This is a genomic window from Uliginosibacterium silvisoli, from assembly GCF_036017035.1.
Lineage (GTDB): Bacteria > Pseudomonadota > Gammaproteobacteria > Burkholderiales > Rhodocyclaceae > Viridibacterium > Viridibacterium silvisoli.
Map to the genome: position 1 here is coordinate 115344 of NZ_JAYXHS010000005.1, position 114029 is coordinate 229372.

General features: G+C 60.7%; 112 protein-coding genes, 2 tRNA genes and 1 pseudogene (2 of these 115 cut by a window edge). 52 read left to right on the forward strand and 63 right to left on the reverse strand.

Features of this window, described 5'->3' with window-relative positions; all coding sequences use genetic code 11:
• From kdpB to VVD49_RS21045, 3 genes are all read right to left on the reverse strand, one after another.
• On the reverse strand, window positions 1-256 hold the 5' end (the start) of the coding sequence (gene kdpB, locus VVD49_RS21035; protein WP_327601206.1) for a potassium-transporting ATPase subunit KdpB. 1823 nt of this gene lie to the left of the window's left edge; 256 of the gene's 2079 nt are visible here — the first part of the coding sequence; it begins with the start codon at window positions 254-256; its stop codon lies off the left edge, out of view.
• 166 nt (window positions 257-422) lie between these two features.
• Window positions 423-2219, reverse strand: coding sequence for a potassium-transporting ATPase subunit KdpA (gene kdpA / locus VVD49_RS21040; RefSeq protein ID WP_327601207.1), 1797 nt, complete (start codon window positions 2217-2219; stop codon window positions 423-425).
• 1 nt (window position 2220) lies between these two features.
• Window positions 2221-2310, reverse strand: coding sequence for a potassium-transporting ATPase subunit F (locus VVD49_RS21045; RefSeq protein WP_327601208.1), 90 nt, complete (start codon window positions 2308-2310; stop codon window positions 2221-2223).
• A 321-nt stretch (window positions 2311-2631) separates the two neighbouring features.
• Between VVD49_RS21045 and VVD49_RS21050 the strand changes: the two genes are divergently transcribed.
• A complete protein-coding gene (locus VVD49_RS21050; RefSeq protein WP_327601209.1) occupies window positions 2632-3492 on the forward strand; it encodes a hypothetical protein in 861 nt (286 codons plus the stop codon).
• A 136-nt stretch (window positions 3493-3628) separates the two neighbouring features.
• On the opposite strand, the pseudogene VVD49_RS21055 reads toward VVD49_RS21050, so the two are convergent.
• Together VVD49_RS21055 and VVD49_RS21060 are read right to left on the reverse strand one after the other, a co-directional pair.
• Window positions 3629-3814 (reverse strand): annotated as a pseudogene (locus tag VVD49_RS21055) (IS110 family transposase); the annotation flags it as partial.
• Between the two features lie 91 nt (window positions 3815-3905).
• Window positions 3906-5090: an acetylornithine transaminase gene (locus VVD49_RS21060; RefSeq protein ID WP_327601210.1), complete on the reverse strand. Its 1185-nt coding sequence runs from the start codon at window positions 5088-5090 to the stop codon at window positions 3906-3908.
• A gap of 528 nt (window positions 5091-5618) precedes the next feature.
• Here VVD49_RS21060 and VVD49_RS21065 point away from each other — a divergent pair.
• Window positions 5619-5942 (forward strand): hypothetical protein, encoded by a 324-nt coding sequence (locus VVD49_RS21065; protein WP_327601211.1) that lies wholly within the window; start codon window positions 5619-5621, stop codon window positions 5940-5942.
• Window positions 5943-6042: 100 nt separating this feature from the next.
• Here VVD49_RS21065 and VVD49_RS21070 read toward each other — a convergent pair whose 3' ends face one another.
• Window positions 6043-7017, reverse strand: coding sequence for a tetratricopeptide repeat protein (locus VVD49_RS21070; RefSeq protein WP_327601212.1), 975 nt, complete (start codon window positions 7015-7017; stop codon window positions 6043-6045).
• A 282-nt stretch (window positions 7018-7299) separates the two neighbouring features.
• On the opposite strand from VVD49_RS21070, the gene VVD49_RS21075 reads away from it, so the two are divergent.
• A complete protein-coding gene (locus tag VVD49_RS21075; RefSeq protein WP_327601213.1) occupies window positions 7300-7704 on the forward strand; it encodes a DoxX family protein in 405 nt (134 codons plus the stop codon).
• 165 nt (window positions 7705-7869) lie between these two features.
• Here the strand turns inward: VVD49_RS21075 and VVD49_RS21080 are convergent, their stop codons facing one another.
• Complete coding sequence (locus VVD49_RS21080; RefSeq protein WP_327601214.1) at window positions 7870-8862, reverse strand: hypothetical protein; 993 nt, start codon at window positions 8860-8862, stop codon at window positions 7870-7872.
• A gap of 222 nt (window positions 8863-9084) precedes the next feature.
• Here VVD49_RS21080 and VVD49_RS21085 point away from each other — a divergent pair, with 222 nt between their 5' ends.
• Window positions 9085-9258, forward strand: coding sequence for a hypothetical protein (locus VVD49_RS21085; RefSeq protein WP_327601215.1), 174 nt, complete (start codon window positions 9085-9087; stop codon window positions 9256-9258).
• Window positions 9259-9734: 476 nt separating this feature from the next.
• On the opposite strand, the gene VVD49_RS21090 is transcribed toward VVD49_RS21085, so the two are convergent.
• The 4 genes from VVD49_RS21090 to uvrC all read right to left on the reverse strand — a co-directional run bounded on the left by VVD49_RS21090 (window position 9735) and on the right by uvrC (window position 12477).
• A tRNA-Cys gene (locus VVD49_RS21090) sits at window positions 9735-9808 on the reverse strand.
• A gap of 63 nt (window positions 9809-9871) precedes the next feature.
• Window positions 9872-9947, reverse strand: a tRNA-Gly gene (locus VVD49_RS21095).
• 90 nt (window positions 9948-10037) lie between these two features.
• Window positions 10038-10607, reverse strand: coding sequence for a CDP-diacylglycerol--glycerol-3-phosphate 3-phosphatidyltransferase (gene pgsA / locus VVD49_RS21100; protein WP_327601216.1), 570 nt, complete (start codon window positions 10605-10607; stop codon window positions 10038-10040).
• A gap of 40 nt (window positions 10608-10647) precedes the next feature.
• A complete protein-coding gene (gene uvrC / locus VVD49_RS21105) occupies window positions 10648-12477 on the reverse strand; it encodes an excinuclease ABC subunit UvrC (RefSeq protein ID WP_327601217.1) in 1830 nt (609 codons plus the stop codon).
• 236 nt (window positions 12478-12713) lie between these two features.
• Between uvrC and VVD49_RS21110 the strand changes: the two genes are divergently transcribed.
• Window positions 12714-13751, forward strand: a complete 1038-nt coding sequence (locus VVD49_RS21110) for a CAP domain-containing protein (protein ID WP_327601218.1) — start codon at window positions 12714-12716, stop codon at window positions 13749-13751.
• Between the two features lie 54 nt (window positions 13752-13805).
• Here VVD49_RS21110 and nagZ read toward each other — a convergent pair whose 3' ends face one another.
• The 13 genes from nagZ to rpoE form a co-directional block, all read right to left on the reverse strand.
• Complete coding sequence (gene nagZ / locus VVD49_RS21115; protein ID WP_327601219.1) at window positions 13806-14858, reverse strand: beta-N-acetylhexosaminidase; 1053 nt, start codon at window positions 14856-14858, stop codon at window positions 13806-13808.
• A 6-nt stretch (window positions 14859-14864) separates the two neighbouring features.
• Entirely contained in the window at window positions 14865-15248 is a 384-nt protein-coding gene (acpS, locus tag VVD49_RS21120) for a holo-ACP synthase (protein WP_327601220.1), read from the reverse strand.
• Between the two features lie 4 nt (window positions 15249-15252).
• Complete coding sequence (locus VVD49_RS21125) at window positions 15253-16011, reverse strand: pyridoxine 5'-phosphate synthase (protein WP_327601221.1); 759 nt, start codon at window positions 16009-16011, stop codon at window positions 15253-15255.
• A complete protein-coding gene (gene recO / locus VVD49_RS21130) occupies window positions 16011-16745 on the reverse strand; it encodes a DNA repair protein RecO (RefSeq protein ID WP_327601222.1) in 735 nt (244 codons plus the stop codon). Before recO ends, VVD49_RS21125 begins: the two co-directional genes overlap by 1 nt.
• 45 nt (window positions 16746-16790) lie before the next feature.
• The gene (gene era, locus VVD49_RS21135) at window positions 16791-17735 is read right to left on the reverse strand and encodes a GTPase Era (protein ID WP_416384925.1); all 945 of its coding nucleotides are present in this window, start codon (window positions 17733-17735) and stop codon (window positions 16791-16793) included.
• Window positions 17736-17740: 5 nt separating this feature from the next.
• The gene (rnc, locus tag VVD49_RS21140) at window positions 17741-18412 is read right to left on the reverse strand and encodes a ribonuclease III (RefSeq protein WP_327601224.1); all 672 of its coding nucleotides are present in this window, start codon (window positions 18410-18412) and stop codon (window positions 17741-17743) included.
• A complete protein-coding gene (locus tag VVD49_RS21145; RefSeq protein WP_327601225.1) occupies window positions 18409-18792 on the reverse strand; it encodes a DUF4845 domain-containing protein in 384 nt (127 codons plus the stop codon). Before VVD49_RS21145 ends, rnc begins: the two co-directional genes overlap by 4 nt.
• A gap of 12 nt (window positions 18793-18804) precedes the next feature.
• Entirely contained in the window at window positions 18805-19608 is an 804-nt protein-coding gene (gene lepB, locus VVD49_RS21150; protein ID WP_327601226.1) for a signal peptidase I, read from the reverse strand.
• A 43-nt stretch (window positions 19609-19651) separates the two neighbouring features.
• Window positions 19652-21448: a translation elongation factor 4 gene (gene lepA / locus VVD49_RS21155; protein ID WP_327601227.1), complete on the reverse strand. Its 1797-nt coding sequence runs from the start codon at window positions 21446-21448 to the stop codon at window positions 19652-19654.
• 192 nt (window positions 21449-21640) lie between these two features.
• Window positions 21641-23140, reverse strand: a complete 1500-nt coding sequence (locus VVD49_RS21160; protein WP_416384921.1) for a Do family serine endopeptidase — start codon at window positions 23138-23140, stop codon at window positions 21641-21643.
• A gap of 166 nt (window positions 23141-23306) precedes the next feature.
• The gene (locus VVD49_RS21165; protein WP_327601228.1) at window positions 23307-24320 is read right to left on the reverse strand and encodes a MucB/RseB C-terminal domain-containing protein; all 1014 of its coding nucleotides are present in this window, start codon (window positions 24318-24320) and stop codon (window positions 23307-23309) included.
• On the reverse strand, window positions 24320-24862 hold the full coding sequence (locus tag VVD49_RS21170) for a sigma-E factor negative regulatory protein (RefSeq protein ID WP_327601229.1): 543 nt from the start codon (window positions 24860-24862) through the stop codon (window positions 24320-24322). The genes VVD49_RS21165 and VVD49_RS21170 overlap by 1 nt, the downstream gene beginning before the upstream one ends.
• A gap of 1 nt (window position 24863) precedes the next feature.
• Complete coding sequence (gene rpoE, locus VVD49_RS21175) at window positions 24864-25463, reverse strand: RNA polymerase sigma factor RpoE (RefSeq protein ID WP_327601230.1); 600 nt, start codon at window positions 25461-25463, stop codon at window positions 24864-24866.
• 225 nt (window positions 25464-25688) lie between these two features.
• Here rpoE and nadB point away from each other — a divergent pair, with 225 nt between their 5' ends.
• On the forward strand, window positions 25689-27344 hold the full coding sequence (gene nadB, locus VVD49_RS21180; RefSeq protein ID WP_327601231.1) for an L-aspartate oxidase: 1656 nt from the start codon (window positions 25689-25691) through the stop codon (window positions 27342-27344).
• Here nadB and VVD49_RS21185 read toward each other — a convergent pair.
• The 9 genes from VVD49_RS21185 to VVD49_RS21225 all read right to left on the reverse strand — a co-directional run bounded on the left by VVD49_RS21185 (window position 27341) and on the right by VVD49_RS21225 (window position 34351).
• Window positions 27341-27811, reverse strand: a complete 471-nt coding sequence (locus VVD49_RS21185) for a YgfX family protein (RefSeq protein WP_327601232.1) — start codon at window positions 27809-27811, stop codon at window positions 27341-27343. The genes nadB and VVD49_RS21185 overlap by 4 nt on opposite strands.
• Window positions 27812-27837: 26 nt before the next feature.
• Window positions 27838-29076 carry a beta-ketoacyl-ACP synthase II gene (gene fabF, locus VVD49_RS21190; protein WP_327601233.1) on the reverse strand — a complete coding sequence of 413 codons (1239 nt, stop codon included), beginning with the start codon at window positions 29074-29076 and terminating at the stop codon, window positions 27838-27840.
• A 260-nt stretch (window positions 29077-29336) separates the two neighbouring features.
• Complete coding sequence (acpP, locus tag VVD49_RS21195; protein ID WP_327601234.1) at window positions 29337-29579, reverse strand: acyl carrier protein; 243 nt, start codon at window positions 29577-29579, stop codon at window positions 29337-29339.
• A 149-nt stretch (window positions 29580-29728) separates the two neighbouring features.
• Window positions 29729-30475, reverse strand: a complete 747-nt coding sequence (fabG, locus tag VVD49_RS21200; RefSeq protein WP_327601235.1) for a 3-oxoacyl-ACP reductase FabG — start codon at window positions 30473-30475, stop codon at window positions 29729-29731.
• 46 nt (window positions 30476-30521) lie between these two features.
• Entirely contained in the window at window positions 30522-31448 is a 927-nt protein-coding gene (fabD, locus tag VVD49_RS21205) for an ACP S-malonyltransferase (RefSeq protein WP_327601236.1), read from the reverse strand.
• Between the two features lie 99 nt (window positions 31449-31547).
• On the reverse strand, window positions 31548-32513 hold the full coding sequence (locus tag VVD49_RS21210) for a beta-ketoacyl-ACP synthase III (protein WP_327601237.1): 966 nt from the start codon (window positions 32511-32513) through the stop codon (window positions 31548-31550).
• A complete protein-coding gene (gene plsX, locus VVD49_RS21215; RefSeq protein WP_327601238.1) occupies window positions 32510-33571 on the reverse strand; it encodes a phosphate acyltransferase PlsX in 1062 nt (353 codons plus the stop codon). The genes VVD49_RS21210 and plsX overlap by 4 nt, the downstream gene beginning before the upstream one ends.
• Window positions 33572-33639: 68 nt before the next feature.
• Complete coding sequence (rpmF, locus tag VVD49_RS21220) at window positions 33640-33819, reverse strand: 50S ribosomal protein L32 (protein ID WP_327601239.1); 180 nt, start codon at window positions 33817-33819, stop codon at window positions 33640-33642.
• 19 nt (window positions 33820-33838) lie between these two features.
• Window positions 33839-34351, reverse strand: coding sequence for a YceD family protein (locus VVD49_RS21225; protein ID WP_327601240.1), 513 nt, complete (start codon window positions 34349-34351; stop codon window positions 33839-33841).
• A 68-nt stretch (window positions 34352-34419) separates the two neighbouring features.
• Between VVD49_RS21225 and VVD49_RS21230 the strand changes: the two genes are divergently transcribed.
• Both VVD49_RS21230 and VVD49_RS21235 read left to right on the forward strand, forming a co-directional pair.
• Window positions 34420-34998: a Maf family protein gene (locus tag VVD49_RS21230; protein WP_327601241.1), complete on the forward strand. Its 579-nt coding sequence runs from the start codon at window positions 34420-34422 to the stop codon at window positions 34996-34998.
• Window positions 34959-35762, forward strand: a complete 804-nt coding sequence (locus tag VVD49_RS21235) for an SAM-dependent methyltransferase (RefSeq protein ID WP_416384922.1) — start codon at window positions 34959-34961, stop codon at window positions 35760-35762. The genes VVD49_RS21230 and VVD49_RS21235 overlap by 40 nt, the downstream gene beginning before the upstream one ends.
• Window positions 35763-35775: 13 nt before the next feature.
• On the opposite strand, the gene VVD49_RS21240 is transcribed toward VVD49_RS21235, so the two are convergent.
• A complete protein-coding gene (locus VVD49_RS21240) occupies window positions 35776-36144 on the reverse strand; it encodes a hypothetical protein (protein ID WP_327601243.1) in 369 nt (122 codons plus the stop codon).
• Window positions 36145-36328: 184 nt separating this feature from the next.
• On the opposite strand from VVD49_RS21240, the gene VVD49_RS21245 reads away from it, so the two are divergent.
• A complete protein-coding gene (locus VVD49_RS21245) occupies window positions 36329-37456 on the forward strand; it encodes an ABC transporter substrate-binding protein (RefSeq protein ID WP_327601244.1) in 1128 nt (375 codons plus the stop codon).
• A 4-nt stretch (window positions 37457-37460) separates the two neighbouring features.
• Here the strand turns inward: VVD49_RS21245 and VVD49_RS21250 are convergent, their stop codons facing one another.
• Window positions 37461-37922 (reverse strand): low molecular weight protein-tyrosine-phosphatase, encoded by a 462-nt coding sequence (locus VVD49_RS21250; RefSeq protein ID WP_327601245.1) that lies wholly within the window; start codon window positions 37920-37922, stop codon window positions 37461-37463.
• A gap of 86 nt (window positions 37923-38008) precedes the next feature.
• The gene (gene uvrB, locus VVD49_RS21255) at window positions 38009-40057 is read right to left on the reverse strand and encodes an excinuclease ABC subunit UvrB (RefSeq protein WP_327601246.1); all 2049 of its coding nucleotides are present in this window, start codon (window positions 40055-40057) and stop codon (window positions 38009-38011) included.
• Window positions 40058-40224: 167 nt separating this feature from the next.
• Between uvrB and VVD49_RS21260 the strand changes: the two genes are divergently transcribed.
• The 3 genes from VVD49_RS21260 (at window position 40225) to VVD49_RS21270 (ending at window position 44707) form a co-directional block, all read left to right on the forward strand.
• Window positions 40225-41430, forward strand: coding sequence for an amino acid aminotransferase (locus VVD49_RS21260; RefSeq protein ID WP_327601247.1), 1206 nt, complete (start codon window positions 40225-40227; stop codon window positions 41428-41430).
• Between the two features lie 178 nt (window positions 41431-41608).
• Window positions 41609-43732, forward strand: a complete 2124-nt coding sequence (locus VVD49_RS21265) for a DEAD/DEAH box helicase (protein ID WP_327601248.1) — start codon at window positions 41609-41611, stop codon at window positions 43730-43732.
• 150 nt (window positions 43733-43882) lie between these two features.
• A complete protein-coding gene (locus tag VVD49_RS21270) occupies window positions 43883-44707 on the forward strand; it encodes a ParA family protein (RefSeq protein ID WP_327601249.1) in 825 nt (274 codons plus the stop codon).
• Window positions 44708-44719: 12 nt separating this feature from the next.
• On the opposite strand, the gene VVD49_RS21275 is transcribed toward VVD49_RS21270, so the two are convergent.
• The 3 genes from VVD49_RS21275 to VVD49_RS21285 form a co-directional block, all read right to left on the reverse strand.
• The gene (locus tag VVD49_RS21275; protein ID WP_327601250.1) at window positions 44720-45661 is read right to left on the reverse strand and encodes a hypothetical protein; all 942 of its coding nucleotides are present in this window, start codon (window positions 45659-45661) and stop codon (window positions 44720-44722) included.
• A gap of 129 nt (window positions 45662-45790) precedes the next feature.
• Window positions 45791-46999: an RtcB family protein gene (locus tag VVD49_RS21280; protein WP_327601251.1), complete on the reverse strand. Its 1209-nt coding sequence runs from the start codon at window positions 46997-46999 to the stop codon at window positions 45791-45793.
• A 271-nt stretch (window positions 47000-47270) separates the two neighbouring features.
• Window positions 47271-48209, reverse strand: coding sequence for a GAF domain-containing protein (locus VVD49_RS21285; RefSeq protein WP_327601252.1), 939 nt, complete (start codon window positions 48207-48209; stop codon window positions 47271-47273).
• A 235-nt stretch (window positions 48210-48444) separates the two neighbouring features.
• Here VVD49_RS21285 and VVD49_RS21290 point away from each other — a divergent pair, with 235 nt between their 5' ends.
• From VVD49_RS21290 to VVD49_RS21315, 6 genes are all read left to right on the forward strand, one after another.
• Window positions 48445-48681, forward strand: coding sequence for a DUF1653 domain-containing protein (locus tag VVD49_RS21290; protein WP_327601253.1), 237 nt, complete (start codon window positions 48445-48447; stop codon window positions 48679-48681).
• A 141-nt stretch (window positions 48682-48822) separates the two neighbouring features.
• Window positions 48823-49839, forward strand: coding sequence for a class I SAM-dependent rRNA methyltransferase (locus tag VVD49_RS21295; protein WP_327601254.1), 1017 nt, complete (start codon window positions 48823-48825; stop codon window positions 49837-49839).
• A gap of 3 nt (window positions 49840-49842) precedes the next feature.
• Entirely contained in the window at window positions 49843-50283 is a 441-nt protein-coding gene (locus VVD49_RS21300; RefSeq protein WP_327601255.1) for a hypothetical protein, read from the forward strand.
• Between the two features lie 78 nt (window positions 50284-50361).
• Window positions 50362-50502: a hypothetical protein gene (locus VVD49_RS21305; RefSeq protein WP_327601256.1), complete on the forward strand. Its 141-nt coding sequence runs from the start codon at window positions 50362-50364 to the stop codon at window positions 50500-50502.
• 135 nt (window positions 50503-50637) lie between these two features.
• Window positions 50638-51045 carry a PilZ domain-containing protein gene (locus VVD49_RS21310; protein ID WP_327601257.1) on the forward strand — a complete coding sequence of 136 codons (408 nt, stop codon included), beginning with the start codon at window positions 50638-50640 and terminating at the stop codon, window positions 51043-51045.
• A gap of 222 nt (window positions 51046-51267) precedes the next feature.
• The gene (locus VVD49_RS21315; RefSeq protein WP_327601258.1) at window positions 51268-52770 is read left to right on the forward strand and encodes a pectate lyase family protein; all 1503 of its coding nucleotides are present in this window, start codon (window positions 51268-51270) and stop codon (window positions 52768-52770) included.
• A gap of 64 nt (window positions 52771-52834) precedes the next feature.
• On the opposite strand, the gene VVD49_RS21320 is transcribed toward VVD49_RS21315, so the two are convergent.
• From VVD49_RS21320 to VVD49_RS21330, 3 genes are all read right to left on the reverse strand, one after another.
• Window positions 52835-53755 carry an SPFH domain-containing protein gene (locus VVD49_RS21320; protein ID WP_327601259.1) on the reverse strand — a complete coding sequence of 307 codons (921 nt, stop codon included), beginning with the start codon at window positions 53753-53755 and terminating at the stop codon, window positions 52835-52837.
• A gap of 50 nt (window positions 53756-53805) precedes the next feature.
• Complete coding sequence (locus VVD49_RS21325) at window positions 53806-54201, reverse strand: NfeD family protein (protein ID WP_327601260.1); 396 nt, start codon at window positions 54199-54201, stop codon at window positions 53806-53808.
• A gap of 150 nt (window positions 54202-54351) precedes the next feature.
• Entirely contained in the window at window positions 54352-55506 is a 1155-nt protein-coding gene (locus VVD49_RS21330; RefSeq protein ID WP_327601261.1) for a glycerophosphodiester phosphodiesterase, read from the reverse strand.
• A 267-nt stretch (window positions 55507-55773) separates the two neighbouring features.
• On the opposite strand from VVD49_RS21330, the gene VVD49_RS21335 reads away from it, so the two are divergent.
• Window positions 55774-56172: a hypothetical protein gene (locus tag VVD49_RS21335; protein ID WP_327601262.1), complete on the forward strand. Its 399-nt coding sequence runs from the start codon at window positions 55774-55776 to the stop codon at window positions 56170-56172.
• Window positions 56173-56260: 88 nt separating this feature from the next.
• On the opposite strand, the gene VVD49_RS21340 is transcribed toward VVD49_RS21335, so the two are convergent.
• The 3 genes from VVD49_RS21340 to VVD49_RS21350 all read right to left on the reverse strand — a co-directional run bounded on the left by VVD49_RS21340 (window position 56261) and on the right by VVD49_RS21350 (window position 58900).
• Window positions 56261-56674: a PKD domain-containing protein gene (locus tag VVD49_RS21340; protein ID WP_327601263.1), complete on the reverse strand. Its 414-nt coding sequence runs from the start codon at window positions 56672-56674 to the stop codon at window positions 56261-56263.
• Between the two features lie 329 nt (window positions 56675-57003).
• Entirely contained in the window at window positions 57004-58104 is a 1101-nt protein-coding gene (locus tag VVD49_RS21345; RefSeq protein WP_327601264.1) for a sugar kinase, read from the reverse strand.
• 106 nt (window positions 58105-58210) lie between these two features.
• Window positions 58211-58900 (reverse strand): bifunctional 4-hydroxy-2-oxoglutarate aldolase/2-dehydro-3-deoxy-phosphogluconate aldolase, encoded by a 690-nt coding sequence (locus VVD49_RS21350; protein ID WP_327601265.1) that lies wholly within the window; start codon window positions 58898-58900, stop codon window positions 58211-58213.
• Between the two features lie 820 nt (window positions 58901-59720).
• On the opposite strand from VVD49_RS21350, the gene VVD49_RS21355 reads away from it, so the two are divergent.
• From VVD49_RS21355 to VVD49_RS21365, 3 genes are all read left to right on the forward strand, one after another.
• The gene (locus tag VVD49_RS21355) at window positions 59721-60086 is read left to right on the forward strand and encodes a hypothetical protein (protein ID WP_327601266.1); all 366 of its coding nucleotides are present in this window, start codon (window positions 59721-59723) and stop codon (window positions 60084-60086) included.
• Entirely contained in the window at window positions 60083-60436 is a 354-nt protein-coding gene (locus tag VVD49_RS21360; RefSeq protein ID WP_327601267.1) for a hypothetical protein, read from the forward strand. The genes VVD49_RS21355 and VVD49_RS21360 overlap by 4 nt, the downstream gene beginning before the upstream one ends.
• A gap of 284 nt (window positions 60437-60720) precedes the next feature.
• Window positions 60721-63690, forward strand: coding sequence for a DEAD/DEAH box helicase (locus tag VVD49_RS21365; protein ID WP_327601268.1), 2970 nt, complete (start codon window positions 60721-60723; stop codon window positions 63688-63690).
• 72 nt (window positions 63691-63762) lie between these two features.
• On the opposite strand, the gene VVD49_RS21370 is transcribed toward VVD49_RS21365, so the two are convergent.
• Entirely contained in the window at window positions 63763-63981 is a 219-nt protein-coding gene (locus VVD49_RS21370; protein WP_327601269.1) for a hypothetical protein, read from the reverse strand.
• Between the two features lie 439 nt (window positions 63982-64420).
• Here VVD49_RS21370 and VVD49_RS21375 point away from each other — a divergent pair, with 439 nt between their 5' ends.
• Window positions 64421-65500 carry a hypothetical protein gene (locus tag VVD49_RS21375; RefSeq protein WP_327601270.1) on the forward strand — a complete coding sequence of 360 codons (1080 nt, stop codon included), beginning with the start codon at window positions 64421-64423 and terminating at the stop codon, window positions 65498-65500.
• A gap of 81 nt (window positions 65501-65581) precedes the next feature.
• On the opposite strand, the gene VVD49_RS21380 is transcribed toward VVD49_RS21375, so the two are convergent.
• The 3 genes from VVD49_RS21380 to imuA all read right to left on the reverse strand — a co-directional run bounded on the left by VVD49_RS21380 (window position 65582) and on the right by imuA (window position 71089).
• Window positions 65582-68794, reverse strand: coding sequence for an error-prone DNA polymerase (locus tag VVD49_RS21380; protein WP_327601271.1), 3213 nt, complete (start codon window positions 68792-68794; stop codon window positions 65582-65584).
• Between the two features lie 133 nt (window positions 68795-68927).
• Window positions 68928-70382 carry a Y-family DNA polymerase gene (locus VVD49_RS21385; RefSeq protein WP_327601272.1) on the reverse strand — a complete coding sequence of 485 codons (1455 nt, stop codon included), beginning with the start codon at window positions 70380-70382 and terminating at the stop codon, window positions 68928-68930.
• The gene (gene imuA, locus VVD49_RS21390) at window positions 70379-71089 is read right to left on the reverse strand and encodes a translesion DNA synthesis-associated protein ImuA (RefSeq protein WP_416384923.1); all 711 of its coding nucleotides are present in this window, start codon (window positions 71087-71089) and stop codon (window positions 70379-70381) included. The genes VVD49_RS21385 and imuA overlap by 4 nt, the downstream gene beginning before the upstream one ends.
• Window positions 71090-71509: 420 nt before the next feature.
• On the opposite strand from imuA, the gene VVD49_RS21395 reads away from it, so the two are divergent.
• On the forward strand, window positions 71510-72757 hold the full coding sequence (locus VVD49_RS21395) for an OmpA family protein (RefSeq protein ID WP_327601274.1): 1248 nt from the start codon (window positions 71510-71512) through the stop codon (window positions 72755-72757).
• Between the two features lie 55 nt (window positions 72758-72812).
• Here VVD49_RS21395 and VVD49_RS21400 read toward each other — a convergent pair whose 3' ends face one another.
• From VVD49_RS21400 to VVD49_RS21410, 3 genes are all read right to left on the reverse strand, one after another.
• A complete protein-coding gene (locus tag VVD49_RS21400) occupies window positions 72813-73742 on the reverse strand; it encodes an L-type lectin-domain containing protein (RefSeq protein WP_327601275.1) in 930 nt (309 codons plus the stop codon).
• Window positions 73743-73967: 225 nt separating this feature from the next.
• Entirely contained in the window at window positions 73968-75038 is a 1071-nt protein-coding gene (locus VVD49_RS21405; protein WP_327601276.1) for an AI-2E family transporter, read from the reverse strand.
• Between the two features lie 186 nt (window positions 75039-75224).
• Complete coding sequence (locus tag VVD49_RS21410) at window positions 75225-75374, reverse strand: hypothetical protein (RefSeq protein ID WP_327601277.1); 150 nt, start codon at window positions 75372-75374, stop codon at window positions 75225-75227.
• A gap of 187 nt (window positions 75375-75561) precedes the next feature.
• Here VVD49_RS21410 and trhO point away from each other — a divergent pair, with 187 nt between their 5' ends.
• From trhO to VVD49_RS21425, 3 genes are read left to right on the forward strand one after another with little or no spacing between them, the layout of a single operon-like run.
• Complete coding sequence (gene trhO, locus VVD49_RS21415) at window positions 75562-76410, forward strand: oxygen-dependent tRNA uridine(34) hydroxylase TrhO (protein ID WP_327601278.1); 849 nt, start codon at window positions 75562-75564, stop codon at window positions 76408-76410.
• A 24-nt stretch (window positions 76411-76434) separates the two neighbouring features.
• The gene (locus VVD49_RS21420; RefSeq protein WP_327601279.1) at window positions 76435-77694 is read left to right on the forward strand and encodes an MFS transporter; all 1260 of its coding nucleotides are present in this window, start codon (window positions 76435-76437) and stop codon (window positions 77692-77694) included.
• Window positions 77691-78614: a pseudouridine synthase gene (locus tag VVD49_RS21425; RefSeq protein WP_327601280.1), complete on the forward strand. Its 924-nt coding sequence runs from the start codon at window positions 77691-77693 to the stop codon at window positions 78612-78614. Before VVD49_RS21420 ends, VVD49_RS21425 begins: the two co-directional genes overlap by 4 nt.
• A gap of 183 nt (window positions 78615-78797) precedes the next feature.
• On the opposite strand, the gene VVD49_RS21430 is transcribed toward VVD49_RS21425, so the two are convergent.
• Complete coding sequence (locus VVD49_RS21430) at window positions 78798-79457, reverse strand: CDP-alcohol phosphatidyltransferase family protein (RefSeq protein ID WP_327601281.1); 660 nt, start codon at window positions 79455-79457, stop codon at window positions 78798-78800.
• 392 nt (window positions 79458-79849) lie between these two features.
• Between VVD49_RS21430 and VVD49_RS21435 the strand changes: the two genes are divergently transcribed.
• Both VVD49_RS21435 and VVD49_RS21440 read left to right on the forward strand, forming a co-directional pair.
• Window positions 79850-81532 (forward strand): ABC-F family ATP-binding cassette domain-containing protein, encoded by a 1683-nt coding sequence (locus VVD49_RS21435; protein ID WP_327601282.1) that lies wholly within the window; start codon window positions 79850-79852, stop codon window positions 81530-81532.
• A 114-nt stretch (window positions 81533-81646) separates the two neighbouring features.
• Window positions 81647-82336, forward strand: coding sequence for an alpha/beta hydrolase (locus VVD49_RS21440; protein WP_327601283.1), 690 nt, complete (start codon window positions 81647-81649; stop codon window positions 82334-82336).
• Between the two features lie 151 nt (window positions 82337-82487).
• Here the strand turns inward: VVD49_RS21440 and VVD49_RS21445 are convergent, their stop codons facing one another.
• A complete protein-coding gene (locus VVD49_RS21445) occupies window positions 82488-83549 on the reverse strand; it encodes an integron integrase (RefSeq protein ID WP_327601284.1) in 1062 nt (353 codons plus the stop codon).
• 256 nt (window positions 83550-83805) lie between these two features.
• Here VVD49_RS21445 and VVD49_RS21450 point away from each other — a divergent pair, with 256 nt between their 5' ends.
• The 6 genes from VVD49_RS21450 to VVD49_RS21465 all read left to right on the forward strand — a co-directional run bounded on the left by VVD49_RS21450 (window position 83806) and on the right by VVD49_RS21465 (window position 86545).
• Window positions 83806-84135 carry a hypothetical protein gene (locus VVD49_RS21450; RefSeq protein WP_327601285.1) on the forward strand — a complete coding sequence of 110 codons (330 nt, stop codon included), beginning with the start codon at window positions 83806-83808 and terminating at the stop codon, window positions 84133-84135.
• A 124-nt stretch (window positions 84136-84259) separates the two neighbouring features.
• Window positions 84260-84622 (forward strand): hypothetical protein, encoded by a 363-nt coding sequence (locus VVD49_RS21455; RefSeq protein WP_327601286.1) that lies wholly within the window; start codon window positions 84260-84262, stop codon window positions 84620-84622.
• A gap of 161 nt (window positions 84623-84783) precedes the next feature.
• On the forward strand, window positions 84784-85209 hold the full coding sequence (locus VVD49_RS21460; RefSeq protein WP_327601287.1) for a hypothetical protein: 426 nt from the start codon (window positions 84784-84786) through the stop codon (window positions 85207-85209).
• Between the two features lie 264 nt (window positions 85210-85473).
• Window positions 85474-85686: a pentapeptide repeat-containing protein gene (locus tag VVD49_RS21845; protein WP_416384926.1), complete on the forward strand. Its 213-nt coding sequence runs from the start codon at window positions 85474-85476 to the stop codon at window positions 85684-85686.
• A 104-nt stretch (window positions 85687-85790) separates the two neighbouring features.
• Entirely contained in the window at window positions 85791-86129 is a 339-nt protein-coding gene (yidD, locus tag VVD49_RS21850) for a membrane protein insertion efficiency factor YidD (RefSeq protein WP_416384924.1), read from the forward strand.
• The gene (locus tag VVD49_RS21465; protein WP_327601288.1) at window positions 86099-86545 is read left to right on the forward strand and encodes a hypothetical protein; all 447 of its coding nucleotides are present in this window, start codon (window positions 86099-86101) and stop codon (window positions 86543-86545) included. The genes yidD and VVD49_RS21465 overlap by 31 nt, the downstream gene beginning before the upstream one ends.
• Window positions 86546-86643: 98 nt before the next feature.
• Here the strand turns inward: VVD49_RS21465 and VVD49_RS21470 are convergent, their stop codons facing one another.
• Together VVD49_RS21470 and VVD49_RS21475 are read right to left on the reverse strand one after the other, a co-directional pair.
• On the reverse strand, window positions 86644-87828 hold the full coding sequence (locus VVD49_RS21470; protein WP_327601289.1) for a YbfB/YjiJ family MFS transporter: 1185 nt from the start codon (window positions 87826-87828) through the stop codon (window positions 86644-86646).
• Window positions 87829-88010: 182 nt separating this feature from the next.
• A complete protein-coding gene (locus tag VVD49_RS21475; RefSeq protein ID WP_327601290.1) occupies window positions 88011-89042 on the reverse strand; it encodes a GH12 family glycosyl hydrolase domain-containing protein in 1032 nt (343 codons plus the stop codon).
• Window positions 89043-89666: 624 nt separating this feature from the next.
• Here VVD49_RS21475 and VVD49_RS21480 point away from each other — a divergent pair.
• Complete coding sequence (locus VVD49_RS21480) at window positions 89667-90203, forward strand: thermonuclease family protein (protein ID WP_327601291.1); 537 nt, start codon at window positions 89667-89669, stop codon at window positions 90201-90203.
• 98 nt (window positions 90204-90301) lie between these two features.
• Here the strand turns inward: VVD49_RS21480 and VVD49_RS21485 are convergent, their stop codons facing one another.
• The gene (locus VVD49_RS21485) at window positions 90302-91318 is read right to left on the reverse strand and encodes a nucleoid-associated protein (RefSeq protein ID WP_327601292.1); all 1017 of its coding nucleotides are present in this window, start codon (window positions 91316-91318) and stop codon (window positions 90302-90304) included.
• A 327-nt stretch (window positions 91319-91645) separates the two neighbouring features.
• Between VVD49_RS21485 and VVD49_RS21490 the strand changes: the two genes are divergently transcribed.
• Complete coding sequence (locus VVD49_RS21490; protein WP_327601293.1) at window positions 91646-92098, forward strand: DUF2214 family protein; 453 nt, start codon at window positions 91646-91648, stop codon at window positions 92096-92098.
• A 7-nt stretch (window positions 92099-92105) separates the two neighbouring features.
• On the opposite strand, the gene VVD49_RS21495 is transcribed toward VVD49_RS21490, so the two are convergent.
• Complete coding sequence (locus tag VVD49_RS21495; protein ID WP_327601294.1) at window positions 92106-92324, reverse strand: KTSC domain-containing protein; 219 nt, start codon at window positions 92322-92324, stop codon at window positions 92106-92108.
• A 48-nt stretch (window positions 92325-92372) separates the two neighbouring features.
• Window positions 92373-93260, reverse strand: a complete 888-nt coding sequence (locus VVD49_RS21500; protein WP_327601295.1) for a DNA-3-methyladenine glycosylase 2 — start codon at window positions 93258-93260, stop codon at window positions 92373-92375.
• A 368-nt stretch (window positions 93261-93628) separates the two neighbouring features.
• Between VVD49_RS21500 and VVD49_RS21505 the strand changes: the two genes are divergently transcribed.
• The 4 genes from VVD49_RS21505 to VVD49_RS21520 all read left to right on the forward strand — a co-directional run bounded on the left by VVD49_RS21505 (window position 93629) and on the right by VVD49_RS21520 (window position 98116).
• Window positions 93629-94411 (forward strand): N-acyl amino acid synthase FeeM domain-containing protein, encoded by a 783-nt coding sequence (locus tag VVD49_RS21505; RefSeq protein ID WP_327601296.1) that lies wholly within the window; start codon window positions 93629-93631, stop codon window positions 94409-94411.
• 157 nt (window positions 94412-94568) lie between these two features.
• Window positions 94569-96014 (forward strand): HAMP domain-containing sensor histidine kinase, encoded by a 1446-nt coding sequence (locus VVD49_RS21510; protein WP_327601297.1) that lies wholly within the window; start codon window positions 94569-94571, stop codon window positions 96012-96014.
• Window positions 96015-96042: 28 nt separating this feature from the next.
• On the forward strand, window positions 96043-96618 hold the full coding sequence (locus tag VVD49_RS21515; protein WP_327601298.1) for a hypothetical protein: 576 nt from the start codon (window positions 96043-96045) through the stop codon (window positions 96616-96618).
• A gap of 130 nt (window positions 96619-96748) precedes the next feature.
• The gene (locus VVD49_RS21520) at window positions 96749-98116 is read left to right on the forward strand and encodes a sigma 54-interacting transcriptional regulator (protein WP_327601299.1); all 1368 of its coding nucleotides are present in this window, start codon (window positions 96749-96751) and stop codon (window positions 98114-98116) included.
• 57 nt (window positions 98117-98173) lie between these two features.
• On the opposite strand, the gene VVD49_RS21525 is transcribed toward VVD49_RS21520, so the two are convergent.
• Window positions 98174-98653: an OmpA family protein gene (locus VVD49_RS21525; RefSeq protein ID WP_327601300.1), complete on the reverse strand. Its 480-nt coding sequence runs from the start codon at window positions 98651-98653 to the stop codon at window positions 98174-98176.
• A 217-nt stretch (window positions 98654-98870) separates the two neighbouring features.
• Here VVD49_RS21525 and VVD49_RS21530 point away from each other — a divergent pair, with 217 nt between their 5' ends.
• The 3 genes from VVD49_RS21530 (at window position 98871) to VVD49_RS21540 (ending at window position 101662) form a co-directional block, all read left to right on the forward strand.
• Window positions 98871-99785, forward strand: coding sequence for a hypothetical protein (locus VVD49_RS21530; RefSeq protein WP_327601301.1), 915 nt, complete (start codon window positions 98871-98873; stop codon window positions 99783-99785).
• Window positions 99786-100008: 223 nt separating this feature from the next.
• Window positions 100009-101280 (forward strand): right-handed parallel beta-helix repeat-containing protein, encoded by a 1272-nt coding sequence (locus tag VVD49_RS21535; protein WP_327601302.1) that lies wholly within the window; start codon window positions 100009-100011, stop codon window positions 101278-101280.
• 61 nt (window positions 101281-101341) lie between these two features.
• Entirely contained in the window at window positions 101342-101662 is a 321-nt protein-coding gene (locus VVD49_RS21540) for an EF-hand domain-containing protein (RefSeq protein ID WP_327601303.1), read from the forward strand.
• 127 nt (window positions 101663-101789) lie between these two features.
• Here the strand turns inward: VVD49_RS21540 and VVD49_RS21545 are convergent, their stop codons facing one another.
• Together VVD49_RS21545 and VVD49_RS21550 are read right to left on the reverse strand one after the other, a co-directional pair.
• Window positions 101790-103379 (reverse strand): GDSL-type esterase/lipase family protein, encoded by a 1590-nt coding sequence (locus VVD49_RS21545; protein WP_327601304.1) that lies wholly within the window; start codon window positions 103377-103379, stop codon window positions 101790-101792.
• 139 nt (window positions 103380-103518) lie between these two features.
• Window positions 103519-105120, reverse strand: a complete 1602-nt coding sequence (locus VVD49_RS21550; RefSeq protein ID WP_327601305.1) for a GDSL-type esterase/lipase family protein — start codon at window positions 105118-105120, stop codon at window positions 103519-103521.
• A gap of 327 nt (window positions 105121-105447) precedes the next feature.
• Between VVD49_RS21550 and VVD49_RS21555 the strand changes: the two genes are divergently transcribed.
• The 8 genes from VVD49_RS21555 (at window position 105448) to VVD49_RS21590 (ending at window position 113755) form a co-directional block, all read left to right on the forward strand.
• The gene (locus tag VVD49_RS21555) at window positions 105448-105729 is read left to right on the forward strand and encodes an EF-hand domain-containing protein (protein ID WP_327601306.1); all 282 of its coding nucleotides are present in this window, start codon (window positions 105448-105450) and stop codon (window positions 105727-105729) included.
• A 189-nt stretch (window positions 105730-105918) separates the two neighbouring features.
• Window positions 105919-108045, forward strand: coding sequence for a YgiQ family radical SAM protein (locus tag VVD49_RS21560; protein ID WP_327601343.1), 2127 nt, complete (start codon window positions 105919-105921; stop codon window positions 108043-108045).
• Between the two features lie 79 nt (window positions 108046-108124).
• The gene (locus VVD49_RS21565; protein WP_327601307.1) at window positions 108125-108712 is read left to right on the forward strand and encodes an LOG family protein; all 588 of its coding nucleotides are present in this window, start codon (window positions 108125-108127) and stop codon (window positions 108710-108712) included.
• The gene (locus tag VVD49_RS21570) at window positions 108705-109652 is read left to right on the forward strand and encodes an AEC family transporter (RefSeq protein WP_327601308.1); all 948 of its coding nucleotides are present in this window, start codon (window positions 108705-108707) and stop codon (window positions 109650-109652) included. The genes VVD49_RS21565 and VVD49_RS21570 overlap by 8 nt, the downstream gene beginning before the upstream one ends.
• A gap of 128 nt (window positions 109653-109780) precedes the next feature.
• The gene (trxA, locus tag VVD49_RS21575; protein WP_327601309.1) at window positions 109781-110107 is read left to right on the forward strand and encodes a thioredoxin TrxA; all 327 of its coding nucleotides are present in this window, start codon (window positions 109781-109783) and stop codon (window positions 110105-110107) included.
• A gap of 265 nt (window positions 110108-110372) precedes the next feature.
• The gene (gene rho / locus VVD49_RS21580; protein WP_327601310.1) at window positions 110373-111632 is read left to right on the forward strand and encodes a transcription termination factor Rho; all 1260 of its coding nucleotides are present in this window, start codon (window positions 110373-110375) and stop codon (window positions 111630-111632) included.
• Window positions 111633-111738: 106 nt separating this feature from the next.
• The gene (rpmE, locus tag VVD49_RS21585) at window positions 111739-111951 is read left to right on the forward strand and encodes a 50S ribosomal protein L31 (protein WP_327601311.1); all 213 of its coding nucleotides are present in this window, start codon (window positions 111739-111741) and stop codon (window positions 111949-111951) included.
• 136 nt (window positions 111952-112087) lie between these two features.
• Window positions 112088-113755: an ArnT family glycosyltransferase gene (locus VVD49_RS21590; RefSeq protein ID WP_327601312.1), complete on the forward strand. Its 1668-nt coding sequence runs from the start codon at window positions 112088-112090 to the stop codon at window positions 113753-113755.
• Here VVD49_RS21590 and VVD49_RS21595 read toward each other — a convergent pair.
• Window positions 113752-114029 carry the end of a hypothetical protein gene (locus VVD49_RS21595; protein ID WP_327601313.1) on the reverse strand. It continues 469 nt past the right edge of the window, so only the last 278 of its 747 coding nucleotides appear in the window; its start codon lies beyond the right edge, outside the window — the gene reads right to left on this strand; it ends in the stop codon at window positions 113752-113754. The two genes, VVD49_RS21590 and VVD49_RS21595, sit on opposite strands and share 4 nt — an antisense overlap.

Consider the following 114029-nt stretch of genomic DNA (forward strand, 5'->3'; position numbering starts at 1 on the left):
CCAGCGCCTCGGCGAAGTTCGCGAAGAACACCGTGAACCACAGCCACAACGAGATCGCCAGGATGAAACCTGCAGGTGCCTCGCCTTGACCGGAGAGCGCCTGCAACCACAGGATCGTCGTCAGGATGCTGCCGACGAACACCACGAACATCACCGGATTGCGCATCTGCGCGCGGGGCGAGAATTTGCGGCAAGCCTCGACAACTGCGGGCCAGATGAGTTTTGGATCGAAGATGGAAAAACTGGTGCGTGTCATTGCGTGCCCCCTGCCGTCATTCCCGCGTAGGCGGGAATCCAGCGACGTTGATTTGCTGCTTGATACTCTTGTCCCCCAATGACGAAAGCCACTGGATTCCCGCCTACGCGGGAATGACGGAGTTGGTAGGTGGTCGCCGTATTTGCGCGAGTCATCTCACAGGCCCTCACTTCACAAACACCTGCAAATGCTCCACCACCGGCCCCAAGGCCAAGGCCGGCACATACGTCAGCGCACCCACAAAAATCACCGAGCCAATCAGCAACACCACAAACAACACCCCATGCGTAGGCATCGTGCCCACAGTCGGTTCACCACGTTGCTTGCCCGCCAATGAACCCGCAATCGCCAGCACCGGCACGATCACGCCGAAGCGCCCGATCCACACCGCCACACCCAGCAACACGTTGTAGAAAGGCGTGTTCGCCGACAGCCCCGCGAACGCACTACCGTTGTTATTCGCGGCAGACGACAGCGCATACAGCACCTGCGAGAAACCATGCGCGCCGGGGTTGGAGATGCCGGCCTTGCCGGGGTCGAGCATCACGGCCAGCGCGGTGCCGACGAGCACCACCAGCGGCGTGGCGAGAATGGCGATGGACACCATCTTCATCTCGAAGGACTGGATCTTCTTGCCGAGGTATTCCGGCGTGCGGCCTATCATCAGGCCGGCGATGAACACCGCCAGCACGGCGAACAGCAACATGCCGTAGAAGCCCGAACCGACACCTCCGAATACCACTTCGCCGAGCTGCATCAGCAACATCGTCGCGAAGCCGCCGAGCGGCATCAGCGAATCGTGCATCGCATTCACCGCACCGCAGGATGCCGCCGTGGTAACCGTCGCAAACAGCGCCGAGGCAATCGCACCGAAGCGCGTTTCCTTGCCTTCCAGATTGCCGCCAGAAATATCCACGCCCAGCGTGCTGAAGCCCGGATTGCCATGCGCCTCCGACCACAAGGCCAGCAACGCAAACGCCACGAAGATCACCGACATCGCCGCAGCTATCGCCCAGCCTTGGCGCATGTCACCGACCATGCGGCCAAAGGCGAAACACAGCGCAGCCGGGATCAGGAAGATCGCCAGCATCTGCAGGAAGTTGGTGAGCGGCGTGGGGTTCTCGAACGGGTGCGCAGAGTTCGCATTGAAGAAACCACCACCGTTCGTGCCGAGCATCTTGATGGCCTCCTGCGACGCCACCGGTCCCATCGCCAGCGTCTGCGTCTTGGTGGAGACTTTGTTCATGAGCGGCGCACCGCTCGCATCCTTCAAGGGCGCACCTGCTGCATCGAGCTTCGGCACCTCGTACGTCACCGTATCAAGCGTCGCCACATCCTGATACTTGTCGAAGTTCTGGATCACACCCTGCGACACTAGGAAGATCGCGAAGACGAATGACAGCGGCAAGAGCACATACATCGTGCAGCGCGTGACATCCACCCAGAGATTGCCGAGACCGGATTTGCCATCCGAGCCTCGACGCGCAAAGCCACGGATCAGCGCAAACGCCACGGCCATGCCGCACGCTGCCGAGAAGAAGTTCTGCACCGCCAGCGTCGCCATCTGCGTGAGGTACGACATCGTCGCTTCCCCCGCATAGCCCTGCCAGTTCGTATTCGTCACGAAACTCAGCGCCGTATTGAAAGACGAATCCGGCGACACACCGGCGAAGCCTTGCGGATTCAGCGGCAGCAGCAACTGCAAGCGCTGCACCGCATACACGACGAGCACACCGATGAGGCTGAACACGAGTAGCGAAACCGAGTACTTGCGCCAGGACATGTCCTCCTGCGGATCGACACCGGCGATGCGATAGAGGAATGACTCCACGCGACCGAGCACGCTGCCCACGGGATGAGCATTCGGCGAAGCAACGCGCGCGATGAACAGCCCCAATGGATAAGCGACGAGCAAGAGCACGCCAAGAAAGACTGCGAGATTGATGAGGGCAAGCGGTTCCATCTCAGAAGTCCTCCGCTTTCACCAAGGCGTAGATGAGATAGACCAGCAGGAAGACGGCCGTGCCCGCACCCAGAACATGAAGCCAGCTCATTTGCGGGCCCCCAGTCTGTCGCAGGCAAGTACCAGGAGATAGAGCAGCACCGCAAGACCTGCGATGCCGGAGAGATAGACCACATCCATGACGAACCCCAACTGTTTTTGCGACAGTTGGAGATTAGTCAGTGGGGTCTATGGATGTTGTTTGGGTTTGCGGGTGGGGTGTAAGGATTGTGTAAACGCAAGACCACGGTCGTCCAGCAGTGAGCCCGAAAGACGTCTTTGTCATTGCACGATGTAGACAAGCAGCAAACTATTAACGCACCATTTGCCGCCTACCACCGACATGAATAGACGATCGAACAACGGAATAAATATGGCGACAAACACTACTCCTACCGTGCGTATATTCGCTCCTGAACTCTGGGGGGAGATCGATCTATTCAGGAACTTCTATTCAGGGACTCATCTCTTTGGTAGAGATACGCAGAAGGCTCTTTCGGGTATTGGAAACCATTTCAACAAGGCAATTATCCTTCGAGATTTGGCTGTGAAGATGGCACCAAACCTTGAGCTAGATCGCGCAGAGCTCGAAACGCGAGGATTCACCCCCGCAATGAATTCAAAAGAGTTCTCTGCTGTGATCGAAGCGATTTTCTTGGAGCTCTATTCATCCGTCGACTGTGCTCGAAAGATAGTGAGCTTTATATACAGGCAATGCCGCCGAATGCCAGACTCAACTAGAAAATTGTTTCAACGCGTTTGCAACAATGAACTGGGTTCAGATTTTCCAATGGAACTTAAGCAGGCCATAAGTTCCGCAACTTGGTACCGTGAGTTGCTCGCAATTCGCGACGAACTCACCCACTCGGACATTGGCTCTTGCTATCTCGACAGAGAGACGAATCGCATTTCGTATTCACATCAAGGAATCCAGTATGGTGGAGCATCTCTGGAGATTGAAGATGTATTGCCAAAAATTGAGGAATTCATTTCCGGAATCAATGAATACCTTGGAAGTGTGTTCCATTTTCTGAATTCTCAGCTACGTCCTCACACAGTTGATCAACTCTGCGGAATTTTCTTTGGGCGTGCTTACCTTAGAAAAATTGAACTGGAGATGCCGATCAACTTCAACAGTGGCATCTGCCAATCAAGAGGATGGTTTGATTCCACTCCCGGATATAGATGTCCTTTTGTTGAATCGTGCGGTGCATACGATAGAGCCAGCACATAAGGCAATAACCGAACTGCATTGCACCGAATGGTTGCTCGTCATTCCCTGCCAAAACATCCGGCGCAATGCGCTGCGCTTATTGACGCCCTACTCCGTAGACTCTTCTGTACGTAGCGCGTAGATACCGTCTTACTCGTCAAGGAGCGTCGTGCCGAAATGTTGGCGAGTAAGGCTTTCCCGATAGCACAACACCGAAGCACAGATGTGCGAGTTTGCACATGGCCGCCCCGATAGCGGCCATCTTGGGCTTGCCCCGCTCAAGCAATCGCTCATAGAGCGCCCGGATGTGCGGGTTGTGGCGCACAGCCACCACCGCAGGCAGCACGTAGGGCGGGTTCGCGAAGCAACCCACCGCTTTTCATGGTGCGCGACGATGGGTTGTCGCTGCGCTCCGAACCCACCCTACAACCGCCCTACCCCACTCGCGCAAGCAGCTCGTCCAGCATTTCAAGCATCTGCTCGACCTCTGTCTCACTGACGTTCAATGCGGGCATGAAGCGCAGCAGGTTGGGACGCGGCGCGTTTAGCAACAGGCCTTCAGGCGCGAGTTCGCGTGCGCGGCTGACGATGTCTGCGCCGACATCGCCGGGCAATACGAGCGCACGCAACAAGCCCTCGCCACGCTCGCCGATCAGGCCATGACGCTCGACCAGTCTCTGCAAGCCAGCAGCAAGTTGTGCAGCACGTGCGTCGATGTGCGCAAGGAATGCCGGCTCGGCAATGGTGTCGAGCACAGCCAGACCGACAGCCGTCATCAACGGGTTGCCATTGTAGGTGCCGCCCTGATCGCCCGCTTCGAAGCAACACACCTCCTCGCGCGCCAGCAATGCACCGAGCGGTACGCCGCCGCCGAGGCCTTTGCCCAGCGTCATGATGTCGGGGCGGATACCTGAGAGCTGGTGCGCGAACAGCGCGCTGCAGCGCCCCATGCCGCTTTGCACTTCGTCGACGACGAGCAGCAGGCCGCGCACCGTCGTGAGTTCGCGCAAGGCCTGCATGAACTCGTACGTGGCGGGTATGACACCGGCTTCGCCCTGTACCGGTTCGAGCATGACGGCGACGGTGTTGTCGGTGATCAGCGCTTCGACGGAGTTGATGTCGTTGAGCTGCGCTTTCGGAAAGCCCGGTACCTGCGGCGCGAACAGCGAGTCCCAGCCCGGCTTGCCGGATGCAGACATCGTGGCGAGCGTGCGGCCGTGGAAGCTGTTGTCGAAAGTGATGATCTCGAACGCGCCGCCACGATGCATGCGGCCCCATTTGCGCGCGAGCTTGATGGCGCCCTCGTTCGCTTCGGCCCCCGTACTGGTGAAGAAGACTTTATCCAGGCCGCTGTGCTGCGCCAGCAATTGCGCGAGCTGCATGGCGGGCTCGTTGTAGAAGGCCGGGCTGACGGAGACGAGCTTCGCGGCTTGCGCTGCGAGCGCATCACGCATCTGCGGCGGGCAGTGGCCCAGACTATTCACGGCCCAGCCCTGCACGAAGTCGAGATAGCGCTTGCCATCACGGTCGCGCAGCCACGAACCCTCGCCTTCGGTGAAGACGATGTCGGGGCGATGGGCGATCCACATCAGGGAGTCAGGTGTGATGGCGACAGTCATGTGCGTTCCTTTCGTGGTGAACGTGGGTTAAGAAAGCGAAAAAGCGCGGGAGCAGAAAAAGAAAAAGGCCACGGAGTCCGTGGCCTTTTGTGGGGAAGCTGCGTGGTCAGACGCTGCTTCGAACGTCGTCGCTGAGCGTGTTCAGCGTCGCGCGTTTATCCATGGGAAGGCGGCACGGCCCGGGATGCGGGGCGTGCGGCGTCGTGATTGGGAAGTGAGGTGGAGCGCGTACATGTGAGGGAGTATGCCTGCGGAGGGTTTGTGGGGACAAGCCGAATGTAGGGCGCAATAACCAGCGGGCATTGCGCCGGGTGTCTTGGCAACATGCGACGCCATGCGTAGCGCTTGTGGGCGCCTTGGCGCTTGCGTCGGTAAGTCGTGGACGCTCATGCGTACATTCTGCAAAGCGCTGCGCCCCCCGAAACGGACTTGTTCCATATCGCCCTGCAACGACGGGGGAGGAACCAATCTTGCAGCCCGTTCATTGTCCCCTGCGGACTGTTGTCACTCAACCAAAGGAGAAACGATATGCAGATGGCTGAAATCAAGAAGCTCGTCACCAACGTGGAGCACACGATCCACCGCACTGCCATGGTGTGTGAGCAAGACCACTCCGCCCCTCAGGAGCTGAAGCAGGTGCTGGGGCAACTGGACCAGCAATCCAATCAGGGCAAGCAGATCATCCGCGACACGCACGACGAGCAGAAAGTGCGCGAGTACATCGAGGAATTGGAGTCGCTGGGCGACGACGCAAAGCGCGCCTGCGAATCCGGCAAGGTGAGCCCGGAACTGCGTAGTGCGGTGATGCAGACGCACGATGAGTTGAGCGATCTGAAGCATCGCCTGCACTAGGAAACAGTCGCAGTTTCCAGAAATGATCGCCATCACGGCGAAGGCCGGGATTCAGTGCCGCGAGTGCAATCTGGATTCCGGCGCTTGCCGTAATGACGCGTCAGAAGCCCGACGCAAGACCTTCCGCACGCTTCTGCCCAAGGCGATCGAGCACGCCGGCGAGACTCCCCTGGCGAAGCTCGCGCGCTAGCGCTTGTGCGGCATTGATCTGCTGAAGGCTCATGCCATTGGTGATGCGCGCAATGTTCTCTGCGCCGCGACGGTGGCCGTTGGCATCTGCCAGCGAATAGAGCGCATAGGCCGTGACGATATCGGCGGACAAGCCACTGCCGTTCTCGTACATCCCTGCAAGATTGCTCTGCGCGTTCGGCTGCCCTTGCTCGGCTGCGGCGCGATACCACTTTACCGCTTCGCGCAGGTCACGCGCGATGCCTATGCCGTCCTCATACATGGAACCGACATTGTTCTGCGCCATGCCGTGGCCCTGCTCTGCAGCCAGCAGAAACCACTTGAAGGCTTCGCTATCGTCCTGCGCGACGCCTTCGCCGTTGAGATACATGGAGCCAAGATTGAAGCTTGCGGTGTCGTCATGCTGTTCGGCTGCGAGGCGGAACCATTTCGCAGCTTCGGGCAGGTTGCGCTCCACGCCGCGGCCGAGACCGTAAAGCGTGGCCAGGTTGTTCTCTGCCAGCGCGTTGCCCTGTTCGGCCGCGCGCTGATACCACTTGAAAGCTTCGCGATAATCCTGCGCGACGCCACTGCCGTTGGAGTAGAGCACGCCAAGGCTGTTCTGGGCGTCTGCATGGTTCTGTTCGGCGGCAAGCCTGTACCAGCGAGCAGCCTCCTGCATGTCCAACGGCACGCCCTGCGAGCCGGCCGCATAGACCTGGCCGAGCTCGAAGCCCGCTTGCGGATTGCCGTTCTCGGCGCTGCTCTTGAGTTGGTTCAGCGCGTCATTGGTCGCACGGCGCGCGTAGCCTGCGCCGCCGTCCTGACTGTAGGCGGCCTGCACGAACGAGCTCGCAGCAGTGCTTGCGAGCGCCACCAGAGTGACCAGAATGTATTGCTTGACCATGCTTCCCCCGAATGCGGATCAGACACATGCCGCGTCTGTATCCGGGTCGTAGCGACGCTGGCGCAGGCGAACTTGAGGAATCCGGGAGGCAAGACGCCAAGCTTTACACGGAAGCGGCGCGAGCGGCGCCCAATGCAGGACAGACGGACCGCGCAGGACAAGTCTTGTCGGGCGCGCGCCATTCCACGACGCGCGAACCAAATCGCGCGCGAGGCGACAAAGAACCGGGGCGACACATCGACATCGCCCACTCAAACCAATCAACAAGACGAGGAACGTGTAGTGAGCAATCTTTCTGACTTGGGCAAACTGGTTCTGCGGGTCGCACTGGGTGTGCTGATGCTGTTGCACGGCATCAGCAAGGTGAAAAACGGGGTGAGCTTCATCGGCCCTTCGCTGGCGGCAAACGGCTTACCGGAAGCATTCGCCTATCTGGCGTACGTGGGCGAAGTCCTGGCGCCGATCCTGTTGATCGTGGGTTTCTGGACGCGTCCAGCGGCGCTGATCATCGTGGTCAACATGCTGTTCGCGGTCTTCCTGATGCACATGTCGCAACTGGGTGAGCTGTCGAAGTCGGGAGGCTGGGCGCTGGAATTGCAAGCCTTCTACCTGTTCAACGGGCTCGCGGTTGCCTTGCTGGGTGCAGGCAAGTTCAGCGTCGGCGGTAATGGCGGACGTTTCAACTAGCTGAAAGAAACGGGATGGGTGCAATGCCCATCCCTTCCGGTGCGCTCCCCCGTAGCTAGAGCAAGCCGCCTCATCCGACATCAACAGCGTCGCCGCCCTGCCCTTGCGCCGGATTACGAGGCGCTCATCCAACCCGCACTCGGCGCTCTGCGCGACGCTCGTTGCTCATCGCCGCCCGCTGACGCAGCGCATGATCTCGGCATTCGTCGGCAAGCTGGCGCAGTCGCGGACGTCTGAGCCTGAACCACGTGGCGCAGGCGTAGCCGGGCGCGGCGCAGGAGGCGCTGGTCGCGCCGGAGCAGGTGTCGGTACGGCTACTGGCGCAGCCGGGCTGACGACGGCAGGCGCAGGCGTTGCAACGGGAGCCGGCGTTGCCACAGGTGCCGGCGCAGGCGCGGGAACACTGACTGGCGCTGGAGCGGGCGCCACGATGACGGGCGCGGGTGTCGGTGTCGGTGTCGGTGTCGGTGTCGGTGTCGGTGTCGGTGTCGGCGCAGGAGCGGGGGCAGGCGCCGGTGTCGCAACCGGCGCGGGTCTGGCAGGTGGCGTCGTTACCACCGCAGGTGCGGCCGGCACTGGCCTGGTTGCGGGCTCCGTAGCAATGCCCGGCGCGAGCTTGATGAAGCTGTAGACGTAGGCCAGCAGCTGCCGATAGGCCGGCGTATTGATCTCCTTGCTGAGCAGGCCAAAACCAAGTGCAGCCTCGGGCGACAAGCGCACCATGCCACGTGTCTGGTACTTGAACTCGTCCGCTTCGCCTTTGACGTTGGCAGCAGTCAGCGTGGCGAGCGAGCCATAGCTGCCGCGTGGCGTCACGGCCTGCAGGGGAACGCTCTTCTCCACGGTCATGTCGAGAAAACGTTCGGCGTTGCTCAGCACTGCGGCGGCGATTTTCTCGCGTGAATCGAGACGCGCAAGGTCCGGTGGGTCCGAGAGAAAGTAGAGGGTGAGCACAAAGGCATTGCCCTTCTTGGGCTTGACCCGCACGTCAGCGAACTGGCCGCTGACCTCCTTCAACACGTCGACGTCCCACTGACTGGTCTCGACGACCTCGTACTTGTCTTGCGGCCCGAGCACGATCTCATGCACGTCGGCAGCGCGCGCCAGGGGCGCGAGCTGTAGCAGAAATATGGTGAACAACAGGAATGCGGTGCGCATGATCATCTCCGGAACAGCGGTTCAGCCCGCAGCAAACGCGGCCTGCGCAGCGAGCATGGTCCGCTTGTTCACCGGCGCAGGTCAAGCCGCGCCACCACGGTGCGGCCCCACCCTGACACGGCATCACGAGCACGATTCAAGACGCTGTTCAGGACGCTGACATGCGCGCGTCACACCACGGCCCCAGACTAGAGCCGGACGTCCCGCCCCGAGGAGACCTGCATGCGCAAGTTCGTATACAGCAACGACCTGACCAGACTCGAAGCTGCCAATGACTCCTGTGCCACACCTCCTCTGGCGCTGCGGCAGGACGCCTGCAACGACGAGCCGTGGCTGCCCGGAAGCAACACGCAAGAAGGCGTGCTTCCGCCCGCAGAACCTCTGCCAACGGTTTGAGCCAAAGTAGCGCAGCTGTAGCAGGCCAGACAACGGACCGGGGCTATCGAGAGTCGCACCAAAGCTCGCAACCTTTTCGAGAGCGCCGGGAATAGAGCTGGCCGATCGTGCAACACGAGCGCCGCGATCTGGCCTTGGTCACGATGCACGTACGTCCCGATCACGCGAGCCGTAGTGACCCTGCGTATCTCAAGGCACGCATCAGCAAGTGCGCAGGTCTTGCCGAGTCGGCAGAGGCCGGAGTGCGAGAGGCACGTCGCCCTCATCGAAAGCAGCAGGCAGCAGATCGCAAGAAATCTCCACATCCCCACGCCTGAAGAGACCAGCCAGCAGCAGGCAAGCCGCCGTACGCAGCAAACGTGAAGCGGGCACGGGGAAGTCATCGGAGGTGTCCGCCCCTGCGGCATCACGCCGCTCACGGACGTAAAAAAGCCCGCATCGGCGGGCTTTGAAAGAAGTGTTTCCGGGAGGATATCTGGAGGCGCGGGCCGGAGTCGAACCGACCTACACGGATTTGCAATCCGGTGCATAACCGCTTTGCTACCGCGCCTCGCGGGGGAAACACTGCACTGCTAATTAAAAAGGGAAAGCGGTGCTTTCCCTTCTTGGAATCTGGAGCGGGAAAAGAGTCTCGAACTCTCGACCTCAACCTTGGCAAGGTTGCGCTCTACCAACTGAGCTATTCCCGCGTGAGAGGTGCGCATTTTAATACAGCATCCAGGATTGTCAAGCTTTGCGGTGCACTTTTCCGAATCTGCCACGCGCTTCAAACCCCCGGATCAGGCGTTGCGCTGCAGATCCGGGGCTGCCTTGCGCATGTAGTACACCATGGACCACACCGTCAGCACGGCGGCGACGATGATGAGCACAGTACCCATCTGCTTGATCGGCAAGCCGAAAAGATCGTCCCAGTAGAGCAGCATCGGGATGGCTACCATCTGCGCAGTCGTCTTGAGTTTGCCCACGAACGAGACAGCAACACTCTTGGCCGCACCGATCTTGGCCATCCATTCACGCAGCGCCGAAATGGTGATCTCGCGACCGATGATGACAAAAGCAATGAAGGCGTCGCAGCGGTCCAGCCAGACGAGGACGGTCAGCGCTGCGCAGACCATCAACTTGTCCGCCACCGGATCAAGAAAGGCGCCGAAATTGGAAGTCTGCCCCCAGGAGCGGGCCAGGAAGCCATCGAACCAGTCGGTCAGCGCTGCGAAGACAAACACGACGCAGGCAATCAGATCCTTGTGATGCAAGCTCAACACGTCAGCTGGCAGGTAGAACACGCCGATCACCACGGGAATCAGGACGATTCGCGCCCAGGTGAGCAGGATGGGGATGTTGTTGAACATGAGTCAGGGTGTGGGCTGGGGGTGTGGGCTGGTATGGCGCTTAACGCAGCGCGTTATAGATCTGTTCCGCGATTCTACGATTGATCCCCTCGACGCGGCATAAATCCTCGATGGTGGCGCTGCGTACTCCCGCCAGACCACCAAAGGTCTCGATAAGTTTCTTGCGTCGTGTCGGGCCAATACCAGGAATGTCTTCGAGCTTCGAGGTCAGCCGCGTCTTGCTGCGCCGCGCGCGCATGCCGGTAATGGCAAAGCGGTGGGCTTCGTCGCGCACAGTCTGGATGAGGTGCAAAGCGGGATGCTCGCCGCCGAGAACCAGTGGTGCTCGCGCATCAGGAAAGATGAGCTGCTCCAGCCCGGCCTTGCGTTCCTCGCCCTTGGCCACGCCCAGCATGGCGACACTCTGCAAGCCGAGTTCGCCAAGCACCTCCCACGCCACACCGACCTGCCCTTTGCCTCCGTCGATCAGGATCAGGTCGGGCCGCACGCCCTCGCCCGTCGCCACCCTCTCATAGCGCCGCGTCAGGGCCTGGCGCATGGCCGCGTAGTCGTCGCCGGGCTCGATGCCGCTGATATTGAAGCGTCGGTAATCTGACTTCTTCATGCCCTCGCCTTCCCAGATCACGCAGGAGGCCACGGTCGCCTCGCCCTGGGTATGGCTGATGTCGAAGCACTCGATGCGGCGTGGCGCCTCAGGCATGTCGAGTACGCTGCGCAAGGCTTCGAGCTGATGCTGGGCGCGCCCCGACTCGCGCTGGCGCGTTTCGATGGCGAGCTTGGCGTTGAGCAATGCCATCTCGACCCATGCCTTCTCGTTCTGGAAGCGTGCCGCAGCCACGATGGGGCTCTTCTCCAGCGCTTCGTCTACAACCGCACGGGCGGCTTCAACCTCGGCTCCTTCGATAACGATCTTGCCGGGCGCGGGATGGTCGAGATAGTGCTGCTCGACAAAGGCCAGCAGCGCATCGGCAGCGCTCATGCCCTCGCCTGCCGCCTGCGGGAATTGCGGCCGGTCACCCAGGTGCCGCCCGCCTCGCACCATGGCGAGATTCACACAGACGCTACCGCCCTGAGCCAGAGCTACGATGACGTCGACATCTTCGTCCTTGCCCGAATCGACATGCTGCTTGTGCAACACCGTTTGCAAGGTACGTATCTGGTCGCGGAAGACAGCTGCCTCTTCAAAAGCAAAGCGCGCGGAGGCCTCCTGCATGCGCGCACCGAGATTGTCGATGACGTCCGAATGGCGGCCATCAAGGAACAGCGTCGCCAGCTTCACGTCGGCGCCGTAGCCCTCCTTGTCGATGAGGTTCACGCAAGGCGCCGTACAGCGTTTGATCTGATGCAGCAGGCAAGGCCGCGAACGGTTACTGAATACAGAGTTCTCGCAAGTGCGCAGCAGGAACAGGCGCTGCAATAACTGCAACGCCTCACGTGCCGCCCACCCCGAAGGAAATGGCCCGAAGTAACGCACGCCCTTTTCAAAGGCGCCGCGGTAGTAGGCAATGCGCGGGAACTCATCGCCCGAGATGGCGATGTAGGGATAGCTCTTGTCGTCGCGGAACAAGATGTTGAAACGCGGCCGCAGGGACTTGATCAGATTGTTCTCGAGAATCAATGCCTCGGCCTCTGAGCGCACGACCGTGATGTCGACGCGCTCGATACGCGCCACCATCATCGTAGTGCGCGGGCTGGGATGATTCTTCTGGAAATAGCTGGATACACGACGCTTGAGATTCTTCGCCTTGCCGACATAGAGCACTTCATCGGCGGCGCCGATCATGCGATAGACGCCGGGGCTCTCCGGCAAGGTCGGCAGGAAGCTTCCAGCATCAAAAGCTCGAGGCAAAGGTGACGGAGTGAGGGACATGAACTTTCAGGAAATGCGCTGAGTGACGCCGGCCGGGCAGCGTCAAGACCTACAACAAGTTTGCAACATTAGCATCCATCCGGGTGGTGGCATGCGGGAAATGGCGCTATCGAGCCCGGCACGCCATTTGCGCAGACGCTGCACGAGATCCACCGGGGGACATCGTCATGCTCATTCATCCTAGCCTCACTCATCTGCGCTTGGGCCATCGGCCATCAACGCTCAAGCAGGCGGGCATGCTCACCTCGACGCTGCTCGCGATTATCGTCATGACGCTGAGTGGCTGTGGCGGCGGTGGGGGTGGCGGTTCGGGATCCAGTACTGGCAACACCAACACGCAGCCAGGGGTGAGCAGCAGCTCTTCAATTTCTTCGGCGAGCTCGAGCACTTCGTCCACCACATCGACGAGCTCGTCGAGCGCCGCCAGTGCCGTATCTCTTTACGACACCGACCCGGTCATCGGCAGCTGCATGACCGGACAACTCAAGAGCAGCGAACGTACTGTCGTGCTCAACAAGGTCAATGATCTGCGGGCCCGGCATGGGCTGTTGCCGGTGAGCTACGACGCCAGCCAGGACAATGCTGCCGCGGAGGCAGCACTGTACATGGTGGCCAATGCAACGCTCACCACGACACCCAGTGTCAGCGGCCAGTGTTATACGACGGGAGCGGCAAACCTCGCGAGCACTAGCAGCATTTTCATCGCGGCCGGGACCACTCCCACGACACAGAACTTCGCGAGCACGGCCCCCATTGCCGAGTACCTCATGAACGTGGGGGTGACCACACTGGCATCCCGCCGCCGCCTGCTCAATCCGTTCCTCGGCTCCACAAGCTTCGGCCGCGTTGACGGCCAGCCGACCGGATCTTCGTTCCACTACGTCTCGACCGTACTGAAGACGCAGGGCAATGACGTCAGCGATATCAGCGCCATGAGCAACGACTTCGTGGCCTACCCCTACGGAATATATCCGGTCGCGGAATTCAATACCGGGTGGTACCTCTCCTTCTCCGCCATCGCGAGCAAGATCAACGCGGCCGCGAATGGCGCAGGACAGGTCAGCTTTGCGAGTGCGGTAATCACCGTCATGGATGGCAGCACGCCGCTGGCAGTCACCGATCAGGCGGCCGACTATTCGGCCTACGGCCTGCTCAACGCCCTGCAGTGGAAAGTCAGCGGCCTGCAGAACAACACCACTTACTCCGTGCAGATCAGCAATGTCGTGGTGAACGGCGTGACGCGCCAGTACAACTATACGTTCCGCCTGCAGTGAGCAAGAAAACGGGCCTGACATGCAGGCCCGGTTCTCGCACGTTCGCAGCTGGGTTCAGGCGAGCTGGGTAACGGTGTGCCAAGCCTGCTGGAAACGTGTATCGACGGACAAGGCCTCCGGCCCCGGACGACCACCGGGGGTCAGCGCCAGTATCCGCTCGGCCGAACGCGCGGAAACCTCCGGCTGCCAGCGGCTCAATAGATCGTTCGTCAGATCCGGGCGATTGCAGACCAGCACCATGTCACAACCAGCACCATGTGCCGCGGTGGCCCGCGCGACAATGTCACCCACGACGGTAGCGCCCTCCATCGTCAGGTCATCGCTGAAGATCACACCGTCATAACCGAGACGGCCGCGCAAGATCTCCTGCAACCAGAACCGGGAGAAACCCGCCGGGTTCGGATCGACGTTTTCGTAGATGACATGCGCAGGCATCACGCCGCTCAGGATCTTCTTCAGATCATGGCGATAAGGTGCGATGTCGTCAGCCCAGATCGCGTCAAACCCGCGCGGGTCGACCGGGATCGCAACGTGTGAATCAGCCTCGGCGAAACCGTGCCCGGGGAAATGCTTGCCGACGGCGCCCATGCCGGCCTCGCGCAGCCCCAGCATAAGGCCATGCGCCAGCTCGGCGGCAATTGCAGGGTCTCGATGGAAAGAGCGATCGCCGACAACCGCGCTCTGACCAAAATCGAGATCCAGTACCGGCGTGAAGCTGAGGTCCACCCCATGCGCCAGCAACTCGGCGGCGAGCACGAAGCCCACATCCTGCGCCGCAGCCTTGGCCGCAGTGTTCGGGGCATCGCCCTGCCCGGCCCAGAGCTCACCCAGCTTGCGCATGGCAGGCAAGCGCGTAAAACCACTGCGGAAACGCTGCACGCGCCCCCCTTCGTGATCAACCGCAATGATCAATGCCGGGTTGCGCAAGGCATGAATGTCGGCACACAGCGCGGAGAGTTGCTCAGGGCTTTCGTAGTTACGCGCAAACAGGATGACGCCACCGACGAGAGGGTGACGCAGCGTCTCGCGCTCCGCATCGGTCATCACCAAGCCGGCCACATCACACATCACCGGTCCAAGCGGAAGGCTCACTGCACTCGAAACCATGAATACCTACCTTGTGTTCTGTTCAATCAGGGCAACGGCGACGACGTATTCTTTCTCGTCACTGATCGACAGCATCGCAGTCAATTTCGATTCCCGCAGCAAGGTAGCCACTTCGTCCGAGAAGATGAAATGCGGCTTGCCCAGCTCGTTGTGGCCCACCCCTACGGTCTGCAGCGTGATCGGCGCACGCAGACCGGTACCGAAAGCTTTGGAGAATGCCTCTTTGGCCGCAAACCGCTTTGCAAGAAAGCGGGCCGGATCTGATGCCCGCGCAAAATCCTCGCGCTCTTCCGGCATCAAGATGTGCTCGGCGTAGCGCTCGGTGTGCCGCTCCAGACCTTCCCGGAGACGTGCTACGGCGACGATATCGGTTCCCAGGCCAAAGATCATGGACTCAGGCCTGCAGACGATTGGCTGACTCGCGCATCAAGCGCTTCATCTCGGCCACAGCCTCACGCAGGCCCACGAATACGGATCGGCTGATGATGGCATGACCGATATGCAGCTCACGTATCTCGGGCAGCGCCGCAACCGGTTGCACATTGAAGTAGTTGAGTGCATGGCCTGCGTTGAAGCGCATGCCGTGATCAACGATGGCGCGACCGGCAACGCGGATCCGATTCAGTTCTTCAAGAACAGCCGGGCTGCGCACATCGCGCCCGCGCGAGAAGAAGGCATGGGCATAGGGCCCCGTATGGATTTCGCACACCCGCGCTCCGATGCGCGCCGCGGCTTCGACCTGCGCAGGGTCGGCATCGATGAACACGCTGCTCATGATGCCCGCATCACGCAAGCGTGAGATCACATCCTTGAGACGCGCTTCGTCGGCGAGGATGTCGAGCCCTCCCTCCGTCGTCACTTCCTGGCGCCCTTCAGGCACGAGCATGGCCATCTCGGGCTTGATGTCGCAGGCCACGGCCACCATCTCGTCGGTCGCCGCCATCTCGAGGTTGAGTTTGATGTGGGTCAGGTCACGCAGACGACGCACATCCTGATCCTGGATATGCCGACGGTCTTCCCGCAGATGCACGGTAATGCCGTCAGCCCCGCCGAGATGAGCTTCCACGGCCGCCCAGACCGGATCAGGCTCATAGGTACGGCGTGCCTGACGCAGCGTGGCGACATGGTCGATATTGACACCCAACTCAATCATTACAACTCCTGCAATTCGATGAGAATGCGGCGCGACTCCAGCTGCTGGCCGCCAAGATGATGTTGTAGCAGACGACGCATCAGGCCTTTGGCTTGCGCCAGCGTGTCTGTGCCGGAAAAATCGTCGCTCGCCATGGCCAGCAAGACGTGGCCGTCGAGCAGAGATCCTTGCGCCGCACTATCGCCCATCTCGTCGTGCGCTTCAAGCACGCCGCGCTCGGCCACGAACCAGTAGCGCCCATCCGGCTGCACCACCTCGCCTGTGTCGGCCAGCACATCCAGCGTGAGCCCATAGCCAAGCTCCTGCAACAAGGCGAGCTCGAAACTGCGCAGCAATGGCGCAGTGGGCGCGCCTTCAGCCAGCGCCCTTATGGTTGCGGCATAGCGATCGAACAAGACCGGGTGCGGATCTTCGCGCGGCAATAGCCGCAATAACAGTTCGTTCAGGTAGTAACCGCACAGCAGCCCAATGCCGCACAGGAGAGCCTGGCCGCCAAGCCAGTATGCGCCGGTCAGCGTCTTGACTTCGCTCTTGCCTGTCCAGGAAACAGCCAATGGCTGGAAGGCCATCAGCACACCACGCACCGCCGAACCCGGCCGTCGCGCGCCCTTGGCCATCAAGGGCAGGCGGCCATGCTCGCGCGTGAAGGTTTCGACGATCAGGCTGGTCTCACGCCACGGGTAAGTGTGCAAAACAAAACCGTGCGTGTCGTCGATGCGTTGGCGGGTAGTCATGCGGCGATGTTACGACGCTGCAGAAGAGCGCAGGGCAAAAAGCGTCTAGTCGTAACCCAAAGACTTCAGCGCGTGTTCATCGTCTGCCCAGCCACTTTTCACCTTGACCCAGATCTCGAGATAGACCTTGCTGTCGAAGAGCTTCTCCATGTCGATGCGTGCTTCAGTGGAGATGCGCTTGAGGTGCTCACCGCCCTTGCCGATCACCATCGCCTTGTGACCCGCCTTGTCGACAATGACAGCAGCGTAGATCTTGCGCATGCGCCCCTCGACCTCGAATTTCTCGATCTCGACAGTCATGCCGTAAGGCAGCTCCTCGCCAAGCAAACGGAACAGCTTTTCACGCACGAACTCGGCTGCGAGGAAACGTTCGGAGCGGTCGGTAATATCGTCTTCGCCAAAGATGTGCGGCGCTTCAGGCAGGAACTTGGCAAGCGTACGCAACAGCTCGGGGGCGTTCTTGCCCCGCTGTGCGCTGATCGGCACCATGTCGGCAAAAGGATAGACCTCAGCCATCTGCGCGAGGAACGGCAGGACTTCGCGCTTGTTGTCGAGCAGATCGATCTTGTTGATCACGAGCACGACCTTGGCTCCCGGCGGAATGAGATCCAGCACCTGTTTGTCGGCCGGGCCGAAACGTTCGCATTCGACCACCAGCGCAATGACATCAACATCAACCAGCGCCTGGGTCACGGTGCGGTTCATGTTACGGTTCAGCGCGTTGCGATGCTCCGTCTGGAAGCCTGGCGTGTCGACGAAAATGAACTGGTCGTTGCCCTCGGTAAACACGCCCGTCACGCGATGGCGCGTCGTCTGTGGTTTGCGCGACACGATGCTGACCTTCTGCCCGACGAGCCGGTTCAGCAAGGTCGATTTGCCTACATTCGGACGCCCCACAATGGCGATGTAGCCGGTACGTACAGGGCCCGCGACGGTTGCTTCAACAGCAAGCGCGGGATTATCGGAAGAGTCCGGAGATGCTTCGGGCATAGTGCTCATGCTGTACCAATTCTTTCAAGCGCAGATTGCGCGGCGGTCTGTTCTGCGGCACGACGGCTATTGCCTACACCCGAGGTGCGAAGCTTCAGCGGGTCAATGACGCAGGCTATTTCGAATTCCTGAGCATGGGCTTCGCCGCGGATTTCCACAAGTTCGTAACGCGGCAAGGCCATACGACGCGCCTGCAACAGCTCCTGCAAGGCAGTCTTTGGATCCTTGAGATTGCGGCTGGGATCAAAATCAACGAGCAAGGGCGAATAGAGCCCCTCGATGACGCGCTTCGCCGCGTCAAAACCGCCATCGAGAAAGATCGCACCAAAGATCGCTTCAGTTGCATCGGCCAGAATCGAAGGACGGCGATCGCCACCACTCTTCAATTCACCTTCGCCCAGATGCAGGACGCCACCAATGCCGAGTTTCTCGGCAATGCCTTGCAGGCTGTCCTGGCGAACGAGCTGTGCGCGCAGACGAGACAACTCACCTTCGCGCAACTTGCCAAAACGTTCGAAGAGCATCATGGCCACAACCATGTTGAGAATCGAATCGCCGAGGAATTCGAGGCGCTCGTTGTGATCCGCACTGTAACTGCGGTGTGTGACCGCCTGCTCCAGCAGGCGATTTTGCGCGAACCGGTACGCCAGTCCGCGCTGAAGTGCTTCAAGACTCACTTGCTGCTTGCTACCGAGAAATCGAATATCAGACTCACGTTGGCGAACAGCGGCACCGTGCGCTGGTAATCGGCGGACATCGAAGCTTTGCCCGAATCCTTGGTTACGACGATGGTCTGTGGATCAACCGACGAGATGTCGTCAATCTGCGCGTACTTCTGGAAAGCATTGCGAAAGGCCGTAGCGGGCGATTGTGGATCGATATCCCTAACCACTTTGTCAAACGCCTTCTTCACTGCAAAAAACTCCGTATAGACTGGCACAAGCTTGAGTCCAAGAATCAAGGCCGCGCCAATGAAGCCGCCGACGATCAGGGTCGACAGAATGCTCAGGCCACGTTGCTGTTTTCTACCAAACTGTCTCATTTGCAATGCACTCATGCAAAAGCCTCCTTATTTGAAGCCGCCAATACGGTCGAAGCGGATGCCCTTGGGCGGCAGAATGCTATCTACGTGGAACCACACGAAAAACGCCTTGCCCACTATATTCTCTTCCGGCACGAAGCCCCACACACGTGAGTCGGCGCTGTTATCCCGGTTGTCGCCCATAGCGAAGTAGTTGCCAGGTGGCACGACGCAGATCAGCCCCTTTGACGAGCGTTGGCAATTCTCGCTGAAGGCGTGCGGGATACTGCCCGGCTCCTGCGGCTTGGCCGGATCGTTCAGGACATAGTGCTGGGTACCATCGATCGTTTCGCTCAGTCGGGTCAGGCTGTCGAGGCCCTGGACATAATCGCCTGCCACACTCGTCGGCACAGCTTGGCCATTGATACTGAGCTTCTTGTCGATGTATTCGATCTTGTCACCAGGCACCCCCACCACACGCTTGATGTAATCCTGCGTCGTATCGTGCGGATAGCGAAAGACAAACACATCGCCACGCTGCGGATTGCCCACTTCGATCACCTTCTTGTTGATGACCGGGATACGCACGCCGTAGGCATATTTGTTCACAAGAATGAAATCGCCTACCAATAAGGTGGGAATCATCGAGCCGGAAGGGATGCGGAAGGGCTCAACCCAGAACGAGCGGAGCATGAAGATCGGCAAGATGACCGGGAAAAAGCTTGCACCATACTCGACCCACCATGGATCTGGCGTCCCTTTGACGCGCTGCTTGCGCGCCTTGAAAACGTCGTAGAACCAAAGAATGCCGGTCACTACGGACAACAGGAACAGAATCAGAGCGAAATCCACACGGGCCTCGTATCCAGAGTTTTCAGGGGGTTTTGGGCAGGTACTACTTGTTGTCCGTCACACGCAATACAGCAAGGAAGGCTTCCTGCGGAATTTCCACATTGCCGACCTGCTTCATGCGCTTCTTGCCTTCTTTCTGCTTCTCCAGCAGCTTTTTCTTGCGCGAAATATCGCCGCCATAGCACTTTGCCAACACGTTCTTGCGCAGCGCCTTGATGGTCTCGCGCGAGATGATGTTGGAGCCAATTGCAGCCTGGATGGCGACATCGAACATCTGGCGCGGAATCAGTTCGCGCAGCTTTGCTGCCAGCTCGCGCCCACGGTAAACGGCATTCTCCCTGTGCACGATGACAGAGAGTGCATCCACCTTTTCGCTGCTGACCAATAGATCGAGTTTGACCACATCAGCGGCACGATATTCCTTGAACTCATAGTCCAGCGACGCGTAACCACGTGACACGGACTTGAGCCGATCAAAGAAATCCATGACGACTTCAGCCATCGGCATTTCGTACACGAGCTTCACCTGACGACCGTGGTAGTGCATGTCGACCTGGTTACCGCGCTTCTGGTTACACAAGGTGATGACAGTGCCGACGTAGTCTTGCGGCACGAAGATTGTTGCGGTGATGATGGGCTCACGGATCTCATCGATTTTCGACAGGTCCGGCAGCTTGGACGGATTTTCGATCTGGATCACGTCGCCATTGTTCAACAGCACTTCGTAAACAACGGTAGGCGCCGTTGTAATGAGGTCCATGTCGAACTCGCGCTCAAGCCGCTCCTGCACGATCTCCATATGCAACAGGCCAAGGAAACCGCAGCGAAAACCAAAACCCAGCGCCTGCGAAACCTCCGGCTCGAACTGCAGGGATGCGTCATTCAGTCGCAGCTTCTCAAGCGAGTCGCGCAACTGGTCGTACTCACTCGACTCCACCGGATAGAGGCCGGCAAAAACCTGCGGCTTGATTTCCTTGAAGCCCTCAAGCGGCGCAGCCGCCGGCTTGCCTTGCAGGGTAATCGTATCGCCGACCTTCGCCGCTTTCAGCTCCTTGATACCAGCGATCACAAATCCCACTTCACCCGCTGACAACATCTCGCGCGGCAGAGACTTGGGAGAAAACACACCGACCTGCTCGCACAGATACTGCGAACCCGTGCTCATGAACATGATCTTGTCTTTGGGACGCAGCACACCGTCCACAACGCGCACCAGCATCACCACACCAACGTAGTTATCGAACCACGAGTCAATGATCAGCGCTTTCAGTGGCGCCTCGGCATTACCTTCCGGAGGCGGCATGCGCTCGATGACGGCTTCGAGAATATCGTCGATCCCCATGCCGGTCTTCGCGCTACAAGGAATCGCATCCGTCGCATCGATGCCGATGACATCCTCGATCTCCTGGCGCGCCGTATCGGGATCGGCAGACGGGAGATCCATCTTGTTGAGCACCGGCACCACCTCCACGCCGAGCTCCAGCGCGGTATAGCAGTTGGCAACCGTCTGGGCCTCGACGCCTTGCGATGCGTCCACGACCAGCAAAGCACCTTCACAAGCGGACAGAGAGCGGCTCACCTCATAAGAGAAGTCAACGTGCCCCGGCGTGTCGATCAGGTTGAAGTTGTAGCGCTCACCGTTACGCGCAACATAGGTCAGCGCAGCTGTCTGGGCCTTGATGGTGATACCACGCTCGCGCTCGATATCCATCGAGTCAAGCACCTGGGCCTCCATTTCACGATCGGAGAGGCCGCCGCAGCGATGGATGATGCGATCAGCCAGCGTGGATTTGCCGTGATCGATGTGAGCGATGATCGAGAAATTGCGTATGTGCTGCATTCGACGTGAAAAAAGGTGCCGCAGCACCTTTCTGAAGAGTCCGTAATTTGCGTGACCCAAGATTATAGCCGAGAGCGCGCTGCAATCCCGTAAATCCGCGTCACGACATATCGCCAGGCCGCAATCCCCGTGACGTGCCGCGCCATAGAGGCCGCGAAGAGCCTTGTGGCGCCCTCTCCTCCGGCGCGCCCATTATTTGCGAGCTACGCCTGACACCTTCATACCGACGAAATTGACCGCGTCTCCCCGTTGCACGCGCAGGCTCACTGAAATTCCCGCCTCGAAGGCATTTACCAGCGTATTGAAATGCTCGGACGAACGCACCTCTTCTGTCTTGCCACGCGCGACCACCGCAGTCACCACGTCACCCTGACGCAATTCAGCACGCGCCGCCACGCCATAGGATTGCTTGATCACCGCCCCGCCATTGACCTTGAACTCGCGGCGCTGGGATGCGCTGAGATCCTGTGTCACCAGACCGAGACGATTCGTACCGCGCGGGGGAACTTGCGCGACCACCGGGGCGGGCGCAGCCTCCTCCTCTTCAGCAGCAAACTCGCCGACGACAATAGGTACGTCACGCGTTGCACCGCTCCGAAACACCTGCAGTACGGCACGCGATCCAGGGCGCGCTACGCCAACGATGCGCGGCAACTGGGTTGAGTCAGCCACAGGCGTCCCGTCAAACGCCAGAATCACATCGCCGACCTTGATGCCCGCAGGAACGGCTGGCCCATCCGGGTCGACGGAGCTGACCAATGCACCGGCCGGCTCTTTCAGGCCGAAACTGTTGGCAATGTCGCGCGAGACGTCCTGGATCACGACGCCAATGCGGCCGCGCCGCACACGCCCGTACTGACGCAATTGTTGCTGCACGTCCAGCGCCACGTCGATCGGGATCGAGAACGAGATCCCCATGAAGCCACCTGAGCGCGAGTAGATCTGGGAGTTGATACCGACAACCTCGCCCTTCAGATTGAACAGCGGACCGCCGGAATTACCCGGATTGATCGCCACGTCGGTCTGGATGAACGGAACCAGCGTTTCGTCGGGCAGCGAACGCCCTTTCGCACTGACAATGCCCGCCGTCACCGAGCTTTCGAAACCGAACGGCGAACCGATTGCCAGCACCCAGTCACCGACACGCAAGAGCGCCGGATTACCGAAACGCGCAACAGGCAAGCCGATCGCATCCACCTTCAAGAGGGCAATATCACTGCGCTTGTCGCGGCCAATTACCCGCGCTGCGAACTCTCGGCGATCAGAGAGTCGCACCAGGATCTCGTCCGCGGCTTCCACCACATGCGAATTGGTCAGAATGTAACCATCGGCGCCGATAATGAAGCCAGAGCCTGTCGACTCATTGTCATCATCAGGCAACGGCTGCTGTTCGCTCCCCTTCGGGGCAAAGCGGCGCAGCCAATCGGGCATGGGCACGTCCTCACCAAGATGCTGCAAAGGTGAAGCGACCCGCGACGACTGTGTTGCCGTGATATTGACCACCACAGGGGCTTGTTTGGCGACAAGCGGGGCGAAGTCGGGCAAATCGCGAACCTGAGCCGCTGTCCCAGGCAAGACAAACACGAACAGACCGAAGAAAACGGCTGCCAGATGGCGAAGAGAGCAACGAAGCAAGCGTGAATACAACAAGGCAGGCGGCAGCCTGAGCGGCGCCCGTAGGGACAAATTCATCTTGATTCCAGTGTGTCGTCCGCGGCGAAGGCAAGGCCGTAAACACGACCTAGCGAAAGATCCGCCAGCAAAGGAGCGAACATACCAGAGGCGACAGGGTCGCCACAATCAACAGGAGCCCCACACTCGAGCAGCGTTGCGCCGCTACGACAGGGCCACGGCCCGCTCAGGGTTTCGAGCCGGGCAGCTTTTCCACGCTATCCACGACACGGCGCAAGGCAGCGGGTGGCACTTCACCAATGGCCGTCACCATCACATCGCCCTTGCTGCTCTTGTAGATGCCGCTCGGGCCGGCATGGCTCTGTACTGGCGCAACGCTCATGTTGCGCCCGTTGTTCGGCTCAATGAATACCGATATGGTGGCCAAACCATCGGAAAACACGGCATGCAGAGCTTCCGGACCATCCTTGCGGATAGGTCTGCGTGCAAGCGATACCTGCCTGAAACCCGGGGGAAGACCACGAAAGGCCCAGCCGAACTCTTCTGCGCGCAAATCCGTGCCGCGCGCATTCAACACAGTCCAGTCCGAGGTGCGGCTGTAACGTGGCTTGACACGCTCACGATCGACTTGCGGTCCGATCAGTACATCCGAAAAAGCAAACTGCTCGACCACCTCGCCAGGCCCGCGCAACATGCGCGCCTTGATCAGCAAACCTGTCGCCACGTCCGCCCATAACTCATGCCCATATCGCATATCGTCCCGCGGCTCGAGACGGATCGACTGCGCATCGCGCCCGGCAACACGCTCGACCTCGCCCATGCGCACCACATAGAAGTCGCTCAAACCGGAAACCACCGTGACTGAGCGGCCGGGAAAGCTTCCCGCCACGGCACGATCGATGACCAGCAAACGCTCCTTTGGAAAGAAGGTCTGCACTTCATCGTTATTGCGCACCACTTCACGCGATGCCCCGTCGACCGTTTCCAGTCGCTCCTGCTGGCCGGAGCCATCCACCACGTGCGTAATCCGCGAACTCTCGGACCGCCCCCCGCTCTGGTACACAAACAAGCCGGAGTAGTTAAGCGTGCGCGATGCCTGACTCATGCGATGTAGCCAGGCCGTCGCATCTTGTCCACCTGCAGCCGCAGTACCTGCCGACGCAGCAAGCACCAAAACAGCCGCGAGCCGCTGCATCGCACTGAAATTCACAACCATTTTCACAATGTCAGCAAGAGGCATTAACGAGACGCAATGGCGCCATCCATCGAAACGGGGCGCACATAGCCCGACACGCCAGCCATCTGCACGCCAGGGCCGTAAGCTTGATGTGCCATCAAATAGGGGCGGTCATCATCAGCCCTGCTGACGGACCGCTGCACACCAGCCTGCAATGCAAACTGCTGCGCCTGCGGTTTTGCAACGGCCATGACGGGTGCGGCAACCTGCTGCGAAGCGCTGTTGCTCAAAGCGACCCAGGCGACAACGGCAACACCTGCTACTGCGGCAGCCATAGGCATCCAGCGCTGCGCGCGCCCAACCGATTTCACTGGCAAGACAATGACCGGCGCAAGAACAGTTGGCTCCGCAGCCAACTCCGCCATGACACGACGCGTAAAATCGAGCGATAGCGCCGGCTCGTCTCGCATCGCATCACCAATCAGCCACAGCGTGCCGCACTTCATTTGCAGGGCTGGATCGCGCACCACTGCATCTTGCACACGATGCATTTCCACCTCGGAAAGCTCACCATCGACCCATGCAGAAATCTGTTCATTCATCATTTCACCACCTCTTGTCAGGTGCCACATCGAGCATCGGCTTCAGACGCTCCGATATTGCCTCGCGTGCCCTGAAAATACGCGACCGCACGGTGCCAATAGGGCAATCCATCACAGTTGCGATCTCTTCGTAACTCAAACCTTCTATCTCGCGCAGCACGATGGCCGTACGCAACTCTTCCGGCAATGCATCCATCGCCGAGTTGACCGTCTCGCCAATCTGCTTGGTCATCATCAAACGCTCTGGCGTATCGACGTGACGCAACAGATCACCGTCCTCCATCGATTCGGCATCATCTGCCTCCACACTGGTAGACGTCGGCGCGCGTCGCCCTTGCGACACGAGATAGTTCTTGGCCGTGTTGATGCCAATCCGGTAGAGCCACGTATAAAACGCGCTGTCACCCCGAAATGACGGCAGCGCCCGGTAGGCCTTTATGAAAGCCTCCTGCGTCACATCCTCCACTTCGGCCGCATCGCGAATCATGCGTGACAACAGCCGGGCGAGCTTGCGTTGGTACTTCGAGACGAGCAGACCGAAGGCCTGCTTATCGCCGCGCTGTACCCGCTCAACCAACTGCTGGTCAATTTCCCTGTCGCTCATCGACTCTTTCTGCACTGTTCTGTCTGCCACTCATCGGCCGACGAATCCGCGCGAGTATAGCCCATGCCTTGCGACGTACTGGCGGTGTGACCGAAGGCGTGCCGGGAAGTTCATGGCAGGACACAATCTGCCTCAAGTTGGACCAACAAACGCGCATGCTATATTTCAGCGCGCAAACGCTGACAAGCTTGCTGTGGCTTCAAGTCCTCGCAGGCGCCAAAATAGATGCCGGCTCTCCATCCAGGCTTCACCCCCACTCAAAGGCTCTTCTCCTTGAAGCAGTTTGACGTCTTGATTCTCGGCACCGGGCTTGCAGGGCAATCACTTGCACTGCGGCTTGCCGATAAATTGCGCATTGCTCTCGTTACAAAGCGGCACATCGAAGATACGGCGAGTGCGTGGGCTCAAGGCGGCATTGCCGCCGTGATCGACCCCTCCGATTCAGTTGATTCGCATTACGACGATACGCTGGTCGCCGGCAGTCATCTCAACGACCCCGCCGCCACGCGTTTTGTCGTCGAGCACGGCAAAAGCGCCATTGAATGGCTACGCTCACAAGGCGTGCCCTTCACGCCGGATGATGAAACAGCCTGGGGCATGCACCTCACGCGTGAGGGCGGTCACAGCCATCGACGCATCGTGCACGTTGCCGACGCGACCGGCGCTGCCGTCCAGGAAACGCTGACAGACCGCGTGCGTCGGCATCCGAACATCACCATCCTCGAGCAACACGTCGCTGTCGACCTTATCGTCGGCCACAAGCTCGGCAAACCAAGCGCGGGCTGTCTTGGCGCCTACCTGCTCGATATCAAAAGCGGGCACATAACAGCTTTCGCGGCATCGCATACCGTGCTGGCCACGGGCGGCGCCGGCAAGGTCTATCTCTATACGACCAATCCGGACACTGCGACTGGCGACGGCATTGCGATGGCATGGCGCGCAGGCTGCCGCGTTGCCAATATGGAATTCATCCAGTTCCATCCAACCTGTCTCTATCACCCACAAGCCAAGTCTTTCCTGATTTCTGAAGCAGTGCGCGGCGAAGGCGGCTTGCTCAAACTACCGGATGGCACACGCTTCATGCCGGCCCATGACCCGCGCGCAGAACTCGCACCGCGCGACATCGTGGCGCGCGCCATCGACTTCGAGATGAAGAAGCGCGGTATCGACAGCGTCTTCCTCGACATCAGCCACAAACCCGCGGAATTCCTGCACGAACATTTCCCGAACATCCTGGCACGCTGCGCGGAGCTTGGCATCGACATCACGAAGCAGTCCATCCCCGTCGTCCCCGCGGCTCACTACACCTGCGGCGGCGTGATGATCGACCTGAATTCGCGCACCGACCTGCCCGGTCTCTATGCCATTGGCGAGACCTCGTGCTCAGGGCTGCACGGCGCCAACCGACTGGCCAGCAACTCCCTGCTCGAGTGCGTGGTCTTCAGCGAAGCCGCCGCACAGGACATCCTGAAGAATCCGCGTGCTATCGCGACATCCCTGCCTGCGTGGGACGAAAGCCGCGTCTCGGACGCCGACGAAGAAGTCGTCATCTCGCACAACTGGGACGAACTGCGACGCTTCATGTGGGATTATGTCGGCATCGTGCGCACCACTAAACGCCTGCAACGCGCCCAGCACCGCATTCGCCTGCTGGAGCGGGAAATCAACGAGTACTACACCAACTTCCGCATCGGTAACGATCTGGTTGAACTACGCAATCTGGTCACCACGGCCGATCTCATCGTGCGCAGCGCGCTCCGTCGCAAGGAAACGCGAGGTCTGCATTTCTCGCGCGATTATCCGGAAACCTCCGCGCAAGCCAAACCCACCATACTCACCAATCGACGCTTTCCGTGGGGTCTGAAACGCTGGAACAGCTAAACGGATTGCGCTGACTGCGACATCACTGACCAGTGCAACCAGAGTTTCATCACGCGCCACTCTTCAGCGGAAAAAGCATCGCGCAATAGCGCAAAACGCCGCTGTCGGCCGCCCATCTCTGCCTGCCAGTGCAGGATGAGCAAGGGCCCCATATCCACGCTTGTGGGCAACACGCGCCCCTCGAAGACCCTCTCTCCCACTAGCAATTGAGCACCTTCAGCATGCGGACGCAAACTCGCCTCACGCAAGCGTCGGGCAGTGCGCAACTCGCGCTGGATTGATACAAGACACAGCACAATAACGAGGCAACGAACCCACAACGGGACGCCAGCTCCCAGCATGCTTGCCAGAGGCATCAAATGCACAAGCCCGATCGCCAGCCATAAAGCCGAGGATCGGGCCAGTGAAATACGCGAAGGGTATTTGTTAGCGAGCTTGTTTGCGGCAGGCTCCCCGGCAACAGACATGCTGCAGGGGCTCCCGTCACTCGCGATCAGACGCGCTGGAACACCAGCGTGCTGTTCGTACCGCCAAAACCGAACGAATTGGAGATCGCAACATCGATCTTCATCGGGCGGGCAATCAGCGGCACATAATCAAGATCGCATGCTGGATCTGGATCATGCAGATTGGCTGTTGGTGGAGCAACCTGATGATGGATGGCCAGGCACGAGAAGACCGCCTCGATACCTGCCGCACCACCCAGCAAGTGACCTGTCATCGACTTGGTGGAGCTGACTGCCAGTTGCTTTGCACGATCACCGAAGGCTCGCTTGATCGCCAGCGTTTCAGCAATGTCACCGAGACCAGTCGACGTGCCATGCGCGTTGACGTAGTCGACCGCCTCGCTATTGACGCGTGCGTTGCGCAGCGCATTGGTCACCGAACGTGCAGCACCCTCACCACCTTCGCTAGGTGCCGTGATGTGATAAGCATCGGAGCTCATGCCGTAGCCAGCGACTTCACAGTAGATCTTCGCGCCACGTGCTTTGGCGTGCTCAAGCTCTTCAAGTACCAGCACACCGGCACCTTCACCCAGCACGAAGCCATCACGGCCCATGTCCCATGGGCGGCTCGCTGTAGCAGGATCGTCATTGCGTGTTGACAAAGCCTTGGCTGCACAGAAACCACCGACACCAAGGAAAGACACTGTCGACTCGGCACCACCGGCGATCATGACGTCCGCATCGCCATACTCGATCAGACGCTGGGCTTCACCAATGGAATGATTGCCGGTCGCGCACGCACTCACTGTCGCGAAATTGGGGCCCTTGAAACCATAGTTGATCGACAGGATGCCGGAGATCATGTTGATGATCGAACCGGGCACGAAAAACGGCGACACCTTCTTCACGCCGGCCTCGCGCGAAGCCTCGTGCGTATCCTCGATCAGCGGCAAACCGCCAATGCCCGAGCCGATACACACGCCAACCTGTTCCGCGTAGGAAGGGTTTGCTTCGATGCCCGCATCCTTGAGTGCATCGATGGCGGCAGCCAGGCCGTAGTGAATGAACGTGTCGAAACGACGCGCCTCTTTCGGGGAAAGATATTGCGCAACGTCGAAATTCTTGACCTCACCCGCAATCTGGGTGGGCAGTGAAGACGCGTCAAAACGCGTGATACGTGCAATGCCCGAACGCGCATTGACGATATTGTCCCATGCAGCAGCAAGGGAATTGCCAACCGGAGAAATAATCCCCAGCCCTGTTACGACGACTCGGCGACGCGTCAAGGATTTGCTCCTTCGAGAGTCTCCGCGTCCTGCCTCGAAACCACACCCACGAAATGCCGGAACCTGCGGGGTGTCTTCGCATGCCAGACCAGATGGCACGAGCGCATGACGACAGCGCGGCAAAAAGCGGAAGACATTAACAACGAACGGCGGAACATTCCGGATCCGGACTGTTCCGCCGCTTGAAGCCGTATCGAACTACTTGCCCGGCTTGCCCTCAAGCACGCCGGCCATACAGCATTACGACTTCACGAATTCAATCAGGCCTTGCTCAGATTGGCGCTGACGTAGTCGATTGCTTGCTGAACAGTGGTGATCTTTTCAGCTTCTTCGTCCGGAATTTCGCATTCGAATTCTTCTTCGAGCGCCATCACGAGTTCAACCGTGTCCAGCGAATCTGCACCCAAGTCATCCACGAACGACGAATCGTTCTTGATGTCCGCGTCGTTGACGCCAAGTTGTTCGGCGACGATCTTACGAACGCGCTGTTCAATGTTCTCCATGAATCGCTCCTTCTCTGAATTAATGCGTCTACTAATTGGACAAACTTCACCATTTTAGCAGAAAGCGCCGCCAACTTTGAGTCACCTTCTCGTATCGGCTCTTGCGACGCTTCCTGCCGGGTTCAAATCAGGCTCTGGAGCCTGAAAAATCACGCCATGTACATGCCGCCATTGACATGCAAGGTTGCGCCAGAAATGTAGCTGGCTTCGCTTGAAGCAAGAAACACGACTGCAGCAGCAATCTCTTCGGGACGCCCCAGGCGGCCCACAGCGATCTGGCCTTGCAACGCATCGCGTTGCGCGTCCGGCAGCTCACGAGTCATATCGGTGTCGATGAATCCAGGCGCCACGCAATTGACTGTGATGTTGCGACTCCCCAGCTCACGCGCCAGCGCGCGCGTCATGCCCGCGACACCGGCTTTCGCAGCGGCGTAATTGGCCTGACCCAGGTTGCCGGCACTGCCGACCACCGAGGTAATGCTGATGATGCGGCCAAAGCGCGCTTTCATCATCGGGCGCATGACCAGCTTGGACATGCGGAACACCGCTTTCAGATTGGTGTCGATGACCGCATCCCACTCTGTGTCTTTCATGCGCAGGGCGATGTTGTCACGTGTGATGCCGGCGTTATTGACCAGAATCGAGACACCCCCAAATTCGTTTTCGATCTGCGTCACAGCCGCTTCGGCCGCCGCTGCATCGGTCACATCAAGCGCCATGCCACGGCCCTTCACACCCGCCTCGGCCAGCGCCGCAGAAATCGCAGCTGCGCCCGACTCCGACGTTGCCGTACCGATGACCGTTGCGCCGGCCTTACCCAACTGCAGCGCAATCGAATTGCCGATGCCACGACTGGCACCCGTTACCAGTGCCACTTGTCCTTCAAGACTGAACACGTTCGTTTTCTCCTGTTGCGATAGGTCGCAAGATGGGTCGTCGGACTCAGGCTTGCGCCAGAGCCTGCAGCTTTCCGCTATCGGTAATCGCTTCGATCGTCAGCGAGCTCTCGATGCGCTTGACCAGACCGGCCAACACTTTGCCCGGACCAAATTCGTAGACAGCCTCAATACCATCAGCATGCATGTGGCGAATGGTTTCGATCCAGCGAACCGGACTGAACGCCTGACGTACCAGCGCATCGCGAATCGCATCCGGATCGGAGGGTGTTGCAACGTCGACATTATTCACGACCGGAATCTCAGGCACGGCAATCGCCACCGAGGCCAGACGCTCGCGCAAGCGTTCCGCGGCGGGCGCCATCAGCGCGCAGTGAAACGGCGCGCTCACAGGCAGCAGCACAGCACGCTTTGCACCACGTGCGGTACACGCAGCCATCGCACGTTCCACGGCAGCAGTGTGCCCCGCAATCACGATCTGACCGGAAGAGTTGAGGTTTGCAGCAGAAACAACCTGTCCTTGGGCGGCTTCACTGCAAGCAGCTTCGATGGCATCCGGCTCAAGCCCCAACACGGCAGCCATTGCGCCAACACCCGCCGGCACCGCCTCTTGCATGGCCTGCGCCCGAAAACGCACGAGCTGCACGGCATCGGCAAACTGCAGAGCGCCGGCAGCAACCAGCGCAGAATATTCACCCAGACTATGGCCTGCAACCACGGCTGGTGCTGCACCACCTTCAGCCAACCAGGCCCGCCACACGGCGACTCCGGCGGTCAGCATGATGGGTTGTGTATTGACGGTCTGATTGATCGTTTCAGCGGGGCCGTCGGCAAGCATTTGCCACAGGTCCTGCTTCAGAGCTTCGCTCGCCTCTGCAAAGGTTTCGCGCAGCACAGGCTGATCGCCATAGGGCGCCATCATGCCAACCGACTGCGAGCCCTGTCCGGGAAAAACAGCGGCAAATTTCTTCAAGATGAACTCCTGAGATATGGGCGAAGCGACAACAAAACGCTCGCAGAATAATGTGACAGCCTCATGGCGCCCGACCGGCACCACGAAGCAAGCGTCGGCCTAGAAGCGCAGCAGCGCAGCGCCCCACGTGAAGCCGCCGCCAACACCTTGCAGCAGGACACTCTGGCCACGTTGAATACGTCCGTCACGCACTGCGGCATCAAGTGCCAGCGGCACCGAGGCAGCAGACGTATTGCCATGACGATCCACAGTCACCACAACCTTCTCATCAGGAAGGCCAAGGCGCTTCGAGGTCGCTTTCATGATGCGGATGTTGGCCTGATGCGGGATCAACCAGTCCAGGTCGCCGATCTGCATCGACGCAGCAGCAAGCACCTCCAACGCCACATCACCCAGCACGCGCACGGCCATCTTGAACACGGACTGTCCGTCCATGTGCAGGAATGGCGAACCGGTAATCACCCCATTGGAAATGCTGCCCGTCGCATTCAGGATAGGCGATTGGCTGCCATCTGCATGCAGCGCGGTCGCCAGAATTCCGGGCTCGCTGTCGGCCACGAGGACAACCGCACCAGCGCCATCGCCGAACAGCACACAGGTGCCGCGATCTTTCCAGTCAACGATGCGCGACAGCGTTTCCGCACCGATCACCAACGCGCGCTTGTGACTGCCGCTCTTTACGAATTTGTCGGCAACGGCCAGCGCGTAAGCGAATCCACTACAGACAGCCTGCACATCGAAGGCAGTCGCGCCTGCTGGCACGCCCAGCACGTTCTGTACGAGACAGGCCGTGCTTGGAAAAATCATGTCAGGTGTCGTCGTCGCAACGATCAACAGATCGATTTCGGTCGCGGCCACGCCTGCAGCATCCAGCGCTCGGCGAGCCGCTTCGCTGGCCAGCTGACTGGTCGTGACACCCGTCTCAACCAGATGACGCGTGCGGATGCCGGTGCGCTCGGAGATCCACTCATCCGAAGTATCTATGCCGCGCGCGACGAGGTCGTCATTGGAGACGGGCGAACCGGGCAGAAAGCCGCCCGTCCCCGCAATACGAGAAAAAATCATGCTGTACGGACCGCTTGAGTACTGTTCTGTTCTTCGGTGCGAGGAGCGTGCGTTTGCGTGTATTCCACCATGCGCCGCTCAATTCGTTCGATCAGCTGATTGCGTGCCGCTTCGGTGCAGCGAATCAAAGCCTGGCCAAACGCAAATGCATCCGCTGAGCCATGGCTTTTCACGACCACCCCACGCAAGCCCAGCAACACCGCGCCATTATAACGGCGGTGATCTGCACGACGCTTGAAACGCATCAGCATGTGTGCCGCAGGAAGTGCGCACAGACGGGTAAACCAGTTACGGTTAAGCTCTTCCTTGAGGAAGCTCACGAACATCATGCCGAGCCCCTCAGAAGCCTTGAGCGCAACGTTGCCAACAAATCCATCGCAGACGATGACGTGGCACGAGCCTTTGTAGATGTCGTTACCCTCGACATTGCCGATGAAGTTGAGCCCGCTCTTGCGCAACAACTCGCCGGCTTCCTTGACGATTTCGTTGCCCTTGGTCTCTTCTTCACCGATGTTGAGCAAGCCGACTTCAGGGCGCTCCTGGTGCTCCAGGGCCTCAACCAGCATTGCGCCCATAATGCCGAATTGCAGCAGATGCTCGGCCGTACAGTCGACGTTGGCGCCCAGATCCAGCATGTAGGTCTGCCCTTCGACGGCAGGCATGACCTGCACGATCGCGGGGCGATCAATGCCGGGAAGGGTCTTGAGCACGAAGCGGGAGATCGCCATCAGCGCGCCGGTGTTGCCGGCAGAAATGGCGGCCTGAGCCTCACCGCTCTTGACGAGATCGATCGCCACGCGCATGGAAGAATCCTTCTTCACACGCATGGCAGTCGCTGGCGCTTCGTCCATGGCAATGACTTCGCTGGCGTGCTGGATCCGCACGCGATCCCCAAAGGGAGCGAACTCGGCAAGGACTGCTTTGGAAAAGATATCCGCAAGCCCGACCAGTACGATCTTTACCGTCGGATCAGCACGCAGAAATTCGCTGGCAGCCGGCAGGGTGACCGAAGGACCGTGGTCACCGCCCATGCAATCAATCGCGATTGTGACGTTCATTGCGACCTGTGGCGGAGTCGGTGATGCAGAGAGCGGGCTGGAGGCAGCCCGCCCGACAAGGGGGCGGATTACTCGCCCTTGGCCTTGACAACCTTCTTGCCCCGGTAGAAACCGGAAGCGGAAACATGGTGACGCAGGTGAACTTCACCGGTGGTCGACTCGACAGCGATCGAAGGTGCTGTCAGGAAATCATGCGAACGGTGCATGCCACGCTTGGATGGGGACTTCTTGTTTTGTTGAACGGCCATTTTGTTCTACTCCTGAAAACTATGCGTTTGAATCATTCGAACGCTTCAATTTGCCCAACGCCGCGAAAGGCGACGCCAGATCATCCTGCGGCCCACCCGAAGACACGCTGCACTCATCGTGCATCGGCGCCAGTGGCAGACTCAGCAAAAGCTCGTCTTCAACCAGGGCCAGCACATCGAGATTGCGGCTTGCGTGGATCGGGTCGAAATCATCCTCGGCCAGATCCTCATCAGGAAGCTCATCCCCTTCGCGCACCAACAACAAACGGCTATGCGACTCAACGGGACATGCCACATCACCAAGACAACGCTGACAGCCAAGCACTACTTCGGTTTCGAGCTGCAGGACAAGAAATCTCTTGTCGTCACGGCTCTCACCTTCGATACGATACTTGACGGCACGTTCCGCTCCCGCGGGACGCAACTGATCGGCGAGTCTGGTAAAACCACCTGCAGGCACCTCGGCCTCCAGCACGGCGCCGCGGCGCGCGAACTCGAAGGGGTCTGCAATGCTTGCGTTGTGGTGCGACATAAACCGTCAATGATATTATCTTGGCCCTTCCCTGTCAAAGCTTGCGCGGAGTCGCGCCAGCATTCTTCATGCCTTCGCTTGTTCTGGCCTCCACATCGACCTACCGCAAACAGCTGCTGGAACGGCTCGAACTGGCTTTTCTGACAGATCGGCCTGACGTAGATGAGAGCGAGCTGCCAGGCGAAACGCCCACCGCAACGGCAGAGCGACTGGCTCTCGCCAAAGCGCGTGCCGTTGCTAATCGTCATCCCGGCTCGCTGATCATTGGCAGTGACCAGGTTGCATACAGCGATATGCAGCGCTTCGGCAAACCCGGGACGGCCGAGCGCGCAATTGGGCAACTGCAAGCCATGCGTGGCAAGTCGATATTTTTTCACACCGCGCTTTGTCTGCTGGATACCCGCAACGGCACATACCAGCAGGATGCCGTCAGTACCGAGGTCCGCTTTCGTGCACTCAGCGATGCAGAAATCCAGCGCTACGTGGAACGCGAGCAGCCATTCGACTGCGCAGGCAGCGCCAAAGCCGAAGCCTTGGGCATCAGCCTTATTGAATACATGCGCGGTGATGACCCGAACGCGCTCATCGGCCTGCCGCTGATTTCACTATGCAACATGCTGCGTACAGCAGGCGTGGAGATTTTGTGAGCAGCGGCACGCTTTACCTGATTCCCGTCGGACTGGGCCCGGGCGACAGCGCCTTGACGCATCCGCCCGAGGTAGTGCGGCAATTGCAGGCACTCGACTACTTCATCGTCGAACGCGCCAAGACGGCACGTGCGGACCTGAAGCGCTACGGCCACCCACGCCCCTTGCAGGAGCTCGACATCCACGAGCTACCTGAATCGCCGGACACGGCCTGGCTCGATGCGCATCTGCAGGCAGCCAAGGCCGGCCGCAATATCGGCCTGATGTCGGAAGCGGGCTGCCCCGCCGTGGCCGATCCTGGCGCGCTGGTCGTGCGCCGCGCCCACCATCACGGTTTGCGTGTCGTGCCGCTGGTAGGCCCGTCGTCGCTGCTGCTGGCCATGATGGCGTCCGGCCTCAACGGCCAGAGCTTCGCTTTTCACGGCTATCTACCGATTGCAGCGGCCGAGCGCACGCAACGCATCCAGCAACTGGAAGCGGAATCGGCGCAATGGCAACGCACCCAACTCTTCATCGAGACGCCTTATCGCAACGCGGCCATGCTCGACGCGCTGCTTGCGGCCTGCAAGCCAGAAACCCTGCTCTGTGTCGCCACATCGCTCACTACGACTGACGAATGGGTCATGACGCGTAGCATCGCGCAGTGGAAGAAGGCTGAAAAGCCGGATCTCGATCGCCGGCCCAGCATCTTCCTGTTGCTGGCCAGTCACGTCACGCGTAGCGCGTCATCCGCCGGAGCGGTCCCCAAGCACGGCAGGCGCTGACGCGCTGCAAACGTCAGGCCTTGATCTGGCGAAACAGGTTGATCACGAAGCAGATGACGCCAATGATCAGCAGCGTCGCCCCCAGGCCGATCACAGGCCCCGCCTCCTTGGCCCCGGAAAGAAAAAGACTCAGGGCCACCATCATGATGGGCAAGCCAAGGTTGTACAGCGCGAAGTGCGCCTTGGCGAGTCGCGTCTCTGCCGCGGCCGGCCGCGCAAAGTACACCAGGCTGAATATGGCCATCGACACCCAGCCCAGCAGATTGACGTGCGCGTGCACAGGCATCTGCGCGAACTTCTCGGTAATTGACATGGCATATCCCATGCCCACGCCGACCAGGAAGTAGAGACCTGCCAGTCGCAGAAACCAGATTTTCAGCATTTTCTTTCCCCTTGTTGTTTTGATCGTGGCGCACCGCTCTTGAAGCAGCCGAGGCAAGTGTAGAGCGGGCCAAGCCACGCCAGCGCTAGATTTTCACTAACAAGATCCTAAAAATTTCTTCATTTTGTAATGAGGCGATAATCAGTGAAGAGCACTATGCGGCTCCCTCAAGACGGGTCACGTCATGAACCGCCGCAAGTTCCTTATCAGCTCCACGCAGGGCTCCGCCGCCCTGCTTTCAAGCTTCAATCTCACTGCGCAGCAGCCGCGCAGCGAGATCATCGTCGGCCAATCGGTCGACCTTTCAGGCCCCCTGCAGAACCTGGGGCGAGACTATTTCACAGGCGCCAAACTGGCCTTTGACCAGGTGAATGCCAGCGGCGGCACTGCCGGTCGGAAATGGCGCTTCATACAGATCGACGATGGCGCCGTTCCTGCGCAGGCAGTCTCCAATGTGTCGCGACTCCTGACACAGGATCGCGCAGACATCCTCTTCGGCTTTACCAGCGACGCCTGTGTAGAAGCCGTACTGGCAGCACCCGCCTTCAAGGCATCCGGGCGCCTGCTGTTCGCTCCGATGAGCGGGCTTGCCTCGTCTGGCGCGGGTGATCGCGTCGTATACGTGCGCGCCACTTACGCCGAAGAGCTTCTTGCCATGTTCCGACAGTTCTCTGCCGGCAATATGAGCACAGTCACCATTGCGCACACACCTGCCCCAGCCAGTCTCGCGACCCGCAATGCGGCGATGGATCTACTGCGCAAACACAATATTCCGCTGCCTTCGCTCGTCACGCTGAAAGACGATGGCAGCAATGCCGCCGCGCTGGCCAGCGGCATCGGACGCACCCCGCCGCAAGCCCTGGTCATCATTGCGGACACCATCCCCGCCGCACTGCTTGCTCGTGAATTGCGTGGCCGAGCGCCGGGCATGATGATCGGCATGACGTCCGCCGTCGATGCCACAGCCTTGCAACAGATACTGGGGGCGGAATTGTCCTTCGGCCTGCTCTTGTCGCGCGTTGTGCCCAACCCTCACAAAGGCACCGAACGCGTCGTGCGCGAGTTCTCGCGCGTGCTGACGAAATACCTCGACGAGGCGCCCACAGCGGCAAGCCTCGAAGGCTACATCGCCGGGCGCGCCCTGATCGAAACCGTGCGCAGGTCAGGCAACGCAACAGGCACGCCCGCCTTGTTGCAAGGCATGCGATCGCTTGATCTGGGCGGTTGGGAACTGGCCTTCGGCAACGACGAGCGCACCTCGCATCGCGTCGATATCAGCATGATCACGCGCTCCGGCGCACTGCTCGGATAGCGGCCTAACGGTACTTGTCGAGGATGCCTTGCACGGCGTCCTCGCACATGTCGAGCACCCGCTCGAAGCCTTCCTCATCACCGTAGTAGGGATCCGGCACGTCGCCCGCAGCATGGCGTTCGGCAAAGCTCAGCATCATCACCAGCTTGTGGTGATGCTCCGTTGGGCACTGGCGCTTCAGCCAGACAAGGTGCCCCTTGTCCATCGCCACGATGAGGTCGAATCGTTCGAAGTCCTCAGGCGTGACGGGCCGCGCACGCAACTTCGACAAGTCGTAACCGCGACGCTTGGCCGCCTTCTGCGCGCGAGGGTCCGGCGCTTCGCCATCGTGATAGGCGTGCGTGCCGGCGGAATCGATTTCCAGCTCGCCATGCATGCCCAGGCGCTGCACCCAGTGACGCGCCATGCCATCCGCTGTGGGTGAACGGCAGATATTCCCCGTACATACAAACAGAATTCTCTTCACGACTTCTGTGAGGAGAAAGGAGTGAGGAGCGAGGAGCAATGCGCCCCGAACCCCTCCCTCCTTACTCCTGACTCCTCTCTTGAATTTCAGTGGTGATCTGCGCCAAATGCGCGCTGGCGAAGCTTGAAGAGCTCGTCGCGCGCAGCAGCAGCTTTTTCGAAGTCCAGATTCTTCGCGTATTCCATCATGTCTTTTTCCAGCTTCTTGATGGCCTTCGCAAGCTGTTTTTCGTTCATGGTTGCGTAGTCGACGCCGGGCTCTGCAACCAGCAAGGCCGGGTTCTCGGCATCCGGTTGATAGACACCATCAATGATGTCCTTGATCCGCTTGTTCACCGACTTTGGCACGATGCCATTGGCTTCGTTGAAAGCAATCTGCTTGTTGCGACGACGCTCGGTTTCGCCGATCGCCGCGCGCATCGAATCCGTCATGCGATCAGCGTAGAGGATCGCCGTGCCGTTGAGGTGGCGCGCCGCCCGGCCGATGGTCTGGATCAGCGAGCGCGTGGAACGCAGGAAACCCTCCTTGTCGGCATCGAGAATCGCCACCAGCGACACTTCCGGCAGATCGATACCTTCGCGCAAGAGGTTGATACCCACCAGCACATCAAATTCGCCGAGACGCAGATCGCGCAGGATCTCGACGCGCTCGACCGTGTCGATATCGCTATGCAGGTAGCGCACCTTGACGCCGTTCTCGCCAAGATATTCCGTCAGCTCCTCGGCCATGCGCTTGGTCAGCACGGTGATCAGCACGCGTTCACTGACGGCGACACGCTTGCGGATTTCGGTGAGTACATCGTCGACCTGCGTCGTTGCCGGGCGCACGTCGACGATCGGATCCACTAGCCCCGTCGGCCGCACGACCTGTTCGACGACCTGCCCCTGATGCGCATCTTCATACGTCGAGGGCGTCGCCGAAACAAAGATGGTCTGCGGCATGAGGCGCTCGAATTCGTCGAACTTGAGCGGGCGATTGTCTGCTGCCGAGGGCAGGCGAAAGCCGAAGTCGATGAGGTTGAGCTTGCGCGCCTGGTCGCCCTTGAACATGGCGCCCACCTGCGGAATCGCCACGTGCGATTCGTCAACGAACATCAGGGAGTCGGCCGGCATGTAGTCGATCAGCGTCGGTGGCGGATCGCCCGCCTTGCGACCGGACATGTGGCGCGAGTAGTTCTCGATGCCCTTGCAGAACCCCAGCTCGGTCAGCATCTCGAGATCAAAGCGTGTGCGCTGCTCGATGCGCTGCGCTTCGACGAGCTTGCCGCCACGGTGGTAGAACTCGATGCGCTCGCGCAGCTCTTCCTTGATGTCCTCGATGGCACGCATCACGGTCGTGCGTGGCGTCACGTAGTGACTCGACGGATACACCGTGAAGCGACCGAGCTTCTGCTTGAGGTGGCCCGTCAGCGGATCGAACAGCGTGATGTGCTCGATCTCATCGTCAAACATCTCGATGCGCACAGCCAGCTCGGCATTCTCTGCCGGGAACACGTCGATCACGTCGCCACGCACGCGGAAGGTGCCACGATGGAAATCCACATCGGAGCGCGTGTATTGCATGCCGACCAAGCGTTGCAGCACGTCGCGATGCGCGATCTTCTCGCCCTCGCTGATGTGCAGGATCATGCTGTGATAGTCGCCCGGATCGCCGATACCGTAGATGCACGACACGGTCGCGACGATCACCACGTCGCGGCGCTCCAGCAGGCTCTTGGTGGCCGACAGGCGCATCTGCTCGATGTGCTCGTTGATCGCCGAATCCTTCTCGATGAACAGGTCACGCGACGGCACATAGGCTTCGGGCTGGTAGTAGTCGTAGTACGAGACGAAGTACTCGACCGCATTCTCGGGAAAGAACTCGCGGAATTCAGAATACAGCTGCGCGGCCAGCGTCTTGTTCGGTGCCAGCACGATGGCCGGCCGCCCGGAGCGAGCGATCACATTGGCCATCGTGTAGGTCTTGCCCGAGCCGGTCACCCCCAACAAGGTCTGGTACATCAGGCCGTCTTCGATGCCCTCCGTCAGCTGTGTGATGGCTGTGGGCTGGTCGCCAGCAGGCTGGAACGGCTGATGCAGGCGGAACGGGCTGCCATCAAAGGTGACAATCGGAGGGCTGGAAGGCTGCTCTGGCATGCTAAAATACTGAGTTGTATCGGATTTGGCGTCAGCAAATCTGCGCTAGGTTCGTTAGGTTACCTTGTAGTGACCTGATTCCGTACCGTCGGTTCTATCTCTGCTGACAAGTTCGTCCTGCCTCCGCGCACGGTGCGCCGGGGTTTCTTTCCATAGCTGGAGCACTCATGAGTTCGTCGATCTTTGCCGCCGTCGAAATGGCACCGCGTGACCCCATTCTGGGTCTGAATGAAGCATTCAACGCAGACACCCGCACCACCAAGGTCAATCTTGGCGTGGGCGTGTATTTCACTGACGAAGGCAAGATCCCTCTCCTCGGCGCAGTGAAAGCCGCCGAGAAGGCCCGCCTGGAAGCCGCGCCAGCACGTGGCTACCAGCCGATCGAAGGTCTGGCGGCCTACAACAACGCCGTCGCAACCCTGCTCTTCGGCAAGGATTCGGCCCTGATCACCAACAACCAGACGCTGACCATCGAAGCCCTCGGCGGCACGGGCGCGCTCAAGGTTGGCGCCGACTACCTCAAGCGTCTGCTGCCGAACGCCACCGTTTATATTTCCGACCCGAGCTGGGAAAACCACCGCGCGCTGTTCGAATCGGCCGGTTTCCCGGTCAGCAACTACGCCTACTACGACGCCGCCACGCGTGGCGTGAACTTCGAAGGCATGCTGGCTGACCTGCGCACGATGCCCGCCCAGTCCATCGTCGTGCTGCACGCCTGCTGCCACAACCCGACGGGCGCGGACATCACCGCAGACCAGTGGAAGCAAGTCGTGACCGCGATCAAGGAACGCAACCTGATCGCCTTCCTCGACATGGCCTATCAAGGCTTTGCCGATGGCATCAAGGAAGACGCCGTGGCGCTCGACCTGTTCGCCGCTTCGGGCCTGCAGTTCCTCGTCTCGAGCTCGTTCTCGAAGTCCTTCTCGCTGTACGGCGAACGCGTCGGCGCACTGACCATCGTAGCCGCCAGCAAGGACGAAGCGAGCCGTGTGCTGTCGCAAGTGAAGCGCGTCGTACGCACCAACTACTCCAACCCGCCGACCCACGGCGGCGCCGTCGTTGCGGCCGTGCTGTCCTCGCCAGAGCTGCGCCAACAATGGGAAGACGAACTCGCCGGCATGCGCGTGCGCATCCGCGAAATGCGTAGCGCCATCGTCGAGAAGCTGGCTGCACGCGGTGTGAAGCAGGATTTCAGCTTCGTGCTGAAGCAACGCGGCATGTTCTCCTACACCGGCCTGACGGCTGAGCAGGTCGAACGCATGAAGACCGAGTTCGGCGTCTACGCCGTGTCGACCGGCCGCATCTGCGTTGCTGCGCTGAACACGAAGAACATCGACTACGTGGCGGATGCAATCGCTGCCGTGCTGAAGTAAGCGCTTCACCCCGCACGACGACAAGGGGCCCGCAAGGGCCCTTTGTCATTCCCGCCCCCCCCGCGCTCAAAGCCCCCGTCATCAACTTATTCAGGCATCTGCGCCCGCGTCAGCGATAATGCAGATACTTGGCGCAGTGCAATATGCCGCGCGCCCTCCATACGCTGGTAGCGACACCATGACCGAATCGACCTCCTCCCCGTCCTCCGCCGAGACTTTCGAAGCACTCAAACTCTCTGCGCCGCTGCTTACCGTGCTGGCGGAAATCGGCTACGAAAATCCGTCCCCGATCCAGGCCGCCTGCATCCCGCATCTGCTGGCGGGCAAGGACCTGCTGGGAGAGGCCCAGACCGGTACCGGTAAGACGGCAGCTTTCGCGCTGCCCATGCTGGAACGCCTCATTCCTGCCAGCAAGAAGACGCAGGTACTGGTGCTGACACCGACGCGCGAGCTCGCCATCCAGGTCGCCGAAGCCTTCCAGAAGTATGCGAAGTACATGCGCGACTTCCATGTGGTGCCGATCTATGGCGGCCAGAGTATGGTCGTGCAGCTGCGCCAGCTGAGTCGCGGGGCACAGGTCATCGTCGGCACGCCCGGTCGTGTCATGGACCACTTGAATCGCAAGAGCCTGGTGCTCGACGGCCTGCAGGCTCTGGTTCTCGACGAGGCCGATGAAATGCTGCGCATGGGATTCATCGACGACGTGGAGTGGATTCTCGAGCACACGCCGGCCGAGCGTCAGACAGCGCTGTTCTCGGCCACCATGCCCGACGTGATCCGCCGCGTTGCGCGTACGCACATGCGCGACCCGCAGGAAATCAAGATCAAGGCCGCCACGAGCACCGTGTCGACCATCAAGCAACGCTACTGGCAGGTGCGTGGCGTGAGCAAGCTCGACGCCCTCACCCGCATTCTCGAAGTGGAGGACGACTTCGACGCCGCCATCATCTTCGTGCGCACCAAGACCGCGACGGTGGAACTCGCCGACAAGCTGGCCGCACGCGGTTATGCCGCCGACGCGCTGAATGGCGACATGACCCAGGGCTTGCGCGAACGCGTGATCGAACAGCTCAAGAGTGGCGCGCTGGATATTGTCGTGGCGACCGACGTTGCCGCGCGCGGCATCGACGTGCCGCGCGTCAGCCATGTCATCAACTACGACATTCCGTACGATACCGAAGCCTATGTGCACCGCATCGGCCGCACGGGTCGTGCTGGCCGCGCGGGCAATGCCATCCTGTTCGTTGCACCACGTGAAGGCGGCATGCTGCGCGCCATCGAGCGCGCCACACGCCAACCGATCGAACAGATCGCCCTGCCAAGCCGCGAAGCCGTAGCCGAAAAACGCGTTTCGCAATTCAAGCAGGAAATCCTCGACGCGCTGGACAGTGAAGACATGAGCTTCTTCATGAACGTGGTGCAGCAACTCGAAGAAGAACAAAGCATCAGCGCGCAAGAAATTGCAGCAGCCCTCGCCTACCTCGCGCAACGCGAGCGCCCCCTGCAGCTCGAAGGTACGGACAAGCCGGAAGTGCTACAGCCACGCGCGCCAGAGCGCAATGATCGCAACGACCGGGCGCCCTCGGGCAGCTTCAACGAGCGTTACAGTCAGCGCCCACAAGAAGGTACCGACAGCCGCGCCCCGCACAGCAAGCCGTCTTTTGCCAGCAGGGTTGACGGCGAGAAGCCACGCCGCAGCGGCGCCTTCATTGATGCGGGCTACAACGAGGCAACACGCGAGCGTCGCAGCCTGGAAAAACTGCCAGAAGATCGCCGCGAAGAGATCGAATCACGCCGCCGCGCTGTTGCCGACGGGGTGCTGCAACGCTACCGCATCGAAGTGGGTCGCAATCACGGCGTGACACCGAAAGAAATCGTCGGCGCCATTGCCAACGAAGGCGGTATCGATGGCCGCCAGATCGGTCAGATCAATCTCTTCAGCGAGTACAGCACGGTCGAGCTACCCAGCAACCTGCCAAGCAACATCCTCGAGCGCCTGCAACGCACGCGGGTGTGTCAGCTGCAGATCAAGATCCGCGCCGTAGAACCCGGCGAGATCGATGAAAAGCCGCAACGCGCGCCGCGCCGTGATAGCGGCGATGCGCCACGCGGCAACTTCCGCGAAGGCAGTGGCGACTCCCGTCCGCCACGCCGCGAAGCACCGCCACGCCGATTCAGCGAAGACTCCGGCGGTGCATCGTCCGGCGGAGAGACGCCTCCCAAGCGCGCCTTCAACGACAGCCGGCCACCGGCTCGCGGCCAGCAGTTCTCGTCGGGCAAGCCCGGCAAGTGGAAGAAATAAGGCCCGAAAAAGACGCTCTACGGGCGAAAAGCCCGTTTAAATGGGCTTTATCGGCCTGCCCGCGCCGCTTATTCTTGCCGGACTGACCGCCGTCGACACCTGTCGGCATAGCAACACGCGCAGTCAGCCGGCACGAGGAGCTGTGCAGCAATGTCAGTCATCGCAGTGGTCAATCGCAAAGGCGGCGCGGGCAAATCCACGCTGGCCACGCACGTGGCGGGCTATCTGGCCTCCCTCGGCCACGACGTGATGCTGGGCGACGTGGACAAGCAGCAGTCCTCCCGCCTGTGGTTGAGCCTCCGTCCGGAGAGCACCCCGAAAATCCACGGCTGGACAATGGATGAGCGCAACTTCGCGCGCCCGCCTGCCGGCGTCAAACACGTGGTGCTGGATACGCCAGGCGGTTTCCAGGGTGTCGGTCTGATGAAAGTCGCGCTGTATGCCGATGCCATCCTGATCCCGGCCACCACCTCCATCTTCGACCGCACGGCCGCCGAAGACAGCATCAAGGAGCTGCGCACCTTCCCGCGTATTGCCAGTGGCAAGTGCAGCCTCGGCTGCGTCGGCATGCGCATCGACGGCCGCACGAAGAATGCAGAAGCCCTGCAGGCCTGGGCTTCTGCGCTCGGCTTGCCCTACCTCACCACCATCAAGGCTGCTGCGGCCTACAGCAAGTGTCTTGAGCAGGGCCTATCGATATTCGACTTTCCCCGCGCCAAGGTCGAGCCCTATCTCGAGGAATGGCAAGGCATCACGACCTGGCTGAACGAGCTGCTGGCATTCGCACCGCCGGAGCCGAAAATCAGCCGTCCAGTAGATGGCCACAGCAGCACACCCGTCCGCACGGCCGAGCCCGCGCCGCCCGTCGACCACCGGCCTTTGCCCGTGCGCGTTGCCGAGTCCGCTGCCGCCCATGCAGCGACGAATCCGGCAACGGACAGCAACATCAATCTCCCCGAGTTCCTGCGCCGCTGATCTACGCTCACGCTAGACCAGCAACTTCTGCAAGCGCAGTTTCGGTGAGCAACGCCGGATGTTGGCGATGCGCTTGTTCGCAGCAAGAAATCCCGGCAACTCCTCCGTCTCGCGGAAGCAGAAACGACGTGGCAGGTTCGTGTAAAGCGAACGCGGCGGCGCGGTCCACTTGATGTCCTTGAACCGGACACCGGTCTCCGGCGTGTGGTAGTAAATATGCTTTATGCTTAGCTCTTCGCGGAGAAAGAACAGGGCCGCGGACAGCATCGTCTCGTCCCACACGGCGGCGTGCGGTGCCAGCACCTCTTCGCAGTAGCTCGCGATCTTTCCGGCATCCGCATCGAGCTTGTAGTATCTGCGAAGGCCAGGTTCATATCGCTTCGCCATGTCCCGTGCGTAGGCGGCCTCCCGCACCCAGTCCGACTGTATTTCCTCGATCACGGCCTCGCCGCGATCCAGGTCGATATCCAGCCTCGCCCAGGCAAGCGTGTAGCGCCGGCCGGCTTCCTCGGAATGCACGGCCGGGTGCCCGCTGTAGTTGAATGGATCGATGCCGACGTCGGGCTTGAGCACGCGGTTGAAGGCTTCGTCGTGGCGCCGCGAGAAATTCAGCTGCAGCACGAGGTTCGCTCCGCGCCGGCTCATCTGCTTCTGCTCGTCTTCGTTCCTGCCCCACGCGCCGATACTCAGCGTGTAGTGCTCCTCGGCAACATCACCGTCGGCGCTCTTGAGCAGGATGGGTGACAGCACGCCATTGCATGCGGCCAACACCGGCTGCACGCGCGGCTTCTGCAACAGCCCCGCCACCGCACCGTTACGCAATACGCTGACCGGCGTTTCGCGCGGCACGGCGTAGCGCAACAGCTGCAGGCTGTAGCGGTCTTTATAGTAGTGATACACGGTGCGGCCGACCGGCATGGCGGCGCGCAACTCGTCGATTTCCCTGAGTTCCATGATGTGATCTGCATCCATTGATGTCGCAATATTCGAGAGAACTTCCCCGCGCGGGGAAGTCATTGATCACAGGCAATCCGGGTGAATGAATAGGCATTTCGTTCTCCTTCATTTGAATGATTGTGTTGTTCAACCCTTGATGCAGACCACCTGCTTCAGGGTGTGGACGACTTCGACCAGATCAGTCTGGTTGGCCATCACTTCGTCGATGTCTTTGTACGCGCCGGGGATTTCGTCGATCACGCCGCGGTCCTTGCGGCACTCCACACCTGCCGTCTGCTTCTCCACATCCACGTCGGTGAAATGACGTTTGGCTGCGGTACGGCTCATGCGTCGGCCTGCGCCGTGCGAACACGAGCAGAACGATTCCGCATTGCCGAGCCCGCGCACGATGTAGGACTTCGCCCCCATGCTGCCGGGGATGATGCCCAGCTCGCCCTCGCCCGCGCGGATCGCGCCCTTGCGGGTGATGAACAGCTTCTCGCCGAAGTGCTCTTCGCGTGCCACGTAGTTGTGGTGGCAGTTGATCGCCTCGTTCTCCAGCTTGAACGCGGGCAGGTACGGCCGCATGGCTTCGAGCACCAGCAACAGCATCATGCGGCGGTTCTCCATCGCATAGTCCTGCGCCCAGTCGACCGCCTCCACGTAGTCATCGAACAGATCGCTGCCCTCACTGAAGTACGCGAGGTCGCGATCCGGCAGATTGACCTGGTGGCGCCGCATGTCCTTCTGCGCAGCAGCGATGAAATAGCGCCCGATCACGTTGCCGATACCGCGGCTGCCCGAATGCAGCATCACCCACACCTGCTGTGCCTCATCGATGCACACCTCGATGAAGTGGTTGCCACCGCCGAGACTGCCGAGCTGGCACATCCACGTCTGGTTGAAGCGCCGCTGCATCTTCATGAGGCCAGGATGACGTTCGACGATATGGTCGAGCCGGTCCGAGAAGCGACGCGCCGTCCGCGCGTGTGCCGAGCCCTTCAGCTTCGAGTGCTCGTGCTGGTTGAAACCTACCGGCACTGCCGCTTCGATAGCGCTGCGCAAACGCGCAAGGTTATCGGGCAACTGACTCGCATTCAGCGACAGCCGCACGGCGTTCATGCCACAGCCGATATCGACGCCGACCGCTGCAGGAATGATCGCCTGCGAAGTCGGAATGACGGAACCGACGGTGGCGCCGATGCCGGCGTGAACGTCCGGCATGGCGGCGACGTGATGGCGCACGATGGGTAGTTGTGCGACGTTGAGCAGTTGCTGCAAGGCTTCGTGCTCGATGTCGGGCGTCCAGATTTTCACCGGGACGCGGCCCTTGTTCAGGGTCATGTTGATAGTCATATGCAGTTCCTTGAAACGGAATGAAAAAAGCCCGGGCTTTTACGCCAGGGCTTCTTCATGCATTCCGCCTGCATGTTTCCTTCGCTCCTGGCCCGGGGCTGACGCCGCCGGGCAGGACACATGTGTCTTCGCCAGACGCGCTTCAGCGCTGAATGATTTCCTTGGCGATGACTGGGGGCATGTGATTCTCCTGAAGAAACTGGAACTGCATTGATGGAGGACGAAAGTTATTCCATTGGCTTGAAGACTGTCAAGCAGGCTGTCAGCAAAATCAGAAATACATCGCGACGACGGCCTTGATACGCCCATCTTCAAGCACAGGCAGCGCCACCATGGATGAGAGATTGGCCTTCAACGCCGAGGCGCCGACGGCCGATCCTTCACTTGCAATGAATTCATCGATCGCGGGCAACCCGGTATGCCAGACCTTGCCGAGCACGCCACCGCCACGTTCGAAGACGACACCGTGGTAGTCACTCGCCAGATCAGGGGTGTTGTCACACTGCCCGGTCTCGAAACGCAGCGCAGCCCCCTTGTCGTCAGGCACCCAGATCTCGAAACGACGAGCAATAGGCGTCCCGAGTGCCGACAGGAAGGCGATCACATAGTTCTGGTCTCCTGCATACGGAGAAGGGATGCCGAGCCCCTTGTTGACGCCGATACGGCGCGCGTCATCGCGCCGCACGAAACGATTGGCGTGCCCGAGGTCGTCCATGATTTCGGGCATGCCGCTCTTCCACACAGTACCCGGCAGGCCAAAACCATTGGCAAAACGCGTGTGCTGCGCCACCCATTTGAAGCCGTCGGCAATACCGAAATAGCCATCCTCCAGCCCCATATCGGCGGACTGCGCCGGATCGTTGTGCCAGAGCTCGATAGCCCCTACGTGGTCATTATCATCACCACAGAAAAACACCAGCACAGCCAGCAACATGTCGCCCGCGAACACGGGGATGGCGACGCCACAGGTGAGGCCTGCCGTGCGCGCAGCGTCGCGGCGCCGGAACAGCGGGCTTTGAAGATCGTTGAGAATAATCGGGCGACGCGACGCCCAAGCCTTGCCGGGAAGCCCCTCGTCATAGCCGAAGCACATCTTCTGCGTCGCAGTACGAAACGCGTGATGCGGACCGAACAGGCCTGCGTGATATTCGAGGATATTGCGGTCGCGCGATGGCGCCCAGATCTCCGTGGCCTGAATGAAGGTTTTCATTGCCGTCTTTTCTCCCTCTGGTTTGCAGCAGCCCCACGCAACTTGCCGCCGGTTCCATGGGCATGCAGGTTGCGTGCCGTGCGCAAAGCCCGCAATCAGGCATTTTTGCAGCCCGACCCGCACCACAAAGGCGCTCGGCATCAGACGGACGCCCAATGTCGGTGCGCAAAGCGCTTGGCGACTACCCGTTCAGCATGTCTAATAGCCGCCCCACCCTATCGCTACCGACAACACGATGAGCACATCCGATCTAACCGCGCTCCCGACACTTCCACCGGGTCGTTACCGCCACTACAAGGGCGGCGAATATGAAGTCATTGGCGTCGCACGCCATAGCGAAAGCCTGGAAGCAGTCGTGATGTACCGACCGCTCTATAACGACAGTGGTTGGTGGGTTCGGCCCTTTGCCATGTTTGTCGAAGAGATCGAGATTGATGGCAAACGGCAGCGACGTTTTGCGCCGATGGCCTGATCTGCCTCTGAAGCATCGACCGCCCCTTGTCAGGCCCGGCCCGCAAGTACCCTGTAAGATGTCGGCAGTTGCCTCGTCACTCCAAGCAGCGCCGCTCGCCGAAGAGTTGCAGCCTGCCCTGAAAATCCCCGTGAAAGCGCCATGCCTGACACCCTTGATAACGTTCTCGCCAGCGCCCTGAAGTCTCGTGAAGCCCTGTTCGCACAGCTACATGCCGAGCAGACGAACGCCTACCGCGTGTTCCATGGCACCGCCGAAGGCCGGCCCGGCCTGAGTGTCGACCGCTACGGTGAGTTGCTGCTTGTGCAGAGCTTTCACCAGCCTCTTGAGTCCGCACAACTGGAAGAGCTGACCGGCTTTTATGCGACTGCGCTACCGGGCCTGACCGTGGTTTACAACGACCGCAGCCAGCCAAACTCCCGCATTTCGAATGCGCTGACAACGGACGAACTTGCGATTGCCAGCATCCAGCACGAAGCGCAGGAGCTGGGCGTGAGGTACTGCATCCAGGGCCGCCATGAGGGTCAGGACCCCTGGCTGTTTCTCGACATGCGCGCCGGCCGCCGCCGCATCATGCAGGAGGCTGAAGGCAAGTCGCTGCTGAATCTGTTTGCCTACACCTGCGGCGTCGGCATTGCGGCAGCCAAAGCCGGGGCACGCCACGTGGTGAACGTGGACTTTTCGGACACCAATCTCGCCGTGGGGAAATCCAACGCGCAGATCAACGAATTGCCGATTCGCGTGCGCTTCGTGAAGAGCGATGCATTTCCCGCCATGCGCCAGCTCGCTGGCATTGGCCAATCGCAGATCGTGCGCGGCAAACGCATGCCCGCATTCCCGAAGCTGGAGAAACACGCCTTCGATCTGGTGTTCCTCGACCCACCTCGTTATGCCAAGAGCCTGTTCGGCGTCGTGGACCTGGTCAATGACTACCCCGCCCTGTTCAAGCCCGCACTGCTGTGCACAGCCGAAGGCGGCACCTTGATCTGTTGCAACAACGTTGCCCAGGTGTCGCGCGACGCCTGGTTCGACCAGATGGAACGCAGCGCACGCAAGGCCGGCAGGCCCATCCGTGAAATGGAATGGATCACGCCAGAGGCCGACTTCCCCAGCGTTGATGGGCAGCCACCACTGAAGATCGCGCTGCTGCGCGTCTAGGCCATGAGCGATACGCACACCGCGCTTACCCACGAATGGGTAACGCTGCAGAACAACCACGAACAGTACGAGCGCAGCGCCCTGCTGATCAAACTCATGGCGATCCTGGTGTTCGCAGCTGCCAGTCTCTGGCTGCATGCCGCGGCGCCGCGAAGCTGCGTTTTCTTCGTCATCCTGTGTTTCGTGCTGTGCGCGTTGTGGCTGCAGGAAGCCATCGTACGTACCAGCCAGGCGCGCATCGGCGAACGCCTGTTGCGCATCGAAGCCTGCGAGCGCGGCGAGGCACACGGGCATGCATTGCAGTTGCATAGTGAATGGCTGGCAAGCCGCAAAGGCAGCATTGGACTGCTTGGCGAATACGCGACGCAGGCCTTGCGCCCGACCATCGCGTTTCCGCATGCACTGCTGGTGATTGCCACCATCGCACTCGCGCTCAACCCTTGATATTGCGCAACATGGCAATTGCGTGCTCGCGGCCTATACTCGAAGCGCTCGCTATCGAGCCAGAACGAGGGCCACACCATGAGCAAAGTACAGAAGAGCAACAAGGAGTCGAAAAAGGCACCCGCAATGAGTCTCAAGGAAAAACGTGCTGCCAAGGAAGCCAAGCGGGAAGGCCGCTCGGGCAGCGCCCCGATCCAGATGCCGTCAGCCACCCGCTGAAACACCTCTGACCTGCGACGCCTGCAGCCAGGCGTCGCCCTTCTCCAGACACCTCAAGTCTGCTCGCTCTTGTGCCGAAAACAGCACAGGCGCCATCTACAACCGGATGGCAACTTCCAATGCCGGAGCCGCAGAATGAGCCAATACGAATATAACGAACGCCGTCAGCGCCAACGCTTTCTCGCCAAACGCGGCGGAGCAACGTGTTTCTGGGTTGCCCTGGACGGCAACCGCATCCCCTTGATCGACCTGTCACTGGAAGGCTTCAGTATTGCCGCGGAGACCGCGCCCGATGGCGACCAACCCTTCGCTTTCGAACTCAGGCTCGAAGGCATTCCGGACAAGATCAAGGGACAGGCTCAGCACATGAACTTCGTGCCCGGCGATCCCGAAGGGCAGATCGGCTGCCGCTTCATCTCGCTGGAAGGCGAAGGCGCAATGCGCTTGCACGAATGGCTGACAATCCACGTCATTGCGACTGCAACCGTGCGCATCACCGCCAAAGAAGCCGAAAAGATTGTCGAAGGCCCCTCGCTGATCTAGCCTGGCCGACGCGACAAGCTGCCTCAAGGCACAAGTTGAGGCGAAAACATGAACGACATCGGATCATGACGGAACGTTCCATATAGTAGATTGTCAATGCAGGTCGCAATGAATCCGCTGACCTGGAGACGGCCCGCAGGGAGGGCTGGTTCCAGCAGCACGACATGGGCGCCTTTCGCCGCAACGGCAAAAAGCGTGTTCTTCAACTCCGGAGGCAAATAGATGAAAAAAACAGTTCTGGGCACGTCCATCGTGGCCGCATTGGCGCTACTTAGCGCCTGCTCAAGCGTGGACACCAACAAGTCCGCCGCACCGGTCAAGGGTGGCGATATTGGCCGCTCCGCATTGGCGGCCAACGATGGCTGGGCCTCGGTGGGTGGTGGTGTGGATGGCGGCGCCAAGGCCAAACCCGAAAACGTCTACACCGTGAGCAACCGGGCCGAGCTGGTCAAGGCACTGGCTGCAGGGGGCACGGCGCCCAAGATCATCTATGTGAAGGGCTCGATCAATCTCTCCGTCGATGACAACAACAAGGAACTCTTCGAGAAGGACTATGCCGCGCCCGGCTATGACTTCAATGCTTACGTAAAGACTTACGCGCCTGCGGTCTGGAATACCAAGCTCGCCGCCAACAAGCGCCCAGAGCGCAAACTCAGCGGCCCGCTCGAAGAAGCTCGCGAGAAGTCTTCCGAGAATCAGAAGAAACGCATCGTGATCGACGTCACCTCCAACACGACCATCGTCGGTCTGGGTGCGGATGCAAAGATCGTCAAAGGCAATCTGATGATCGGCAATGGCACCGAAAACGTGATCATCCGCAACATCACGTTTGAAGACGCCTTCGACTACTTCGCTGGTTGGGATCCGGGCGATAGCTGGAACGCCGACAAGAGCTACCCTGGCTGCCAGGAAGCATTCGTCGACGCCAAGACCGGCCCGCAGCAGTGCCCCGGTGGTCGCTGGAACTCGGAATACGACAACATCTCCATCAATGGCGGCAAGCGGGTCTGGATCGACCATTGCACCTTCACTGACGGCGATCGCGACGACAAGAAGTTCCCATCGGTCTTCCCGTTCCCGCACAACCAGATCGAGCAGAAGGTGCAGCATCACGATGGCCTGATCGACATCACGAACAGTGCCGACCTGGTGACGATCACGTACAACCACTTCCAGAAGCACGACAAGACCTCGCTCATCGGCGGCAGCGACAGTTTGACGAGCGACGCAGGCAAGCTCAACGTCACCTACTACGGCAACTACTTTGAAAACAGTGGTCAGCGCCTGCCACGCGTGCGCTTCGGCAAGGTCCACTCCTACAACAACCTGATCGTCGGTGACGCAGCGGGCTACGATCCGAAGCTGTCGGGTCTGGCTGCACATGAAAAAGCACTCAAGGAATCAGGTGCAGTGCCTATCTACCGTGGTGCTTTCGGCATTGGCAAGGACTCGCTGATCTACTCGGAAAACAATGCGTTCGAGATCAAGAACGGTGGCGCCTCGATCGCGGGTGTCATCCAGGGTGGCACGAAGTTCTTCGACGCAGGCTCGATCGTGAATGGTCAAGCAGCGGATCTGGTCGCGGCGATCAACAGTGTTGATCCCAAGCGCCAGGTTTCTGCCGATCTGGGCTGGAAGCCAACGCTGTACGGCGGCAAGACACCCATCCCGGCCAAGGATGTACCGGCCCACGTGAGGGCCAATGCAGGCGCTGGCAAGCTCTAAGCAGCTGCAGGCAACAAACAAGAACGGCACCCTCGGGTGCCGTTTTTTTATCTCTCGCTACGCCTCAGACTGCAGGACGTTTGCCAACGATCTGCATCGCCGCAGTGACCAGCCCGGCCATATTGCCCAGATCTGCCGGAACAACCACCGTGTTGCCCTCCTTCGCAATCTTGCCGAAGGACTCGACATACTGCTCCGCCACCTTCAACTGGATCGCCTTCTCGCCACCCTCGGTCTGGATCGCCGCCGCCACGGTGCGGATGGCCGCAGCAGTCGCATCTGCCACCAGCGTGATTGAACGCGCTTCACCTTCAGCCCGATTGATGGCCGCCTGGCGCTCGCCATCGGAAGTCATCACTGCCGCCTGCTGCGCACCTTCCGCCTTGTTGATCTGCTCCTGACGCTGCCCTTCGGAGCGCGCGATGACTGCACGCTTCTCGCGCACGGCTTTGATCTGCAGCTCCATCGCCTGCAGGATGCTCTCCGGCGGCGTGATGTCTTTCACCTCATAGCGCAGCACCTTCACGCCCCATGCGCCGGAAGCTTCATCCAGCGCGGCGACGATGGCCTGATTGATCTCGCCGCGCGCTTCGAGCAGGAGATCCAGTTCGCGCTTGCCGGCTTCCGAACGCAGCATCGTCTTGGCGAGCTGCTCGATGGCAAATTCATAATTCGCCGTGCCGTAGCAAGCCAGGCGCGGATCGGTCACCTGATAGTAGAGGATGCCGTCGATCTGTACCTGCGTATTGTCCTTGGTGATACACACCTGCGGCGCCACATCCATCGGCACTTCCTTGATAGTCAGCTGATACGCCACGCGATCGATGAAGGGCACGACGAAGTGCAGCCCGGCATGCAGCTCCTCATGAAACTTGCCAAGGCGTTCAAGGATGAAAACGCTTTGCTGCGGCACGATGCGGATTGCACGCGCGGCAAACACGATTGCCAGAATCAGGATCGCCAGCGCGATGTAGGTACTTGTCATCAGTCTTCTCCAGAGAAGGTGCTACGGAATCATCAAGATATCGGCAGTCGTCAGGCATGCCGCGCGACGTGCAAGAGATTGCCCTGCTGTCTGACGACGGTGACGGCCTCTCCCGGGGCCAGCACATCGTCGGCGCGCGCGTCCCACTCGGTGCCGCGCCAACGCACACGCAGTTTGCCGGCGTCGGCCACGGCAACCACCTCGGCGCTGCCCTGCAGGTCCGGCGCCATTTCACCGGGCGCCGGCTTGCGGAAGCGGCTCACCAGCAGGCTGCCGCCCACGACAACAATCGCTGCGACAAGGCACTGCACGACCACGCCAGCGTCCAGCCCGCTTGCAACAGCACCCAGGCCCGCGCCAAGACCCACCACGAGCAGGTAAAGCGTCCCGGTCAGCATCTCCGCGACCACCGCGGCCACTGCCAGCACAACCCAGAATATCGTCATCCAGTCGATCCCTTCCGCTATTGAGACAGAACGACAGCATACGCCAAGGCAGGTCTTCGTCTGCGGGTCAGCGATCTGCGGAAGGTTTCCGGCTCTCCAAAAGAAAAAGCCCGGCACGCCGGGCTTTCTCCATCCAGATGAAGCAGCGGATCAGTGCAGCGCAGCACGCGCAGCCACAGCGGCATCCGTGAAGTCCGAGAACACACCGTCGATACCCAGCTTGAAGAACTGTTCGTACTCTTTGGCCGGGTTACCACGATAGTTCGACGCCAGACGGCGCGGCTCGCTGCGGAAGGTCCAGGTGTGCACCAGCAAGCCCTGCTTGTGCGCGCGCTTGATCAGGTCAGTCGGCGGCAGGGTCTTCAGTGATGACTCACCCGGCGAGCCGACAGGCGCCGATGCATCCGGCACCGTGCTGACGATGTAGCGCTTCCACGGGCCAATCCCATCGGCGTACTTGGCGACATCGCGCAGGCCGGCATCCGTCGTCAGCCAGGCGAAGGTGCGTGCCAGCAACTCGGGCTTGCCCGAGGCGGTCCAGTCGTAAGGACGATCGAAAGGCGCAGTGAAATCGAGGCTGCCATCGGCCTTCACATCGTTGGCGTCGATCAGCTGGATCATGCGCACGTCCGACACCTTGCGCATCAGCTTCAGGCTGCCTGGCTCGAAGCTCTGGATGAACACCGGCGCGCTGCGGCGGTTCCAGCCGGCCTTCTCCAGCGCCTTGATCAAGCGACCTTCGAGCGGCAAGCCAAGATTGCGGTGATAAGTCGGATGCTTGGTCTCGGGATAGATACCGATTTCACGACCCGTCTCGCGCGATTTCTTCTTCACCAGCGCAATGACCTCCTCGAAGGTCGGGATGGCGAACTTGCCGTTGTATTGCTGCGGGCGCTCGGGCAAGGGCTGGATAGCGTGCAGGGTCTTGATCTCGGCCAGCGTGAAGTCGGAGACGAAGAAGCCCTCTTCCGCCGCGCCATCGACGATGGCAACGCGTTTGCGCGACGCGAATTCAGGATGCAGGCTCACATCGGTCGTGCCGATGATGTTCGGCTCGTGACGCGCGATCAGCACGCCATCTTTTGTCACGACAAGATCTGGCTCGATGAAATCCGCGCCCATCTCGATCGCTTTCGCATAACCCTCGAGGGTGTGGTCAGGCAGATAGCCTGGCGCACCACGGTGGCCGATCACCAACGGCTTGCGCGCGTGATGATGACGCTCATCGTCATGGGCCATGGCGCCGCCAGCGGCGACGAGTGAAGCACCAGCCAGCAGGCCGGCAAGAACAGAGCTCCAGCGCATTTCATCTCTCCTGTGGTTACAAAGAGGACCGAGCTTGCGCGCGCAATGTGAACGCGAATTGACGCTGGTGTTACGGCTTTGCGAACCCCCTGGCGGCGCGAACCCTGCCCGCACGGACAGCCCTCATTTGCATCGATGCGGGGAACAATGCTGCGACCGGGCCGTCGTACCTGCCGAGCGTCCTCATTCTTGATCGCACGACAAGGCGAGGACTAGACTGCCAAAGCCACGCGCTTCAGCGCGCGCACCTGATTCACGGAGATGCACATGAAACGCCTGCACGTACTACCCTCACTCATCGCCCCTCTGGCACTTGCCGCCACCCTCGCCTCCTGTGGCGGCAGCGACGGCGTACCGGATGCGCTCGAATCCATCAGCATCACCAAGATGGAATGCCCGATCTCCAGCGCTGGCGCCAGCATTCCGCCCGGCACCAACTCGCAGGTAAAGGCTTACGCCTCCATCATCGGCATCAACAACGCCGACGTCATCTGGACCTGGGATGCAGACAACACCGATGTCAAGTTCGGCACCCAGCGCCAGAACGACAACACCTCGACCATAGACATCACCGCCCCCAACTTCACGGCCAAGTACAAGATCAACGTACACGCCACGGCCAAGGGCAAGCGCGGCGACGCGACCTGCGAGCTGGAAGTGAAATAGCGCAATCCCCACTGGCAGAACGTAGCCAGACGACGATAAAAAAGCCCGAAGCTCTGCAGCCTCGGGCTCTTGTTTTGTCGACTGAGCGTCAGGGGCTGACGGTGATGGTGATGCTCTTCGAGGCACTCACGGCGTTCATCGTCGCCGTCAACGTGAGCACGACAGCTGTGCTGGTCGTTACCGCAGGGGCCGTGAAGTAAACCGTGGCTGCCGTTGTGCCGGAAAGCGTCACGCTTGGCCCTGATGTCTGCGTCCAGAGATAGGTAACCGTGCCACTCGTCGAAGCGCTACCGAGCGTACCCGTCACCGCAGCCACCACGGACACCGGCGAGCCACTTTGAGGGGCCGAGGGCGACGATGTCAGCGAATCAATCGTCACCGTATCCGCCGCCGTCTCACTACTGCCGCCGCAAGCCGACAAACCAAGCGTCAGCAATAACAAAAGCAACGCAGTTGCGGCATGCCAGGGCCAGGAAGAAAACGCTCGGGTCGGTGTGGTCATCAAATTGCCTCTCTGAAAGTCACTACAAATGCGCCAGAAGCGCGCGCACTAGGTATGGAGAGAGAGGCTATCGCAATCGAAAATCCTGCAGGATCAATGCAGGAAAAAGCATGTAAAACCGTGTTCAAACCACCATCGATGCCCTACAGAAAAACAAAAAGCCTGAAGACTTTCATCTTCAGGCTTTTGCTTTTACTACCCAACCGAGATTTGCGCAGAAGGCGTAGCGAGCGGGTGGAGGTCGAAACGAGGAGCGGATACGTACGCTAGTACGTTGAGCACCGGAGTTTCGAGATCCGCCCGCGCAGTAGCCTTATGCGTAAATCGGATTAGCGGATTACGCGTGCGCCTTTGCCCTTCATCGCTGCTTCGACTTCTTCCACGCGAACCATCGAGGTATCGCCCGGGGTCGACATGGCCAGTGCACCGTGTGCTGCGCCGTATTCGACCGCAGCTTGTGGGCCCTTGCCTTCGAGGAAGCCGTAAGCCAGACCCGAAGCGAAACCATCACCACCGCCAACGCGGTCGTAGATTTCGAGGTTGTCGCGCTTCATCGATTGGTACAGCTCGCCCTGGTAGTACAGCAGAGCGGACCAGTCGTTCAGCGTAGCCGTGGTGGCCTTGCGCAGCGTGGTTGCAGCAACCTTGAAGTTCGGGAATTCAGCGACGGCAGCTTGAATCATCTTCTTGAAGCTGTCGGTTTCGATGTTGGTCAGGTGCTCGTCGGCGCCTTCTACTTCGAAGCCCAGGCAAGCAGTGAAGTCTTCTTCGTTGCCGATCATGACATCGCAGTACTTGGCGATGTTGCGGTTAATCTTCTGTGCGCCTTCCTTGCCGCCCTGGCTCTTCCACAGCGATGCGCGGAAGTTCAGGTCGTATGCAACGACGGTGCCGTACTTCTTGGCAACTTCAACGGCTTCGATCACGGCTTCTGCGGTGTTCGATGCCAGTGCGGCGAAAATGCCACCGGTCTGGAACCAGCGCACGCCTTCTTCGCCGAACAGCTTTTCCCAGTTCACTTCACCTGGACGGATTTGCGAAGCAGCCGAGTGGCCGCGGTCGGAGCAACCCAGAGCTGGACGAATACCGAAGCCCTTTTCCGTGAAGTTCAGGCCGACGCGGGTGTTCTTGCCCAGACCGTCGAAATCGCGCCAGATGACGTGCGACATGTCGACGCCGCCTTGCATGATGAAGTCTTCAACCAGCCAGCCGAGGTCGTTCTTCGGCAGAGCGGTCACGACAGCAGCGCGCTTGCCCCAGCACTTGCGCATGGCGCGAGCAACGTTGTACTCGCCGCCGCCTTCCCAGACCTGGAACGAACGCGAATTGCGCACGCGACCGAAGCCTGGATCGAAGCGCAGCATGACTTCGCCGAAGGAGACGCAGTCCCACTTGGTTTCGGCGGCCGATTTGATGATCAGTTCTGACATTTTTCTATTCCTTATGTGGATGGAATGTTCTGGAATATTGGTGTGGACTTGTACCGCGGGCCGTTGCAGCTTGCGCTGCAACGGCCCGCGGTATTCAGTTCAGTATTTACTTCTTTGCAGCCAGTTCGGCCTTGATCGTCTTGATGAGCTGAACGGTCGTACGCACGTTCTCTTCGATGCCCTTGTAATCCTTGGCGTCGAGCAGCTTCTTGGTGATCAGGTTGCTGCCGATACCGCAGGCAACGATGCCGGCGCCGTACCACTTGCGCAGCGACTCTTCGGTCGGCTCGACACCGCCCGTTGGCATGATGCGCGTCCAGGGCATCGGGCCCATGACGCTCTTCACGAACTCAGGACCACCCACGGACGAACCCGGGAAGACCTTGACGATTTCGCAACCCAGCTCTTGTGCGTCGCCGATTTCGGTAGCGGAACCGCAGCCTGGGCTGTAAGGGATACCACGGCGGTTACACACCTTGGCAACGTCTGCGTTGAGCAGCGGGCCAACGATGAACTTGGCGCCATTGGCGATATAGATGCCAGCGGTCGGTGCATCGACGATAGAGCCGACGCCCATGATCACGGAAGGATCAACCTTGGCGAAGTGACGGGTCACTTCGTAGAACACGTGCGAAGCGAAATCGCCACGGTTCGTGAATTCGATGCACTTGGCGCCGCCATTTGCACAGGCCTGGATAACGTTCTTGCAAACTTCGACGTCCGGATCATAGAAAACAGGGATGACTGCCTGTTCCATCATTGCGGACAGGACGGCCATGCGGTCCTTAGCTGCCATTGCATTTCTCCTGATGAATTTCAGCGCCGAGGGGGTACGACGCCCGATAAACAGCCCGCTATTTTGAGGCAATGGGCAGTCAGGATCAAGGGAAAGCCTTGAAAATCAGGTGTGGCAAGGCTTTCGAGAGGCAGATTCAGGGGTGGGTTTGATCCAGTTCAAACCCGTTCCGGAGCTGTCCGGGACAACCGTCACTCCGGCTCAGGCCGGAATCCAGCGGCCAATTGCCAGAGTCTGGATCGGTAACGATCCTCTCCCCCCTTTGCAAAAGGGAATTACATACGTGACTCCCTGCCAGGCGCACCTATCCGGTCTTGTCATCATCGGCGCGTATCGTCGCGATGCCTGCTGTCCCCTCTCCTCAGCGGGGGAGAGGGTGGCCCGACAGGGCCGGGTGAGGGCGCGCTCCCTTGAAGGGCTCGTGCGCAGCCAAACACCTACCCTCATCCGGCAGACGGCCACCTCCGCTTCGCGGCCCCTGATCGGCTTTACACAGCAGCCCGGCTACGCAGGCGCATGGCACGCCATCCGGAACCCCTGCTACTCCTTCACAGGGAAGAAGGGAAGGCTACGTGAGGGCCGACTCCACCCCGGGAGTTATCCATGTAACTCCCCTGCCCCACCAGATAGCGACAAAGCAGCCTGCCTTCATCAACTACTGCCGCAGTCATATTCAATAAATCAAGCCCGATGCAAAACGCATTGTCGGGAATGCAACAACCTGTTTCCTCCGGCAAACAGTCAGCCCTCTCCCTGTAATATCTGGCCCGCTTCATCGCGCATGCGCTGAAGTACATTCCAATAAATCAGGGGATTCCTTATGCATCATCGTGCGACTTCATGGCGCCTGTCGCGGCTGGCGGTTCCGTCGCTGCTACTGCTTCTGAGCGCCTGCGCGTCAGATCCGATCACCATCGCGCCTCAGCCTCCAGCCAAGTACGAAGTACTGGGCAAGGCAGAGGGAGAAGGCTGCGGCTCGCTCGGGCTTCTTGCAACGGCATACAACTTCGTTCCCATGGGGATCAATGGTCGCGTTGAAAAAGCCTATCAGGCGGCACTGAGCAGCGTGCCGGGCGCAACCGGCCTGATAAACGTGGAAATCAAGGAGAACTGGGCCTGGTGGATCATCGGCACGATGCGCTGCACGACCATTTCGGGTGACGCAATCAAGGGGAGCCAACCATGAGCAAGACTTTGAAATCCGGCCTGCTTGTTCTGGCCGCAGGCATTGCATTGGCCGGTTGCGCAGGCCCATCAGTCAAGATCGGCAACGCCACTGACATCTCGCAACTCGACCTGAGCAAAGGGCGCACGATCACAGCAAGCGCATCCGGCTTCCAGCTAATGCTGCTGATCCCGATCTCGATCAACGGCCGCCAGGAACGCGCCTATGAGGATCTACGCGCGCAAGCAGGCGACGACGTCATCACCAACGTCAAGATCACCGAATCCTGGTCCTACGCCTTCGTTGGAACTGTCTATCAGACGACGTTTGAGGCGACAGCCTATCCACGCCTGAAACCAGCGGCCAAGTAGCAACACCTCATGCGGTACGGAGAGGCTTCCGTACCGCCTCGATGCAAGTCGCGACTAGTCGTCGAAGCCGCACGCGCAGGTATTGGCATCGCATACCTCTTCGAACGTCAGGCAAAAGAAGACCTCGCCAGCGGCCACCTGCTACCGATGCTGCCCTAGAACCGGCACACCTACGAAGACTTCCGCCTTAACTACCGGAGTCGGAGACAGATGCCGACGAAGTTGCGAACGTTTATTGGCTATTGTCGGGAGCATATTGGCGTGTACGACGAAGCTTCTCGGACGTGCTGGCTGCTACCCCGCGCAACTGGTTCAGCAAGCCAGAATTTGTTGGAAGAGCTGCACGATTTGATGCTGCCCAAATGGATGCAGGCAGAACTCGCCAAGGTGACAGCCCGAGGTTCGACGTAAGTCGCACCCGGATTGCGCTTCGCTTCATTCGGGATACTCGCCATTGCGAATGGCATTTTCTTGATCCTGTGTCGTATATTGGGTGCAACGCCAATTCGGGGGAGCACAAGAAAATGAGAACGTCCGACGCACAAGGGCCGGGAGTCGATGCTTGGTTGTTGCAACGACTGCATCGCTGGGGGATCGACTGGCTGACCGATGTTCAGCAGCGCGCACTCGCCGCCGGAGCCGCAGACGGTCGCAGCCTCGTCGTGAGTGCGCCGACGTCATCCGGTAAGACTTTGGTGGGTGAGATTGCCGTTCTCTGCGCCCTACGCTCCAGCGTCCGTGCGATCTATCTCGTCTCCCACAAAGCTCTTGCCGATCAAAAGTACCTCGATTTCATAGCTCGGTTTGGCGAAGGCGCAGCCGAGCCTATCGGCTCGGTCGGCCTGAATACAGGCGACAGAACCGAAGGCAACATCGATGCTCAGCTGATGGTCGCGACCTACGAAAAGGCACTAGGTCTATTCCTCAGCGGTCAGCTCAGGCCGAACAATGCGCTGGTCGTTGCCGACGAGCTGCAGATTCTCGGCGAGCCCGGACGCGGACCGGATATTGAAGCACTCTGCTCGGCGCTACGGCAACGCGGTATTAGGCAATTTGTAGCGTTGACAGCCACCGTCGAGAACCCTGAGGACATAGCTGGATGGATGGCGTGTGACCTCGTCCGCAGCACGCATCGGGACGTGCCGCTCCACCAAGAAATCTGGTACGGCGGCCAAGCTCATCGCACAAAGTTCGGCGACGACAGCGGACAGGACGTACCCAGCGGCGCTACTCCGACAAACGACATTGGCGCTGTTGTGGACCATCTGCTGCGACTCGACCGAGGTCCCGTTCTGGTCTTCACTGAGAGTCGTCGGGAGGCAGTCAATTTCGCGACCGCATTTGGGCAGCGTAGACCGCGCGTCGGCGTCGGCATCGAAATGGCGGAGCAGCTTGACCTCTTCTCAGAGCCAACCGAGTCTTCGGATCAGCTGCGGGAAAACGCGGAACGCCGCGTCGCATTTCACACGGCCGATTTGTCGCCACAAGAGAGGCAGGTCATCGAAGGCGGCTTCACCGACGGCAAGTTTGAGGTGTGCTTTGCCACTTCGACCCTCGCGGCTGGGGTGAACTTCCCATTTCGGACCATTGTCTTCTCCAAGCTGACCTATCGCTGGGGCGATAGAGCCGGAAGCCACATCGTCAGGTCCGATTACCGCAATATGTCCGGGCGAGCAGGCAGATTAGGCATGCACCCCGACGGGTTCGCCGTGCTGTTGCCACAGAACAATGTCGAGCTCGCACATGCCAACAAGCTTGTGTTGCCGGACAACGACCGGCTCAACTCGCAACTCGTAAACCTGAGCATCCGCAAGACAATTCTGACATTGGTGGCCTCCGGGCTGGCCAGCAGCTTTGCCGAGGTAATGACGTTCTTCGAGAACACGCTGTATTGGTATCAAACGCTGAACCGAAATCCCACCAAGCTAGCCACCCTAGTGACCGAAAGCCGCGCCGCGGTGGACTGGCTGGCTACCAACGCATTAATCCGTAATGAGGCCGATACCTTACTCATCACCTCATTGGGTAACGCTGCGGCGATGTCTGGACTGCTTCCGGCCACGGCTGTCCAGCTTGCGGCCATGTTATGCACCGTCGGCCCCAAACTGGCAGCAAGCTTTGACGAGTGGATTCCGGGTTTGATCTACGCAGCTTGTGCCAGCGACGAATTCAGAGCGGAACGCCCTTCTCGGTTCTTTCCTTTCCCTTCCCAGAGCAACTACGAGTCAGTTACTTTTTGGGGAGCAAAACCGCTCCCCGTGCCGCTCGACCGAAACGATCTGAAGTTGGCGCAGTGCGCCCATGCAATTGCGCTCTATGCCGAAGGACTGGCAGATCGGAAGATCGCGTATGCCGCACGCGTGCAAGGCGGCACGATTCACCGCCTCGCGCTGGACGTCGCTTGGGTACTCGATGGCCTACACAAGCTCTCAACGACACCTGAACTCGGTTGCCCACAACCAGTGAGTAACCAAATCGCCATGCTCGCCCGCCGGGTGCGCTGGGGAGCACCACCCGAAGCGCTGGACGTCCTGCGGGTAGCCGAACGGCATAGCGTTCCGGGCTTTGGCCGGCAGCGAGCGATGGGCCTTGTTGCCCAAGGGATTGCAACCCTGCACGACATACTGGCAACCGCGAAGGACAAGCTCGTACAGCTGCTGCGAAGCGAGCCGCGCGCGCTGGCATTGATCGACGCCGTTTCCAGCACCGTAGGCTTGGGGCCGAGCAGGCTGGCTTCCGCACATCGGAAGACCGGGCAGGAACTGGGCATCGAGCATCTGGTTAAGGCCTGCAATGACGCCCTCGGCACTGAGTATGAAGAGGCAATCGTGGCGCTCCTGCAGGTCGAGGCCGCATGGTCAGTGAAGGCTCTGGACGACGGCACGCGCCCCAACGTGCCGGACTTGCTTATCGTGCTGGGTTCGCAGCAAGTCTTGCTAGAGTGCAAGACTTGCACCAAATCTCCCCCTTTCATCAAGAAGGAAGAGGCTTGGGCTGTCATGCAGAAGGCGGCGGACTTTGACTCAGCAATGCGGCGGGTGACCTTAGGCAAGCCGGCGTTTGACGAGACATCGAAGAACAAGGCGGCGGCATCGAAGGACATCACGCTGATCGAGCACAGCGTGTTCATGGAAGGCCTTCTGCGCGTGCATAGCGGCACCCTTTCTGCGGCCGACTTCATGACCTGGCTTGGCTCTCCCGGCGTCGCTGAGCTTGAACGCCTCGGAGGTAGTCCGACTTACACGGGCAAGTAGATGGTCGGCTAACCGCAAAAGCGCCCACGGTGCTTCTCGAGCACAATCCATGCACTTGAGCGGTCATACAACTCAATGAAAATCCCGACTCGTCGTCGCCAGCTGCCCCAACCAAGGCGTCAGGTCGACGAGACGCTTAGCGACTAGCAGCACCACGTTGTTCTCCGACTGCAACTGCCCGAACACGCCGAGCAGTTGCGCGCTCAGCACCTCGCGCCGCTGTCGCTCGACCAGCCAGGGATGGACGATGACGTTGATGACGCCGGTCTCGTCTTCGATGGTGATGAACACGCTTTTCGCCGAGCCGGGTTTCTGGCGACAGGTGACGATGCCGGCTGAGCGACCCGGCGCGCGATCGGCACCAACCAGGACATCGGCATTTCTGTCAAAGCACCGCGCGTGCAGCTTGTTTCGTAGCAAGACGGGGGGTGACGGCCGGGCCTATCGGCTTGCAAGCGCTCGCCTAGTGCCGGTTCGGCAACAATGCTGATACGCCTCTCCCGGCTTCCGTCTTTACTATCTCACTCGCAACAGATGCCCACCAAGCTACGGTTGTGCATCGATTGTTGGCGCGAGCATTCATCTCAGCATTCGCCTCTTGAAGAAATCCAATTTGACTTCCCAAAAGGGCGGCAATCTCTTGTAGTTCAGCAGGCCTATCTATGTTGTGACATGCGACACCAGCCTTGCCTTATGAGTTTTTCCTCACCCCGATGAGAGGAGCCGGACCATGCGCAGCGAACCCTATGTACGTTACACGCCCCTGATCTCTGCGCTCATCGCGGCATGTGTGCTGACAGGGTGCTGGGAGATAAAGGATCTTGGAGACTTGGCAGGGGGCCCAAGCTTTAGCGAGGCCTATGCAATCAATGATGTTGGCGAAGTCGTAGGCTATGGCACGACAAGTACGCTCAACGAAGCTTTCATTTGGGACGGCACCACCGGCATGCGCTCCCTTGGCGCCTTGTCTCTTCAAGGCAGTCTCTTGAGTTGCACTGCGTATGGCATCAACACGGCAGGTCTGGTTGTTGGTGCCTGTCTGTCTCCTACGACGGGGGGCTACGTTGCCACACGCTGGATCGGACGTGGCTCACCTGCAACGTTACCGGTTGTTGCTGTATCTCTCAGCAGTGAAGCGCGGGCAGTTAATGAAATTGGAGAAGTTGCGGGGACTATTCGCACGAGGGGCGCCATTGCCTCTGATGCGATTTTGCGCTGGGATGTACGCATACCTGGCGCATTAACAGGAGGCTGCTCGCCACTTCCTGCAGATCTCGGGGGAGCGGGAATCGGGAGCGCGATCAATGCCAAAGGCTTTATTGCAGGAAATGCGCTCGTCTTTCGCGGACAGCCAGGCTCGCATCAACCCTATATCTGCAATCCAGTTGCAGGCATTGTCGACCCCATTAAAGACTTAGCCATTCCCGCAGGAACTGGGCTCCCTCCCGACCAAGGCGAGGCACGTGGCATTAATGATCTCAATCAAATTGTCGGTGTATATGGCGGCAAGGGTTTCTTGTGGACCGCAGCCAGCCCCACAGGGGTCACCGGCCGTGCCGAGGTAATTCCCCTGGAACCCTATGACATCAACAACAAAGGTCAGATCGTAGGCATAGCCAACGGTCGCGCAGTCCTTTACGACAGCGTTGCAAAGACGCCACCCATTGATCTAGGCGCGCTTCCTGCAGTTCAGGCAGCAGGCTGGAAGAGCCTGTCAATTGCACGCGCCATCAACGACAAAGGACAGATCGTTGGCACCGGGGTGAATGCGCAGAATGAAGTGCATGGCTTTGTACTGTCAGACATTTGACGGGGCGTTACGCAGTCGATTTGAGCACGATTTTCGTGCACGGCATGCGCCTAGGCTAGCAGCGCTCGGCCACACGCTAGCTCAATGAAAATCCCGACTCGTCGTCGCGAGCTGCCCGAGCCACGGCGTCAGATCGACCAGCCTTTTAGCAACCAGCAGCACCACATTATTCTCCGACTGCAGCTGCCCGAACACACCGAGCAGTTGCGCGCTCAGCACCTCGCGCCGCTGCCGTTCGACCAGCCAGGGATGGACGATGACGTTGATGACGCCGGTCTCGTCTTCGATGGTGATGAACACGCTTTTCGCCGAGCCGGGTTTCTGGCGGCAGGTGACGATGCCGGCGGCGCGGCCCGGTGCGCGATCGGCGCCGAGCAGGACATCTGCATTGCGGTCGAAACGTCGCGCATGCAGCTTGTTGCGTAGCAAGGCCAGCGGGTGGCGGCCGAGGGTGAGGCCGACGGTGCGGTAGTCGGCGACGATGTTCTCGCCCTCCTTCGGCGCGACGATCTGCACAGCAGCTTCGCGTGAGGGCACGGCGTCGAAGAGGTCGGCTTGCACGGGGGTGCTCTGTCTGTGCAGGCCACTCACCTGCCAGGCTGCCTGACGACGATGGCCGCTCAGCGATTCCAGCGCGTTGGCTGCGGCGAGGCGTTTCATGTCGCCTGCGGACAATTGCGCGCGCGCGGCGAGGTCTTCCACGCTGGTGAAGGCACGCTCGCCGCGTGCGATGGCGATGCGCTCGGCGGCGTCCTGCGCGAAGCCGCTGATCTCGCGCAGGCCGAGGCGTACGCCCGGCCGTACATCACGGCCTTCCCCGCTACGCCATTCCAGCTTGCAGCCCCAATCGCTGATGCACACGTCGACAGGATCGACACGTACGCCATGATTGCGTGCGTCCTGCACGAGTTGTGCTGGCTGGTAGAAGCCCATGGGCTGGCTGTTGAGCAAGGCGCAGAGGAAGGCTTCCGGCTCGTGGCATTTGATCCATGAGGACACATAGGCGAGCAGCGCGAAACTGGCGGCGTGCGATTCGGGAAAGCCGTATTCGCCGAAGCCTTCGATCTGGCGACAGAGTGCTTCGATGAAATGCTCGGGCACATCTCTGCGCCGCATGCCTTCGCGCAGCTTGTCCTTGAACTTCTCGACATGGCCTTTCTGCTTCCACGAAGCCATCGCGCGACGCAACTGATCCGCCTGCCCCGGCGTGAAGTCCGCGGCGACGATGGCGAGCTGCATCACCTGCTCCTGGAAGATCGGCACACCGAACGTGCGATCGAGCACCGCGTCAATTTCCGGGTTGATGGACTGCACGGATCTCTTCTCGGCATGACCTTTCAGATACGGATGCACCATGCCGCCCTGTATCGGCCCCGGCCGCACGATGGCGACCTGCACGACGAGGTCGTAGTACTCGCGCGGTCGCAGGCGCGGCAGCATGGACATCTGCGCGCGCGATTCGATCTGGAACACGCCGACCGTATCGGCCTTGCAGATCATGTCGTAGGTGGGCACATCCTTGGGTGGAACCCTGTGCACGTCCCAGTGCTCGCCGCGCCGCGCCGACACCCAGTTCAGCGCGCGGCGGATTACGGTGAGCATGCCGAGCGCGAGCACGTCGACCTTGAGCAGGCCGAGCGATTCGAGATCGTCCTTGTCCCACTGGATCACCGAGCGCTCGGCCATCGAGGCATTTTCGATCGGCACCATGCGCGACAGCGGGCCTTGCGAGATGACGAAGCCGCCGACGTGTTGCGAGAGGTGGCGTGGAAACTCGCGCAGCGCTTCAGCCAGCGCCAGCCATTTGACGACGCGCGGGCTCTGCAGGCTGAGGCCGATTTCTGCCAACCGTTCAGGCAGGTCGGCGCGTTTGTCCCACCACGCCAGCGAACGTGTCAGCGCGGCGATCTGCGGCTCGCCGAAGCCCAGCGCAGCACCTACGTCACGCAGCGAACTCTTGGTGCGATAGCGGATGACGGTCGCCGCCAGCGCGGCGCGTTCGCGCGTGTATTTGCGATAGATGTACTGGATGACTTCTTCGCGACGTTCGTGCTCGAAGTCGACGTCGATGTCTGGCGGCTCGTCACGCTCGCGCGACAGGAAGCGCTCGAACAGCAGATGCGCGCGCGTCGGGTCGACCGCTGTAATGCCCAAGGCATAGCAGACGGAAGAGTTCGCAGCCGAGCCGCGTCCCTGACAGAGGATGCCTTCGCTGCGCGCGAACAGCACGATGTCGTACACGGTGAGGAAGAAGGCTTCGTATTGCTTCTCTGCAATGAGGGTCAGCTCCTTCTCGACGTCGTTGCGCACCTGCTCCGGCGTGCCGTCCGGATAGCGGCTCACCAACCCCTTCTCCGTCTCCTGCCGCAGGTACGAAGTCGGCGTGTGGCCTTGCGGCACGATCTCGCCGGGGTACTCGTAGCCCAGCGTGCCGAGATCGAAGTTGCAGCGTTCGGCGATGCGTACGCTCTCTTCGAGCAAGGCGTGTGGATAGAGACGGCCGAGACGCACGCGCGAACGCAGATGCCGCTCGGCATTCGGGAAGAGCGCGTGGCCGGCATCGAACACGGTGGTGTGCAGGCGGATTGCGGTGAGGGTGTCCTGCAACGGGCGGCGATCTTTCGCATGCATGTGCACGTCGCCGCAGGCTACGAGCGGAATGTTGCTGGCTTCGCTGATTGCCTGGAGTCGCGCCAGTTGTGCCGCATCGTCAGGGCCGCATAGCAGTTCGACGCCGATCCACAGGCGGTCCTCACCGCTGTGCGCATCTTTCGGGAAACGTGCGGCCAGCCAGCGCGCGGTTTGCTCGTCGGCATCCGTGCCGGGAATCCAGATCGCCAGACAATCCGGCACCGCACCGCGCGGCACGATGCTGGTCAGGTCGCCACGCTGCAGTTCGTATTCGCCTTTGGGCGATCGCCGCCGCGCGAGTGTGATGAGCGCGGAGAGGTTGCCGTAGCCTTCGCGGTTCTGCGCGAGCAGGACGAGCTTGAGGCCGCAGCTAAAAACGAATTCGCTGCCGACGATGAGCTTGGGCAGTGGTGGCTTGGCGGGTGGCGGTGGCAGGCCTTTACGCTCGGCTTCGCGCGCCTCTTCCGCGTCTTCCTCACGGAGGTCTTTCAAGGCCTGCCAGGCTTGCACGACGCCGGCCAACGAACACTCGTCGGTGATGGCAACAGCCTTGTAGCCACGCATGCGCGCCTGCTGCATCAGCTCGCCCGGTTGCGAAGCGCCGCGCAGGAAGCTGAAGTTGCTGAGGCAGTGCAGCTCGGCGTAGTCGGGTAGTTTGGCCATACTCACTCCGCCCGCCTACGACGGGTAGGAGCGGGCCATGCCCGCGACCACGCAGCCAGCAATACAGCCCTGCCCCTTATTGTGTCCGTGGTGTCGCGGGCATGGCCCGCTCCTACATGCTGGTCACAGGTGATCACGCAAACACCCCCTGCAACCACCAGCCCTGCCGGTCGCGGAAAATCCACAGCCACTCGCCGCGCACAGAGACTGCTACGTAGTAATCGCGTCGCACGTCGCCCACGGCAGCCTGCTCTTCGACTACTTCGCCACGATCCCACCAGCCGCTTTCGATACGCTCCGGCCCTGCTATGCGTTGCAGCACGCCGCCGTAATGCAAGGCGCCATCGCGCTCCTGCAGCGACTGCAATTCCGGCAGCAGCCAGAGTGGTCTTGGTGATCCAGGCTTTGTTTCTTTCGCATCGCTGCGTTCGACGGATCGCGTTGCACACTCCGGTCGATAGTCGCTTTTTATCTCCATGGCATGGACGGCGTGCTTGCCCAGGCGCGCGCGCAAGCGTTCGATGACCGGGTCGAGCGACTGCGCCGAGGCCTGCGCGAACAATCCCAGCGTGTTGCCGGGCAGGTGCACGGGCATGGCGGCTTCTAGCCGCAGGTCGGTGACGGCGGCGTTCAATTCGAGACGGTCCAGGCGCTCGCGCAGCACACGTTCCATGCGCGCAAGCTCGCGCGTCGCGCTGGCGAAGCCGAGGACGAGGTGCGTGTCGGCAATGCCGTCTTCATGCACCAGCACCAGATCGCATTCCGCCACGCCGGAAGCGCGCACGCTCAACCAGCCAGCGAGACTCGCGAGCAAGCGTCGCGCGGCGAACAGCAGCATGGCGGCCTGCTCGACCTTGGCGGGTAGCTCAAGCTTCTGCACAAAAGCCTCGGGGAATATGAACTCGCTGCGCAGATCGGGCGCCTCGCCTAGTGCTTGTGCCAGTTGCTGTGGCAAGCGAATGCCGAAGCGCCGCGCCAGGCCTGAGGCGGGCAAGGCGAACAGGTCTTGCAAGTGGCGGGCGCCGAGGGAGGCCAGCGTCTGCTGTTCGGCAAGCGACAGGCCAATGGCCTCGACAGGCAAGGTCTGCAAATGCTGTCTGATGTCGGCCATGTCGTTACAGGAGATCTCCTGCCCCGAGCGCGCCAGCCATTGCGCCGCACGTGGCGTGGGCGCCAGTGCCATGTGCACGCTGAAGCCCTGCGCCACGGCGCCGTCGCGCACGAGCCCGCAGAGCACATCCAGCCCGCCGAACAGACGCAGGCAGCCACCGATCTCGATCAGCAATTCATCGGGCCCTGCCAGGCTGACATGCGGCGAAAAGCTCCCCGCCCAGCACGCGAGGCGATCCAGCGCTTCTGCTTCCCGCAGCGGCTTGCGCTCATACACGCCAAGGCCAGGCGCCAGCCCCAGCGCGCCCGACAGGCGCATGCCGGCCACTACGCCCAGCGCTGCTGCCTGCGCATTGGCGCAGACGACGAGATGACGTTCGGCGGCCACGGCAGGTTGCTCAATCGCGTCGAACACTTCCAGCGGGAAGCGATGGAAATGCAGGGCAAGCCAGAGATCCTTCGGCGGCGCTTCGCTCATTTCATCACCACGGCAAGTTGTGGCTTGCGCTGCGCTTGCGTCACACGCGGGGGCTCGCTGCGCACTCGTGCCCACGGCAAAGGCCGCTCGACCTGCAATAGCAGCGTCTTCTCGCAAGGCGGGCCGCGACGCTTGAAGATGTCGACCTGCAGGCCTTGCCGGCTGCCACGCAAGCTCAGACGCAAAGGCGCAGGCGATGAAGCCTGCGCACAGGATGGCGGCCGGAACATGAAGGCCAGGCTACGCTTGCCTTCCGCAGCCAGTTGCAGGCGCCGCAGCGACTTGTTGCTGATCTTCGCCGGCAGCCAGGCAAGCACAGCGCCCACACCACCACTGGCCAGCAGGAGCTCCACGCTCCAGGCGATATCGTCCTGCGCGGCCTCGACCACGAGCAGCTGCGCCAGCGGAAAGCTGGCCGCCCAGGCCGGCGCATGGGCCAGCCCCGGCGGCGCGACCAGGGCCACCGGCAAATCCTCGGCCACGCACTGGCGCAGCGCAGGCAATAACACGGCGACTTCGCCCAGGCCGCGCGTTTCCGGCAACAGCTCCACCAAGGCACCACGCGGCCAGCCGCCGCCCGGCAACTCCGCATCCATTTGCGCAAAACCGCTGGCCACCGCCTCCGCTGCCAGCGTGGCCAGCCGGTCGCCTCGCCAGATATCGAGGCGCAACAAAACATCATCGAGGGCTGATGGCACGGCAGACATGCGGATAAAAACCGCCCCTCTGAAGCGAGGCGGACTCAACAGGCAATAACTGTAATTTTATACAGTAAACGTATTTTTGCCATGAACCTTCGCCGACAAGCTCGGCATCCCCTACGCCCTAAGGTGCGTTTGCCTGTTGGCACCGCGCTTGCTTCGATTAACATTGAATGGATCGGCACGGCCCGTGTGCTTGTCAATGAAGCAATGGCGCGACTTGCTGCGCGCTCGCGATCAGGACACAGGAAAAGGACGGGCAACCTGAAACACAGCAGGTTCAGATTTGTCGGTGCAGCAGAACGAGATCTGCAGAGATTTGCAGACCAGCATTCGCCGGACGTTCGCCAGCGAACAAAGGCATCCCACAAGTTTCACAATAGAAATGACCGGAGCGTGCACGCTCCCGGACACAACGAGGTCGATATGAACAAGAACAACGGCGGCTTGAGCAGTAGCCTCGGCGCAGCAGCGCGGGCACTCGCGCTGGTGCTGATCGCACTGAGCCTCTTTGCTTGCAAGAGCACGCAGCAGAAAACCACGGCCGCGCCGCTGAGCTTTGCGGATGCCGTGCGTACCGCAGCGAACTCGCTGATGAACCAGGTCAAGAAACAGGAAGGCGTCACGGGCATGGCGGTCGGCATTGCTACCGGCAAGACAGTTTTCATGCTCGACCCGGTGGTGGATGCCAACACGGCCGAGGTGAACCAGGCCAGCCTGGCGGTCGAGAAGATCCTGCGGGAAGAAGCCGCCAAGGTGTCCGACCGCTATGTCTTCGTGCCGCTGACGCTGGAGAACTACGACGGAGCGAAGTACGTGGTGAGCGGCGCAATGCTGTATTCCGCTTTCACTGACGGAGAGAAAGCCGGCAAGGACAAGATGTACAAGCTGGCGCTGGCCGTGATCGAGCGCAAGAGCGGCAAGGTCGTGGCCAGTTCCGACGCCTGGATCTCGGACAAGAAGATCGACGTGACGCCGGTTGCCGCTTACCAGGACAGCCCGATGTACCTGAAGGACAAGCGCGTCGAGGGCCAGATCGAGACTGCGCAGATGTCGCCGGGCCAGCAGGCCGACCCCAACTATTTCGACTCGCTGCCCACCGCCTCGCTGCTCACCGAAGCGGACGCCGCTTATGAAGCCGAGAAGCTGGAACAAGCGCTGGGCATGTACAAGGCAGCCTCGCTGCGGCCCGACGGCCAGATCATGAAGACCTATGCCGGCCTGTACCAGACCAACCGCCGCCTGCGTAAATTCAGCGAGGCAGAAGTCGCCTTCGGCCAGCTGGTCAACATCGGCTACCAGAACAACAACATCAGCACCAAGCTGTTCTTCGGCGTGGCCTCGACCGATTTCATCAACGATGCCGAGCTGCGTGCACAATATGCAATCTGGCTGCGCCAGATCGCCAAGCTGTTTGCACGCAGCAGCGGTTGCCTGATCATCGCCGGGCACAGCAGCCACAGCGGCAGCGCCAACTTCAACGAGCAGCTCTCGCTGCAACGCGCGACCGCCGTGCAGAAGATCATGCAGAAGGACTTCCCGCAGATCCAGCAACGCTCGAAGCCGATCGGCTATGGCTGGAAGGAAAACATCATCGGCAGCGGTACGGATGACCTGCAGGACGCCATCGACCGCCGCGTGGAATTCAAGATTTCGGAGTGCGGCAAGCTCTGAGACCGGGCGACCGGACATGAAAAAAGCCCGCTGCGTGCGGGCTTTTTTTGATCCACTAGCGTGGCATCGCAACCGGTTTCGGTGTCCTGCGCCTGACCAGAAAGTGCGCTATCGCAAGCATGCACAGCGCCAATACGCCCAGCGATGAAGGCTCGGGAATATCGCGAACCAGCTCAGTCGTATTGGCAAACTGCCAGTTCACGATGTCGTGATTTTCCCAGCCAGCGCCCGTCGAAGCGGTGAAACCGACATACGCCTGGTTGGTACCCAGCAGCGCGGCAACGTCGATGGCATAGTTCTCGATGGCCTTGAACCAGTAACCCAGGCCTGGATCGAACAACGAGACGGACAATTGCATGCCGTCATAGCCGATGACAGCGGTCCATAGATTGCCGTTGGACATGCAGCCGGCCACCGTGTAGTCGTTCTGGTTCGGGTAGCCACCGCTCGTAAAACCGCAGGAGCCATTGCCATACACATTGGCCAGCGCGGTATTGGTCAGCACACCGTTCGTGTCGATGGATACATGATTGCTGCTCACGCCATCGTCTGCGCCAAGACCATACCCGGTGTTGTTGTAGGTATCGAATTCGATTGCCACGCTGTTGCCAACGCCGGCATAGCCCATTCCCACCCCCGCCCCCCCGAGGCCCGCTGTATTACTTGCCAGCACGAAGGTAAAACCATCAGCCGGATCCCACCCGCCGGGGCTGGTCAGCCGGAACTGGAAGGAAGAACTGAAGATGTTGCCGGCCCCGAGGGTGATCGGCGCATTGCTGTAGGCGGCGCCTGCCAAGCCGCCTGCGGCCGGCGTTACGCGCAAGACCTGACCATCGCCCGTGCTGGCAGTGGCCGCGCTACCGACCAGGCTAAGCGCGCTGGTATCGGAGAAATCCGGGTAATTGACGATGACGTCGGCGTTGGCGCCGTTGGCGAAGGCGGCGAACACCGCGACTGGCAGGATACGGCTGAGGAAGCGCTTCATTTTGCAGACTCCTCCGGTTGGGCCGGTTCGGGCCCGGTTTGGCATCGGGCATGTGCAGCACAAGGCTGGTGGAAATCTGATAGCAAAACGCAGACCAATGCCTGAAACCCTTGTGTTTTCAAGACGCTGCCAGAACGGCCGAGAATTTTCAGCGCGGAAAGACAGGTGCCTGTAAAACATGTCGACACCTGTCTGGCGGAACACTGGCGCTTCTCCGACGGGCCGTCAGCGCTCCATGAACTCATGGATGCTGGCCAGGCTTTCAATGTGGGCACACAAGATCTTGAAAGCCACCAGAATCGGCACCGCCATGAGCATGCCGGCAATGCCCCACATCCAGCCCCAGAACAGCAGGGACAGGAACACAAGTACCGGATTGACGGAGAAGCTGCGACCGATGACGTATGGCTGCAGAATCTGCCCTTCCAGCGTCGTGATGCTGAGGAACACGATGGGCACCAGCGCGGCATGGCCGATGGTGTCAAAGGTCAGCACCGCCACCACAGTCAGCACGATGACGGTGATCGTCGCGCCGAGATAGGGGATGAAGTTCAGCGCAAACGCCATCGCGCCCCACAGCATCGCGTTGGGCATGCCCAGCGCAAACATCGCCAGCGTAGTCGCGACACCCAGCGCGAGATTGATGCCGGTCAGCGTCAGCAGGTAGCGACCGACGTCGCGCTCGACCGTGCGTGCAATCTCCACGGCCTTGATCTTGTCGCGCAGACTCGGGGTGATCTTCACTACCTTGCGCAGCAGGGTGTCGCCAGAGGCCAGCAGGAAGAACACGAGCACTACCACGGAGAAGGCACTCAGCATGAACGCCTGGGTGCCCGCCAGCAGCATGCTGCCAAATGAAATCTTGGCCACCGCAACTTCACGCACACGGCTCTGCGACTCGACCTTGGTCAGGTTGTCGATCTGCTGCGTGGCGCGCTGCATGTTCTCGACCGAGCGCTTGAGCTTGCTGATCTTCTGGTTGATGTCATGCATCGAGGACGGCGCGCGCTCGACCCACTCCATGGCCGGTGGGGTGAGCACGGCAATGCCCGTCCCGACCAGACCCAGCAGCCCAAACACCACCACCGCTGCACCGACCGGCAGGGGCAGACGCAGGCGATGCTCAAGTGCCCGCACGACGGGACGCAGGATGAAGACCAGGAACAGGGCCAGCATGACCGGCAGCAGGAATGGCCGTGCGAAATAAACCGTGTACAGCACGGCCAGCACGAACAGACCGATGACGGGCACGGAACGCTCGCCCTTCACTGAGCGCGGCACCTTGGGTCTCTCCACCACAGACTCGGGATTGACCTCTATGGGCAATGCCCGAGTCTCATGCGACGCGGCGGGATGTTTTCCCCCCGCGCTTGTCTCCTCCAACCGTTCTGCGACCTGTTCCACCCCTGGCCTCTTTTCCTTGTCTCTATTCTTGTCTCTGTTCTACCCGGCAGCCCCACCGCTCCCGGCACCTGCAGGGGCTCAACCCGTTTCTTCGAAATCGGGGTCTTCCGGATCATGGTGCTTGCGATGCGGCGGGCTGGCATGCGCCGGCTCGTCCTTGGGGATGGGCACCGGCCCCTTGTCGGGCTCGACGGGTTGATGGCCCGTCACCTGATTCCTGTTCCACATATCGATGTCTCCCGTTGTTCTCGTCGGCAGCAAGCCACGCTCCCGGCACGAAACAGCACCGTGCCGGGCTCTGGCACTTTCTGGCGCAGGGGTGGGCGGCTACAATCCGCGGGCTGTCGACCGGCTGCCAGGGGCTGCCCCAAAGCAATCATGGTCGACAAAATCCAGCCCTGCCTCAGCTCCTCTCATGTCAGACACTGCTCTCGCCACGCCAGCGCTCTATCACCTGTCGTTCTACAAATTCGTGCACCTCGCCGAGCCCGAACAATGCGCAGAGGCACTGCGCGATATCACGACAAGAATCGTCGGCGGCATCCTCGTGGCGCACGAAGGCATCAATGGCATGGTGGCGGGCGATGAAGCTGCGCTGGAGGAATTCACGCAACGCCTTGCCGGGGATGCGCGCTTCGCCGGCGCCTTCAACGACATCGTGTTCAAGCGCACGGCCTGCAAGACGCCACCCTTTCATCGCATGAAGGTGCACACGCGGCCCGAGATCCTGCCGCTGGGCGTGGTCACGAACACAGAGATCGACGTCCCGGCCGTGGCCGATCAGCTCACCGCCGTCAGCCCGCAGGAATGGCGCGAGCTCATCGATGCGGATGACGTTGTCCTCATCGACAATCGCAACAGCTTCGAATACCGCCTCGGCCGCTTCCGCAATGCCGTCGATCCGTTGGTGAACAACTTCCGCGATTTTCCACGCTACATCGAAGACAACCTGCCGACCTGGAAAGCCGAAGGCAAGCGCGTGGCGATGTATTGCACGGGCGGCATCCGCTGCGAGAAGACAGCGGCCTGGATGCTGGCCATGGACATGCCGGTGTATCAGCTCGAGGGCGGCATCCTCAATTACTTCGCCAGCATGCCGGACGCCGACAAAGACTGGCAGGGCGAGTGTTTCGTCTTCGACAACCGCATCGCCCTCGACACCCATCTGCAGGAAACGGATACGCGCGCGGAGGATGTTTACGCCGGCGACCCCGATGAGCAATGGCGCCTGCAACGCGCACGCAAGCTCGCCGAAAGCGAATAGGCAGTCACACAGAGAAAGCACCCCATGACATCTGCAACGAGCCCGCTCTCCGACGTACGCGAACGCGCCCTGCTCTGGCTGCTGGCCCTCACGCAATTCACCGTGATCATGGACTTCATGGTGATGATGCCGCTCGGCCCGCAGATCATGCAGGCCTTCAACATCGGCCCCGCAGGTTTCGCCACGGCGGTCTCCGCCTACTCGTGGTGTGCCGGCCTGTCGGGCCTGTTTGCCGCCACCTATATCGACCGCTTCGATCGCAAGCGCCTGCTGCTCGCCGTCTATGCGCTGTTCGCGCTGTCCAACCTTGCCTGTGGTCTCGCGCCCAACTTCCACGTGCTGCTGCTGGCGCGAGCCTTCGCGGGCCTGACCGGAGGCGTGCTCGGCGCCATCGTGATGGCCATCATCGGCGACGTCATTCCGGAAAAACGCCGCGGCGCAGCCACGGGCCTGGTCATGACCTCGTTCTCGATGGCCGCCATTGCCGGCGTGCCACTGGGGGTCGTGCTCGGTGCCCACTTCGGCTGGGCCACGCCGTTCTACCTGCTCGTCGTGCTCTCGCTGCTGATCTGGGCCACCGGCGCGCGCCTCGTGCCAAACCTCCGTGCGCACCTGGCAAAGACGCCAGCACCGCTGTCGCAAGTGCTGCCAGACCTGTTCGCGCTTATCCGCAAACCCGCCCACTTGCGCGCCTTTGCACTCACCGGTCTCGTCATGAGCTCGGCCATGCTGGTCATCCCCTTCATCTCGCCCGTGCTGGTTGCCAATCACGGCATCGCGCCTGCACAGATTTCATGGATCTACTTCGCAGGCGGCCTCGCCACGCTGGTCACGGCACGCGCCATCGGGCGCCTCTCAGACCGCTACGGCAAGCACCGCGTGTTCCGCGGCGTGGCGCTATTCTCCATCCTGCCCATCCTGTTCATCACGCATCTGCCCAACCTGCCCTTGCTGGCGCTGATCGCTTTCTTCCCGTTCTTCATGGTGTCGATGTCGGGTCGCAGCATTCCCATGCAGGCGCTGATGACGACGGTGCCAGAGCCAGCCAGGCGCGGCGCCTTTCTCAGCGTCAATGCGGCGATGCAATCGCTCGGCACCGGCCTCGGTGCATGGGTCGGCGGCCTGATGCTGAGCAACGGCCCGGGCGGTCAGATCCTCGGCTACGGCGTCATTGGCTGGTGCGCCACGGCGCTCACCGTGTTGAGCGTGATCTGGATCGGCTACGTCACCTACAGTGCGCCACCCATTGCGAAGGTGGCCCCCGCAAACCCGCTGGCGCCGTGAGCCGCACTCAGCGAGGAGCACAGCCCCCGCTGCCGACGCGCGACGGCGTAAGCCCCAGCAGCGTCGTGTTGCCTGCCGGCAACTGGCCGGACATGCTCAGCTTCATGACCGAGCGCTTTCCGGCGGTCACCCAGGAAGCCTGGCAGCGCCGCATGCGTGCCGGCGAGATCGTCGATGCACATGGCATGGCCGTGATGCCTGACGAAGCCTATCGCCCGCAACGTCGCCTTTACTACTACCGCGAACTGGAGACTGAACAGGCGATTCCTTTCGAGGAATACATCGTCTTCCAGGACGACTATCTCGTCGTGGCCGACAAGCCGCATTTCCTGCCCGTCACCCCCTCGGGGCGCTATGTGCAGGAGACTCTGCTGGTGCGTCTCAAGCGACGTCTCGGCATCGACACGCTGTCGCCGATTCATCGCATCGACCGCGAGACCGCCGGCCTCGTCGTGTTCGCCGTGCAACCGGAGACACGCGGCCGCTACCAGGAGCTGTTCCGCGAGAAATCCATCCGCAAGCAGTACGAAGCCATCGCGCCGTGGCGTGCCGATCTGGCATGGCCCATGACTTACCGCAGCCGCATCGAAGAAGATGCGGTGCGCTTCATGCAGATGCTCACGGTGGAGGGAGAGCCCAACGCTGAAACCGTGCTGGATGTACTCGATGTTCAGGGTCTGTGGGCGCGCTACGCGTTGTCACCTATCACCGGCCGCAAGCATCAGTTGCGTGCGCAATGCGCGGCGCTGGGTATGCCCATCCTTAATGATCTGATCTACCCGGAACTGTTTCCGGAAGGCAGCGACGACTACGCCAGGCCGCTGCAACTGCTTGCGAAAAGTATCGACTTCGACGACCCCATCAGCGGGCAGGCGCGTAGCTTCCAGAGCTCCCGCACGTTGCGGTTTCCACATGAATGACAAGAACAACCTCCGCCCAGAGGAGGCCCAGATCTTTTTTGAGAGTTTTCGACAGGCTCCGAGAAGCGTAACAAAGTGGAGCGAGCGCGCAGCTGGCTAGGCGGCTCGCGCAGAGCAGTGCTTATGCACGGCGAGCGAGCCAACAACGCCAGCTGGGTGCGCAGCCCGCTTTGTTACGACTTCTCAGAACTTGGGGATACGTAGGGTCTTGCTGATCATCAGCGTGCCCGACAGCGCGAACAGCAACACGAAGGGGTGGAAGTCCCAAGGGCCAAGCGTCCACGCACCGCCATACAGGCTCGCGCCGATGCTGCCGCGCCATGCACACACGGCCACGATGACACTCAACAGCACGCTGGTTGGAATCGGCGTGCCCTCGAAATACTTCACCTTGTCACCGCCGGCCGAGAGCGTTTCTGCCGTCACGTTGAAACGCGCCAGACGGCTGACGCCACAGCACACGAAGTAGCTCAGCACGATCAAATCCCAGCCCCCCTGCATGCCCGCCGCAAAGGCAAGTGCAGCGGGACCCACGCCGAACGAAATGATGTCGGCCAGGGAGTCGAGTTCGCGCCCGAGAATGGAATGCTGGTGACGCCAGCGCGCCACCTTGCCGTCGAACACATCGAAGATCAGGGCAATGACGGCCATCACCGCCGCGCCAACCAGATAGTCGGCTTGCTCATTGCGCATGTAGAACATGGCGAGAAAGACCGACATCATGCCGCTCGCCGCATTGCCCAGAGTCAGGAAATCAGCCAGATGCAATTGGCGGATCATCGAGAAGTGCCTGGGTGCAGCAGCAGGCGCGGCGGAAAAGTCAGCAGGCTTGCTTGTCTCCATGATGATTCTCTCCGTAAGAATTGCGGCCAGGCGATCGAGGTCGGGCGAATCGTGCGCTGAGCCCTCCAGCAAGTGAGGCCTCCGCTGACTGGCGCACGACCTGCCTGCAGCCGCCGCACGATAGCTTACGCTCCCGGTACGCAGCAATCTGGATGCCTGCAAGTATCGCTGCACGGCAGCGCCCACTGCCCTGACCTCAAACAAACTCGCGGCTCCTGCAGATACAGGAACTATGGCGGGAAATGGGCCACCTTCACTCCACCAGGCCCCCAAACCCGCGCCAGCACCCCACGCCTGCCCCGCTTGCGATGTTTTACTAGGCCCTGTCACGCCGGGCCGCTATGATCGCGACCTTCCCGAAGCAATGCTGCGGCTGATCGGCCGCCTTCCCCATGATTTCCATCAAGAACGTCACCCTGCGTCGTGGCACGAAGATCGTGCTCAACGCCACCTCCGCCACGCTCAACCCCGGCGAGAAGGTCGGCCTCGTCGGCCGCAACGGCGCAGGCAAATCCTCGCTGTTCGCCCTGCTCAACGGCACGCTGCACGAAGACAGCGGCGAGTTCTACATTCCGCCGCAATGGCAGATGGCGCAGGTCGCGCAGGACATGCCGGAGACCGAGCAAAGCGCCACCGACTTCGTGATCGAAGGCGACACCGTCTTGCTCGCGGCGCAAGCGGCTGTCGCAGCGGCCGAAGCCAGCGACGATGGCATGGAGATGGCGCACGCCTACATGGCCCTGCACGACGCCGGTGCGCATGATGCGGCTGCGCGCGCCCAGGCACTGATCCTCGGCCTCGGTTTCAGCTCGGCCGAATTGAACAACCCGGTCAACAGCTTCTCGGGCGGCTGGCGCATGCGTCTGCAACTGGCGCGCGCGTTGATGTGCCCGTCTGACCTGCTGCTGCTCGACGAACCAACCAACCACCTGGACCTCGATGCGCTGGTGTGGCTCGAAGCCTGGCTCAAGCGCTACGACGGCACCATGGTCGTGATCAGCCATGACCGCGAATTCCTCGATGCCGTCACCACGGTCACGCTGCACATCGACAACGCGCGCCTCGTGCGCTACGGCGGCAACTACAGCAAGTTCGAAGACATGCGCGCCGAGCAGATGCTGCTGCAAACGGCCGCACTGGCCAAGCAGGCCGACAAGATTGCGCACCTGCAGAAGTTCATCGACCGCTTCAAGGCATCCGCCGCCAAGGCCAAGCAGGCGCAGAGCCGCGTCAAGGCGCTGGAGCGCATGGAGAAGATTGCGCCAGTGCTGGCCGACGCCGAGTTCTCGTTCGAGTTCAAGGAGCCGACCAACATCCCCAACCCGATGCTGTCGATGCTCGACACCAGCTTCGGCTACCCGCCTCTGGCCGATGCCCCAGAAGGCACGGGCCCGACCGTCATCGTGCACAACATCAATCGCTCGGTGCTCGCCGGTCAGCGCATTGGCATATTGGGCGCCAACGGCCAGGGCAAGTCGACCGTGGTGAAGACCGTCGCCGAAGCGCTCAAACCGATCTCCGGCGAGATCACGCGTGGCAAGGGCCTGACCATCGGCTACTTCGCGCAACAGGAACTCGACGTGCTGCGCCCGGAAGACACGCCGCTCGAGCACATGATCCGTCTCGTCAAGGAAACGCCGGTCAATGCGCGCCCTGCCGGCATGGACTGGCGCGAGCAAGGGCTGCGCAATTTCCTCGGCACCTTCAATTTCGGCGGCGACATGATTCACCAGGCCGTCGGCAGCATGAGCGGCGGCGAGAAGGCACGCCTCGTGCTATGCATGATCGTATGGCAACGCCCCAATCTGCTCCTGCTCGACGAACCGACCAATCACCTCGACCTGTCGACGCGCGAGGCACTCAGCGTCGCCCTCAACGAGTTCGAAGGCACCGTCATGCTGGTCAGCCACGACCGCGCACTGCTGCGTGCCGTGTGCGACGAATTCCTGCTCGTGGCCGACGGCACGATCAAGCCCTTCGACGGCGACCTCGACGACTACCAGGTCTACCTGCTCGACCAGGCCAAGCGTGCGCGCGAAGCCGCTTCGGCCGCACAGAAGAAAGCTGCAACCTAGGCTGAGTTCGCAGCGGAGCGGCCCCCATCTGACAAAAAACGGTGGGTTGCTTCGCAAACCCACCCTCAGGATAGACACCGTCACACAAGAATCCGGAATATGGAGAAGCCCCTCATGAACAACCCGCAAACCACACCCGCCCTGCTCCCCTGTGTCGAAGTCGAATGGGCCGAAACCTCGACCCACGCCGTCATCTGGATGCATGGTCTTGGTGCCGACGGGCATGACTTCGAACCCGTGGTGCGCGAGTTCGACAAACGCAAATTTCCAGCGGTTCGCTTCGTTTTCCCGCACGCACCGACACGCCCGGTCACCATCAACAATGGCTACGCCATGCCCGCCTGGTACGACCTCGTTTCGCTCGACTTCAACCAGCGCCGCGAAGACCCGGCTGGCGTCGCCGAATCAGCCAGGCAGATCGAAGCGCTGATCGCGCGCGAGAATGCCCGCGGCATTCCGGATGAAAAAATCGTGCTGGCAGGCTTCTCCCAGGGCGGCGCGATTGCCCTGTACACCGCCCTGCGCCATCGCAAGACGCTCGCCGGCATCCTGGCGCTATCGACCTACCTGCCACTCGCCGACACGCTTGCGGCAGAAGCCAGCGACGCCAACCGCGAGATCCCCATCTTCATGGCTCACGGCCACGACGACGGCGTCATCCCCTACGGCTTCGCCCAGCAGTCCGCGGAGTTCATGCAGGATCAAGGCTACGCGCTCGAATGGCACGACTACCCGATGGAACACACGCTGACGATGGACGAAATCCGCGACATCGAAACCTGGTTGGTGGGCGTGCTGGTCTAAGTACCTGTTCACGATCTCAACAGATCGCAAGCCTTGGTGTTGTAGGAGCGGGCCATGCCCGCGACACCACAGGCTTAACAAGAGTCATGGCTCCAATGAGCTCATAGGGCGCAGAGCAAGCTGCGCCGTTGGCACTCCGCCCCACTCAAAGCTACATCCGGTCCAGCGGGCTCGTCACACCCAGCCCGCCCCGGTTGAGGACATGGGTGTAGATCATCGTCGTGCTCACATCCTTGTGGCCCAGCAACTCCTGCACCGTGCGGATATCCTGCCCCGCCTCCAGCAGATGCGTGGCAAAGGAATGTCGCAGCGTATGCGGTGATACCGTCTTCACCAGCTTCGCTTGCGCAGCAGCCCGCTTCACCGCCCGCTGCACGCGTTGCTCATCCAGGTGATGACGACGCACAACGCCCGACCGTGGATCCGTTGAAAACGTAGCGGCCGCAAAAATGTACTGCCAACCAAAGAACGTATCCGCATTGGGATATTTCACCGCGAGCGCGTGCGGCAAGAACACCGAACCCTTGCCCTGTTCGAGATCAACCGAATGCTGATGTTCTCGCAATCGCACCTTTGCACGCAAAGGCTCCACCAGACTGTCGGGTAACATCGTCACCCTGTCCTTGTTTCCCTTGCCTTCGCGCACGACGATCTCGCGCCGCGAAAAATCCACATCCTTCACGCGCAGACGCACCCCCTCCATTACACGCATGCCCGTGCCATACAGCAGCCGAACCACAAGCGCCATCTCGGGCTCCGCCACAGCGCGGATCAAGTCCCCCACCTCCGCAGTGGTCAGCACAGTCGGCAGCCGCACAGGCCTCTTCGCTCGCGTCACCTCATCAAGCCAGGGCAGCTCCTGCTCGAGCACTTCCTGATACAGGAACAACACCGCTGACAAGGCCTGCGACTGCGTCGACGCAGCCACATTGCGATCCACCGCCAGTGACGTCAGAAACGCCTCGACCTCCGCCTTTCCCATCTCCCGCGGGTGACGCTTGCCATGAAACAGAATAAAACGCTTTATCCATCCCAGATAAGCCTGTTCGGTACGTATGCTGTAGTGCTTCAGTCGCAACCTGTCACGTACCTGATCCAGCAACCGAGGCCGCGGCAACTCCACATCCGTCTCCTCTTCGCCACGCGAAGAATGCGCAAGCAGATCAACCTTGGCAGTAAAAGTTTTATTTGTCATGATGATGCATATTAGCAATCAAAAGCCTCGCCATGCCAATCTATGGCAATGCACATAGCATTTGATAAATAAACCAATACGGCCTCATCTTGAGGTCTACTTCACGTTAGAGATCATGCGACACGCCGTTGGATTCTCAGACGAAGGGAAAGACCCACCGTGGCCTTTGGAGCGATCAAGTCTTCTCCGCTTCGACTCAAGCCCTCCGCACTGCGGCGGCTACTTCTGGGTTTTCGCGCCAACCTTCAACAGCTACGCTCTTCGTGACGCTGGTATGGACATCACCTCTATCAATGTAATGTTCATACTGAAGAAGGCAGATCTTGAAGAGTTACTCCCATCTCTTCTGGCCCTTCAAGAAGACCTAGAGAAGCGGCCGCGCTCTTGGCGCGAACACCTAGGCGAGGTTGTTCATCCTGGCATGCCGGCAGCGCCTCTAAATCCGTTGTTGTTTCGATCACGGGCGCTAAACATCCTTTCATTGCTGCGCAACTTAGTGGAGTCAGCGCTGTGCCAAAACAAATTGTTGGTTTATGGCAATGGCGTTTGTTATCGTCATCTGATTGGCGCAGTCTTGCCGGAAGGATACGAGGAGTACTCGTGATCTCTAACCCGGCGGTCAAGGCCGCTCCACTTCGTTGCGCTGGACTCAGCCTGCTGCGCAGTCTTCGCCCCTTACCTCTACGTTGGGCGTCATGAGAATTGCTGCGTACGGAACTGTCGGCTTAGTGAGTTTCGGCATTGACCGTAACGAACTAGAAAGAGTTCTTGGCTCGCCTGAGAGGGAGAACAAATCCCGTTTGTGGGCCAGTGAATTGCAATACCCAGCGGGAGTGTATCGATTCAACTCAGACGGAAAACTGAAAGAAGTCTCCGCTGATGCAGCCGAGTTGGAAATCGAAGGAGAACGTGTCTCTTTTGAAAGTCTGCGCCCCTTCCTTGAACAGCGTGACAAGGAGTGGTTCGAGCGCGTCGGGTTCTTGGTAAGCCCTAAATTTGGCATCGCATTTGATCCAAATTTTCCATCGTGGGTAACTGCGTTCTCACAGAGCGAGCTTCCCCTGTGGCGTTCAATCGGGGACGATACGTGACACTGACGCCCAACAATTCCGTCGAGAGGGACCGCCCACAAGCTGCGCTTGTGGGTCCCCTCCGCGGCTTCGCCGCTGCGGCGGCCCCTCACGTCAAACGTTAGGCGTCACACACGATGGCGATAGAGTCTCCTACGTTTTACTTTCGCAGCGACCTCTTCATGATTGATCCGAAAGAAGATGAAGAGACAAATCCGTTTTGCTATGGCAAGTCATTAGCTGAATGGCTTCGCTCAAAGTTTGAAGCACTGGGATATGAACCAGAGCCAGTGATTGCGGAAGATTGGGGCTGGTGTGTGATGCTGAAGCGCGAACCCTTTCTGTTGTGGGTCGGGTGCGGCAATGAGCGGTCAGAGTTTTATGACAAAATCACGCCAAAACAAAAAGAATCATTTGTTCCGGATGGGCGAGAAATTACTTGGTGTAGTTTTGTCGCGAGTGATACCCCGATTTGGACGGCAACCTTTTGGAAGAAACTCGTTGGTCGTGTCAGCACGCACGAGGAAGTAAGCGCCGTTTCTCGTCAACTTGAAGGCATTCTCAACAATGAGACACGTATTCATGTCACTGCTGAACCAGCCGCCTAACCTTACAGTCGAGCGGGACAGCCAACAAGCTGCGCTTGTTGGTTCCCTCCGCGCTACGCGCTCCGGCTGCCCCTTACTTCCACGTTGGGCGTCCTGATGGCTCTGAACGAGCAGCAAATTTTTTCGGACGACCGGAGTGCCTTTCACGATTCAGACCACGGCGTCTATCGTCATTGCACGTTCGAGTCATTCACTGCTGATGGGCCTCATATTGGCGCAGTATTCGTCGACTGCACATTCAAAGCAGTCGATATGTACTGGACAATGTTCAACTGTGCGGTTCTTGTTTCTTGCACATTCGAGGATTGCGTTTTTCGTGGTGCCACATTTGCGAGTTGCAAATTCGTTGATTGCACATTCGCTCGTTGCCGGTTCCTCGCAGACAACATGGGAGGCACCTGTACCTCCTCAGGTACGCATTGGTGTGGCTGCACTGCGACAGAGTGCGAAGGCTGGGAATCCCTATGCAACCAATGACGCCCAACAATTCCGTCGAGAGGGACCGCCCACAAGCTGCGCTTGTGGGTGCCCTGCGCAGCTTTGCCGCTACGGCGGCCCCTCACGTCAAACGTTAGGAAAGCATGCGCCATGCAATCGCATCCAGCATTGGGTTCTATCAGCGGAGCATTTCTCCATTGAAAGGCTTTTGCTGCGCGCACAACCACGTTCACAATCGCGGGTCATGCTCCCAGTTCGCCAAACGCGTTGTACTCAGGTTTGGCGTCATTCGTCTGATGCCGCTGATGAGGCTTCGGTTTTCGGCCTGCCACCAGGCATTTCTGACGCTCTCGGAGGTTGCACCGCAACCTGAGAAGAGCGATGAAGAGCTGGACAAGGATATCGATAACTGCGCGAAATATTGTGCTGCAGACGCTGCTATGAACATCGCATGCTGTTCACTGCTTTCATTTTTTCCATAGCAATTAAATTGCATGGATCGAAGTCAGGGACGATGGCCATGCTGACAGATGCGCCTAACCCAAGAATCGAGATGGACGGCCACAAGCCAGGCCCCATGAAACACCTCGACGCGAAAACTGTTGGATGGATCGATGCATCTGTGTCGGTGCTGTTCGCTGGCCTATTTGCGTGGGCTATCTACGCCGCAAACGAAGCGGCGGCTGACGCAGTGCGGCACTACGGCTACAACGTCGATTCCGGTGCGCTTGTTTATATTGGAGCTGTTATTTATCTGGCTCCGGTGGCTTGCGCATTTGCGCTGGCGTCCTTTTCCTGTTTTCTCCGCTGGCGAATCAAACGGTTCCTGCACTGGCTTGCTGTTCTAGGTGCTATTGCCCCTCCATTACTGAGTACGGCATATGTGCTTGCACACTAGAAGGCGGCCCATCATCAATTACATGAGCAGGTCCGCTACATCACTGCTCGCTGTAGCGTCCCGTTACGTCGCACGTTGACTCTCCTGACCCTCCTCAGTCACTTCCCGCACGAGAGCGCCTGCTGTCGCGTCGCGACGATGGCGCCGAGAATCAGCGTGAGCCCGGAAAACAACAGGCCCTTCTCGAGCCCCGCGCCGTCTGAGAGCCAACCGGTCACTACGGGGCCAATGATCTGGCCGAAGGCGAATATGGAGGTGAAGAGGGCGATACCTGCTGGCCATTGTGGCGCGGGCAGGTTGTGGCGCACGAGGGCGGTTGTCGATGCGACCGCGGAGACGAAGCATGCGCCGAACAGGATGCCGGAGCACAGGGCCATCAGGATGGACGAGGATATCAGCGGCAGCAAGGCGGCTATGCCTGCCAGCAGGTTCAGTATGGCCATCGGTTTGCCGTCGTGATGACGATCGAGCAGGCGCGCCCACAGGCGGGATGAGAAACAGATCGCCAGGCCGAGCAGACTGAAGAAGAGCGTGAGTTGGATCTGGGTGGCACCCTGCCCTTTGAGCAGGGCGACATTGAAGGTCATGTAACCGATGTAGCCGACGCCAAAACAGAAGTAGCCGAGCAAGGCAGCAAGCAGTGGTGACGCCAGGGTGCGCATGGGGGTGCGCGCGGCGGCCGAGGCTTGCAGATGCGCCGCTTCGATCCACGCACTCGGCTGCCAGATCAGGCAAGTAGCCAGCCCGCCAAGCGCCGTAAGCCCCCACCAGGCGCTTTGCCAGCCATGACTGCCGTTTGCCAGCAAGACTGGCACGAGTAGCGCGGACAACACCACGCCGACACCGATGCCACTGTAATAGATACCCAGCAGCAGGCCCGCGCGTTGCGGGTGCGCGCTGGCGAGTTGCGCGGCGAGCACGCCGCCTATGCTGAAGACCATGGCACCGCTCAGGCCGGCGGCAAAGCGCAACAGCATGAGCGCGGTATAGCTACGCGTCATGGCGCACGCGGCGAGACTGATGAGAGTCAGCACACATCCACCAAGCAGTACGCGGCGCGCGCCAAAGCGACGCGCCCACGCCACGCTGGCCAGCGCCCCCGCGAGATAGCCCGCCGCGTTGGATGTATTGAGGGAGCCTGCGGCCGCGAAACTCAAGCCCAGATCGTCACGCATGGCGGGCAGCAACAAGGCGTAGGCAAAGCGTGCAAGCCCCAGCGCCAGCGCGGGGCCGAGGGAAAGTGCAAGAACGGTCCAGAGCGGATTTCGAGAGGTCTGTTTCATCGTCGATGGCTTCCTGCTCATGCGTGTCTGCGCGCCCGCATTGTTCCACAGCAGACGCGCAATCGCCGTTGCGCCCCCCTCACCCGCAATCGGGAATGGAAACGAAAACGCCCGGCAGTGCTGCGCGCCGGGCGTTGTGTTACTGCTGTTCTGTCATCTCACCAGTAAAGCAGCCCAGCCAGTCAATTAAAGCTCACCGAGTAGCTATTGACGATGAAGTTCATGCCGCCCGGCGAAGACGTGATCTCGAAGCCGTACTGGAAGTTGCCCATGGTCACGTCTCCCATCCAGCCCTTGTTCTTGATCCAGTCGAGAATGGCTTTGGCATCGACCGTGGCGGAGTTGGTGTTCGATGTGCGCAGAAACGAGAACACCGCATTGCTGCCATTGCTGCCCTTGAACACGTTCCAGGTCGAGCCGCCGACAGACACGTTGGTGTACTCCGGCACGGCCTTGCCCGAAGCGTCGTATTTCGCCGCGATGGGTTTGACGTTGCCACTGCCATCGGGCTTGCCGGTGTAGTTCATCCACAACATGATTTCGTATTTGTTGTCGACGTCCCATATGTCATAGGTCGACTCCCATGCTGCCGTGCCGCTCGGCGTGCTGACATTGAAGCTGCTGCTCAACGAGTTGAGCGCGCTGATCTTCTTGCCGATGTAGCGCGTCACATTCGGGTATGACTTGATGCCGCCCGTGGCGGGCTGATTCGACCACACCGTCCACTTGCTGTACGAGTTGGCCGAGATGGTTTGCGGACCATACCCTGCGCCCCAGACATTGTTGTAAAGCGTATAGCCGCCGTTGCTCCAGGTGCCCCAACGGTCGCTGGAAGTCCAGGCTGCCGAAGCCGAAGAAGAGGAAGCCTTGGAGCTCGAGCTGGAGGACTTCGACGAGGACACGCTGCTGGACGAAGCCTTTGAAGATGCAACGCTCGACGATGAAGTCGATGTGGTGGCGCCATATGAACACCAGGCCGACGCCGCAAAGCTGTTTGAAGGGAAATTCGAACTCGCGCAGGCGACGCTGTTCGTGAAGGTGCCATAGACGAAGCTGCCGGCTTTACCGAGGGCGACCGAGCGGGTGCCACTGAAGGAACAGGTTGCACCGGTGTTCTGTGCGCACTTCGTGTAACCCGACGGATAGTCGGTGGCCGCATGCACGGCACCGAAAGACAAGCAGGCGACAACGCCCGCAACAAACTTGCGAATCATGACAATCTCCTTTGGTCTGGGTTTTGTTGCTGCCCCGTGATTCCTTGCTCTGGCCATCAGGCCAATGCGCGAATCACGGTCACGCCATCTCCGGGCGTGCTGCAATCTGGTCTCTCGGGACACCCAAGTCAACCAAAACTCGGACGCCGGTATTACTCAACATGCTTGCTGCCGCGCGCAGCAACTCATTGACACAAACGGTGATTTTGACAAACAAAGAGGATTCGTCCGGCCACGGCTTGCGGACGCCTCGCAAGCGGCCTCTTCACAGGAGCATGGTTCGTTTGAAGCACGGAAGAAATCATCGAAAACCGGCGCCCAGCCTGAGAATTTACTTCCACCTGCCAAATTAGTCCGTCCGTCTGGTCTACCCTAATTGACCCTTCAAGTCCGGATGAAAATCACCGTAAGAGATGACAGAGGCAGATGCTTTGGCCGCAGAGCCACAGCCAAAATCATCAAATTCGACAATTACCACCAAAGTAGTAGAAAATCTTTGCGCAAACGCGACAACGGTCACGACATGCTTATCGGCAAGCGCGTACCGTACGGCGGAACAAAAACAAGTTCAGTCAAGTCACCGTTTATATATACGAAGCGTCAAAAAAATAGAGTGGAGCTTTCATGAAGAAAATGCTGATCGTAGTTGTGGCGCTGGCCCTCGTTGGCGGCGGCGCAGCAGCGCTACTACCTGTCACCACTTGGGGAAGTGCTGCACCAAAGGAAGCCAAGCTGCCCAAAGATTTCGGCGCCTATGTGCTCAATGTATCTGACGGCCGGACCATGGCCATCAGCGTCTCGAACGAACTGTATAGCCTTCGCGTAAAGGGCATTACGCTGCCGACCTCGGCAGAAGCCGCGCATGAAGCAGATCTGGCTTTGCGTACCCTGGTTTTTGGTCGCAACATCTTGGTCGAAAACGCAACGAAAGCCGCCGACGGCGTCTATGAAGGCGACGTTCGCGTCGGCCCTGACCACGTTGCGGAAGCGCAGGTCTCTGCAGGTCTGGCTTCAGTCTCCGGTGGCAGCACTGAACTCGCTGCATTGCAGGAAACGGCCAAGAGCAACAAGGTCGGTATGTGGGCCCCGGCCGAGCCGGTGCCAGACACGTCCACCCAAAGCTCTGCCGCAGAACCGCAACCTGCCGCCAAGACGCTTTAAGCACGCAACTCAAACGACAACGCCTCGCTTCCTGCCCAGGAAGTGAGGCGTTGTCGTTTCTGGAGATGCCGCAACTACCGCCGGCACACCCGTTGTTGTTATTCCTCCAGCAGCGCGCGCTTCAGTTCCGCGGGGATGTTGGAAAGGATCACCGTATCCGAGCGGCGGTCATAAACGACCGCGCCTGAGCGCAGGCTCGCCCGATCGAATTCCAGCTTCCACTGCGGCGCATTCGCCTTGAAGCGCACCAAGGGGCGAATCGCCCGTCGATCCGGCACGAAGCCGCTGGCCAGATCGACCGACTCTTCATTCAATGCATCATTGAGACGCTGCGGCGCGTCCGGCCACACCTTCTCCGCGACCTCGCCCAGACTGAGCGGTGTGCTGCTTTCGCCCAGCTCGTCGAGATATCCGTGAGCACGCTGCATCAACTCGTCGCGCGCGCCCTGCTCCAGCCCTTGCGTGTCCGCGAAGTGATTCAAGGTCTTGACGAGTTTCTGCGTCTCCTTGAGCGCGATCACGACGTCGTTACAGCCGAGAAAGAGCTTGAAGTACTGGGCGACTTCGGCGCGCCCTTTGAGAAAGCTGATGTAACGCTCAGCGCCAGCCTGCCAGGCCTGCAGATCGATACGCCCGGCCACCCGCAGATTGGCGAAGTCCAGATGCGGGCTGTCAATGATCTCCAGGCTATCCGTAATCGCCGTGCCCATGGCTTCGGTAATCATCGCCACCAATAGCTGATCGGAGAGGCTGTTACGCGACCGCGCGATCAGCACGTAGCCACCACTGGCCAGTTGCTCGGCATCCACCCGGTCGCGCAGGTGTTCCATCATCTGCCGCGCCAGGGTTGCGAAATCCATGCGCCCCTCCAGCACGTGTTCGCGAATCAATCGCGGCATCGGAAAGTTGGTCTCGTCTTCCTCGAACTTGCCGTAACCCTTGCCGAGCTTGTCGGCGTAGTGCTGGCTGATGTCGTCGATCAGGCGCTGTGCAGAGGCCGTGATCGGGCTGGTGCCGGCGCGCAGGGCAATGCTGGCCGGGCCGTGCTGATCCTTGATGAGCTTGTGAACGACGAGATCGTTGATGCTTTGTTCGCTGAGTGTAGACGAGACCATGCGGGAACGTGCGGAAGGAAAGGAGTCGGAAAGAACGCGGAAAAAACGGCGGGGCCAAAAAACCCGAGGCGCGATTCTCTCACGGCATGGCGCGCGAAACCTGGCCAGGACGAAGCCGACTGAGAACGCGTGCGACGACCGCTTGGCCATGCCAATGCTATGCGGTACTTTGAGCGGCCCGCCAGACCCGTGCGCGAGCGGGAAAGCGGCTATCGAAGCCATTCATCAGGCCAGCGTGGAAGGTTTGAACGCGCCGCACCGCAATGACCGGGCGGCCCGTGAGATCGAGATGGATTTCAAGATCGACGTTTGAAAGGAGTCGCGCGCATGTTCATCAACGCCTTTTTCGCCTTCCTGCACTTTGTCGCAGCCTTCGGCGTGGTCGCCACTGTCGTCACCGAATGGCTGACACTCAGCCGCACACCAACCCTTGCCGAGGCTTTGCGCCTGCAACGTGTCGATGCCTGCTACGGGCTCTTCGCGATGCTGGTGCTGGTAGTGGGCTTCCTGCGGGTCTTCTATTTCGAGAAGGGCAGCGCCTGGTATTTGTCGAACCAAGTCTTCTGGACAAAGCTCGCGCTGTTCGCAGTCGTGGGGCTATTGTCGATCTACCCGACGGTGCTGTTCCTCGCCTGGCGCAAGGAGACGAGCCAGGGCAAGGCGCCCGTGCTGACGGAGAAGCAGTTCCTGAGACTGCGTTTGCTGCTGAGGGCGGAGGTCGGCCTGCTGCTCCTCGTCGTGTTCAGCGCCTCGATGATGGCCAAGGGCATCGGCCACTGAAGCAGCCTCAATTCACGCGCTTCTGCGTGAATTCCTCGTCGATGACGTCCTTGTAGTAACTCATCGGCGAGCTGCTCGACAGGAAGCGCCGCGCGATTTCGTCGCCCACGCCGCTGTATTGCATCACCGAGCCGCCATCGAACTCGATCTCGAGAATGCGCGCATTGCGGTCGTAACCTGCGGACTTGATACCTCCGCGGCGAATGGGTTTACGCTCGATTGCCATAGCCTGACTCTCCTCGTGTTGCTGGGCCTGCTCTCAGGCCTGTTCCGATCAGGCCGGCAGCAGATGACTGGCCCATAGATGCGCCGCTGCAAGCGAGCGCCACGGGCTGTATTGCGCCAGCACGCGCTGCGCTTCGGCCTGATCCAGCTTGTGCGCATGCCCCGTGATTCTAACGATAGCCGCTCGCACCGCTGCGTCGCCATGCAGAGAGCAATCCACGGCTCCCAAACCACGCATCAACACGTAGTTGGCCGTCCAGGGGCCGATGCCCTTGATAGCCGTCAGCACCTCAAACACCACTTCGGGTTCCGCCATGGCCAGCGAGGGCAGATCGAGCTTGCCATCTTCAACAAGTCTGGCAACGCGGATCAGCGCCTCGCTCTTGGCACGCGAGAACTGTAGCTGCCCCAGCGCGTCGGCGCTCATGCGTGCAACCTCGCTTGCGCCGGGGTAGCAGGCGAGTCCGCTGCTATGGCGCGCGCCACCTGACTCGATGAGCCGGCGCCTGAGCGTAATGGCGAAACCGAGTCCGATCTGCTGACCGATGATCGCCCAGGTCAAGGCCTCGAATGCCGTGGCCGTCTGCGGAATACGCAAGCCACGCTGCCGGCGGACGACTGCGCCCAACAATGCATCGTCGGCAACGCTCTCCTCGAACGGTTCGGGCTGAAGATGCAGGCCCAGCATGTGTCGCACGATTGCATCCGCTTGCACGGCGCTCGTATCGTCGTCGCCAGCGCCATCGATATCGAGTGCATGACGTGCTTCATGCTCAGTCAGGGCGATCGTCAGCATGGCCGGCTTGCCATCGAACATGAGCCCCTTCCGCAAAACGCCCTCGCCAAGGCGTTCAGCCAATTGCGAGGGGTCACGCCCGTGAAAAGCCAGGACTTCATCGGCACGATAGTTCGCGGGCAAGGGAATGGAGTGAGGCAACTTTGTCCTTTGACTATTTTGGGCAGCCCGGGCCCACGACGGGGCCGAAGGCAGCACCGCAGGATAACGGCAAAGCGCGGCGACTCGCGCGAGTGAGCTTCCGCAAAAGCGCCGTTCATCCCTCGTCAAACACCTCTCGCTCCGATCCGCCGGGCTTGTCGCGCAGTAGCGACAGCGCCGCAAACACAAGCAGCCATGGGGTTTCGCGCAATTTCGTCAGATCGCTCGCCCACCCTGTCGCTGACCAGCGACATAAGTGCTTCTCCGAATGCCTCAAAACAACAATAACCTGTTGATTTTTATTAAAATAATGCAATCGGCACGGGATGTGCTATGGCTCAGCAACATCCTTTCGTACGGCAAATATCGTGGCCTACCATTTCTCGACATCCCTGCCCCGCCTCCCGACGCACTCCGTCCTCCTCCCCCGCTCACGGCTGTCGGCTTGCGGCACGAGCCCGGGGCAAATCGTCGAACGACCGGGGCTGCTGGAATTCCTGCGTGAGCTGGCCTTCGAGAAAAGCCTGCCCATCGATGCGCGCTTCCACGGCCCGGCACTGCGTGTCGGCTTGGCTGCAACGCCCTGGCAATTGCAGCAATCGCTGGATCTGCTGATGCGACTCGATGTACCAAACCCGCTGAATGCACCAGCCCGGGCCGACACCACGGATGCCAATCTGGACCGCGTCGTCGCACTGGCCATGAACATGTCCCTCAACACGCCCTACACCGGCGCGCTGGCCACCATCTGGCTACGCCGCGATGGCGCCAGCGGCCTGCCGCAAGACGCCGTGCCAAGTGCACAACACGCCCTGGCGCAGATGCGTGAAGCCGGCAAGCGCCTCGTCGCCGTCGAAGCCATCGCTTTCGACCCGCAGGCGCCGCTGAAGATCGTGCTGGAACCGATGATGCATGCCCTGCGCAGCATCGTCGTCGACCTGTGGGACGCAACCGACATCATCACCACCTGCCCTGCGTCGCAAGTGGGTTATTACTGCAGCAAGCTGGGTTTCTCACGTCTTACCAAGCCGCGCCTCGACACGCTGCAGACAGCGCGCACAGCCCCCGTGATGCTGCACATGCCTACCCAGCGCATGGCCAGCATCATCGCCAAGAGTGCTGCTCCACGCGCCGAGGCCCTCAGCGCTTGAGCGGTCGCATCCGCCAGAAATGGCGCCTGCGATGTTGAGCAACATTGCGGCACGGGTATTGCCCGTGCGGTTTCAGAGTCGCTCGCCGAGCGCCGCCAACAGCGCCGCCCATCCAACCCGCTTCATCAGCGGGCGGTGGCGCTGGCATTATCCCGTCATGCACGTTCGTTACCCCGGCTCCTTTCTCAAGCTGCTGCTGATCGGCTTCGGCCTGGTCGCCCTGCCCCTGCTCGTCGCGCTGGGCGATGCCTACATCTCGCTCGAGAAGCTCATGCAACGCAGCGAGCGCTCGATCACGCACGCAGTGCAGATCACGCGCGACAGCCGTGCGCTGGGCGAGCAGATCACCGCGCTGGAACGCCTCGCCCGGCAACAACTGGTACTGGGCGAACAAGGCGTGCTGGATGCCTATGCCGCACGGCGCGCGCAGTTCCTGGAAGGCCTCGCCCATCTGAAAGACGTGGCCGAAGATGACGTGGCCAGCGCACAGCTCGCTGGCCTCACTGCGCGTGAAGCCTCGGTCTGGCGGGCACTCCAGCGCCAGGACCTGAGCCCGAAAGAAGCGCGCAGCATCGTTGGCGAGTTCTCCGGCATGCGTGACGCGGCTACCGAAGTCCTGCACCGTGCCGACATGCGCATCGAAGGCGACATTGCCGAGCTGCGCGAGAAGACCGAGCACGCACGCCACCAACTGCTGTTCCGCCTGCTGGCCCTGATACCCGTCGGCATCTTGTTGATCGCGGGCGTCATCTTCCTGATCCGACGTCCGATCCGTCACCTCGGTGAAGGGATACGTGGCCTCGGTGACGGCCAACTCGACAAGAAGATCGTTGTGCGTGGCCCGCGCGACCTCGAAGAATTGGGTCGGGAACTCGACTGGTTGCGCCTGCGTCTCAACGAGGTCGATGAGCAGAAGATGCGCTTCCTGCGGCACGTCTCGCACGAACTCAAGACGCCACTGACCGCCGTGCATGAGGGCACGCAGCTGTTGTCAGACCAGGTCTCGGGCGAGCTCAATGCCGAGCAGCGCGAGATCGTCGGCATCCTGCGCAGCAATTCAGCGAGACTGCGCCAACTCATCGAAAACCTGCTTGACTACAGTGGTATCCGCTTCCGCCCGACAGTACTGACGCGTGAGCCGGTTGCGCTGGCCGATCTGTTCGCCCAGATCGGCGAGGATCAGAAGCTCGCACTGGCCGCTCGCAAGCTGACCCTGCAAGCGTTCGATCACGGACTGAGTGTTGACGTCGATCGCGAGAAACTGCGCGTCGTGCTCGACAACCTCGTCTCCAACGCCGCGAAGTACGCGCCGGAGGAAAGCGTGATCGACCTGCTGGCGCAACGCCAGGCCGGCCAGACCTTGATCGAGGTGGCCGACCAGGGCCCGGGCGTACCGATGGAGAATGTCGAAAGACTGTTCGAACCCTTCGTACAGGGGCCGCCCCCACGCGATGCGGCATCGATCAAGGGAACCGGCCTGGGCCTTTCCATCGTGCGCGAGCTGGTCAGCGCACACGGCGGCAATGTGGAGCTGCTGTCGAATCAACCGCATGGCATGCGCGTACGAGTGAGCTTGCCGAACACAGCAATCACGGCCAACTGATTTCCGGCCGATACAAAATGAGGATTGCATGAAGCAGAGAATATTCCGGACAAGGGGTGCCGGCTTGCGTTCAGCAGCGCTGGCGGCCGCCCTGCCCGCCTTGCTGACGTCGGGTTGTGCAGAAATGAAATCCATCACCCTGGGTGCGAGCCAGAGCCCGGTGATCGAAGAGAGCCCGCGCGTCGACGCCCCTCAGGCACAAAGCCTGCTGAACTACGCCGGCAGCCTGCGTAGCCGCAGCAACAACGAATTGAATGCCGAGCTTGAACTGCTCAACCGCACGTACGCCCAGCACCGCACAGAAGACAATCGTTTGCGCCTGGCGATCTTCCATGCGATCACACCCGGCGGCGACCGTGCGCGCGCGCTCAGCTTGCTCGATCTGCCGCCTGGTGAGAACGCCGGCCGTGGCCGCAATCACCCGATCGCGGTACTGCTGATTCCGCTCCTGCAGGACGGCCGGCGCAGCGAAGACAACCTGCTTGCCACACAACAACGCCTGCGCGACGAACAGAAGCGCAGCGAAGCCTTGCAACAGAAGCTCGACGCGATTCGCGAGATCGAGAAGAAGATGATTGAACGCACACCGGCTAAAACCCCCTGATTCCGATGCCAGTTCAAAAGAACATCGAGCGGGGGAGGATCAGACGACGAGACAGTGCGTCAGCACGGCGAGGAGGCGCGTCCTCCATCCGCGACAAATGCTGTTCTGAAATGGAATTGGAATAAAAACGATGATGCGAAATCTCAATGCCCCTCGCATACTGCTCGTCGATGACGATGCAGACTTGCTACGCCTGTTGGCAATCCGCCTCAAGTCCAGCGGCTTCGAAGTCTTTCCCGCAGCCGGCGGCGAGCAGGCGCTGGCGATGCTCTCGATACAACGCCCCGACATCGTCGTCACCGATCTGCGCATGCCCGGCATCGACGGCATGGCGCTGTTCGACGGCGTGCGCCGCAGCCATCCCACCCTGCCCGTCATCGTGCTCACCGCACACGGCAGCATCCCCGACGCGGTCGAAGCGATGCAGCGCGGCGTCTTCGGTTACCTCACCAAGCCTTACGACGCAGCCGAACTCGTCGCGCAGATCCACCGCGCCATCGAACTCTCCGGCACCGCGTCGGCCAAGGACACGCCAGGTGGCGACAATGCCTGGCGTTCCGAATTCGTTACGCGCAGCCCGGTCATGGAGGACTTCCTGCAGCAGGCACGTCTCGTCGCCGGCAGCGAAGTCAGCGTCTTCATTCGCGGCCCCAGCGGCGCCGGCAAGGAGTTGCTGGCGCGCGCCATCCACAAGGCCAGCAGCCGTGCCAAGGGGCCTTTCGTCGGCATCAACTGCGGCGCCATTCCGGAGGCATTGCTGGAATCGGAGCTGTTCGGTCACGTCAAGGGCGCCTTCACCGGCGCCACCCGAGACCACGACGGCCTGTTCCAGTCGGCGCGCGGCGGCACCCTGTTCCTCGATGAGATCGGCGACATGCCACTGACATTGCAGGTCAAACTCTTGCGCGTACTCGAAGAGCGCGAAGTGCGCCCGGTCGGCGCAACGCGCAGCCTGCCGACCGATGTGCGCATGATCTCCGCCACCCATCGCAACATCGATGCGGCGCGCAGCGAAGGGCGTTTCCGCGACGACCTTTATTACCGCCTCAATGTGGTCTCGCTCAACGTGCCGGCGCTCGCCGAGCGACGCGAAGACATTCCGCTCCTCACCAACCACTTCCTGCAGCAGCTGGCCGAGCGCTACCAGCGCGGCCAGTTGTCGTTCGCCCCCGAGGCAATGGAAATGCTCGTCGCCGCGCCGTGGCCCGGCAATGTGCGCCAGCTGCTCAACGTCGTGGAACAAACCGTGGCGCTGTCGACCACATCCATCATTCCGACCTCACTCGTGCAGCGTGCCATCCACGAAGACAACCCCGCCATCGAAGCCTTCGAAGAAGCCCGCAGGCGCTTCGAACGCGAATACCTGGTGCGCTTGTTACGCCTCACCGAAGGCAACGTCAGCCAGGCCGCGCGCATCGCCAAGCGCAATCGCACCGAGTTCTACCGCCTGCTTTCGCGCCATCAACTCGAGCCAGGCATTTTCAAGAACGCGCCTTGAAGCCAGCCACAAAAAAAGCCCGCATCAGCGGGCTTTTTCATTCGGGCCTGGTGCAACTCACTGCACGCGCAGCTCGACGCGGCGCGCTTCACGCGCGTCGCCCGTGCCTAGCGTCTCTGCCGGCTTGCTGAGCTTGATACGCGAGTCTTCAATGCCTTGTGCTACCAGCCAGTCACGTACAGCCACGGCACGTTGCCTGGACACCTCGGCGTTGCGCGCTGCATCACCGGATGCGTCGTGGAAGCCGGATACGAGCGCAATGCGCTTGGGTTCGGCCTTGGCTGCGGCAACCACCTTTGCCAGTTCGGCAGCGGCGTCCGCCGAGATGTCGGCATTCCCCAGCTCGAAATAGACCTTGGCAAGCGCTTCACCCACGGCGGCAGGCGCTTCTTCCGCAGCGGTCGCTGCGGGCGCACCCGCGGGTGCCTTGCCGAGCGTTGCCCACGCGCCAAAGGTCACGACGGCGGCAACAATCACGGCGACGACCGCGCCCACGATGAAAAATGCACTCTTCTGATTCTCGTCCTGATCACTCATGGCTTGCTCCAGTGGGTATTTGAAATTCGGGTGACGAGAGTCTATCCGATCCACATTACGGGGTCATGCGAGCTGACAACACGCCGCTGCGACGACAATTCCGCAGATCCCACATCCGTCACGAGTTTTTACCTTCGTGCAGCGCACCATGGCTATTCTGATGGTATCGGCATAAACACTTGGTCTATAGTCAGCAATCCTGCAACGGAGACAGACCATGAGAAAAATACTCCGCTCACTGGTGATCCTCGCCGCCTGCCTGACCACGGCGGCCCCGGGCGTGCGCGCGGCCGAGGCAATGAAGTTCATCCATCCGCCGCCCGAGAACGAGGGCGATCAGCGCCACACCTATTATTGGGAGTTGCTGGACGCGGCCTTGCAGGCGAACAAGAGCAAGTACGGTGACTACCAGCTCGCCCCCTACGACAAGCCCATGAATTTCCTGCGCGCGGTGGCGGAGCTGGAAAGCGGTGACACCGGCCGGGTGAATGTCGTGGCGCGCGCGACCAATCTGGATCTGGAGCAGCGCCTGCGCCCCGTCCCGATCCCGCTGGACAAGGGCTTGCTGGGCTACCGCCTGTTCCTGATCATGCCGGAGATGCAGGCCAGGCTGGACAAGGTGCAGTCCCTCGACGACCTGCGCCAGTTCTCGATAGGCCAGGCCTCGCCGTGGACGGACGTGAAAATCCTGCAGGCTGCCAACATGAAACTGGTGATTGCAGACAACTACGAAGGCCTGTTCCACATGCTGGGCATTCGTCGTTACGACTTGTTCTCGCGCGGGGTCAACGAGATCTACAGCGAGTGGGAAGCTCACAAGAGCAGCGTGCGCGGGCTAACGATCGAAAAGAACCTGATCCTGCAGTACCCCATGCCGCGCTACTTTTTTGTGCCGCGCACGGAGGCCGGCGCCCGCATGGCCGAACGCATCGAGGATGGATTGCAGCGCCTCGCCAAGTCCGGGGAGTTCGAGCGTCGCTATCAAGCCTACAAGAAGCTGGTGCTGGCGGACGTGCATCTTGCGGGGCGACGTGTCTTTCGCCTGCCCAACGCTCAACTGTCGCCGCTTGCACCACTTCACGAGAAGTTCTGGTGGGACGATCTGGCGGCCGAGCTGGCTCCCAAGCGCTGAAGGACGCCGCGCCAGTCTCATTGCGCACCTGACGTGCCGTGCCCGTATCGGGTGCCCACTGTCTGCCTGCGGCGACACGGCAAAGGCGCCCCGCCGCTGCCTGCGCCCCGTTCAATGCCAGAAGCTGTCGCCATGCCACGACTGGCAGACATTTCCTGCCTCAGCCCAAGCCACTGTTTAGTAAAGAAAAGTCGATCTGGCACGGCATCTGCACTAGCGTGCCATGCACACACGAATCTGTTTCTTCCTGAGCCTCATCCTCGCCGCGTGCGGCGGGGGTGGCGGTGGCGGCTCGGCCTCCAACACGCAGTCCTCCGGCGCGACGAGTTCGACAGCGCCAGCCTCCTCGTCCTCTTCCGCAAGCAGCACGACAGCCAGCAACGTTACGGGATGCAGTACGCCGACGGGTCGCGTGCTGGAGGTCGGGCCGGGCAAAACCTATGCAACACCCAGCGCCGCCGCGACAGTTGCGCTTGACGGTGACACGGTGCGCATCGCCGCAGGCAATTACAACGGCGACGTGGCAACCTGGACACGCGCCAACCTGACCATCTGCGGTGTGGGCGGCCAGGCGCACGTTTATGCCAATGGCAATAGTGCGGGCGGTAAGGCGATCTGGGTTGCGGCCGGCAACAACATGGTGGTGGAAAACATCGTCTTCCACGACGCGGCAGTCGCAGACCAGAACGGCGCCGGCATCCGCATCGAACCGAACGTGAACATCACGATTCGTGGCTGCGGTTTTCTCGATAGTGAGAACGGCATTCTCGGCGGCAGCGGCACGAGCAACATCGTGATCGAACGCAGTGAGTTTGCACGCAACGGCCGTGGTGACGGCTACACCCACGGTCTCTATATCGGTACGGCAAACAGCCTGACCGTGCGGCAGAGCTTCTTCCACTCGACGAGAATCGGCCACAACCTGAAGAGCCGTGCGAAGAGCAACCGCATCGAGAACAGCTACTTCATGGACGGTAACAGCGGCACGGCCAGCTACCAGGTCGAGTTCCCGAACGGTGGTGAGGTGTTCTTGCGCGGCAACCTGATCCAGAAAGGGCCGAATGCCGACAATGGCGTGTCGGTCTCGTTCGGTGCGGAAGGCATCAGCACGTGGCCGACAAACACCATGGAGCTACGCCACAACACCCTGGTCAGCACGCTGAACGGAGGCGTCTCCCTGTACGCCGCCCCCGGCATCCAGTCACTCACACTCGTCGCCAACCTCTTCGCCGGCAATGCCGGCCTGTTGGCCGGGCTCGCAACGAACAGCGGCGTGTTCACGCAGCAATCGAGCGTCACGACCGCCGCCAGCAACCTGCCCGGCGCGACCAGCATCAACGCGCCGAACTTCTGGCCCGCTGCAGGTGTCCTTGGCAGTCTCGCGCTGGCGGGTGTGCCCGATGCGCAATATCTGCAGGACTCGCCGACGCCGCTGACATCGCGCGCCATCAACGGCAGCACGCGCCTCGTCGGTGCACTGCAGGCCGCGCCTTGAATCCCCGAATCCATGTGTGACACGCACACCCGCCCCACGCACAAGACACAAGGAGAGTCCGATGTCGAAACACAAGACCCGACGCGCAACAGCGCGTGGCTTCAACCAGAAACGCGCGGTACGCAATTTCATGGTGGTGTCTGCGCTCTACATGACCATGCCGCCGCTGGAGGCCGCGCGCCCGGTAGCGCTACAGGGCATTTCCTTCAGCCAGCTGGACTTGAACCGCAACGGTTTCATCGAGCGCCAGGAGGCCTCACGCCCGCAGTTTGCTGAGCTGCTGCGCTCAGCCGATCTGGACAAGGACGGGCGTCTGTCCGAGGAAGAGTTCAAGGCCGCGCAGGGCGCAGAGCGGACCGTGAAGGTGAAGCGGAGCAAGTAGTCTTGAAGGCGGATCCTGAGCCCGGCTGCGGCATCGCGCAGCTAGCGAACCGAACCATGCCCGCTACGAAGCACGCGGCGGTCGAGCACCGTTCCCTCACGAGGGCATGGCCCATTCCGCAACGAACTCAGCGCAGCAATTGCGCCAACGGCTTGAGCTCCGGCGTTTCGCGAATGCCATCGGCCACCATGCCGGCCACGACCTGTGCGCCCTTCTCCTGGAAGTGTGTCGTATCAGGCTTCTCGAAGGTGCCGCTGGCCTGCGTGGCGTAGTACGGGTACTTCAGCTTGTCAGCAACAGCCAGCCAATAGTCTTTCCAGTCGGCCTGATGCGCGTTGGCAAAGGCAATCGTTTTGGCTTCGAGGTCGATCAGGGGCACCTGATCGACACGCGCCGTGTCCTTCACCGTCTGGCTGTAGTTGCCTGTGAAAGCGAAACCGTTGCCGGTTTGCGGCGAGATGTAGTGATTCGCAACGACCGGAAAACCTTCCTTGCGAGCCTCATTCCAGACCTTCGTGCTCGGTGTCAGCATCACGGGCGTAGCGCCTGCGGCGCGCGCCTCGGTCACGTAGCGCTGCAGTGATTTCTGGAAAGACATTTCCGGATGGCCTGCGGGAAACTGTGGCTTGCCGTTGATGTCGTTCGGGTAGGTACACAGCCCGGCTACATCCGCAGGTCCGCGGTCCTTTTTCAGTGACTCGCAGCTCTGGTCATTGATGCCATGGTTGATGAGTACATAGTCACCCTTCTGCATGAAACGCGACATCTGCTGGTACCAGCCGCCGTTGTAGAAATCCTTTGAGCTGCGACCGGCACGCGCGGCATTGAGCACCTTTACGCCACTGCCAGGCTTGAACTGCTCTTCGAACACCTGGCCCCAGCCCTTGCGCGGAAGACGTTCCAGCTCGTAAGTCGCGGCCGTCGAATCGCCGATGATGAGAATACGCACCTTCGCGTTGCGGATCTCGCTCAGCTCCTTCTGTGCGCGCTTGAAATCCAGCGGCTCATACGGCCCACTGCCGACCAGCCCAACGATGGGGCGGAAGCTGATATCGGTGAGCACCGTGTACGACGACTCGCTGGTCGGGTTGTCGTAGTTGCGGTTGTGGTTGATCACGTCGAGCACGGCATCGACGCCCGTGTGGTCGGCCTTCATCGGCGCTGTGACGGGGTCGAAACTGTCAGCGTCGGCTACGCCTGCCTCCTTCAGCGCCGACTTGAAGCCCGCCCGCATGGTGCGCGTCGCAACTGCGATCTGCTCCACTGTCGCACCGGCGCTCTTGCCGGAATCGACGAACTGTTGCGGACCGATGAACTTGAGATTCACGGCAACATCCGACGCGATGCGATCAGTCAGTGGATTGACGTTGGCGATGTTGTTGCCAGCATGCACTGCGGGCAACAACGCCGCCATGCAGCGCGCACGCAAGGTGGCGTTGTAGCGGCAGTTCGTGTTCGGCCCGGCTTCGATGGCAGAAACGAGCAAGGGCGCCGACATGCCATCGACATCCACGCTATAGGCGCCCTGCGCATTCGCCTTCGTGCTGCGCGTGAGGCCCTGCGTGTCGACCACGGTCACGCTCGCGCCGGGCAGCGGGCCACCGATTGCAACGACGCCTTGCAGGGTTGTCGTGGATGTACCAAGACTGGAGCAAGCCGCCAGCAATACGACTGCGTTAAGGCTCGCAAGGGCAAGCGCTTTTCGAAGTTGAATCATCGTTTCTCCGTTATTTGATATTGGGCCGCAAAACTCGCAAGAAAGCGGAGCGAGCGCGTTGCTGGCAAGGCGGCACGCGCAGAGCAGTGCTCATGCACGGCGAGCGGGCCAACGCAGTCAGCGACATGCGCAGCCCGTTTTATTGCGGGTTTTTGAGCATTGCGGCGAGCCTGCTCAATTCAGGCGTCTCCCGAATCCCCTGCGCCACCATCTCGGCCACCGCGCGCGCGCCCTTCTCCTGGAAGTGCGTGGTGTCCGGCTTGTCCCAGGTGCCAGATGTCTGCGTGGCGTACCACGAATACTCGGCAGGCTTCACGGCCAGCCAGTAGTCCTTCCAGTCCGCCTGATGCGCGTTGGCGAAGCTGATGGTCTTTGCCTCGATATCGATAAGCGGCACGGTGTTGGCGCTCGCCGTGTCCTTGATCGTCTGGATGTAGTCACCGATGAAAGCAAATCCCTGCGTGTCGTTTTGTGTCGTGAAGTGATTCGGCACGACCGGGAAGAGGCCATCCTTGCGATCCTTGTTCCAGACGCGGGAAGTCGGGGTCATGAGCACTGGAATGGCACCCTTGGCACGCGCCAGTGTGATGAAGCGCTCGAGCGACTTCTGGAATGACATGTCCGGCCTGCCTGCCGGATATTGCGGTTTGCCGCTGGCATCGTTGGGATAGCTGCACAGGTTGGCGACATCTGCCGCGCCTCTATCCTTCTTGGTCGCGTCACAACTCTGGTCGTTGTGACCGTGATGGATCATCACGTAGTCGCCAGGCCGCAGATAGGCCGCCATCTGCTCGTAGTAGCCCTGGTTGTAGAAAGCGCGCGAGCTGCGGCCCGACTTGGCGTTGTTCACTACCTTCACCTTTGCGCCGGGCTTGAACAGTGCTTCGAAAACCTGCCCCCAGCCCATACGTGGCAAGCGCCCCAGCTCATACGTGCTCGCGGTTGAGTCGCCAACGATGAGGATGCGCGTGTAGGCAGGGTCGATCAGCTGAGTCTTGGCCGCTCTGGCGCGCGCGAAATTGAGCAGTTCGAGCGGGCTCTGCGCGTCCAGCTTGCCGACGAAGTAATAGTCCGCATCCAGCAAGGCCGTGCCGCCCGGTACGCCGCTGTTGTTGTCGTACCCACGGCTGGGCACGAGCACATCCAGCACGGCATCGACGCCGGTGCGATCGGCCTTCATGGGCGTGCTGACCGGGTCAAACTGCTCCGCGTCGACAACCCCCGCATCCTTCAGCGCCTGCAGGATGGCTGGCCGCAATGCAGCGGTCTGTACGCGGATGCTCTCGGCCGTCACACCGCTGCTACGGCCACTATCGATGAGCCCTTGCGGCCCTTTGAACTTGAGCCCCTGGGCGACGCCGGAGACGACCCTGTCAGTCAGTGCGTTGATGTTGGCCGTCGTACCCTCCGGCCCAAGCTGTGCAACCAGGGCGCCGAAGCATTTGGCCCAGGGCTTCGCGCTATCGTCGCAATTGGCGTTGCCCGGCTCAACTGCAGACAACAGTAGCGGCGCAGTCAGCCCCGCAGCATCCAGCACATAGGAGCCCTGTGCGTCAGCCGTGGTGCTGCGCTTCACGCCATTCGCGTCTGCCACGGTCACGACGGCATGCGACAGCGGCCCCCCTACCGACACCACGCCACTCAGGCGCGTGCCGGCACTCACGCCCGGCGTACTACAACCGATCACGCATGCTGCTGCGCCCACCCCTGCCACCACTCCCCGCCAGTTCACTGCACCCACGAGCACTCCTTTTCCAGTCCGGCATCCTGCTTTTCAGCGTTCGCGGATCATGGCGGAGCACCTGCAGCGCTTCTTGACGTTGATTGCGGTTTTCGTCGCCGCCAGCGTTGGGCAACGGCGACAGGCCGAAGCCCCGTGACGACAGGGCTTTCGCACAGCTCTGCCATGTCGCCTGTCGTCATTAGCCAACAGACAATATTCAATGAAAATTTCAATCCATTGAATTTCAAAAGAATTTTTCCAGGAACGGGCCGTGCGAACAGGAAAGTGGAACGCCATCCGATACATCCGGATATTCCGACAAGCAAACCTTCAAGGAGAAGTCGCATGAAAAACATGAGCCAAACCCTGTTGTCCCACGCCTGCATCGGCGCATCCGCTCTGCTGCTATCCATCGGCGCCGCCCAGGCGGCTGATCCGGCGCGGAGCTCGTCACCAAGCTTCGGCGCGCTGGACGTTAACCGCGACGGCTATATCGACGTCAAGGAGGCCAGTCCATCGCTGGAAGTCACGGGCTGGCTGTCTTCCGCAGACAAGGACAAGGACGGCCGCCTTTCGGCAGCTGAATTCTCTGCCGCGCAAGCCGCTCTGGGCATAGAACAGAAGTAGCCCTCGGCATGCCCGCCGTCGCCCGCCATGGCGGGCACGTGTGGACCTCGCAATGCGGCAGCGGTCGCCCCGCATATCGGCCGCCGCCGCGTTCCCGTACAATTGCGGCCGATGGAAACAGCAGCACCAACCCTCCTCTCCGCCTGGCCGCGTTACCGCCCCGATCTCAAGCCCGCTCCCTTCCTGCCCATGTCGCGCGCAGAGATGGACGCTCTTGGCTGGGACACGTGCGACATCATCGTCGTCACGGGTGACGCGTATCTCGATCACCCCAGCTTCGGCATGGCGCTGATCGGCCGCATGCTGGAGGCACAAGGATTCCGCGTCGGCATCATCAGCCAGCCGGACTGGCATTCGGCAGAAGCCTTCCGCGCGCTCGGCAAACCGAACCTGTATTTCGGCATCACCGCCGGCAATATGGATTCGATGATCAACCGCTACACGGCCGACAAGAAGCCGCGTTCGGATGACGCCTACACCGCACACGCTGCGCCGGCCAAGCGCCCGGACCGCGCCGTCACCGTCTACGCCCAGCGCGCGCGCGAAGCCTATCCGGATGCCAATATCATCATCGGCAGCATCGAGGCCAGCCTGCGCCGCATCGCGCACTACGATCACTGGAGCGAGAAGGTGCGCCGCTCCGTACTGCCCGATTCGAAGGCCGACCTGCTGATCTTCGGCAATGCCGAGCGTGCGGTCGTCGAACTCGCACACCGCCTCGCTGCAGGCGAGCCCATCGAAAGCATCCGCGACATGCGCGGCACGGCTTTCATGGTCAAGCGCGACTGGAAGCCGGCGGAAGACTGGATCGAGATCGACTCGCTCTCGCTCGACCGCCCCGGCCGCATCGATCCGCATCCCGATCCTTACGCGATGGAGCCGCAGCAGGCTGCGACGACGCCGAATGCGGATGGCTCGGCCCCGGTCCAGATCGTGCCTGCTGCCGCGCGCGTCGCTTCACGCAAGGCATTGCGCGCGAAGACCGTCGTGCGCCTGCAGCCCTATGAAGTCATCAAGGACGACAAGGTGCTCTACGCGCACAACTCGCGCGTGTTCCATCTAGAGTCCAACCCCGGCAATGCGCGCGCACTCGTGCAAGGGCACGGCGATCGCGACGTATGGCTCAACCCGCCACCGATCCCGCTCAGCACGCCGGAGATGGACTACGTTTTCGACGCGCCTTTCGCGCGCGCACCGCACCCGAGCTACGGAGATGCGCACATCCCCGCGTGGGAGATGATCCGCTTCTCGATCAACATCATGCGTGGCTGCTTTGGTGGCTGTACTTTCTGTTCGATCACCGAGCACGAAGGCCGCATCATCCAGAGCCGTTCGGAAGGCTCTATCCTGCGCGAGATCGAAGAGATCCGCGACAAGATCCCGGAATTCAAGGGGCATATCTCCGACCTCGGCGGGCCGACGGCCAACATGTACCGCATGGCCTGCAAGAGCAAGACCATCGAGGAGTCCTGCCGTCGCCTGTCCTGCGTCTATCCCGGCATTTGCGAGAACCTCAACACCGATCACTCGGCGCTGATCCAGCTCTACCGCAAGGCGCGCGCAATTCCGGGCGTCAAGAAGATCACCATCGGCTCGGGCCTGCGCTACGACCTCGCCGTGCGCTCACCGGATTACGTGAAGGAACTCGTCACGCATCACGTCAGCGGCCTGCTGAAGATCGCGCCGGAGCACACGGAAGAAGGTCCGCTGTCGAAGATGATGAAGCCCGGCATCGGCAGCTACGACCGCTTCAAGCAGCTCTTCGACAAGTACTCGAAGGAAGCAGGCAAGAAGCAGTTCCTCGTGCCCTACTTCATCGCCGCGCACCCGGGCACGACCGACGAGGACATGCTCAACCTCGCCCTGTGGCTGAAGAAGAACGACTTCCGCCCGGACCAGGTGCAGACCTTCACGCCAACACCGCTCGCCATGGCGACGACCATGTACTACACGCGCAAGAATCCGCTGCGCAAGGTCACGGAAGATTCGGAAGAAGTCGTCACGGCACGCAGCGGCGTGCAACGCAAATTGCATAAAGCGCTACTGCGTTATCACGATCCGGCGGGTCACGACATCATCCGCGAACACCTGCGCAACATCGGCCGCACCGACCTGATCGGCAATAGTCCGCAACACCTGATCCCGCGCGAACCGCCGGCGCATCTGCAGCGCCGTGGTGCTGCGCCGGGCAACGACTTCGTACATGCCATCAAGTCGGGGCAGCCAAGAACCAGGCCGAGCGCGCCTCAGCGACCAACCACCGCGCGACCGGCCTCACGCCCTGCACCGCAAGGCAAGCCGCGTGGCAAACGCTGAAGACACATTGCGCGAAGCTACAACAGTTGCCCGCGTTCTGGGTTAAGGTAGTCGCTTTCGCTTCAACCAGTTTCGCAACATGAATTCGATCTGCGTGTTTTGCGGCGCATCGGCCGGTGACAACCCGGTCTATCGGGCCGCAGCCACCGAGATGGGCAGCTTGCTCGGCAAGTCGGGCCTTGAACTGGTGTGGGGCGGAGGTCACGTCGGGTTGATGGGCGTCGTCGCAGATGCCGCAGTCTCTGCAAGTGGTCACGTGTGGGGCGTCATTCCCGCCTTCATGGAAGCGCGCGAGCTTGCCTATCGCATCGATCCCGCAGCACCCGGCAGCGCGGAACTCCTCTCCGTAGACAGCATGCACACGCGCAAAGCTGCCATGGCCGCACGCGCCGACGCCTTCGTCGCCATGCCGGGCGGCTTCGGAACGATGGACGAGCTTTTCGAGATCCTGACCTGGGCGCAGCTCGGCTTGCATGACAAGCCTGTCGGTTTGCTCAATACCCAGGGCTTCTTCAATCCCCTCATTGCAATGGTCGAGCACATGCGCGCCGAGGGCTTCGTCAAAGCACAGCACGCAGATCTCATCCATATCGCGGACACGCCGCAAGCGCTGCTCGCAAGCCTGCGAACAGCATTCGATGCACGCTCAAAGGCCCCCGATGCTTGAGCTGCTACAACGCGCTGAACTGACACTGCCGCTGTTCGTCCTGATCGCCATCGGCTATCTGCTGATGCGCTGTTTCAAGTGGCCGCAAGAAGTCTCCGATGCGCTGACGCGCTTCGTGTTCTCCGTCGCGCTACCCGCCCTGCTGTTCAGCATGATGAGCGATCTGTCGCAACTCCCTCCGGTGGACATGCGCCTGCTGATCGCGTTCTTTGGTAGCTGTCTCGTGGTTTTTGCACTCGGCCGCCTGCTGGCCGCGCGCCTGTTCCATCTCGATGGGGTCTCGGGCTCCGTATTTGCACTCGGCGGCGTGTTCTCGAACAACGCCATGCTGGGCATCCCGATGGCCAAAGCGCTACTCGGGCCAGCTGCTTTACCTTCCGTGGCGCTGGTACTGGTTTTCAACGCACTGATCCTGTGGACCCTGGTTACGATTTCCGTGGAGTGGGCGCGTCACGGCAGCCTGTCGCTGGAGGGCTTCACCAAGACAGCGTGGAGTGTCATCACCAATCCCCTCGTTGCGGCCATCGTCGCCGGCACGATCGTCGGTTTGACCGGCGTACATCTGCCGACCACGATCACCGCGCCGCTGACCATGATCAGTCAGGCTGCGGCCCCCATGTCGCTGATTGCCCTGGGTATGGGGCTCGCCGAGTTCGGCATTCGCGCCGGATGGCAGCAAAGCGTAGCAATCTGTGTCCTGAAGCTGGTCATGCAGCCTCTGGTGATCTGGCTGATTGCACGGGCTCTGGGCTTGCCACTTCTCGAAACCCAGGTCGTCGTCCTGCTGGGCTCGATCGCCGTGGGCGCCAATGTCTACCTCATGTCGCGCCATTTCCGCACGATGGAAGGCCCGATCGCAGCGAGCCTGGTGCTGTCGACGGTACTCTCCGCCATCAGCACACCGGTGGCGCTGACGCTGATATCGCTATCGGCGCCATAGCTTCCCTCGCGGATTGAATTTGGATAGGATGCCCCCACCCTAGGCCGTACTGCGCAAGCGAATGCGTCCATTTCAACCCCGACGCAACCTTGCCTCCTGCATCGAACGGCCCTTAATTGCGAGGAATCATGAGCGAAAACATCCTTCACGTTACTGACAGCGGCTTCGACCAGTCGGTACTCCAGTCCCCAACTCCCGTTCTGCTCGACTACTGGGCTGAATGGTGCGGTCCCTGCAAGTCGATCGCCCCCATCCTCGACGAGATCGCCAAGGAATACGCTGGCAAGCTGGTCGTCGCCAAGCTGAACATCGACGAAAACTCCGACACGCCAGCCAAGTTTGGCGTGCGTGGCATCCCGACCTTGATGCTGTTCAAGGACGGCAATGTCGTCGCCACCAAGGTCGGCGCACAAGCCAAGTCGCAGCTCTCCGCCTTCATCGACAGCAACCTGTGATGAAGACAGCTTCGCGCCAGTCACAAACTGGCGCGAAGCATTGACAGGACGGGGTTCTCGCGTTTAGAGTCCCATTCAGTCCATCGGCTCCTGCACTCTTCCGCTCCAGCGGCGCAGATACCGGCCCAAAGGCCCAGGTTAGAGCCCAAGCCCGAACACTCGTTAGTAGCCGGGCACGCAAAAAATCCAATAATTCCAATTCAAGTTTCCACCGGGCTTGCGCCCTTCCTCCGTTCCCAAGTCTCTTCGTCCCTCAGGGTCCTCCATGCACCTCTCAGAGCTTAAAGCGCTTCACGTCAGTGAATTGCTTGAAATGGCAATCAGCAACGACATCGAAGGCGCGCAGCGACTGCGCAAACAGGAACTGGTTTTCGCGCTGCTGAAGAATCAGGCGAAAAAGGGCGAGCCGATTTACGGCGATGGCGCACTGGAGGTTCTGCCGGATGGTTTCGGTTTCCTGCGCTCTCCCGACATTTCGTACCTGGCCGGCACCGACGACATCTACGTATCGCCCTCGCAGATCCGCCGCTTCAACCTGCACACCGGCGACACCATCGAAGGCGAGATCCGCACCCCGAAGGATGGCGAGCGCTACTTCGCGCTGGTCAAGGTCGACAAGATCAATTTCGAGCCGCCAGAGAACTCCAAGCACAAGATCCTGTTTGAAAATCTGACGCCGCTGCATCCGGACAAAGTCCTGAAGCTCGAGCGCGACATGCGCGGCGAAGAGAACACCACCTCGCGCGTGATCGACATGATCGCGCCGATCGGCAAAGGCCAGCGCGGCCTGCTGGTGGCTTCGCCGAAGTCCGGCAAGACCATCATGCTTCAGCACATCGCCCACGCGATCACTGCAAACCATCCGGAAGTCGTACTCATCGTCATGTTGATCGACGAGCGCCCGGAAGAAGTGACCGAAATGCAACGTTCGGTGAAGGGCGAAGTGGTTGCTTCGACTTTCGACGAACCGGCAACACGTCACGTGCAGGTCGCCGAAATGGTGATCGAGAAGGCCAAGCGCCTGGTCGAGCACAAGAAAGACGTCGTCATCCTGCTCGACTCCCTCACCCGCCTCGCCCGCGCCTACAACACCGTCGTGCCCGCCTCCGGCAAGGTGCTGACCGGTGGTGTCGACGCCAACGCCCTGCAGAAGCCCAAGCGCTTCTTCGGCGCCGCCCGCAACATCGAAGAAGGCGGCTCGCTGACCATCATCGCTACCGCGCTGATCGACACCGGCTCGCGCATGGACGATGTGATCTACGAAGAATTCAAGGGCACTGGCAATATGGAAATCCATCTGGATCGCCGTATGGCCGAGAAGCGCATCTACCCTGCCATCAACGTCAATCGTTCCGGCACGCGCCGCGAAGAGCTACTGCTCGAACCGGCCGCGATGCAGAAGATCTGGATCCTGCGCAAGCTGCTCTACAACATGGACGAACTCGACGCGATGGACTTCCTGCTCGACAAGGTCAAGCAAACGAAGACCAACTCCGAGTTCTTCGAGGCAATGCGCAGGGGTTGAACCCGCAACAAACGGCCGCACTTGAGTAAACGCAGGCTTCCTGCCATACTCGCGGTCTTTGATTTTCAGGGCGGTTACACCTTCCGCCCGCTTTTAAGGAAAAAACATGAAAGCCGATACCCATCCGAATTTCGTCGAAGTGCAGGTCACCTGCAGCTGCGGCAACACCTTCAAGACCAGCTCCACGCTGGGCAAGCCGAACTACCACATCGAAGTCTGCTCGGAATGCCACCCGTTCTGGACCGGCAAGCAGAAGGTCATGGACACCGCAGGTCGTATCGAGCGCTTCCGTAACAAGTACGGTTCGAAGAGCGCCTGATTTTCCTGTGCGTCTAGAAAAGGCAGCTGCGGCTGCCTTTTTTTGTGGACCGCGCTGCGCGCCCTCGCTTACCTGTTTCGGGCAAGAATGATGGATACTCAGCCCCTGTCTGAGCCACCAACAACCAGAAAACTGAATGTTCAAACGGCCTGCAATAGAGTTCACGACCGCCCCGCCGCAAATCGTCAATATCCAGGGCTGGGTGTTGATCCTGCTGTTCCTTGCGTACATTCTTCCTGGCAATGTTGGCCACGCGCCCTGGCGCGGCGATGATGTGGTGCACATCGCCACCACTGCCAGCATGCTGCACTCGGGCGACTGGCTGGTACCGCGCATCGCAGGCGTCGCTTTTCTCGACACACCACCACTGCATTACTGGCTGGGCAGCCTGACCGGAATCCTGCTTGGCTGGCTGCTACCGCTGCACGATGCGATTCGCCTGGCGAGCGTGGCTGCACTCGCATTCGGCTTGTGGGCGTTGCGTGAAGCCGTCAAACGCTTCGTTCCTGCAGAGGCGCCAGCAATCCATTCGGGCAATGCAACTGTTCTCGTTGCGCTGGCCTCCATGGGTTTGCTGATTCATGCGCACGAGGCGCAGCCGCTCATCACCCTGTTCGCAACCGTCGCCGGCACGCTATGGGGACTCTCCATGCTGGCCGAAGCGCCACGCCGTGCAATAGTCGTCGCAGGTGGTTTCCTCGGGGCCAGCTTCCTTGCGAGCGGCCTGTCTGCCCTGATCCTCACCCTGCCCACCTGCGTCGTCGCCTTGACGATCAGCCGCCCTCAGCGCATCACTTTCTCCAGCCTCTGGCCCGGACTATTGCTGGCGGTGGTCTTGATCGCCCTGTGGCCCATCCTGCTTGCCCGGCAAAACGAGTACCTGCTTACACAGTGGTGGCAGCAAGAACTTTCGAGCATCACGCCAGCTTTTCCGCCGAAGCGCTTCTCCGCGCTCGTCAATCTGTTGAGCTGGTTTGCATGGCCGCTGTGGCCGATCGCAGGCTGGGTGCTGTGGACACGCCGCCACCAAATCACGGACGCCGCTTACGCTTTACCGCTCACCGCATTCTTGTGCGCGCTCTGGATCGTCGTCACAACGGGCACGGTACGTCCCGCCAACGCAATACCGCTCCTGCCCCCCCTGATCCTGCTTGCCGGGCCTGGTATCAATCGCTTGCGCAAGGGTGCCGCGAACCTGCTCGACTGGTTCGGCATCATGACGTTCACCTTGATCGGCGCCTTCCTGTGGTTCTCCTGGGGCAGTCTGCACCTCGGGTACCCTGCTGCGCTCGCGCGCAACATCACGCGCCTCGCCCCGAACTTCACACCGCACATTTCCTGGTGGGCAATTCCACTGGCGGTGCTGCTATCCATTGGTTGGGTGCTGGCCTTGATGGCCGTGCCCCGCTTCCAGCTGCGTGGCGTGCTGCGCTGGGCACTGGGTATGACGCTCGCCTGGGGACTGGCCACCACGCTATGGCTGGACTGGTTCGACTACGACAAGAACTACACGCGCATCACGTCACAGATATCCGCACAAGTACGTGAAAACAAGGACTGCGTAATGGGGCTCGGCACGGGCGATGTGCAACGCGCAGCACTTGATTACTTCAGCAAGATCCGCGTCCAACGCTTCAGCAGATCGAATACAAAATGCAATCTGGTGCTGAGCTACCAGTCCGGACGCAATGCGCTTTCCGCACCTGGCGAAGACTGGTCGCTGCAATGGAGTGAGACGAAGGGACGCGGCCGCCTGCAGGAGCAGTTTGCGCTGTTCCGGCGCAAGGGCAGCAAGGCGGACTAAGCCCAGTCTGCGAGAAACTCGCGCCAGGGCGGCTCGTTGAGCGCCTCTAGCGCGGCACGGACCATGCGGACCTTCGCGGCGTATTGCGATTCATCCAGAAGGCCCAGCGTCATTTGCGAACGTAGACAGACGAGGTGCCCGATCACGGCATCTGTGGCGCAATGCGCATGTACTGCGTCACGTTTGCCCGCACGCCACGCATTCCAGATCTGATTGTCAGCCAGGCCCCGTTGCCCCGGGAACCCGCACAGCCGGGCCAGCTCGTGTAGTCCAG

Bases quoted from the DNA above. Each gene is read 5' to 3' on its own strand.
- VVD49_RS21545 (WP_327601304.1), bottom strand. From the start codon at position 103,379: ATGATTCAACTTCGAAAAGCGCTTGCCCTTGCGAGCCTTAACGCAGTC.
- VVD49_RS21465 (WP_327601288.1), top strand. From the start codon at position 86,099: ATGCTGTTCACTGCTTTCATTTTTTCCATAGCAATTAAATTGCATGGA.
- uvrB (WP_327601246.1), bottom strand. From the start codon at position 40,057: ATGCCAGAGCAGCCTTCCAGCCCTCCGATTGTCACCTTTGATGGCAGC.
- VVD49_RS21475 (WP_327601290.1), bottom strand. From the start codon at position 89,042: ATGATTCGCAAGTTTGTTGCGGGCGTTGTCGCCTGCTTGTCTTTCGGT.
- pgsA (WP_327601216.1), bottom strand. From the start codon at position 10,607: ATGTTCAACAACATCCCCATCCTGCTCACCTGGGCGCGAATCGTCCTG.
- VVD49_RS21590 (WP_327601312.1), top strand. From the start codon at position 112,088: ATGTTCAAACGGCCTGCAATAGAGTTCACGACCGCCCCGCCGCAAATC.
- VVD49_RS21345 (WP_327601264.1), bottom strand. From the start codon at position 58,104: ATGTCAGAACTGATCATCAAATCGGCCGCCGAAACCAAGTGGGACTGC.
- VVD49_RS21265 (WP_327601248.1), top strand. From the start codon at position 41,609: ATGACCGAATCGACCTCCTCCCCGTCCTCCGCCGAGACTTTCGAAGCA.
- rho (WP_327601310.1), top strand. From the start codon at position 110,373: ATGCACCTCTCAGAGCTTAAAGCGCTTCACGTCAGTGAATTGCTTGAA.
- VVD49_RS21355 (WP_327601266.1), top strand. From the start codon at position 59,721: ATGCATCATCGTGCGACTTCATGGCGCCTGTCGCGGCTGGCGGTTCCG.
- VVD49_RS21350 (WP_327601265.1), bottom strand. From the start codon at position 58,900: ATGGCAGCTAAGGACCGCATGGCCGTCCTGTCCGCAATGATGGAACAG.
- VVD49_RS21285 (WP_327601252.1), bottom strand. From the start codon at position 48,209: ATGAAAACCTTCATTCAGGCCACGGAGATCTGGGCGCCATCGCGCGAC.
- VVD49_RS21450 (WP_327601285.1), top strand. From the start codon at position 83,806: ATGGACATCACCTCTATCAATGTAATGTTCATACTGAAGAAGGCAGAT.
- VVD49_RS21275 (WP_327601250.1), bottom strand. From the start codon at position 45,661: ATGGAACTCAGGGAAATCGACGAGTTGCGCGCCGCCATGCCGGTCGGC.
- nagZ (WP_327601219.1), bottom strand. From the start codon at position 14,858: ATGGTTTCGAGTGCAGTGAGCCTTCCGCTTGGACCGGTGATGTGTGAT.
- VVD49_RS21555 (WP_327601306.1), top strand. From the start codon at position 105,448: ATGAAAAACATGAGCCAAACCCTGTTGTCCCACGCCTGCATCGGCGCA.
- VVD49_RS21360 (WP_327601267.1), top strand. From the start codon at position 60,083: ATGAGCAAGACTTTGAAATCCGGCCTGCTTGTTCTGGCCGCAGGCATT.
- VVD49_RS21295 (WP_327601254.1), top strand. From the start codon at position 48,823: ATGCCTGACACCCTTGATAACGTTCTCGCCAGCGCCCTGAAGTCTCGT.
- VVD49_RS21225 (WP_327601240.1), bottom strand. From the start codon at position 34,351: ATGTCGCACCACAACGCAAGCATTGCAGACCCCTTCGAGTTCGCGCGC.
- VVD49_RS21165 (WP_327601228.1), bottom strand. From the start codon at position 24,320: ATGCCTCTTGCTGACATTGTGAAAATGGTTGTGAATTTCAGTGCGATG.
- VVD49_RS21335 (WP_327601262.1), top strand. From the start codon at position 55,774: ATGAAACGCCTGCACGTACTACCCTCACTCATCGCCCCTCTGGCACTT.
- VVD49_RS21085 (WP_327601215.1), top strand. From the start codon at position 9,085: ATGCGCAAGTTCGTATACAGCAACGACCTGACCAGACTCGAAGCTGCC.
- VVD49_RS21145 (WP_327601225.1), bottom strand. From the start codon at position 18,792: ATGAGTGCATTGCAAATGAGACAGTTTGGTAGAAAACAGCAACGTGGC.
- VVD49_RS21280 (WP_327601251.1), bottom strand. From the start codon at position 46,999: ATGACTATCAACATGACCCTGAACAAGGGCCGCGTCCCGGTGAAAATC.
- VVD49_RS21495 (WP_327601294.1), bottom strand. From the start codon at position 92,324: ATGGCAATCGAGCGTAAACCCATTCGCCGCGGAGGTATCAAGTCCGCA.
- VVD49_RS21325 (WP_327601260.1), bottom strand. From the start codon at position 54,201: ATGACGATATTCTGGGTTGTGCTGGCAGTGGCCGCGGTGGTCGCGGAG.
- VVD49_RS21290 (WP_327601253.1), top strand. From the start codon at position 48,445: ATGAGCACATCCGATCTAACCGCGCTCCCGACACTTCCACCGGGTCGT.
- rpmF (WP_327601239.1), bottom strand. From the start codon at position 33,819: ATGGCCGTTCAACAAAACAAGAAGTCCCCATCCAAGCGTGGCATGCAC.
- VVD49_RS21565 (WP_327601307.1), top strand. From the start codon at position 108,125: ATGAATTCGATCTGCGTGTTTTGCGGCGCATCGGCCGGTGACAACCCG.
- rpoE (WP_327601230.1), bottom strand. From the start codon at position 25,463: ATGAGCGACAGGGAAATTGACCAGCAGTTGGTTGAGCGGGTACAGCGC.
- VVD49_RS21050 (WP_327601209.1), top strand. From the start codon at position 2,632: ATGGCGACAAACACTACTCCTACCGTGCGTATATTCGCTCCTGAACTC.
- VVD49_RS21470 (WP_327601289.1), bottom strand. From the start codon at position 87,828: ATGAAACAGACCTCTCGAAATCCGCTCTGGACCGTTCTTGCACTTTCC.
- VVD49_RS21125 (WP_327601221.1), bottom strand. From the start codon at position 16,011: ATGATTGAGTTGGGTGTCAATATCGACCATGTCGCCACGCTGCGTCAG.
- VVD49_RS21080 (WP_327601214.1), bottom strand. From the start codon at position 8,862: ATGCGCACCGCATTCCTGTTGTTCACCATATTTCTGCTACAGCTCGCG.
- VVD49_RS21375 (WP_327601270.1), top strand. From the start codon at position 64,421: ATGCGCAGCGAACCCTATGTACGTTACACGCCCCTGATCTCTGCGCTC.
- plsX (WP_327601238.1), bottom strand. From the start codon at position 33,571: ATGAACGTCACAATCGCGATTGATTGCATGGGCGGTGACCACGGTCCT.
- VVD49_RS21515 (WP_327601298.1), top strand. From the start codon at position 96,043: ATGAAGCAGAGAATATTCCGGACAAGGGGTGCCGGCTTGCGTTCAGCA.
- VVD49_RS21315 (WP_327601258.1), top strand. From the start codon at position 51,268: ATGAAAAAAACAGTTCTGGGCACGTCCATCGTGGCCGCATTGGCGCTA.
- VVD49_RS21430 (WP_327601281.1), bottom strand. From the start codon at position 79,457: ATGGAGACAAGCAAGCCTGCTGACTTTTCCGCCGCGCCTGCTGCTGCA.
- VVD49_RS21245 (WP_327601244.1), top strand. From the start codon at position 36,329: ATGAACCGCCGCAAGTTCCTTATCAGCTCCACGCAGGGCTCCGCCGCC.
- VVD49_RS21310 (WP_327601257.1), top strand. From the start codon at position 50,638: ATGAGCCAATACGAATATAACGAACGCCGTCAGCGCCAACGCTTTCTC.
- trxA (WP_327601309.1), top strand. From the start codon at position 109,781: ATGAGCGAAAACATCCTTCACGTTACTGACAGCGGCTTCGACCAGTCG.
- VVD49_RS21300 (WP_327601255.1), top strand. From the start codon at position 49,843: ATGAGCGATACGCACACCGCGCTTACCCACGAATGGGTAACGCTGCAG.
- VVD49_RS21510 (WP_327601297.1), top strand. From the start codon at position 94,569: ATGCACGTTCGTTACCCCGGCTCCTTTCTCAAGCTGCTGCTGATCGGC.
- VVD49_RS21435 (WP_327601282.1), top strand. From the start codon at position 79,850: ATGATTTCCATCAAGAACGTCACCCTGCGTCGTGGCACGAAGATCGTG.
- VVD49_RS21340 (WP_327601263.1), bottom strand. From the start codon at position 56,674: ATGACCACACCGACCCGAGCGTTTTCTTCCTGGCCCTGGCATGCCGCA.
- VVD49_RS21160 (WP_416384921.1), bottom strand. From the start codon at position 23,140: ATGAATTTGTCCCTACGGGCGCCGCTCAGGCTGCCGCCTGCCTTGTTG.
- VVD49_RS21540 (WP_327601303.1), top strand. From the start codon at position 101,342: ATGTCGAAACACAAGACCCGACGCGCAACAGCGCGTGGCTTCAACCAG.
- yidD (WP_416384924.1), top strand. From the start codon at position 85,791: ATGCGCCATGCAATCGCATCCAGCATTGGGTTCTATCAGCGGAGCATT.
- lepA (WP_327601227.1), bottom strand. From the start codon at position 21,448: ATGCAGCACATACGCAATTTCTCGATCATCGCTCACATCGATCACGGC.
- VVD49_RS21380 (WP_327601271.1), bottom strand. From the start codon at position 68,794: ATGGCCAAACTACCCGACTACGCCGAGCTGCACTGCCTCAGCAACTTC.
- VVD49_RS21070 (WP_327601212.1), bottom strand. From the start codon at position 7,017: ATGGTCAAGCAATACATTCTGGTCACTCTGGTGGCGCTCGCAAGCACT.
- VVD49_RS21490 (WP_327601293.1), top strand. From the start codon at position 91,646: ATGTTCATCAACGCCTTTTTCGCCTTCCTGCACTTTGTCGCAGCCTTC.
- VVD49_RS21235 (WP_416384922.1), top strand. From the start codon at position 34,959: ATGCAACATGCTGCGTACAGCAGGCGTGGAGATTTTGTGAGCAGCGGC.
- VVD49_RS21530 (WP_327601301.1), top strand. From the start codon at position 98,871: ATGAGAAAAATACTCCGCTCACTGGTGATCCTCGCCGCCTGCCTGACC.
- recO (WP_327601222.1), bottom strand. From the start codon at position 16,745: ATGACTACCCGCCAACGCATCGACGACACGCACGGTTTTGTTTTGCAC.
- VVD49_RS21385 (WP_327601272.1), bottom strand. From the start codon at position 70,382: ATGAGCGAAGCGCCGCCGAAGGATCTCTGGCTTGCCCTGCATTTCCAT.
- VVD49_RS21535 (WP_327601302.1), top strand. From the start codon at position 100,009: ATGCACACACGAATCTGTTTCTTCCTGAGCCTCATCCTCGCCGCGTGC.
- VVD49_RS21320 (WP_327601259.1), bottom strand. From the start codon at position 53,755: ATGACAAGTACCTACATCGCGCTGGCGATCCTGATTCTGGCAATCGTG.
- VVD49_RS21305 (WP_327601256.1), top strand. From the start codon at position 50,362: ATGAGCAAAGTACAGAAGAGCAACAAGGAGTCGAAAAAGGCACCCGCA.
- VVD49_RS21060 (WP_327601210.1), bottom strand. From the start codon at position 5,090: ATGACTGTCGCCATCACACCTGACTCCCTGATGTGGATCGCCCATCGC.
- VVD49_RS21045 (WP_327601208.1), bottom strand. From the start codon at position 2,310: ATGAGCTGGCTTCATGTTCTGGGTGCGGGCACGGCCGTCTTCCTGCTG.
- acpP (WP_327601234.1), bottom strand. From the start codon at position 29,579: ATGGAGAACATTGAACAGCGCGTTCGTAAGATCGTCGCCGAACAACTT.
- VVD49_RS21410 (WP_327601277.1), bottom strand. From the start codon at position 75,374: ATGTGGAACAGGAATCAGGTGACGGGCCATCAACCCGTCGAGCCCGAC.
- VVD49_RS21480 (WP_327601291.1), top strand. From the start codon at position 89,667: ATGAAGAAAATGCTGATCGTAGTTGTGGCGCTGGCCCTCGTTGGCGGC.
- VVD49_RS21525 (WP_327601300.1), bottom strand. From the start codon at position 98,653: ATGAGTGATCAGGACGAGAATCAGAAGAGTGCATTTTTCATCGTGGGC.
- nadB (WP_327601231.1), top strand. From the start codon at position 25,689: ATGCCGGCTCTCCATCCAGGCTTCACCCCCACTCAAAGGCTCTTCTCC.
- VVD49_RS21210 (WP_327601237.1), bottom strand. From the start codon at position 32,513: ATGATTTTTTCTCGTATTGCGGGGACGGGCGGCTTTCTGCCCGGTTCG.
- acpS (WP_327601220.1), bottom strand. From the start codon at position 15,248: ATGATCTTTGGCCTGGGAACCGATATCGTCGCCGTAGCACGTCTCCGG.
- imuA (WP_416384923.1), bottom strand. From the start codon at position 71,089: ATGTCTGCCGTGCCATCAGCCCTCGATGATGTTTTGTTGCGCCTCGAT.
- trhO (WP_327601278.1), top strand. From the start codon at position 75,562: ATGTCAGACACTGCTCTCGCCACGCCAGCGCTCTATCACCTGTCGTTC.
- VVD49_RS21395 (WP_327601274.1), top strand. From the start codon at position 71,510: ATGAACAAGAACAACGGCGGCTTGAGCAGTAGCCTCGGCGCAGCAGCG.
- VVD49_RS21570 (WP_327601308.1), top strand. From the start codon at position 108,705: ATGCTTGAGCTGCTACAACGCGCTGAACTGACACTGCCGCTGTTCGTC.
- VVD49_RS21440 (WP_327601283.1), top strand. From the start codon at position 81,647: ATGAACAACCCGCAAACCACACCCGCCCTGCTCCCCTGTGTCGAAGTC.
- era (WP_416384925.1), bottom strand. From the start codon at position 17,735: ATGCCCGAAGCATCTCCGGACTCTTCCGATAATCCCGCGCTTGCTGTT.
- uvrC (WP_327601217.1), bottom strand. From the start codon at position 12,477: ATGTCCCTCACTCCGTCACCTTTGCCTCGAGCTTTTGATGCTGGAAGC.
- VVD49_RS21110 (WP_327601218.1), top strand. From the start codon at position 12,714: ATGCTCACCTCGACGCTGCTCGCGATTATCGTCATGACGCTGAGTGGC.
- VVD49_RS21560 (WP_327601343.1), top strand. From the start codon at position 105,919: ATGTCGCGCGCAGAGATGGACGCTCTTGGCTGGGACACGTGCGACATC.
- VVD49_RS21240 (WP_327601243.1), bottom strand. From the start codon at position 36,144: ATGCTGAAAATCTGGTTTCTGCGACTGGCAGGTCTCTACTTCCTGGTC.
- VVD49_RS21330 (WP_327601261.1), bottom strand. From the start codon at position 55,506: ATGCGCTGGAGCTCTGTTCTTGCCGGCCTGCTGGCTGGTGCTTCACTC.
- VVD49_RS21185 (WP_327601232.1), bottom strand. From the start codon at position 27,811: ATGTCTGTTGCCGGGGAGCCTGCCGCAAACAAGCTCGCTAACAAATAC.
- VVD49_RS21485 (WP_327601292.1), bottom strand. From the start codon at position 91,318: ATGGTCTCGTCTACACTCAGCGAACAAAGCATCAACGATCTCGTCGTT.
- kdpA (WP_327601207.1), bottom strand. From the start codon at position 2,219: ATGGAACCGCTTGCCCTCATCAATCTCGCAGTCTTTCTTGGCGTGCTC.
- VVD49_RS21065 (WP_327601211.1), top strand. From the start codon at position 5,619: ATGCAGATGGCTGAAATCAAGAAGCTCGTCACCAACGTGGAGCACACG.
- VVD49_RS21270 (WP_327601249.1), top strand. From the start codon at position 43,883: ATGTCAGTCATCGCAGTGGTCAATCGCAAAGGCGGCGCGGGCAAATCC.
- VVD49_RS21260 (WP_327601247.1), top strand. From the start codon at position 40,225: ATGAGTTCGTCGATCTTTGCCGCCGTCGAAATGGCACCGCGTGACCCC.
- VVD49_RS21170 (WP_327601229.1), bottom strand. From the start codon at position 24,862: ATGATGAATGAACAGATTTCTGCATGGGTCGATGGTGAGCTTTCCGAG.
- rpmE (WP_327601311.1), top strand. From the start codon at position 111,739: ATGAAAGCCGATACCCATCCGAATTTCGTCGAAGTGCAGGTCACCTGC.
- VVD49_RS21520 (WP_327601299.1), top strand. From the start codon at position 96,749: ATGATGCGAAATCTCAATGCCCCTCGCATACTGCTCGTCGATGACGAT.
- VVD49_RS21230 (WP_327601241.1), top strand. From the start codon at position 34,420: ATGCCTTCGCTTGTTCTGGCCTCCACATCGACCTACCGCAAACAGCTG.
- VVD49_RS21845 (WP_416384926.1), top strand. From the start codon at position 85,474: ATGTTCAACTGTGCGGTTCTTGTTTCTTGCACATTCGAGGATTGCGTT.
- VVD49_RS21460 (WP_327601287.1), top strand. From the start codon at position 84,784: ATGATTGATCCGAAAGAAGATGAAGAGACAAATCCGTTTTGCTATGGC.
- VVD49_RS21420 (WP_327601279.1), top strand. From the start codon at position 76,435: ATGACATCTGCAACGAGCCCGCTCTCCGACGTACGCGAACGCGCCCTG.
- VVD49_RS21400 (WP_327601275.1), bottom strand. From the start codon at position 73,742: ATGAAGCGCTTCCTCAGCCGTATCCTGCCAGTCGCGGTGTTCGCCGCC.